Genomic DNA, 115343 nt, shown 5'->3' with positions numbered 1-115343 from the left:
AGCTGTACTGCTTAGAAAACGGGTTATAGTGAAGGCCGGTACTGGCGCGTACTTTTAATCCTGCTTCTTCTGCCCATGCAATAAGCTGCGCAGGTTTGATAAACTTTTTATGGTCATGCGTACCTTCAGGCACCATTTTTAAAAGCTTTTCAGCACCGACAATAGCAAACAAGTAGGCTTTTGGTGTTTTATTTAATGTTGAAAAGAACACATCAGCGCCCGGTTTAGCAAGTTCTGCTACAGCACGAATAATAGAAGCAGGGTCTGGAACATGCTCAAGCATTTCCATACAAGTCACTACATCAAAGCGAGCAGGGTGCTCAGCAGCGAATTGCTCTGCAGGTACTTTTATATAATCAACAGGCACGCCTGTTTCTAAACTATGTAACTTAGCAACGGTGAGTGGCTCTTGGCCCATATCGATGCCGGTTACTTTCGCGCCCATACGCGCCATACTTTCACTTAAGATGCCGCCACCACAGCCAACATCTAAGGTTTCCTTATCAAATAAGCCGCCTACTTTATCAGCGACAAAATCCAAGCGAAGAGGATTTATTTCATGAAGGGGTTTGAACTCTCCGTCGCGGTCCCACCAACGTTCTGCGATGGCTTCAAACTTTGCAATTTCTGCATTATCTACATTTTGATGCTCGGTCATAAAAAACTTCCTCGTTAATCTGAGGCCATTATATAGGGGGAAATTAATAAATCGCAAAGATTTAGCGCCTGTAAATCTAAATAAATTGTGATAGCATGGTCTGGAAATAATAACTAAAGCTCTTAAGACGGCGGTTTGCCTCTTAATGAGTCAATACTGAAGGAATGTGAAATCAAATGACTGATCTCGCCAATGAAATTCTGCCAGTCAATATTGAAGATGAATTAAAAAACTCCTACCTTGATTACGCGATGAGTGTAATCGTAGGACGTGCATTGCCAGACGTACGTGACGGCTTAAAGCCAGTTCACCGCCGCGTTCTATTTGCAATGAACGAACTCAATAATGATTGGAATAAACCTTACAAGAAATCAGCACGTGTTGTTGGTGATGTAATCGGTAAGTACCACCCACATGGCGACAGCGCGGTATATGACACCATCGTTCGTATGGCGCAGCCTTTCTCATTACGCTACATGCTTGTTGACGGCCAAGGTAACTTTGGTTCTGTTGACGGTGACTCTGCGGCAGCAATGCGTTATACGGAAGTCCGTATGGCGAAAATGTCACATGAATTATTAGCTGATTTAGAAAAAGAAACGGTTGATTACGTACCGAACTACGACGGTACTGAGCAAATTCCTGACGTATTACCTACAAAAGTACCTAACTTATTAGTAAATGGTTCTTCGGGTATCGCGGTTGGTATGGCGACGAACATTCCACCTCATAACTTAACAGAAGTTATCAATGGTTGTTTAGCGCTTATTCAAAACCCTGATATGTCAATTGCTGACCTTATTGAATATATCCCAGGTCCAGATTTTCCGACTGCGGCGATTATCAATGGTAAAAAAGGCATTGAGCAAGCGTACTTAACCGGTCGTGGTAAAGTATATATCCGTGCTCGCGCTGAAATCGAAGTTGACGAAAAAACCGGTCGTGAAACAATCATCGTTCACGAAATCCCTTATCAAGTTAACAAAGCACGCCTTATCGAAAAGATCGCAGAGCTTGTTAAAGATAAGAAGATTGAAGGTATTAGCGCACTACGTGACGAATCAGATAAAGACGGTATGCGTATCGTTATCGAAATCAAACGTGGTGATGTTGGTGAAGTAATCTTAAACAACCTATATGCACAAACTCAGTTACAAACTGTGTTTGGTATGAACATGGTTGCACTGGATAACAACCAACCTAAGTGTTTCAACTTAAAAGAAATGCTTGAAGCGTTTATCGTACACCGTCGTGAAGTTGTTACACGTCGTACTGTATTTGATTTACGTAAAGCCCGTGACCGTGCTCACACGCTTGAAGGCTTAGCGATTGCACTTGCGAATATCGACCCAATTATCGAGCTTATTCGTAAGTCACCAACACCAGCAGAAGCAAAAGCGGCACTAACAGCACGTTCTTGGGAATTAGGCACTGTTAAAGCAATGCTTGAAAAAGCAGGTGAAGATAACGTAGCGCGTCCTGATTGGTTAGCGGCTGATTTAGGTATCCGTGACGGTCAGTACTATTTATCTGAGCAACAAGCACAAGCAATTCTAGACTTACGTTTACACAAATTAACGGGTCTTGAGCACGAGAAGATCTTAGACGAGTATCAAACACTTCTTGATCTAATTGCTGAGCTTTTACACATTCTTTCAAGCCCAGAGCGTTTAATGGAAGTTATCCGCGATGAGCTAGTAGAAATTAAAGAGCAATATGGTGACGAACGTCGTACTGAAATCAGTGCAGCTGCTCACGATATTAGCCTTGAAGACCTAATCAATGAAGAAGACGTTGTTGTAACGCTTTCTCACGAAGGTTACGTTAAGTATCAACCACTATCAGATTACGAAGCACAGCGTCGTGGTGGTAAAGGTAAGTCAGCAACGAAGATGAAAGATGAAGACTTCATCGAACGTCTATTAGTTGCTAACACGCACGATACAATCCTGTGCTTCTCAACAGCGGGTCGCTTATACTGGTTGAAAGTATATCAGTTACCATTAGCAAGCCGTGCTGCGCGTGGTAAGCCAATAGTTAACTTATTACCACTTGAAGCAGATGAGCGTATTACTGCTATCTTACCAGTACGTGAGTACGAAGAAGATAAATACATCTTCATGGCAACTGCATTTGGTACAGTTAAGAAAACACCACTTACAGCATACAGCCGTCAACGTGCGAGCGGTATCATCGCAGTTAACCTAAATGAAGGCGATAGCCTAATTGGTGTTGATATCACTGATGGCACGAATGAAATCATGCTATTCACTGATGCTGGTAAAGTTGTTCGCTTTAAAGAAGCAGAAGAGTCAGCAGTTGTTGATGAAAACGGTAACCCAGTTCTAGACGAAAATGGTAACCCAGAAATCCGCTTCAAAGGTGTACGTCCAATGGGTCGTACAGCAACAGGTGTTCGTGGTATTAAGATGGCTGACGACCAACGCGTTGTGTCGTTAATCGTACCTAAGTCAGATGGTGCAATCCTAACTGTGACAGAAAACGGTTACGGTAAGCGTACAGCACTTGAAGACTACCCATCGAAGAGCCGTGCAACACAAGGTGTTGTATCAATCAAAGTAAGCGAGCGTAATGGCGCTGTGGTTGGTGCAGTACAAGTTGACGATAACGACGAAATCATGATTATCTCGAATCGCGGTACCTTAGTACGTACCCGTGTAAACGAGGTTTCTACGGTTGGTCGTAATACTCAAGGCGTTATTTTGATACGAACTATTGACGAAGAGCAAGTAGTTGGTTTACAACGTATCGAAGAAATCGAAGTTGATGAGCTAGAAGCCATCGAAGGCGAGGCCGTTGAAGTAGTCGATACCAATACTGAAGAAACGGGTGATAACCCACCTTCAGAATAACATTGATTTAAAAAGCGGCTTCGGCCGCTTTTTTTATCCGCACTATAATTACTGGAATGAGGCAAAGTAATGACTAAGTATAATTTTTGTGCAGGACCGGCAATGCTACCGCCGGCAGTTATGCAAAAAGCACAAAAAGAATTTATAGATTGGCAAGGTTTAGGTGTCTCTGTGATGGAAATTAGCCATCGCAGCAGCGACTTTTTAGCGCTTACCACTAAATGTGAAGCAAGCCTGCGTCGTTTAATGAATATTAGCGATGAGTTTGAAGTGTTATTTATGCACGGCGGTGGCCGTGGTCAATTCAGTGCTGTACCACTGAACCTTCACCTTGATGATAAGCCAGCTGTGTACTGTGAAAACGGTGTGTGGTCTAAAGGGGCTACTTCAGAAGCGGCAAAATTCACTGCAGTTGAAAGCATCAATGTACGTGATGATGAGCAGCAAAATGGCCAGTTCTCTATAAAACCAGCAAGCAGCTGGGAATTACCAGCTGATGCGTCATACATTCACTATTGTCCGAATGAAACCGTCGATGGCATAGAAATTTTTGACGTACCATCACACCCATCAGCCCCCATTGTCGCTGATATGTCTTCGACTATTTTATCGCGCGAGTTTGACGTAAATCAGTTTGATCTTATTTACGCTGGCGCACAAAAGAATATCGGCCCGTCTGGTTTATCGATTGTTATTATTCGCAAAACACTTCTTGAGCGTGAAGGTCTTGCCAAGCCAGGTATTCTTGATTACGCCTTAGAAGCAAAACAAGGCAGCATGTATAACACGCCACCGACATTTGCGTGGTACTTAGCAGCTGAAGTATTTGAATGGCTTGAAGCAAACGGCGGCGTTAAAGCGATGGAAGAACAAAACATCGCAAAAGCAGAACTTCTTTACAACTACATTGATAGCTCAGATTTTTACAGCAACAAAGTTGCTAAACATTGCCGTTCGCGTATGAACGTACCGTTTTGGCTAAACGACGAATCACTGAATGATAAATTCATTAGTGAATCAAAAGAAGCAGGCTTATTAGCCCTTGAAGGTCACCGTATTGTCGGTGGTATGCGCGCAAGCATTTATAATGCGATGCCACTTGAAGGTGTTCAAGCCTTGGTTAATTTTATGGAAAAATTCGCCAAGGAGAACAGCTAATTATGGAACAGATTCGTCTTGAACCGATTACAAAGGTAAATGGTAGTGTGACACTGCCAGGCTCAAAAAGCTTATCAAACCGTATTTTGTTACTAGCTGCTTTAGCAGAGGGCACAACGGTTGTTGAAAACCTATTAGATAGTGATGACATTCGCCACATGTTAGGCGCATTAAATCTTTTAGGTGTAAATGTATCGCTTAATGAAGATAAAACAGTGGCCACCGTAGAGGGTGTTGCAGGTAAATTTAAAACTCCGAGTGAGCCTTTATTTTTAGGTAATGCCGGTACTGCTTATCGTCCACTGACAGCGGTTTTAGCTGCTGTAGAAGGCGAGTACCAGCTGGTGGGTGAGCCTCGTATGGAAGAGCGCCCAATCGGCCATTTGGTAGATGCACTGCAAGCACTGGGTGGTGATGTTGAATACCTTAAGCATAAAGATTATCCACCACTGGCCATTAAAGGCGGCAAAATCAACGGTGGTAAAGTTGAAATTGATGGCAGCATTTCTAGCCAGTTCTTAACAGCGTTACTAATGGCAGCACCATTATTTAATGGCGATACAGAAATCACCATTAAAGGCACTCTGGTATCAAAGCCTTACATTGACATTACCCTAGATGTAATGAAGCGCTTTGGCGTTACTGTAAGCCATGACAATTACGAAACATTTTACGTTAATGGATGTCAGCAGTATCAAGCACTTGAGCGCATTATGGTTGAAGGTGATGCATCAAGTGCCTCTTATTTTGTTGCGGCGGCTGCAATAGCAGGTGGCGAAATTGAAATTAACGGGGTAGGTGCGGCATCTGTTCAAGGTGATATTGGTTTTGCCAAAGTGATGGAACAAGTAGGCGCCAAAATCGATTGGTACGATGAAAAGCTGGTGGTTCGTAAAGGTGAGCTAAACGCGGTTGATATTGATGCCAATGCAATCCCTGATGCGGCAATGACACTCGCCACTGTTGCGCTTTTTGCAAAAGGTAAAACAGCAATTCGTAATATCTATAACTGGCGTGTCAAAGAAACAGATCGCTTATATGCCATGGCGACAGAGCTTCGTAAAGTTGGCGCAGAAGTGGTTGAAGGTGAAGATTTCATCGAAATTACACCACCAGACACTTTTAACGATGTAGCGATTGATACCTATAACGATCATCGTATTGCCATGTGTTTTGCAATGGTTGCTGTTGGCGGAAAGCCGATAACCATTAACGATCCTAAGTGTACATACAAAACTTTTCCAACGTTTTTCAAAGTACTAGAGTCTGTCTCAAGTCAATAAAACAGAAGAAAATATAAAAAGTTACATTCTAAATGCGGATCTATTTCAAGAACTGGCGTATAATATCGCGGTTTTATTTTGGTGTGCATTGCAGGAGGTTATAAATGCAGGCGTTATCAATGCCCGTAATCACCATCGATGACCAAGTGGTTCAGGTAAAGGAACTGTTTGTCGCTTGTTAGCCGAGAAATTAGGTTGGGATGTATTAGACAGTGGAGCGATTTACCGTGTGCTGTCACTTGCAGCGCTTCATCATCAAATTGAACTAGATAATGAAGATGCGCTAGTTCCGCTAGCTGCAAACTTAGATGTACAGTTTTTGGTCGATAGCCAAACGCATACTTCTAAAATTGTCTTGGAAGGCGAAGACGTCACAACCACAATTCGTAACGAAGAAGTGGGTGCTGCGGCATCAAAAATTGCTGCATTACCACGGGTGAGAGAAGCATTATTACGTCGTCAACGTGCGTTTCGTACTGAGAGCGGCTTAATTGCCGATGGTCGTGACATGGGCACAGTTGTGTTCCCAGATGCACCATTGAAGATTTATTTAACCGCATCAGCTGAAGAGCGCGCTCGTCGTCGCTTTGCTGAGTTGAACGAACGCGGTCTTGATGTTACACTAAGTGGTCTACTTGAGGACATAAAAGCTCGCGATCACCGTGATATGACGCGTGAAGTTGCGCCGCTTGTTCCTGCAGAAGACGCCATTGAGCTCGATACTAGCGAGCTTAATGCAATGCAAGTGTTTGATAAAGTTGTAACTTTACTCGACGAAGCCGTACTTGCAGGAAAGCTTCCAAAAGCTTAAAAGTAATTTATTAAGGTGCCGGCAGGAAGCCAGTGCTATTTTAACAACCCCATGCAGCATGGTTGCTAATTGGTTATTTAATTATTTAGAGACGTATAATGTCAGAAAATTTTGCGCAGTTATTTGAAGAAAGCCTTAAGGGTTTTGAAGCAGAGCAAGGCTCTATCGTTAAAGGTACTGTTATCTCAATCGAGAACAACATCGTACTTGTTGATGCTGGTCTTAAATCTGAAAGTGCAATCCCTGCTGAGCAATTCAAAAATGCTGCTGGTGAACTAGAAGTTGCTGTTGGCGACGAAGTAGATGTTGCTTTAGACGCAATCGAAGACGGTTTCGGTGAAACTATCCTTTCTCGTGAGAAAGCGAAGCGTCACGAAGCGTGGATCCGCTTAGAAAAAGCATGTGAAGAGCAAGAGACTGTTACTGGTGTTATCAACGGTAAAGTTAAAGGCGGTTTCACTGTTGAAGTTGATTCAATCCGTGCCTTCCTACCTGGTTCACTTGTTGATGTTCGTCCAGTACGTGACACAACTCACCTTGAAGGTAAAGAGCTTGAGTTCAAAGTAATCAAGCTTGACCAAAAACGTAACAACGTTGTTGTTTCTCGCCGTGCAGTTATCGAATCAGAGAACTCACAAGAGCGTGAAGAGCTTCTTGCTAACCTTGTTGAAGGTCAAGAAGTTAAAGGTATCGTTAAGAACCTTACTGACTACGGTGCGTTCGTTGACCTTGGTGGTGTTGACGGTCTACTACACATCACAGACATGGCGTGGAAGCGTGTTAAGCACCCTTCAGAAATCGTTAATGTTGGCGACGAAATCGCAGTTAAAGTTCTTAAATTCGACAAAGAAAAGACTCGTGTATCTCTAGCGTTTTAAACAGCTTGGCGAAGATCCATGGGCAGCTATCGCTGGTCGTTACCCAGAAGGTTCTAAGCTTTCTGGTCGTGTAACTAACCTTACTGACTACGGTTGTTTCGTTGAAATCGAAGAAGGCGTAGAAGGTCTAGTACACGTTTCTGAAATGGATTGGACTAACAAGAACATCCACCCTTCAAAAGTTGTTTCACTAGGTGACACTGTTGAAGTTATGGTTCTTGAAATCGACGAAGAGCGTCGTCGTATTTCTCTTGGTCTTAAGCAATGTATTGCTAACCCATGGCAAGAATTTGCTCGTCTACAAAACAAAGGCGACCAAGTTACTGGTAAGATCAAATCAATCACTGACTTCGGTATCTTCATCGGTCTTGAAGGCGGTATTGACGGTCTTGTTCACCTTTCAGACATTTCTTGGAACACGCCAGGCGAAGAAGCTGTACGTGAATTCAAGAAAGGCGACGAAATCACTGCTATCGTATTACAAGTTGACCCAGAGCGTGAGCGTATCTCTCTAGGCGTTAAACAAATCGAAGCTGACCCATTCAATAACTACCTGGACGCAAACAAAAAAGGTGCTATTGTTAAAGGTAAAGTGACTGAAGTTGATGCGAAAGGCGCAACTGTTGAGCTAATCGAAGGCGTTGAAGGTTACATCCGTGTAGCTGATATCGCTCAAGAGCGTGTTGAAGATGCTACTACTGTAGTTTCTGCAGGCGACGAAATCGAAGCGAAATACGTTGGTGTTGATCGTAAGAACCGCACTTTAAGCTTATCTGTTAAAGCCCTTTTCGAAGCAGAAGAGAAAGAAGTACTAGAGAAGCTTAAGAAAGAAGAGCCAGCGTTCGAAAACGCTATGGCTGCAGCATTCAAAAATGCTCAAAAAGACTAATATCTAGTCTTTTAAAATTGGAAGGGCAGTTTTGCCCTTCCTTTACCACTCTTTAAGGAAACGCTATGACTAAGTCAGAATTGATAGAACAACTTGCCGAGCAACACGCACACATCCCTGTGAAAGATGTTGAAAATGCCGTTAAAGAAATTCTTGAACAAATGGCCGGCTCATTATCTAGCTCAGATCGCATCGAGATCCGTGGCTTTGGAAGTTTCTCATTGCATTATCGTTCTCCTCGCACAGGTCGTAATCCAAAGACTGGCGAAACAGTTGAGTTAGACGGTAAGCACGTACCACATTTTAAACCAGGTAAAGAATTACGTGACCGCGTAAATGCGAGTATTGCCTAGTTTTATACAGGAGTAGTTACTTGTTTAGGGTATTAAAAATCGTATTGATTGCGCTGTGTTTATTTATTGCGTTTGTACTTGGTTCACAGAATCCACAATTGGTGCAAATCAATTATTTAATCGCGAGTAATACATTGCCCCTAGCTGTTGTAATAAGTATCTGCTTTATTTTAGGTGTCGCAATTGGTTGTTTTATAAGCTTTACTCTGTTTTCTCAGTTAAAGTGGCAAAATTATCGTTTAAAAAAGAAATTAGCGCCTGAAAAAAACAATAAAAAGCTTGTTGCTAATAAAGACACCTAATCATGATTGAGCTTCTGTTTTTACTTTTACCCGTTGCAGCCGGTTACGGTTGGATAATGGGTAAAAACAGCGCTAAAAACCAAGCTCATCAGCTTAATCGCCAAATTACCTCTGAATATTCTAAAGGCCTTAAATTTCTCTTAGACAGAGAAGAAGACCAAGGCTTAGAACACCTTATTAATCTACTCGAAGTTGCTGCTGATTCTGTTGAACACTATTCAACGCTAGCAACTATGTTCCGCCGCCGTGGCGAACTTGACCGCGCTATTAAAATTCATGAGCTGCTATTAAAACACCCAAGTCTTGATGAGCAACAAGCTGCAACCAGCCGCTTAGAACTTGCTGAAGATTACATTATGGCAGGCTTGTTAGATGGTGCAGAAGAGCATTTAGTTTGGCTTGTTAAGGCTGGCTATAAAGAAGCGTTAGAGCCAATTATTAATCTTTATTCACAAACACGTGAATGGGAAAAGGGCATTAACATGTACGGATCCACAGTGAGTTGTTCACTAAACCTCAGCATGTAAAAGCCATTGCCAATTTTTACTGTGAAGCAGCCTTACAAGATAACGATACGCAAATTATGCGTAAAGCTATTAGCTTAAACCACAAAGCCATTCGCCCACTGTATGAGCTTGGTCACAGTGCTTTCACCAAAGAAGATTATGTAAAAGCAATTTACTATTGGCGCGAGCTTATTAGCCAATTCACGTTTTTTGCGCCGGTATTTATAGAAGAATTAGCGCTTAGCTATCAAAAGCTTAATTTAACGCGTCAGTTTTACGAATTACTCAATGAACTGCTCGATAAAGGTGGCGTATTAATAAAAATAAAACACTGCCAAGCTTTACTTGAGCAAGGTCATATAGAGCAAGCAATCAAATTTTTAACGGATAGTTTAAAGCGTCATCCGACTATTCGTGGCTTTAGCTTTTTATTACAGCTACTTGCTAAACAAAACAACGATATTAAAGATGTACTCGATCAAATCGATAAGCTAGTAACATCTTATATTGCAACTAAACCCGATTTTCAGTGCCAACACTGTGGCTTTACCAGTCATACCATTTATTGGGTATGTCCATCTTGTAAGCACTGGGAAACAATTGTTCCAAGCCGTGGCATAGACGGTTTTTAATTCATATTAGTCCATTAGTTTTTAGGAAAGTTATGTCTGTCGAAGATTCAAAAAAAGTATTAATTGCCCTTGATTATGATGATCAACAAACAGCTCTTGCGTTTGTAAAGCAATTATCGCCTGATACGTGTCGCCTTAAAGTAGGCAAAGAAATGTTCACGTATTTCGGTCCTAGCTTTGTTAAGGAACTAATCGACTTAGGTTTTGATGTATTCTTAGACCTAAAATTTCACGATATTCCAAACACAGTGGCTAAAGCTGTAACAGCAGCTGCAAAAATGGGTGTATGGATGGTTAACGTACACGCCTCTGGTGGCGTTGAAATGATGACTAAAGCAAAGCAAGCTTTAGAGCAGTTTGGTGATGACGCACCATTATTGATTGCAGTAACTGTACTTACTAGTATGGATGCCGCAGAGCTTACTCGTTTAGGTGTAGATAAAACACCAGAAGAGCAAGTAATTTACCTAGCAAAGCTTGCTAAAGAATCAGGCCTTGATGGGGTAGTGTGCTCAGCACAAGAAGCGAAAAAGCTAAAAGCAGAACTCGGCGCAGACTTTAAACTGGTTACCCCTGGTATTCGCCCAGCAGGCAGCGATGCAGGCGATCAAAAGCGCATCATGACACCCAAACAAGCCGTTGAAGATGGCAGCGACTATTTAGTTGTAGGTCGCCCAATCACTCAATCGGCAGACCCAGTTGCAACACTAAAAGAAATTAACGACTCACTAAAATAACCTCGTTATTTAAAATAGTCTCTAAAGAGCATTGTAAGCGTGATTTATATCGCGCTAGATACAATGCTCTTTTTGTTTGTGACAATTTTCCTAGGTTATCTGCATTTGAGAATTAGTTAATCAAACTCGTTTATGGACAAAAACACGTTAGAGTATTTAATCAGTAACGCCGCATTAAGTGGTGAGCAACGCAGACCGCTGAACTAAAAGCATTGTGCCGTAAACACTGAAACTGAAGCAAACCAAAAATGCCGAGCGTTGGGAATCCGTCTTAAATGCTTTGTTATATTTCAGATACAGAAAACCCCAACACAGCAATTGCATTGGGGTTACAAATCTCTTCCTTTTCGCTAGGATTTCACTAGCTCATCAGCAGGTTAAACCTGTAAGGAAGGTGGCACTCCAAAACTTCGATGAAATCTTGGCTGTGTGCTAATACAAATGACTTAACTTCTCTAAGAACCTTAATAACCATATGCATATCCTCCATAGTCAACGTCGATAATAAACTGATAATTTCTGCCAATAAAAAAGTAACCCAAAAGCTACTCGGGTTGATTGTTAAAAATACCAAGCCTGTCATCATCAGTCTCAGGAGGCCACCCACGAGAGACACTTACGTGTTTCGACTATGAGATAGTACACCTATGATTAGTGCTTATCAATCATTATGTTAGCAGCTTAGTTTATTGAAGTATAACGCCTCAAACACCGGCGCAGTCTTTTTGCGTCCGAGTGATTTGATTTGTTAGCTTTCTACCTGAATTCATTAAAAATAAAAAAATTTGCAGACAGGTGGGAATCAATTTTTTTTGCCATACCAATCAAAACCTGGTTCTTCTCTGTGACAGATTTAATATTCAGAGAGGGTGGCCTGCCGTGTGCGATGCTATTTCTTAAGTCTCGCAAATTATGAAACTCACGTACTTCATCCTCAGAGAAATCAATATGAAAACAATCCATTAGTAACTCGGGTATTTCTTTTGACTTTAGGTCGCCAAGCTTCTTATTCAACATCTTAATCCCATAACCAGAAAGCAACTCATTGGGGAACATATACCCTGAACTAGAAAGATTTCTTGAAATTTCTTGGTACTGAGTCTTTCTTTGAGGTTTTCTGTTTCCAGTTAGCTTTCTTTTGGAATTACTGTTTTGATTGCCAACTTCAAAGCTTTTCTTTACGCTTTTATCATAATTTTCAATGAATTTATCAACTCCACCATGGAATTCAAATAACTCTCGGATTACATCCACCACAAAAGCTTCAAAGTGACTAAAAAGCGAAAGAAGCATATATGACGAGGTTTGTTGCTTGTAAGTTGAAGCTCTTCTTTTTAAACCTTCCCTTAAATTTTCACTTGAGTAGTACCCTTCTTTCGTACTTCTATAATAATCAAATTTAGGTAGAGATTTTATCTTTCCTTTCTCTAGCAGTGAAATTTGCATTTTAAGAGATGGAACTGAGTAACTTACGAGAACACTGAAATCAAATATCGCTTGAGATTCAACTCTCCATATATTGTAGGCATTAGTACTAAAACCCATAGGATTCCCTTGTATTTATCTCTGCAAAGCTAACATGTTTATAGCGAGCTAATCGCGCGTTTTTCTACCACAGCGTAGCTCGTTTTTCTTATTAGATTATTTCTAACAAACTTGTTAACTAATTACCAGTGTTATTAAAATTTAGGAGTTCTCGCTTTTACCTCAGGATAAAAACAAGCGATTGGGTCGTTTTTCTGATTATGCAAGCAATATATTTTGACAAAATAGAAAAGCAATTGCGGACGTTCGAAGCCCGCTTTTTTGAGAAATTCGCCAAACACGTCTTGGGGCAGAAATGAGTTAATCTGGAAAGAATGGTTATGGAATAGTGACGACTTTCACTTCTAAATGAAAATACTCAAAATAGCGTTTGAGATGTATGGCATCAAAATGCTTAAGCTAACAAAACCAATAAGAAAAAAAGAGTAAAGCGTTCACTTTACTCTTTTTGGATGCTTCAATATCTTATTGACTCGCAACTCGCAACTCGCAACTCGCAACTCGCAACTCGCAACTCGCAACTCGCAACTTATTTTAATCTAATCGACGTTGCTTCAATCTCGATTAAACCTTGCTTAAACAAACCACCAATGGCTTTTTTGTAGTTTGCTTTACTGGTCGAGAAAGTCTTTTTAATTGCTTCAGGGTCTGACTTATCACCTAAGTGAAGTACGCCGCCTTCGGCTTTTAATTTAGCTAATATTTTTTCGCCTAAGTCGTTTACTTTGCCCATGCCTGGCTTTTCAAGGAGTACGTCGATTTTGCCGTCTTCACGTACTTTTTGAATAAAGCCTTTTAAACGCTGGCCAACAAATAGCTTTTTAAATACCGTGTTGTAATAAACCACACCAATGTGGGCTTCGTTTACAAGTACTTTGTAGCCTAGGTCTGTTTTACCGGCAACGATTAGATCAACTTCTTCCATTACAGCGTAAGTTGGTTCATCTTTCGATAAAAACTTATTGAAGTTGCTCGATGCACAAATACGTTGGCTAGCGTTATCTAGGTATAAACGTACAAGATACGAAAAGCCGTCTTTCATTTTTGGCTTTTGTTCGTTGTATGGCGCAAGTACGTCTTTTTCGAGGCCCCAATCCATAAACGCACCGGTGCTATTGATTGCTTTAACACGTAGTAGGGCATATTCGCCCACTTCAGCTAAAGGTTTTTTTGTAGTGCCAGTTGGGTGACCTGCGTGATCTAGATAAATGAATACTTGCACGCTGTCGCCAGCTTCTAGTTCGTAATCAATTTCTTTGCTTGGTAAGAATACTTCGCCCAAATCACGGCCATCTAAATAAGCACCTTCGTTAGACATTTCGTTAACGAAAAGGGTTTGTGTGGTTCCTAAAATACTCATTGTTATTCCTGTTCTGGCTTTTTCTTACGGCGCATTGGAGCAAAACCATCTACATCAATTGGTGCTTGAATAGGGGCTTTAGGCTTTTTAGGGGTTGCTTTGCGTTTTGGTTTTGCAGGTTTAGCAGCCACTTTTTTCTCTGCTTTTTTCCAAACTGTGTTTGGTTTTTTCTCACGCAGACCTTTAAATTTACCAACAAGGCCGTCAACTGTGAAAAAGCTTAATTCATCATTTAAAAATGCTTTAATTGCTTTGTAGCTAGGCCAATCTTTGGGCCAACTAATGAAATAGCTGTACCTTTAAAGCCTGCGCGACCAGTACGACCAATACGGTGTACATACTCTTCAGCATGCTTTGGGAGGTCAAAGTTAATTACGTGGGTCACGCTTAATAAATCAAGACCACGTGATGCAACATCGGTGGTAATTAAGATTTTAAAGTTTTCACGGCTGAAGGCGTCCATAATTTCAAGACGCTTAGCCTGTGTTAAGTCACCTGCAAGCGCTTGCGCTTTAAAGCCTTTATCATTTAATAGCTGACTTAAACGCTGAGTGTCGGCACGTGTTGCGGTGAAAATAATGCATTGGCCAACATTGTCTTGTTTTACAAAGTGCTCAAGTAGGGCTTCTTTGTGATCTAGGTGATCAGCTAAATAAAGCTGTTGGGTAATGTCACTATGTTGCTCGTTAGATGCACTTAACAATATTTGTTTTGGTGAACGTAAAAGGTTACGTGACAGGGCATCAACTTGTGCATGGTCAAGAGTTGCTGAAAACAATAACGTTTGGCGTAAACGGTGATCAGCAAGCTCGTTAATTATTTTAACTTGATCGGTAAAGCCTAAATCTAAAATACGGTCAGCTTCATCAAAAATTAACAGTTCTAAGCCTGAAAGCTGTAATGAGCGTTGGCTCAAATGGTCAGCTAAACGCCCCGGTGTGCCCACTACAAAGTGCGGGTCTTTACGCAGTGCTTTAATTTGGTCATTAAAGTTTTCACCACCCAGTATTTTTACTGCACTAATGTTTGTGCCGGCAATTAATAGCCTTAATTGGCTGTATACTTGGGTTGCTAATTCGCGGGTAGGCGCAACGATCAAAACGCGAGGGTCGCGTTTACTGAGTGCTTTTTGTTTCATTACGCGCTGTACAGCAGGTAATAAAAACGCCAGCGTTTTGCCCGATCCTGTTTTTGACTGTGCAAAAATATCATGGCCTGCGATAGCTGTTGGTACCGCGTGAGCTTGAATGTCAGTGGGCTGGGTGATGCCTTGATGCGCAAGTTGTTTTTCGAGGCGTGTATCAATCCCAAGTTCAGTAAAGTGCAATGCGTAATCTCCGATGAGCAAAATTTGTAAATCCTGTTCATTATAACGTACTTGCCTCACTTGGAGACAGTAAAAACACAGCTATTTCGCATCAGTTTTTGCAATTATCGCTAATTCGCGTAAAATATGCGCCCTCAATGCGCCGGATTTGCGATTCGGTTAACGCCCCACATGGGCATTTAAAGCAAAAGGTAAAACCATGACTGCTGTTCATAAAGACAATGTAACTAGCGAGCACTTTGTTGTTTGCGCACTTTACAAATTTGTAGCCCTTCCTGATTTTGAAGCGATTCGCCAACCACTACTAAAAGTAATGGAAGACAATGAAGTACGCGGTACTTTGTTACTTGCGGCTGAAGGTATCAACGGTACTGTTTCTGCTAAACGTGAAGGTATCGATAACCTACTTGCATGGTTAGATGCACAACCAAACCTAGACAACATTGTGACTAAAGAGTCATACGATGACGAATGCCCGTTCTACCGTACTAAGGTAAAACTGAAAAAAGAAATCGTAACTATGGGTGTTGAAGGTATCGACCCACGTGAAGTAGTGGGTACATATGTAAAACCAGCTGATTGGAATGCATTAATTTCAGATCCTGAAGTGATTCTTATCGATACGCGTAACGATTACGAAATTGAGATCGGTACTTTCCAAAATGCGGTTGACCCAAACACTAAAACATTCCGTGAATTCCCAGCATGGGCGAAAGAAAACCTAGACCCAGAAAAGCACAAGAAAGTTGCTATGTTCTGTACCGGTGGTATCCGCTGTGAAAAATCAACTGCGTACATGAAAGAGCAAGGCTTTGACGAAGTATTCCACCTTGAAGGCGGTATTCTTAAGTACTTAGAAGAAGTACCAAAAGAAGAAACCATGTGGGAAGGCGAGTGTTTTGTTTTTGATAACCGTGTAGCGGTAAATCACGATTTACAAAAAGGCTCTTACGACCAATGTCACGCATGTCGTATGCCTATCACTGAAGAAGAAAAGCAAAAGCCTGAGTACATGGAAGGTGTTTCGTGTCACCACTGTCACGACAGCCTCACAGAAGAGCAACGCGCACGTTTTGCTGAGCGTCAAAAGCAAATCGAGTTAGCACAAGCGCGTGGCGAAGGGCACATCGGTAACGAAGCGCAAGAAGTTCTACGTAAGCGTAAAGAAGCTAAAAAAGCGCAAAAAGAAGCACAGCGTCAACAGTAATTGTTAGCTTTATGAATTGATAGAAACCCCAGCATTGTCTGGGGTTTTTTTATGTCTATTCAAAAGGAACAAATAACTAATCAATCTGATTGTGTAGAGGTAACCATAGCAAGCGAAGCACACTTAAAAGAGGTCGATTCATCACATTGTTGTTTCTAATTGGAAAACAAAGGCGATGTATGGGTTTATTTCACCTTGGCTAATTGTTTATTAAACGAAGTCAGCTTTTTATTGATCACAAAGCTGTTACACTTCGTAACAATTAAAACGATTCTTATTTAGGTGAAATTTTGACAATTGGCAAATTACATACATGGACTTTAATTGCCTGTATTAGTTGTGTTTCCGTCGCTGAGGCGGCTAATGTAGTTGTAGAATCAGTATCTGTTGAAAAGTCTAAACAACAGATAAAAGCAGTGGGTAATGCTGAAGCAATTCACTCAGTCACTCTTTACCCAGCCGTTGGGGACAGAGTCACTGCTGTTTACTTTAAACCAGGCGATAACGTTGCCAAAGGTGACTTATTATTAGAGCTTGATTCACGTAGACAAAAAGCAGCGTTGATCGAAGCCGAAATTACTTTAAAAGATGCTGAGCGCACCATGAAAAGGCTTGAAGAAAGCCACGCCCGTGGTGCTGTGCCGCAAAGTGATTTAGATGATGCGAAAACGCTTTATGAGCTTGCAAAAGTCCAGTTAATGCAAGCCAAAACAGAGCGTGAAGACCGTGAAGTACGAGCTCCTTTTAGTGGTGTTATGGGTTTAACTGACGTCGAAGTAGGCGATAGGATCACAACCCAAACAGCCATTGCCACTATCGATGACATTTCAGAGCTTTATATCAATTTTAATGCCCCAGAGGCCGCTATCTCAGTGCTTAAACAAAAATCTTCGGTCGAAGTGGTGCCTTGGTTAGGCGATAAAGCTTACACGGCTAAGGTGGCAGAGCTTGATTCGCGTATCAATGCGCAAACCCGCACTCTTAGAACAAAAGCCAAACTTGATAATAATGCCCAGCAATTTATGCCCGGTATGAGCTTTCGTGTACACATAAATATTCTAGGTGAAGAGCTTACGGTCGTACCCGAAGCAGCCATGATGTGGGGGGCAGCGACCTTACGTATGGAAGAGTGTCGATAAAAAAGCAACTCGCGTTGATGTAAAAATTGAACAGCGCTTAGCAGGGCGTTTACTAGTCTCTGGTGGCTTAAACGAAGGTGACTTATTGGTGACAGAAGGTGTTCAGCGCCTAAGACCTAATCAAGAGCTTAATTTCATCAATGAAGTGCAGCTAGCCAAGGAGTAATGATGAAACAGCAACCTATGATGGAAGACTTGCCATCAATGGCGATACGTCGCCCTGTTTTAATTGTGGTACTTAACTTACTCATTATTATTGCAGGTATCGCTGCAATAGCAGGGGTTGAAGTACGTGAGCTTCCTGATGTTGATAGACCACGTATTACTGTATCAGCGTCTTTTCCGGGTGGTTCACCGGAGACTGTAGATACCGAAGTAACTAGTAAGCTCGAAGGGGCGGTTGCGAGGGTAAGTGGTGTAAAGTCGATTCGTGCGCAAAGTGAAGAAAACAATGCTCGTATCGTGGTTGAGTTTCGCCCCGGTGTTAATCTAGATGATGCTGCAAACGAAACACGCGAATCGGTAGCCCGTGTGCAGCGAGAATTACCCGAAGAAGTTGAACGGGTATCAATTATTAAAGCCGATAATGATGCCGAAGCGGTTGTATCGTTAACGGTATCAAGTGATAGCTTATCCCTTGAGGCGTTGACAGAGCGTGTTGATGTTGACTTAGCCCCGCAGTTTTTAACCATTCCAGGGGTTGCCGATGTTCGTTTAAATGGCGACCGTGAACGGGTTCTTAGAGTGCGCATCGACCCACTTAAGCTAAGTAGCTTTAACCTTACGGTACCAGATATTGCCAACGTACTTCGCCAGGCTCCCTTTGATGTGCCGGCGGGTAGTTTAAAATCAAGCGATCAACAGGTGATCGTTCGTGCTGATGCAACGTCAATCTCTGCTGAACAAGTATCCGATATCATCGTTCGTGACGATACCCGTATTGGCGATGTTGCGGCTGTTTACTTTGGACCAGCTGATCCGCGTTCATTCGTAAGGCTGAATGGCACACCTGTGATTGGCATGGAAATTATTCGTCAGGCGCAATCTAATACCATTGAAATTTCGGATGAAGTGCTAACTTTAATCGAACGCATGCGAGTGCGTTTTCCTGAAATGGAATTTACTTTAACCTCTGACGATGCGCAGTTTATCAGAAGCTCAGTTGATGAAGTTATTAACTCACTTTTACTAACCGTGCTACTTGTGGTGATCACACTGTGGGTGTTTATTGGCTCATGGCGCGCAACGCTGGTTCCTGCATTTGCGATACCTGTTGCATTAATTGGCTCTTTAGCACTTATTTGGGCGCTTGGTTTCTCGATTAATATTCTTACCTTGCTTGCACTCGTGTTAGCTACTGGCCTAATTGTAGATGATGCCATTGTGGTAAGTGAGAACATACAACGTCAGCGGGGCTTAGGTCTTGGTCGCCGTGCAGCTGCAGTGGTTGGTACCCGTGAAGTATTCTTTGCTGTTGTGGCAACAACCGCCGTATTGGCTGCGGTGTTTGTGCCTATTGCTTTTTTACCTTCAACAGCAGGACGCCTATTTAGAGAGTTTGGTGGTGTATTAGCTGGCGCTGTGATCATCTCAAGCTTCGTAGCGCTGTCTTTGGTCCCTGCGCTGACATCAAAACTGAAATTAAAGCAGGGCGGTTTTCATCCATTTGCAAAAGTTGGCCATGTGTTAGCCGCTGTTTATAAGCGCACAATACACGGTGTACTTGAGCATGCATGGCTTACCTTTTTTGCGTGTTTGTTGGTCGCTGCAGGCTCTGGTGCACTGTATTTCAATTTAGATAACGAGCTATTACCAACAGAAGATCGCGGTAAAATTCGTATTTTTGCTCGTGGTCCTGATGGTGTTGGCTTGAACTTTATGGACAGGCAAGCGGTGCAAATGGAAGATATCTTACTGCCGTATGTTGAAAGTGGTGATATTGAGTCTATTTACACTGTGGTTGGGCAATGGGATCCAAATATTGTATTTATTACTGTGCCGCTAAAACATTGGGACGAACGCCATTTTAGTCAGCAAGAAATTATCAATAAAATACGTGAACCTTTAGGGAATATTCCTGGTGCGGCTGGTTACCCTGGTGGTTCAAATAGCTTAAACTTGCGTGGTCAAGGCGGTGGTATTGAGCTTGCCTTATTGGGCCAAGACTACCTCGAGATATTTAAAGCCGCGCAAGATTTCTCTGCTGAAATTGAAAAAGCAGTGCCAGAAGTGGCCCCTGTACGTATTTCATATCAGCCGTCACAGCCACAATTACGGGTTAATATTGATAGACGTCGTGCTGAAGAGCTAGGCGTATCGCTCAGTGATATATCAGTAACGTTACGTGCTGCAATCAATGGTGATGATATTGCCGATTTAAACATTGGTGACCAATCAATCCCGATTATGTTGCAAGCACAAAACCAAACCATCACAAACCCGAGCGATTTAGCTAACTTGTATGTTGGTGGCCGTAATGGTCAATTAGTGCCATTGAGTAGTGTGGCAACGATTACTGAAGAAGGTGTTGCCGCTGAGCTTGAGCGCCATGCACAACGCCGTGCTATTGAACTGAGTATGGAAATGCCAGAGGGCGTAACTATTGCTGAGCTGGTAACAAAAATCCGTGATATTTCAGAGCAATCTTTGCCTGCGGGTATCAGCTTGGCGTTTAAAGGTGAGGCATTAACCTTTGAAGAAACCGCCAATGAAGTATTAGTGACCTATGTTCTGGCCTTTTTAATTGTTCTTCTGGTATTGGCAGCGCAATTTGAAAGTGTGAATAGTGCAATCGTTGTTATGATCACTGTACCGTTTGGTATTACATCTGCAATTTTAGCGCTGTATCTAACAGGTACATCATTAAACATTTACTCGCAAATTGGTTTAGTGATGCTGATTGGTCTAATTGCTAAAAATGCCATCTTGCTGGTGGAGTTTGCCGACCAATTACGTGACCAAGGCCGCTCGGTTAGAGTGGCGGTAGAAGAGGCCGCACTAGTGCGCCTTCGCCCAATAGCGATGACACTGGTTTCAACTTTATTGGGTGCATTACCTCTTATTTTATCTACCGGCGCAGGGGCTGAAGCTCGTAACGCGATTGGTTGGGTAGTATTTGGCGGTTTAGCACTGGCGGTGTTATTTACCCTCTATTTAACGCCTGTTATTTACCTTGGTTTAGCTCGCTTTACTAAACCAAGAGGTGATGAGTCGAAACTTCTGGCAGAAGAGTTAGAAAAGGCTTAATCCAACTTAATTGGCTATTTTTTCTTTGAAAAAATAGCCAATTACCCTCACAATTAAATCAAATGTTTAAAACTAGGTACGCGTATGCAAGCCGAACACGTCGATATCGCCCAATTTCTTTCTGATCACGCTCCCTTTGATGATCTTCCTGAAGAGGCGGTAAATAAACTCGCATCACAAGTAGAAATCGCTTATTTTCGTGCAGGCACTGAAATACTAAATTATGGCGAGGATATCGCTGATTTATTTGTTATTCGAACAGGTGCTGTAGAGATATATCGTCGTGATGGTGATTTATACAACCGTTTAACTATCGGCGGCATTTTTGGGCAAATGGGCCTTCTGATGAACCGCAAAGTGCGCTTTCCGGCAAAGGCACTCGAAGACACCTTAGTTTATTGCATTAATGTTGAGTTGTTTAATCAATACTGCGACGAATACGAAACATTTGCTGACTTTTTTGAAGCCGATGGTAATGTGCGCCTTCACCAAGCAATTGTTGAACAGGCAGACAGCAACGATTTAACAACCGCCAAGGTTAAGTCGCTTCTTCATCGTGATGTTGTCACTGTGGCGAAAGATGCCTCAGTGCAAATGGTTGCGCAATTAATGACGCAAGAGTCGGTATCGTCTGTGCTTGTTACTGATGCCGATAAACCAATCAGTGATGATCCTGATGATGACGACGACCAAGTTGTTGGCATAATTACCGACCGTGACTTACGCACCAGTGTAATTGCTGAAGGGTTAAGTTACGAAGCGCCAGCTGCTCAAATAATGCAAAAAGACTTAATACTACTCGATAGTAATGCCTATGTGTTTGAAGCTGTACTGGCCATGCTCAGAGATAACATTCACCACTTGCCTGTGGTTGTTAAGAAAAAGCCGATTGGCGTTATTTCGTTATCGGATATTTTACGCTACGAGTCGCAAAGTAGCTTATTGTTAGTGCGCGGCATATTAGCTCAGCAGTCGGTTGAAGATTTAGCTCACTATGCAAGGCAATTACCTAATGTATTTGTTCGTATGGTTAACGAAGATGCTAACTCTCACATGATTGGTACCGCAATGGCTGTAATAGGGCGTACCTTCAAACAGCGTTTACTTGATTTAGCTGAAGAAAAGTTTGGCCCACCGCCGGTTCCTTATTGCTTCATCGCTTTAGGTTCAATGGCGCGTGATGAGCAATTAATTGTGACCGACCAAGATAACGCCATTATCCTTGATAATAGTTTTAACGAGGAATTACATGACGAGTATTTTCAGAATTTGGCTGATTTTGTTTGTGATGGTTTAGCTGAGTGTGGCTACAAATATTGTGAAGGCGAAATCATGGCGTCATTTAAAAAGTGGCGTTTAACACGCGAGCAGTGGAAAGAACAATTTGCAGGTTGGATGGCCGAACCTAAACCGCAGGCTTTATTACATAGCTCGATCTTTTTTGATTTAGATGGTGTTTACGGTAAAAACAAATGGGCCGAGGAGCTCAAACGCTTTATCGCAACAGAAGGGCGCAAGAATAAACGTTTCTTGGCAAACCTTGCTGCGAATGCGCGTAACAGAACGCCGCCTTTAGGTTTCTTTAAAGACTTTGTGTTAGAGCATAATGGCCAACACAAGCGCTCTATGAACTTAAAACGCCGCGGTACTGCGCCTTTATCTGACGTAATACGCGTGCATGCATTAGCGATAGGCAGTCGTAAACAAAATTCATTCGAGCGTTTAGAAGATATTATCGAAGCTAAACTACTCCCTGAAGGCAAAGCACAAGATTTACGAGACGCCCTTGAATACATTGCCATGATCAGAATAAGACACCAAGCGTGGCAAATAGAAAAGCTTGATGAAGCGCCAGATAACGATCTTGAGCCTCATTTACTTTCTCCTTTTGAGCAGCGCAATCTTAAAGAGGCGTTTGCCATTTTAGATAAAGCACAGAATTTCCTAAAATTCAGATACTCTGCTAACTCAGGGATGAAGTAATGGCAAAACAAGGCGCAAAACTTGATTGGCCGACTCGGTATCAAGAGTTATTAGCACAGAGCAAACAGCCACTGATCAAAGCGTTTTATGAATCAGCTATTTGTGATTTAAACACCCCAATTAGTGATATTCCCTTAGTAGCACTTGATTTTGAAACAACCGGTCTAAATTATCAAAATGACGATATCGTCAGTGTTGGTTTAATCCCATTCAATAGTAAGCGTATTTTTTGTAAAGATAGCCAACATTGGATTGTTCAACCAAGGCGTAAGCTTGCTGAAGAGTCGATTGTTATTCATGGTATAACTCACTCAGAAGTGAGCGATGCACCTGACTTTTCAACGATTATGGCGCCTTTGTTAGCAGCATTAAAAGGCAAAGTGATTGTGGTGCATTTTGCTCCCATTGAACGGCACTTTTTATATCAAGCGTTGCAAGCCCGTTTAGGTGAAGGGCTTGAATTTGCCGTTATAGACACGCTAGATCTGGAAACGCGCGCACTTAAAGCAAAGCAGGGGTTACTAGGTCGACTATTTAATTCTAAGCTGGATTCTGTGCGCTTAGCTGACTCTCGCATTCGTTATTCGTTACCAGCGTATCAAAACCACAATGCACTTAATGATGCCACAGCCACCGCAGAGCTGCTACAAGCGCAAATAGCTTACCACTACCGCCCAGATACGCCACTCAGCGAATTACTAATATAGCGCTCTTAGCACCGACGTTATGTCGGGTATTTAAATTATTTGAGCAAAGCTTATCAATAAAAAAACGCCGCAAAAAATGCGGCGTTTTTTATTATTTCAAAGCGTATTTAGTGTCTTGGTTCTGTTCGTAAACCTAGGAGTAAACTCACACACATTAATAGCAATACAAAGGTAAACGGCAAGCCCGTAGATACGGCGCCGGCTTGTAAGACCTCGATTGCTTGTGTGCCACCAATCCAAACAAGTGCAGCTGCAATCGCACCCTCGATTGTAGCCCAGAAAATACGTTGTGGCACTGGCGCGTCAACTTTACCACCAGCGGTGATTGAGTCGATTACTAATGAACCTGAGTCAGATGACGTAATAAAGAACACGAGTACTAGCACAATTGCAATGAATGAAAGCACTTGCGACATTGGCAGGGCTTCAAACATTTGGAACATAGCTAGTGGTACATCAGTTAAGCCTTTTTCACCTAGTACACCCACTTTATCAATCACTTGTTCAATAGCGATACCACCATAAATTGACATCCAGAAGATAGTCACAACAGTAGGAACTAGTAATACAGCAATTAAGAACTCACGAATTGTGCGGCCTTCAGATACGCGTGCAATGAACATACCTACGAACGGTGACCATGAAATCCACCAAGCCCAGTAGAATACAGTCCAGCCATGCATCCATGTTTCATCTTCACGACCATGAGGATTACTCAGTGGAATAATGTTTTCAACATAACCCATTACTGTATTAGGAAGGTTGCCAAATGCTGCAGAAAACCCAACAAGTGCAACAAATACGAGTAATACAAAAGCGATAAGCATGTTTACGTTACTAAGCAGTTTTACACCGCCGTCGATACCGCGAACAACAGAAATAACAGCTAGTAACGTCACACCAATAATAACGCCTATTTCTAAGCCAATTCCGCTATCAGTACCAAATACGTGATTAATACCAGCAGCGGCTTGTTGTGCGCCTAAACCAAGAGATGTTGCAAGGCCAAATAGAGTGGCAAGTACAGCTAGAATATCAATAAGGTGGCCAGGCCAGCCCCACGCTTTGTCACCTAAAATTGGGTAAAAAATTGAACGAATAGATAACGGTAAACCTTTGTTATAACAAAAGAATGCGAGTGAAAGCGAAACAACTGCGTAAATTGCCCAAGGGTGTAAACCCCAGTGGAACATAGTTGCACCCATTGCCAGTTTAGCGGCTTCCGGCGTGTTTGCTTCAACACCAAGTGGTGTTTCGTACCAACCTGTAAAGTAGGCGACAGGTTCTGCGACGCCCCAAAACATTAAGCCTATACCCATACCTGCAGCAAATAACATTGCAAGCCAAGAAATACGTGAATGAGTTGGACGTGCTTCTTTACCACCAAGGCGGATATTACCGTATGGTGAAACAATTAACGCTAAGCAAAACAATACGAATAAGTTTGCTGACCACATAAAAAAGCCATCAAAGTTATTAATAATGTCGTTTTTAATTCCATTCAGAGTTGTTTTTGCTGTTTCAGCATCTGAAATAAGTGTTGCCACTAAGAATAGTGCAATTAATCCAGCACTAATGCCAAATACAGGGTTGTGCACATCAAAACCCCATTTTTGTACATTGTCCTGTCCGACAGTGTAGTCGGTATTGTCGATACTGTACTTGTCATGATGTTCGCTCATGAATACCTCTTGTTGTGATTATATTTAGCAGAGAGCTAAACGGCCGGTTGGCACAAGCTTGGCTATTACTATTTTTACGTATCAAACCCAAAAATAGTTTGTAGACTAATTAAATTTGTACCAAAGTTTAGTCTTTAGTGTAGGAGCTCGAAAAAAAATGTAAATGGTTTTGTCCCTAAACAGCCGAATAAATGCTGTTTTTTAGGTTTTTTGTTGGAATTGTGAACAAATTAGGCAGCGAAAGGAATAATTTGATGACAGTATTATTTCAAAGCAAATTATTTCAATTGAGAGGAAAGTGCTGCAAACACAGGGCTTGCAGCACAAAGTTACTACTTTTTGTAAGCGTCGTTATGAACGCCAGCAGCACGACCTGAAGGGTCAGCATTGTTTTGGAAAGATGCATCCCAAGCGAGTGCTTCAGGAGTAGAACAAGCAACAGATTTGCCATGCGGAACACATTTTGCGGCTGCATCACCAGGGAAGTGCTCTTCAAAAATACTACGATAGAAATACGCTTCTTTAGAATCAGGCGTATTGATCGGGTATTTGTATTTTGCATTAGCAAGGTCTTGATCGCTAACTTGTTCGTTCACATACTCTTTTAACGTATCAATCCAGTTATAGCCTACACCATCAGAGAACTGCTCTTTTTGGCGCCAAAGCACGTCGTCTGGCAGGTAGCCGTCGAACGCTTCACGAATAATGTGTTTTTCGATTTTACCGTCTATACACATTTTCGCTTCTGGGTTGATACGCATTGCTACGTCTACAAATTCTTTATCTAAGAATGGCACTCGCGCTTCAACGCCCCATGCTGCCATTGATTTATTCGCACGCAAGCAATCGAACATATGTAGTTTAGAGACTTTACGGTTAAGCTCTTCATGGAACTCTTGCGCATTTGGTGCTTTGTGGAAATAAAGGTAACCACCAAATAGCTCATCAGCACCTTCGCCCGACAACACCATTTTAATACCCATGGCTTTGATCTGACGTGCCATTAAATACATAGGCGTTGAGGCGCGAATAGTTGTTACATCGTAGGTCTCGATGTGATAAATCACTTCACGTAGGGCATCAATACCTTCTTGAATAGTAAAGTGAATAGGGTGGTGAACCGTACCAATCATATCAGCTACTTTTTGTGCAGCTGCTAAATCGGGTGAACCCTCAAGACCCACAGAGAATGAATGCAGTTTTGGTCACCATGCATCAGACTCATCATTATCTTCGATACGTTTTGCAGCAAAACGTTGTGTGATAGCTGAAATTACCGATGAATCTAAACCGCCTGATAATAGAACACCGTAAGGTACGTCACACATTAATTGACGTTTAACAGCAGCCTCTAAGCCTTCTTTAACATCGCTTGATTTAGCTTCGTTGTCTTTTACTGCGTCATAGCTTTGCCAATCGCGGCTGTAATACTTACGAAGTTGACCATCTTTACTCCACAAGAAATGACCCGGAGGGAATTCTTCAATATGTTTACAAATTGGCGATAATGCTTTTAATTCTGAGGCAACATAAAAGTTACCATGTTCATCATGACCTGTATAAAGCGGAATAATCCCGATATGGTCACGACCAATTAAGTAGGCATCTTGCTCTTCGTCGTATAAACAAAACGCGAAAATACCATTTAAATCGTCTAAAAACTCAGGGCCTTTTTGCTTATATAAAGCCAAAATAACTTCACAGTCTGACTGAGTTTGAAAAGTGAAATCAGTTTCTAAGCTGGCAGCGAGCTCTTTGTGGTTATAAATTTCACCGTTAACAGCAAGAATATTTGTACGCTCAGGGTTGTACAAAGGCTGTGCACCACTCGATACGCCAACAATCGCTAGACGTTCGTGCACTAAAATAGCTTTATCTGATGAATACACGCCAGACCAATCTGGCCCGCGGTGCCTTAATAGTTTTGACATCTCAATTGCTTGGCTACGCAATTGAGCGGGATTAGATTTAATATCTAATACCCCAAAAATTGAACACATAGTGACTCCTCATTCCAAATATGTGCGCAGTTAACAGAATTTATATAACTGCGAATGTTTGTTTTAACAGAAATAATTACCTAAGTCACACAGGTTTTTTAATTAATTGAGAATAAAATATGCACCTGCGCTAACCTCTTTGCACCAGTATGGGGTAAGTGGTTAAAGGGTGAGCGGTTTAAATGCTTGATTTGTGCAAATTGGATGATAGTGAGTCTGGAATAAAGGCTTTTGTTAGTAAATAATCTGCACTGCTTTGGTGCAAAGGAATGTATAGGGTTTTTACCTTTTTAAATGTATAGACAAGCTTTAAAGCAATGCGAGCAAAGACTTTCTTTGCTCGCTTTTTAAACACCAATAAATTAACGCTATTTATTAATATAGTTTAGTGCTATCGCAAGTTGATTTAAGTGCGCAGTGAGTTTTTCTTGTGCTGCATGGGCTTCTTTAAGTGTAACAAACTTAAAGTGAAGGAAATCACCGGGTTTTAATTGTGCAAAGTGACGAAGGTCCGCTTCGATCACGGTACCGAGCAATGGGTAACCACCCGTTGTTTGCGCATCGTTTAATAGCACTATGGGTTCACCATTTGGCGGAAGCTGAATACAGCCAGGAGCGACAGCCATTGATGGTAGCGAAACATCATGGCTAATATCACACTCATCACTTAATAGCCGTGTGCCCATGCGGTTGCTATTTGGTGATACATGCCATGAATGATTTATAAAGTTAACGATGGTTTCTTTTGGTAACAGTGCTGCATGTGGTGCAGCATGAATACGAATTTGTGTACTTTTAGGTGGTAGCATGGCACCTAAGCCAATTTTGGTATTGTACCTTGGCGTTATATCAAAACTATCGCCAGCCTGTAGTGCTTGACCGGTTAAGCCACCAAAACCCGCTAATATATCTGTTGAGTAAGAATCTAAAATTGGCTCAGGTAAATGCCACTCGCCGCCAATCGCAAGGTAACTTCTAAAACCATGACGCGCCGCATTAAACTTTAATACATCGCCTTTTTTTATGTAAAAGCTCCAGCCTGGTTCAACAGCATTGCCATTCACTGTGGCTTTCATATCTGTGCCGTGCAGTGCAATGTAGTAATCGTTATCGAACTTAATTTCGGCAAGACCCAAAGTGATTTCAATAACGGGGTTGTTGTCGTCGTTGCCGACTAAACGGTTTGTAATAACTTGAGCATAAGGGTCAATGCACCCTGATTGTCCAATGCCTAAATGGCGAGATCCTGTGCGACCTTGATCTTGTATAGACATTTGCATACCAGGTTTGATGATAGTGATCATTTTAACACCTCCTGAATAACAAACTCTAAAGTATCACCGGGTTCGATAGCACAAGGCGAGGATGCATTGATATCAAATAGACGAAAATCTGTATGACCAATAATTTGCCAGCCTCCAGGGGAGCTTTCAGGGTAAATACCGGTTTGATTGCCGCCAATAGCAACAGATCCTTTTGGAACAGAGAGCCTTGGTTCAGCATGTCGAGGTGTGAAAAGTTGTGGATTTAAACCATCTAAATAAGCAAAACCGGGTTTAAAGCCTAAAAAAAGCACGTGGTATTTGGCACTGCTGTGCATTTGAGCAACATCATCAACAGACAGATTATGATGTTTAGCAACATGTGCTATATCAGGCCCATATTCACCACCATAACGAGTCGCAAGTTTATGATGACGTGAGTTAAAGTCAGTAGCTTTAAGTTCGTGCCATTGTTCAAGTAATCGTGGCAGCCAACCAGCAAGTTGAGCGGGCTCTTTCAGGTAAAGTGTTAAATTATTATTGGCAGGGACTACATCAACAAAGTCATCACTGCTTTGGCAATATTGTGCTAATGCCCATATTTTCTTTTGCGTAGTGAGTATGTCGCTTGCTGTTTCATAGGCATCAAAAAAGATGCTATGCGTAGTGAGCGCCATAATTTTAGGTGTACTTTTGGTCGTCGTCATTGCGTATCAATCTTATTATTATCCCTTAATGCTTATTAGCATATAGGCTGTTTGTTGATGATGTAAATGTGTCTTTAGTGTTAATTAGAAAAACTCAAGACAATCAAGTGGCTATAATTGTTTATAACCACTTGATAAAGTGCAATGTCTAATTACTGTGCGTTATTTAGTAACCAATTAGACAGTAAACGTACGCCATAGCCTGTACCGCCTTCAGCTAGTTCATCTTTTGCTTTAGAGTTTAGCGCGTTACCTGCAATATCAATGTGAACCCAACGTGTGTCACCGGCAAAGTTTTGTAAGAAACTCGCTGCTGTAGTAGCACCTGGTCATGTGAACCGATGTTTTTAGAATCAGCAATGTCTGACTTTAATGCATCTTCATAACCTAGAGGTAAACGCCATAGGTTTTCATTTACTTGCTTACCCGCAATAGTTAGTTGCTCAACAAGAGTATCATCATCAGAGAAAACCGCCGCGTATTCATTACCTACAGCACGAATTTTAGACCCGGTTAGGGTCGCAACATCAACCATAATACTTGGTTTGTATTTGTCACGGGCATACCACATTGCATCACTCAGTACTAAGCGACCTTCAGCATCTGTATTAACAATTTCAACACTTAAACCTTCGGCTGTTCTTATAACATCGCCAGGCGCAACAGCAAATTGCGATACCATATTGGCAGCCATGCCCATTACAGCAACAACGTTTGTGTCGGCTTTAGCAAGTGCCATTGCTTTAACAGTACCCAGTACTGCAGCTGCCCCTGCCATGTCTGATTTCATGCGGGCAATTGACGCGCCTGTTTTAAGGCTGTAGCCACCTGAATCAAAGGTAATACCTTTACCCACTAACGCGATAGGGGGGTTTTTATTACCTTGATAATGAGCAACCACTAAACGTGCACCTTCTTCGCTACCACGACCAACTGCTTCAAGTGCACCCATGCCTAGCTTTTTAATTTGCTTAGGTTCTAAAACTGTAATTTTAACACCTAACTTTTTAAGCTCTTTTGCCGCTTTAGCAAAATCAACCGGTGTCATTTCTGTTGCAACTTCAGACGTTAAGTCACGTGCTAAAAATACACCTTGTTCAATGCTTTGTAGTAATTTATGGGTTTTGACCGCTTGGTCTAAATTTTCAACATCTAATGTGTAGTTAACAACGTGGCTGTCTTGTTCTTTTTTGTATTGCTCAAAACGGTGGTCACGTAAATTTGCGCCATGTGCAAATTCTGCTGCATATTTAGCATTGATTGCGCTGTCTTTAAGCTCTGAAAAATCAAGGCTAACATTTGCTTGTTTAGCCGACTGCAATTTAGCGTGAACGTTACCACCTAGTTTTGCCATTTTTGCTGCATCTAGTTTTGGCTGCTCTCCTAAGCCAACAAGTAAGATGCGTTGATGGTCGCTACCGTTTGGTGCGATAACTTCTAACGTTTTGCCATAACCTGCTTTAAAGTCGCTAAATTCAATGACTTTATTTAGGTGAGTTTGGGTTTCTGGCTTTAAATAATTAAAATTAGCAACTTGGCTATCTGTATCTAAAAATAAAACTAGTGTGTTGTCGTTCGGTTTAATTGATTTTGCAAAAGTGAACTCTGCGGCATTCACTTGCGTAGCAAGTGTTAATCCTAATGCAATAGCAGATAAGCTGTGTGCAATTTTCATTTTTTAATATCCCAATGTTAAAAAGCTGTGTTTTACCGTAAATAAGGTTAAGAGTTAAATTGTTAGCGGTGAATCGCTGTTTGCATGCGTTTAAGTTGAAATTATTAATACCTATACGCGGTCTGTCTTAAATACAGGCTTTTAAGAGGAAATTAGTATGACAATTAAGTCGATGTTACTGACACTATTCACTTGCAGTGCCATTTTTACCACCAGCCCAATTAAAGCTGAAACAATGCCAGATAACGCAACAGGGCATATTGAAACCATTGTGCTAGGTTCAGGTTGTTTTTGGGGAGCAGAAAAACGTTACGAAGCACTTGATGGCGTGTTGGATGCGGTATCTGGCTATGCCGATGGGCATGGTTTTAAAGCGACCTACAAGAACATAACACGTAGCTCGCGACGCTTTGATAAAAACAATTATGCAGAAGTTGTTAAAGTGACATACAACAGCAACGAGTTAACAACACAATCACTGTTAATGCATTATTTTGAAAATCATGATCCAACCCAGCTAAATCGCCAAGGTAATGATATTGGCACTCAATACCGCTCAACAATTTTGGTAAGTAATAATGAGCAACTCGAGGTTGCTAATACACTTAAAGATGAATACCAAAGTAAATTAACCGCAGCAGGCTACGGCAAGATTGTGACTGTGATAAAACCGCTTGACGCATTTTATGCTGCAGAGGATTATCACCAAGATTATTTAAAGAAAAACCCCAATGGCTATTGCCCTGATCATTCAACGGGCGTTGTATTCACACCAGTAGAAAAACAGCAGGTTGATAACACAGCCTTATTGGCAGGTAAGCAAATTGTAGTGATAGATGCTAAAGGTTATTGCCCATACTGTGAAAAGTTTAAAAAAGAGGTCGCTAATGAGTACATGGGGACAATTCCTATGACTTTCCGACATGCTGATCAACTTGATGGTTTAACGATTAAAACGCCGACTTGGGCAACACCCACGTTATTATTTATAGAAAATGGCGAAGAGGTTTATGGTCGCCAAGGCTATGTCAGTAAAGGTGAGTTTTACAAAGCCTTAGGCGCATTTAAACTAGGTGACAATGAAGCCTTTAGAGTTGCATTTCATGCCAGAACTGACAGCCCATTTTGTAAGCAGTACGATATCTTTAAAAATACACCCGACGGTATTTTTATTGATAAGCTAAGTGGAGCGCCGCTTTTTGATACCCGAGATAGATTTAACTCAGGCACTGGCTGGCTTTCATTTACACATCCAGTTAAAGACAGTGTAACTATGCATGAAGACAACAGTTATGGCATGCAGCGTATTGAGCTTAAATCAAAAAGCTTCTGGTATTCATTTAGGGCATTTGTTCCCTGGTGAAGGGACAAGAGGTAAAGACAGGTACTGCATTAATGCAACAGTGCTTGAGTTTGTGCCAAGAGATGAAACTTAATAAGTTAGAACTTATTTATAGCCAGCTTTCAGAGCTGGCTTTTATATTAAAAGCTACCTCATACAATTCTTTATTAACATAAAGTTTATATTTCAATCCCGAATTCAGATAATAAGTGCACCACTCATGGTTAAACGGTGAGAAGAGAATCAACTGCCTGTTGGTGGTACTCTGTAATCGCCAAAAAACAAGAGTAGATACCATGAGTTACAAGCAGTTGATCGAAGGGCAAAGATACCAGATTGAGGCCTACTTACGCGAGGGTTTTAGCTATCGAGAGATAGGGAAAAGGCTAAAAGTGAGCCACAGCACTATAAGTCGTGAAGTTAGGCGCAATAGTACTCGAAGTCATTACTTGCCTGAGGTTGCACATTCAAAGGCATGTAAACGAAAACATCTAGCTGCCAAGTATTCCATGCCAGCACTTACAATTGCGTTCGTTGAGTTTGGATTGGAGCAAAAATGGAGCCCTGAGCAGGTTGCGGGTGTAAGCAAAATTATCGGGCATCCTGTGAGTCATGAATGGATTTATGGCTATATTCAAAAAGATAAATTGAGTGGTGGCAAGCTATACAAACATCTGCGACAAGGGCACAGACGTTATCGTAAAGGCAGCCGAAGCAAACGTGTCATCATCCCAAATCGTGTTGGCATTGAACATAGACCTGCGATTGTTGACACTAAGACACGATTTGGTGATTGGGAAGCGGATACAGTACTTGGCAAGCATGGTACGGGAGCAATCGTTAGTTTAGTCGAGCGTACAAGTAAGTTTTACCTGATACGCAAAGTGCCAGCAAAAAGTGCAGCGCAAGTGAGCAGAGCAATGATAGGTATGCTGTGGCGCTATCGACGCCATGTTCATACGATAACCGCAGACAACGGGAGTGAGTTTTGTGAACATGAGCATGTTTCAGACAAGCTAAAAACCGACATCTACTTTGCTAACCCCTACTCATCATGGGAAAGAGGGTTAAATGAGAACTTTAATGGCTTGTTGCGTCAATATATTCGCAAAGGCACTGATTTACGAACGGTGACAGATAAGCAAATTGCGCACATAGAAAAGGCGCTCAATGCGAAACCGAGAAAATGTCTAGGGTTTAGGCAACCAGCGGTAATATTCGATGAATTACGCAAAGCAGCCTAATTTAGCGAGTGGTGCACTTCGGACTTGAATTCGCGATTAATAACAATAAAATATTATTTTAAATATAGATTTCAATCATACCTTCTTATTTTTATAAGCTATTGACTAGTTAATTTAAACCATAAATTACCAGTTATATGAAAAGTCTGATCGTACCTTATATAAAAACAGTTTAGAATGCGGTATGAATACAATAGTTCATTTCATGGAGGGTAAATGAATAAACAGCAATTAAATGATATTTCGTTACAAAAAATTTGGATTGGTGAGCTTAAGGATATTGATTTTTTAGTTTACGGACACGAATTCACAGTATTTAACGACGTAGAGCACTTTTTTTCCGCTTTTGAAGCTCAATCTCATTTTCCACTTATTGTTTTTGCTGACGACATTGTAAACCAAGGCGAAGCGCTCAAGAAAATCCGTAAGCACGAACTGTTATGGCAAAGCTGTATTTTGGTAAATACGCCTTGTTATTTATCAGAAGCTCTTGCAAATGGTCTTTTTAATAAACAAAGTGATGATTTTTATAACTCCGTAATAACGCGCGCAACTAGTTTAAATCTAAGTCTTAATTTAGTCGACTCAGCTTTAACTAAGCTTTTGTCTTTTATGTGGATTTATAAAGATAATAGCTTGTTACCTGTTCATGATTTAAGCATTAATAGTGTTTATTATTATCCGCTTTTAGAGTGTTTCGGGGTTAACACTAAAGATGCGATGTCATGGTTGTCGAGTATCCATAGAAGAAAACTCTTACAGACAGATAAGTTAATCGACCGTGTTCGCTACTGTAGACACTGCCAATCAGGGCACTTAAATTATGTTGATTCATGCCCAAGTTGTCAAAGTATTGATATTGCCAGTGTATCTAGTTTGCACTGTTTTAACTGTGGTCATGTAAATGGCGAATCTAAATTTAAAGAGGGTATCGGGCTAAGCTGCCCTAATTGCCATACAAAATTGAGACACATTGGCGTTGACTATGATCGCCCAATAGAAAACCAGAAATGTAACCAATGCCATACTAGCTTTGTAGATGCTGACGTTATTGCTAAATGCTTCCACTGTCAGACCAGTAATCAAGTTGATGAGTTAATAGTACAGAACATTCATAGTTACAACATATCAATGGAAGGTAAAAGTTTAATTAGACTTGGTGAGCGTTTTGACAATTTTAATTTAACCAGCACTGACTCTATTAACTATTCACATTTCGAATGGGTGGTTAAGTGGCAAAACCAACTTGCCGTAAGGCACCAGCAAACACACTCAATAGTTAAGATAGAGTTAAAAAACCTCGCGCAATTTATTGCAGAAAATGGTGAAGCACGTGCTATTCAATTAATAGACGAATTTGAGAGCAGAATTAACGAGAGTATCAGGACCACGGATATTTGCTGTTTAGCAGGAGAGCATACATTACTTTTAATGTTACCTAATACAACAATTGAACATTTATCCTTTGTTTATCAAAAATTAAAAGGGATTTCTTTACTCAATAAAAATAGCGACTTCTCACTTTCGATTAAAGGCATTCCACTTCCATCAAAAGAAATGCCAGATGAAATAGGTGTTTGGCTTGAGCAACAATTTGCAGCTCAGCAGGAGAGTGTTTTATGAGTACGCTCAGCACTTTAATACATATTACTGAACAAATTATTTTTTATGTACAAAGTAATATATTAGTTCTAGTGAAATTTATTCCTTTATACCTTATCTATGAGTTGCCGCTATTTTTAATAATCACGTTTGGCATAATTAAATGGACTAGAGAAAAGACACGTATAAACAATACTAAATTATTTTATTTACCAAAAGTTAGCTGTGTTATTACTTGTTATGCAGAAGGGGATGCAGTTAAAGAAACCATTCACTCACTCGTTGAACAAACTTACCCAGGTAAAATTGAAATTATTGCTGTAATAGATGGTGCTGTTCAAAATAACCACACTTACCATGTAGCTAAAGAATGTAAGCAGTTATTTAAACGCAAAAATCGTGAGATTGTTTTATTGCCAAAATGGCAGCGGGGAGGGCGAGTTTCAACTTTAAACGCAGGCTTATCCTATGCTAAAGGTGAAATTATCGTCAATGTTGATGCGGATACTTCATTTGACAATGATATGATGGCAAATTTAGTCAGGTTATTTGAAGACCCTAATGTACCTGCTGTGGGAGGTGCTTTAAGAGTTCGTAATGTGAATAAAACTTTATGGACTAGAATGCAAGCAATCGAATACTTAATATCGATGCAGGGTGGTAAAACTGGCTTAGCTCAATGTAATTTAATTAACAACATTTCAGGTGCATTTGGTGCATTTAGACGTGATTTCTTAAAACAAATAGGAGGTTGGGATACTCATACTGCAGAAGACTTAAATCTAACAGTTCGTATCAAACAGTATTTTAAACGCTACCCTAATTTAAAAATACCTTACGCGACTGCGTCGATTGCACATACAGACGCACCTCAATCATTTAAAGAGCTTGTCTTGCAAAGATTACGTTGGGACGGGGACTTGCTGTTTTTATATTTGCGTAAACATTGGCCAGCTTTTTCACCTCAGCTTTTAGGCTGGAAGAATTTTTTGTTTACACTTTTTTATGGTTACTTGCAAAACGTTATGTTGCCATTTGTCATTTTTGTGTATTTTGTTGGGGTTGCTATTATTTATCCTTGGCAATTCTCACTAGCATTAATATTCGTCATTTATGCCTTATACCTTCTAACTATCGGCTATTTTTATTTGTTAGTTTTAGTTAGTGTTTCAGAAAAACTTAAGCAAGATTTTACACTATTCCTCTGGCTACCTCTCTATCCCATCTATGCATTTATAATGCGCCTAGTATGTTGCTTTGCGCTGGTTAATGAAGTATTCCGGCGGTCGCATGAAGAGTCTAGTATGGCACCTTGGTGGGTGCTTAAACGTGGTCAAAAATTTTAGATTAAGGGAATAATATGAAATTGCATTTTAATAGCACTGCAAAGGTCAACAATCCGAACGAAGAAAAAGGAATTAAAGTTCCATATGCTGGAGCAAAAAGAACATCACATAAATTACGCTGGTATTTTTTAATTCTGATTGCATTGAGCCCTATTTGTATTGTCGCATGGATTTATTTAGTGCCACAACTTAAGGTTGAAGCTGTTGGTATCATTACGACTGAACCGCTTCTGATTAAAGCTCCAAGTAAAGGAACTATTGAATTTGTTGACGTTAACCTTGGTGATTCTGTGATGAAAGATGAAATATTGCTCACATTATATAACCCTGAATTGACAGGGCAGTATCAAGAAGTTGACCGACAAATATTAAATCTAACTCAACAACAGATACCATTTAGCAAAACAATTATGACGCAGCTAGAACAAAGAAAGCGAGTCGCAAAAGAAGGCGTTGAAAGGCAGCAAGAATTGCTTAATACGTATAAAGATTATAAAAGCCGCGGAATAGTCCCCGTTTCTGATTTAGCAAGCGCAATAGCTGCTTTTAACAGTGCTCAATTAAGTTACGAACAGACAAAGGTTGATATCTTGCGTGAAAAAGAGCGGCAAGAAATGGAACGCTTGTATGGATTAAAGGGGCAACGCTATCAAGATCTTTCAATTGAATTTGCAAAGTTGTCTGCACTGCAACAAAACCTTGTTGTTAAAACTCCGTTTTCGGGAAATATTAACGATATCTTTGTGCAAGATGGTCAGTTTGTAAATCAAAACTCACCATTATTTTCAGTTGATACCGGCAGAGAACTAAGAGTTCATGCTTATCTTGCACCAAAATTTTTGGAGTATTCAAAAATAGGTCAAAAAGCGACTGTAAAACTTCCAAATGGTAAAAAATTTGATGCTGTAATTAATGAATATACAGAGCTTACAAGTAAGATACCCCCGCAGCTTTCAGGTCCATTCGAAGGCGAAAAAGCCGCTTTAAAACTTATTTTGCAAGTAGATATTCCAGCAGAATACCATATAGAAGGATTACCTGTAGAAATTCAATTTGATCGCATCACAATGAAGGGGATGTCAGATTTATTTGCCAAACATTAAATAAAAAAAGCCCGGTCAGAACACACAAGAACCGGGCTTTCGACAACAATTTGGTTGGGGGAACTGTTACAGCGCTAGGTTTTGTTTTGCGCGACTTAAGTTGTGATTAACAAGTTCATTTTTTGAAATTTGCACCGCTTCATAAAAGTCAGAAAGTGCAGCAGTATCTTTTTCAGACATGATGCGGGCAACACCACGGTTACTAAGTGCAAACGAAGTTAATTCGCGGCGTTTGTAACCTGGTACCTTACTTGTACTTAGAAGAGAAATTGCTTGTGTACACAGGCTTTCCGCTTCTGAAAAATTCTTTTCTTTAACGCTTAATGCACAGCGGTTGAAGGCAGTTTCGTATTGGCTAGTTGCATTATCGTTCGTTTGAGCTTGCTCAATAACCATCAGTTTATAATCAGCTTGTTTGGCTACTGCCATCGCTGAGCAAGTTAATAAAGAGCTAAGTGCAATAGTGGTTACAAGTGTTTTTAACATGATAGTTTTCCTCTGAATAAGTTGGTGTTTCTTACCAACGAGTGAACTTTAAAATATTCCCATAAGCTAAACAAACGATTAAATTAAAACTGATAGATGAAGAAATTTAATCTATAGAGTAATTACTCAGGATTCGAAATTTTACTGTGATGTAGAGGAGGTGAAGTTGTTTTATTCCTGTATTGAAAGTTACAAATTAGCTGAGTTGAGTGCTGATAAATTTGATATCGTTATTTTTTGTAGGAAAGTTATTTTGGCCTGCTGATTGTGGGCTTCAGATTTATTTAGGTTTAAGGGACGCGGCTGTCCAGTTAGAACAGTAGCAATCGGTAAGTAACTTTGTTAAAAATAATCTTTTAAGCATTGCTCTGACTAATGGTTATAAATGCTCAAAACGTGTGTTAAAAACTCTTGGTGGTTCATGAAGCTAATCATATCCCTTGTTAGGAAAGCTATAGATTCCAAATTTAAAGTATTAGGCTTAAAAATCATACAGGATATAAAAACTGATGATTTTATTAATATTTTATTGTTTTGTCAGAAAAATGGCTGGGTCAAAACTTATGAATACGGTGATTTTGATGCCTGGATTGATTACGGTAAGGTTAAGCTAGTAAAAGAAAATCGTGTACTTAATTTTGAGTGGGATTGTTGGTTTGAAGGTGAAATATCAGGCAAAGCCGATGATATTGTTTTCATAGCTAAAAAATTTGGTTTAATACCCAGAGATAAACCGACTTGGATTGAAGTTAAATAAAAAGCTCTTTTCTAAAGAGCGACAAGATTACAAAATTTGAACTCTGTTCACTTTGCACTAATTTTAACCTAACGTTAAAGCTAATTAAGTTGGCGAAACAACTCAAGGATAGACATGGATAAGTTTTGTTGGGAAATTACTGTTCAAGATCTTAATGAACATGCTGTTTGGCTTTTTAAGTATTGTAAGGATGATTCTGTTGATGAAACGATTGTAACACCAGCATCTGAAGCTGATACATTAAACCCTAATAATCAGCTACTTGTAAAGTCCCTGTTTACTGATGCTATTGGCAATAAATTCTTGGGTTACATTAATATTGGCTTAGCTGGAATTGAGTATACGCAACCATGTATGTTTGTTGATGATGAACCCGTTAGCTTTTGGTTCGGCATCTCAACCCCCAATACAATTGAATTACCAAAACTAAACTTTCCAATTCAGGCTGTTTCAGAGCCTATGTATGGTCTGCCTACTCAAGTCGAGATTATTAACGGTTATATTTCCTCGAGTTATGGGTACGTACACAATAGATTTTAACCTAACAAATAATTCTGACTATAGTTATGCAAATATTCTCTAAATTTCTTCTACTCTCTATCTTCATATTTGGTGTGCTTTCATTTAATGCGCTTGCTAATAAGCAGTCAGCTGATTTTGAAGTCATTAATCTCGCTGATGATTTTTATACTTTATATCAGTCAAGCAAGACGTTGACTGCAGAAAATAGAGCAGAGCAGTTTTCTCAACATTTCACCTCTCAATTTGCGCCTTTTTATAGTGATAAAAGCTTTGTTAAAGCTATTGAGGGTTTCAGTGGAATAGAAGAAGTATATTTTTCAAAAAATAGACGTTTATCTAAAGAATTAAACAGCAGTATGGAATCATTTATTGCTACTTTCCCTGATTTCAAACCTGAAACCCCCATTTACATACTTCACTCATTAGGAAGGTTCAATGGGGCAACGCGAGTGTTAAATGGTAAGACTTACTTAATGTTTGGTGTAGACCTTATGGCCAAATATCATACCTGGAAAAACGATACGCCATTCTTTCATCACGAGTTATTTCACGTTTATCATGAAAAGTTATTTCAATGTAAGGATGAGCTATGGTGCTCTATTTGGACTGAGGGATTAGCTACTTACGTTTCACATAAATTAACTCCGTCAGCCAGTGATGATGAATTAATGCTAAACATACCTAGCAATTTGGTGAAAAAGATTCGCTCAAGGCAGCTCGATTCTTTCGTTGACCTTAAGAAAAAGTTTTACTCAAAAAAAACTGAAATATATTCTTCATTTTTCAACTTCGCAAAGGACGAGACAAAGCTGCCATACCGAAGAGGTTATTACCTAGGTTATATTTTAGCTAAAGAAATTGGCAAGAATTACAGCTTAGAGCAATTGGCTAAAATGGATAAAAAGACAGTAGAGAGCCTATTGCTAAAAGAACTTGATTTATTGATAAAAGCGGAAGACTAAAAAACGAAACAGCTAAACGACAAAACCCAGCCTAAGCTGGGTTTTGAGACAACACAATTCTGTGAGAACTTATAACGCTAAGTTCTTTTTCGCACGTGTTAAGTTGTGCTCTACTAGCTCGTTACCTGAAATTTGTACTGCTTCGTAAAAGTCAGACAATGCAGCAGTGTCGTTTTCAGACATGATTCGAGCTACACCGCGATTGCTTAATGCAAATGAGGTTAATTCACGACGTTTATAAGCAGGTACCTTGCTCTTGCTAAGCAAGCTGATTGCTTTAGAGCAAAGTGTTTCAGCTTCTGTAAAATTCTTTGCTTGAACACTTAACGCACATTGGTTAAATGCTAGTTCGTATTGGCGGTTTGTATCTACTGTTGCTTGTGTAGATTGGTCAATAACCATTAATTTGTAGTCACTTTGATCAGCCACTGCCATAGCTGAACAAGTTAATAATGAGCTAACTGCAACGCGTTTCATAAGTGTACTAAACATAATCATTTCCTCTATTTGAGTCGGTATCAATCGCCGACAAATGAACTTTAATTGAACACTACAAATTCAACAAACGATAAAAAATGACCTAATAGATGAAGAAATTTAACCTATAGACATTTTGTCTAATGTAATGAGTTAGTCTTATAGCTATCAGCTATCAGCTATCAGCTATCAGCTATCAGCTATCAGCTGTCAGATCTGTGATCTGACCCTGATAAAGTAGACACAGGGTTTAAATAGGTAATGTTTACGATAAAGAACAATAAAGGAGTTGAGTACGCAAAACAAACAAATTGTTGTTAATTAAAAATAAAATCGGTACTTTATGATGGTATGTGTAGTTGATGACTTAATTTATTCAGAATAAGCGTATAACCATGAAACTGATATTTGCGTTGTTACTTTTGGGACCTGTTATTGCCAATGCAGCTGAAGATAAAGTGGCTGTTTATCTAAATTTTGAGCAAGCTTATTTGAGCAACGATGTATCTTTGTTTGCGCCATTATTAAGTAAAAACTATACGATTAAACAAACATTGCATATTCCTGGGCTAGGGTCAGATACTGTGCCTGTTACTAAAGCACAGTTACTTGAAGGCATGAAGCAAAATCCAAAGCCTAGTTCATTACCGCGTTCAAAAGCTGAATCAGTCAAAGTAGAAACAATTTCATCAAATCAATTCTGTGCAAATTCACAAACTCTCGATCAAGTCGTCGTGGCTGGTAAAAACTACGAAGAGAAGGAACTAAGAAAAGCGTGTTTTAAACACGAAAATAACAGCTATGAAGCTATATCACATACCATTGATGTGTATTATCGAGAGCTTTGATAGAGATAATTAACATTCTGAAGTTTCCGTGTATCAAATAAACGTACTAACTGATATTAATTACGGACAAACCCTATAAATGAGATAAGGAAATAAATATGAAAAAACAGTTAGGTTTAGTAGCTGGAGTATTTTTAGCATCAACAAGTTGTTTCGCAGCTGATAGCTTTCAAGTTGAAACATCTGTTTATAAAGCGAATGAGCTACTAGCATCGCCAGTAATGCTGGTGGAAGAAAAACAACCTGCGACCATCTCTATAGGTGAGGGGTTTAGCTATGAAGTTACAGTGATACCACAAAAAGAGAATACGGCGGCTATAGAAACATCTATCACACTCGCTGGCAGCTATTTTACACCTTCTTTTGTTGTGGAATATGGTAAACAAGCGTCTTTCGAAATTGGTGAAAACAAAGTGAGTATTTTAGTAACCAAGTCGAAAAGTTAAATTAGCAATAAAAGACCCTCAACAAAATTGAGGGTCTTAAATCTATTATTTTAGATGTTTGAAAGTATCAAGCATCCATTTTATAAATAGCTCTAATTGTGCATTAGTTTCACTAGGATCGTGTTGCACTAAGTAATATTTATCTTTCGTTTTTAATGGCATATCGGTGAAATTAAATAACCATTGTTCATCAAACCAAGTCTGACTGATAGGCAAGGGGATTAGGGCAATACCCATACCCTGTTGTGCCGCACGTGCCACACCAAACATACTATCAACCTGAATAATTTGTTTTGGTGCAAAGTCATCAATACCAGCATGCTCTGCCCATTGGTGCCAAGCCCAAGGACGTGCTTTATGAAGTATAAGAGGAACTTCATTTAAAGCCTGAAACGGGTTTTCTTGCCATGCTTGCCAGTTTTCTTTATTGCAAGCTGGTGTATACGATAGCGAAAATAGCTCATGTACAACGCCTTCGTGCGGTTTAGATGAAGACAATACAATCGACAAATCGCTTTGCTTAGTCAGCTCTTTACGCGTTTTTAAGGTATTAAGCTGTAAGTTTGTATTTGGGTGCTCACTGGTCCATTCGCTCAGTTTTGGCATTAAAAGCTCACTGGCGAAAAACTCAGGTAGTGTAATACTGATCGTTACGTTTTCTTGTAACTGACTAAACTCATTAATGGTTTTTTCTAGCGCTTTAATAAGCGGTGATACAGAGTCATAAAAATTCTTACCAGCCGCTGTTAGGCGAATTGAACGGGTTTGACGTTCAAATAGTTCAATACCCAATTGTTCTTCTAATTGTTTGATCTGATGGCTTACGGCAGACGGTGTAAGGTAAAGCTGGTTTGCTGCATCTTTAAAGCTAAGGGTGCGAGCAGCAAAACAAAATGAGCGTAGGCCACGAATAGGTGTTTGCATAGTTAATTTCAGTAAGTCTCAATAGCGCTTGTTAGTTAATTAACTGCTAAGCAATTATTATCCCAAAATGTAAAAAAATAGAGAGTAAAGAATGAATATAGCTAACTCTTGCCATATTGTATAAAAAACAGCCTTTAATCGCTCGTTTAATCTATGTTTAGGCAAATGTTTAGTAAAAAAGTGATCTTAGCAGTTTTAGCTATTTCGTCATAGTCTCAGTATTAGATACTGCCAATTCACTAAAGCAGGGCATTTTATACTATTTATGTGACAAAATGGTGCGGCGAAAGGCTGACTTTAGATAAAAAAAATCCCTCTTGCGAGGGATTTTGGGTAACTCAGCGCCATTGGCACTGGGAATGAGGTCGGTACATGGGATGTGAGTGGTTTAAAAAACCATCTCTGGAACATCACCTTCAACAAGCAATTTGCCTGCCGTTTTGCTAATAATTTCATCTACCGACACGCCTGGAGCGCGTTCGATTAGATGAAATGCGCCGTCTTTAACTTCTAGTACGGCTAAATCAGTTACGATTTTCTTTACACAGTTAACCCCAGTTAGCGGTAAAGTGCAACTTTCTAATAACTTAGAGTCGCCATGCTTGCTTGCATGAGTCATCGTAACAATAATATTCTTCGCGCCAGCAACGAGGTCCATCGCGCCACCCATGCCTTTAATTAGCTTTTTTGGGATCATCCACGATGCGATGTTACCGTTCTGGTCAACTTCAAATGCACCTAATACTGTTAAGTCTACATGACCACCCCGTATCATGGCAAAACTATCTGCACTATTAAATATTGCTGCACCTGTGGCTGCTGTCACGGTTTCTTTACCCGCGTTGATCATATCTGCATCAACTTGGTCTTTGGTTGGGTACGCACCCATGCCTAATAAGCCATTTTCAGACTGCAACATAACTTCGATACCGTCAGGTACATAGTTAGCAACCAGAGTAGGGATACCAATACCTAGGTTTACGTAATAGCCATCTTGTAGTTCTTGTGCAACACGCATTGCAACTTGTTCACGTGATAATGCCATTTTATTGCTCCTTAATCGCGAGTTGTTACACGTTCAATGCGTTTTTCAAAGTCGCCTTTGATCACGCGATTAACATAAATACCTGGGGTATGAATTTGGCTTGGCTCAAGTTCACCTGGCTCAACAATCTCTTCAACTTCAGCAACGGTAATTTTACCTGCTGTCGCGGTCATCGGATTGAAGTTCATAGCTGTGTGGCGAAATACAAGATTACCGTAGCGGTCGGCTTTCCATGCTTTAACAATGGCAAACTCACCTGTAATTGACTCTTCTAAGATATACGGGCGACCATCAAATTCTTTAACTTCTTTGCCTTCGGCAACCGGAGTGCCGTAACCTGTAGCAGTATAAAAAGCAGGAATACCAGCACCACCGGCGCGCATCTTCTCAGCGAGTGTACCTTGTGGTGTTAAAACAACATCAATTTCGCCATCGAGTAGTTGTTTTTCGAAAAGCGCATTTTCACCCACATAAGAAGCGATGATTTTTTTAATTTGCTTATCGTGAAGTAAAATACCTAAGCCGAAATCATCAACACCGCAGTTGTTTGAAACAACGGTTAGATTTTTAGTCTGTTTACGCTTAATTTCACTGATAAGTCCCTCAGGAATACCACACAAGCCAAAGCCACCAGCGATAATAGTATCGCCATCTTTTAAACCTTCCATTGCAGCTTCATAACTTGAAACCACTTTATCGAAACCGGCCATGAGCCTACTCCTTAATTATTCTGAGTGTTCTTTAGAGCAAGTGATACCTTGCTGACAGGTTGTTTATTTAATGCACTGCAAATAGCCCAACCAGCTTTCGCCAGTCTTTCTAAATCAATTCCATGCTCTATGCCAAGTCCTTGCAGTAAGTAAACTACATCTTCAGTGGCAACATTTCCTGACGCACCTTTGGCATAAGGGCAGCCACCAAGGCCTGCAACAGCACTATCAACCGTTGCTATACCGCGGCTTAGGGCGGTGTAAATATTTGTGAGCGCTTGTCCGTATGTGTCGTGAAAATGTACAGCGAGTTTTGATTTATCAATATGTTGCAAGAGTAAATCTAATAACTCATCGACTTTTTTCGCCGTACCTACACCAATGGTGTCGCCAAGGCTAATTTCGTAACAACCAAGCTCTAATAATCTCTCTGATACCTTTAATACATCATTGTAGTCGACATCACCTTGATATGGACAACCCATGACGCAGCTAACATAACCTCTAACACGAATGTTATTCGCTTTGGCAAAATCCATAACATCCTTAAAGCGGTCAATACTTTCATCAATAGAGCAGTTAATGTTCTTTTGACAAAACGCTTCACTTGCTGCTGTAAAGATTGCAAATTCTTGTATGCCGACTTGTTTTGCCGCCTCTGCACCCCGTAAATTCGGGGTGAGGGCACTTAAGTTAACATTAGGCAAATTTAACGCGCTTATTACATCGCTAGAGTCAGCCATTTGTGGCACCCACTTAGGTGACACAAAGGCGCCTGCTTCAATATCTTTAAGCCCAGCATCTGCAAGGGCGTTGATAAGAGCGACTTTATCTTGGGTATTAACGGCGGCTTCATTTTGCAAACCGTCTCTGGCGCCAACTTCTACAATGCGAACAAAATCAGGAAACTGTGCCATTACGCCTCCGGCTCTTCAACAATCGCGAGCATATCACCGTGACTCACCAGTTCACCTTCAGCAAAGCAATAGCTGGTTAATACACCATCATGTGGGGCATTAAGCGTGTATTCCATTTTCATCGCTTCGATGATGACAACAGCGTCACCTTTAGCAACAGTACTACCCACTTCAACTAAATGTTTAACAACAGTACCATTGAGTGGTGCAGCAAGTGGCAACGCATCACTTTCGTGTTCACTAATATAGTGTTTATCAATCAGTTCTAGCACCATTTGCTGTGCTTTGTACATCACTGTAATGTGAGAGTCTGTTTGATTAGTATGAGCCACAACTTTTTCGCCATTAACAACTAAGTTTGCAAGGCCATTTTCAACCTTGCCCGAGGTTGTATAGTCAACCCCATCTAAGCTAATTTTAAAGCCATCTGATGTTTTAACCGCATGAACGTTTAAATCTACAAACGGAATTGTTGTTTTAGCATCACTGTTTAGCATAAAGCCTGTTAATTGTTGCCATGGGCTGCTGCTTTCACCTTTTAGTTGATGTGCATACGCATAGGCTGCCACAACGGTCGCAATAACAGACTGTTGCTCGTTTTTAGCAACAAGGCGCTCACCTTGGTCTTCAATAAAGTGCGTATCGGGTGCACCTGCTTGAAAAGTAGGGTGGTTAGCAAGATTATGTAAGAAATTAACGTTACAGCTAAAACCTGCTAGGTGGAATTGCTCTAGTGCTTTTGATAAACGCCCAAGCGCTGCCTCACGGTTATCGTCATGCACAATTAATTTAGCAATCATAGGATCGTAGAACGGGCTAATTTCATCACCCGCTGCAATCCCTGTATCTATACGTACAAATTCAGATTCGTTCGGTGTGAATAGGGCGTCAATGTGACCAGAACACGGAATAAAGTCATTACTTGGATCTTCTGCATAAATACGCGCTTCAAAGCTGTGACCTTGTAGCTGTATATCTGCTTGGCTAAGTGGTAATGCTTCACCTGACGCAATATTGATTTGCCAATTCACCAAATCAACACCGGTTACCATTTCTGTTACTGGGTGCTCTACTTGTAAACGGGTGTTCATTTCCATGAAGAAGAATTCATCACCGCATAATAAAAACTCAACCGTACCTGCACCGCGATAGTTAATCGCTTGGGCACAACGTACCGCAGCTTCACCCATTTCTTTACGAAGTGCATCAGATAAACCCGGAGCAGGGGCTTCTTCAATTACTTTTTGGTGACGACGCTGTAAAGAGCAGTCACGGTCACCTAAGTACACACAGTTACCATGGCTATCGGCAAAAACTTGTACTTCAACATGGCGCGGTTTGGTGACATAGCGCTCTAACAGTACTAAATCGTTACCAAAGCCGGCTTTTGCTTCACGTTTTGCGCCTTCAAGTGCACCGATAAAGTCTTTTGCGTGTTCAACAACTCGCATCCCTTTACCACCGCCACCAAAGGCCGCTTTAATCAGTACCGGATAACCAATTTTTTCAGCTTCAGCTTGTAGGAAATCTGTATCTTGATTGTCACCATAGTAGCCTGGCACTAATGGTACATTTGCTTGGTGCATAATTTCTTTAGCGCGGGTTTTTGAACCCATGGCTTCAATACTTGATGCTGGCGGGCCAATAAAGGCGATATCATTTTTCTCACACGCGAGTGCAAAGTCACAGTTCTCAGATAAAAAACCATAACCCGGGTGAATACAATCAACACCTGCTTGTTTAGCTACATCGATGATTTTGTCTGCTACTAAGTACGAATCTTTACTTGGCGCAGGGCCAATGTGATACGCCTCATCAGCAAGCTTTACGTGCTGAGCATGTTTATCAGCATCTGAGTACACTGCAACCGTAGTTAAGCCCATTTGCTTTGCTGTACGCATAACTCGGCAGGCAATTTCACCACGGTTGGCAACGAGAATTTTTTTCAATGATTTTGTTGTCATAATGGTTCCTATTTCTGCCAGTTAGGGGCACGTTTTTCAAAAAATGCAGTCAGGCCTTCTTGGCCTTCTTCAGATACACGTATGCGTGCAATGCGTTCTGCGGTTAACTCAATCAGTGCATCATCTATTACGTTGCCAGCGACATCATTGATTAGCTGTTTTGCTGCTTTAACAGCAACAGGACCATTGTTGATAAGGTTTTGTAAGTGTTTGTCGAGTGCTGTTTGTAAATCGCCAGTGATCTGGTGAATTAAACCCAGTTGCTTGGCTGTATGTGCGTCAAAAATCTCAGCCGTTAAAAAGTAACGACGTGCAGCGCGTTCACCAATAGCTTTAATGACATAAGGGCTGATAACTGCAGGAATAAGACCAAGCTTTACTTCACTTAAGCAAAATTGCGCATCGTCTTGGCAAATCGCGATATCACAACACGCAATCAAGCCTAACGCACCGCCAAATGCAGCACCTTGTACGGCACAAATTGTTGGATGTGGGCTTGTAGCAAGGACTTTCATAAGCTTTGCTAGCTGCATAGAGTCCGCTAAGTTTTCTGCAAAGTCATTGCCAGCCATCGACTTCATCCAGTTTAAATCAGCGCCAGCAGAGAAGTGCTTACCGTCGGTTTTTAAAACCAGTGCGCGCACATCACAGCTATTTGCGTGTTCAATTAAACGGATCAGCTCACTGATGACTTCTTCGTTAAATGCATTGTGTTTTTCTGGGCGACTTAGTACCAGTACAGCCACATTTGATTTTGTTATTTCGAGTGTTACTGACATAAGGCCTCCATTACATTCTAAATACGCCGAACTGCGAATCGCGCTCTGGTGCATTTTTAGCTGCACTTAAGGCAAGCCCTAATACATTGCGAGTATCAGCAGGATCGATAATGCCATCATCCCAAAGGCGGGCACTGGCGTAATATGGATGACCTTGTTTTTCGTATTGCTCGATAATTGGCTTTTTAAACTCACTGACTTGCTCATCAGTCATGCTTTCGCCTTTACGGGCTAAACCGTCTTGTTTAACTTGTGCTAGAACGCCAGCTGCTTGTTCACCACCCATTACAGAGATACGGGCGTTTGGCCACATCCACATCATGGTAGGTTCGAATGCACGGCCACACATACCGTAGTTACCTGCACCATACGAGCCACCAATTAATACGGTGAATTTTGGTACATCAGCACATGACACAGCGGTAACCATTTTCGCCCCATGTTTGGCGATACCTTCGGCTTCGTATTTTTTACCAACCATAAAGCCAGTAATGTTTTGTAAAAACACCAAAGGAATTTTGCGTTGTGCACATAACTGAATAAAGTGCGCGCCTTTTTGCGCCGATTCACTAAATAAAATGCCGTTGTTGGCAACAATACCGACTGGGTGACCAAAGATTTTAGCAAAGCCGGTTACTAAGGTTTCGCCAAAGTAGCGTTTAAATTCATCAAATGATGAATCATCAACAACACGGGCAATCACTTCGCGTACATCAAATGGCTTTTTAAGGTCGGTACCCACAATGCCGTAAATTTCGTTAATGTCGTAACGCGGCGGTTTAACATCATCAAGTAACGGTGCAGTAGGGCGCTGATAGTTAATTCGTTCAATACATTGGCGTGCAATCGAAAGTGCATGGGCATCGTTTTCAGCATAGTGATCCGCAACACCTGATGTTTTACAGTGAACATCAGCACCACCGAGCTCTTCAGCACTTACTTCTTCACCCGTAGCTGCTTTAACTAGTGGCGAACTGCTAAGAAAATAGTGCCTTGCTCTTTTACGATAATACTTTCATCAGCCATCGCTGGTACATAAGCACCACCTGCGGTACATAAACCCATTACGACCGCAATTTGTGGAATGCCTTTTCCAGACATACGTGCCTGATTATAGAAAATACGGCCAAAGTGTAATTTATCTGGGAATACATCATCTTGTTCAGGCAGGTTTGCACCGCCTGAATCAACTAAATAAATACACGGTAAATGACAACGCTCTGCGATATCTTGGGCACGTAGATGTTTTTTCACTGTTAGTGGAAAGTATGTACCGCCTTTTACAGTTGCATCATTGGCGATGATCATACATTCAACGCCTTTCACACGACCAATCCCAGCCACAACACCGGCACATGGAATAGCTTGTTCATACACGCCAAAGGCAGCAAATTGTGAAATCTCTAAAAATGGCGAGCCTTCATCAAGTAGCGTTTCAATACGGTCACGAACAAACAACTTACCACGGCCTTGGTGGCGCTCAATTAGGGCAGGGCCACCGCCTAAACGGATATCAGCTACTTTTTCACGTAAATCACTTACGAGAGCGGCCATGTTGTCGTGATTTTGCATAAATTGCGGATCGTGTGGATTTACACTCGATTTTAAAATCGTCATAACAAGGTCCTATCGGCTTTCAGTGAATAATTCGCGGCCAATTAGCATGCGGCGGATTTCAGAGGTACCTGCGCCAATTTCATATAGTTTTGCATCACGTAATAAACGACCTGTCGCGTATTCGTTGATATAACCATTACCACCTAAGATTTGGATAGCATCAAGGGCCATCTTAGTTGCCAGCTCTGCGGCATATAAAATCGCGCCAGCGGCATCTTTACGCGTTGTTTCGCCGCGGTCACATGCACGAGCTACCGTGTAAACGTATGAACGAGCTGCATTCATTTGCGTGTACATGTCAGCAATTTTGCCTTGAATAAGTTGGAATTGACCTATTGGGCTATCAAATTGTTTACGCTCATGAATATAAGGAACCACAATGTCCATACATGCTTGCATAATGCCAAGCGGGCCAGCAGCTAAAACAACACGCTCATAATCAAGGCCACTCATAAGTACTTTTACACCTTCGTTTAAGTTACCTAGAATGTTTTCTGCTGGTACTTCGCAGTTCTCGAAAACTAATTCACAGGTGTTAGAGCCACGCATACCAAGTTTGTCTAGCTTCTGCGCAGTAGAAAATCCTGGTGTGTTACGTTCAACGATGAACGCTGTGATCCCTTTAGGGCCGGCATTTAAATCTGTTTTTGCATAGATAACAAAGGTATCGGCATCTGGACCATTGGTGATCCACATCTTGTTACCGTTAAGTACAAACACATCGCCTTTTTTCTCAGCTTTTAATTTCATTGATACAACATCAGAACCCGCATTTGGCTCACTCATCGCAAGGGCACCAATGTGCTCACCGCTGATAAGCTTAGGCAGGTATTTTTCTTTTTGAGCCTGTGACCCATTACGGTTAATTTGGTTAACACATAGGTTTGAATGAGCACCATAACTTAAACCAATCGATGCGCTTGCACGGCTAATTTCTTCCATTGCAATAACATGCTCAAGGTAACCAAAGTCCGCACCGCCAAATTCTTCAGGTACTGTCATACCTAATAAACCCATTTCGCCAAGCTGTGGCCAAAGTTGATTAGGGAAGGCATTGTCTACGTCTGTTTGTTCTGCAAGTGGGGCAATTTCTTGGCTCGCAAAGCTATTAACATGATCGCGGATCATGTCTGCTGTTTCGCCAAGTCCGAAGTTCATTTCTTTGTATAGTGAAATAGTGCTCATAATGTGTGTTCCTGTGAGAGTCTGTTGACGAGATTGTTGTCAGGTTATTCGTCTAAATTATTAAGGGTTTCACGACAGCGGCGTTCTGCTGTAACCAATTCCATCAGTACAACTTTAATGTCGTCCATCTGTTGGCTTAGGTCTGCTTTTTTTTCTGCGATAAGGTCAAGCATAGTCACTAGCTGCTTAGCGCTTGATTTATCTGCGTCGTACAGTTCAAACAAACGGCCCGTTTCGGCCAAGGTAAAACCTAAGCGTTTACCGCGTAGAATAAGTTTTAGTCTTACTTTGTCGCGTTTTGAATAAATACGGGTTTGACCATTGCGATCAGGTGAGATCAGGCCTTGGTCTTCATAAAAGCGGATAGAGCGGGTGGTAATATCAAATTCTTTTGCTAGTTCGCTGATACTAAACGTTTGCTCATTGCTAGCAGGTTCAACTGCTGCGCTTTCAAAGTTTGTTTGATTGTCTTGTTTCATGATTTATTTACCTCATTCGAATAACACCAATATAAGTGAAGTTTACGTAAAGGTAAAGGGTGATTTGGTAGTTATACTTTAGACTTATAAAGATAACTGGTTGGATTTGTTGAAAAGCTTTATTTATCTAGCCTTGTAAGCAAATGTTCGATTTTTCATACAACAAAATACAGATAAGTTTACAGTTTTAACAGCCGCAAAAATGTTGATTTTAGATTTACGTTGGCGTAAACGTAAATATTATGTATGCTGAATTAAATCGAAATTAAACTATAACAAATTAACTGTTTGGTTACACATGATTTGAACACATGATGATAACCACTTACATGGAGCCAATTATGACTACTGAAGCCGTTGTTATTGTTGCCGCAAAACGCACCCCTATGGGTGGTTTTATGGGCGCACTAAGTGGTGCACACGCAACTGATTTAGGTGCTACAGCTATTAAAAGTAGCTTAGAGCAAGCCGGTTTATCTGCCGATAAGATTGACGAAGTGATCATGGGCTGCGTATTACCAGCTGGTCTTGGTCAAGCACCTGCACGCCAAGCAATGTTAAAAGCGGGTCTTAATCAAGGTACTGGCGCTACAACAATCAACAAAGTATGTGGTTCTGGCTTAAAAGCTGCAATGTTTGCCCATGACTTAATTAAATCAGGCTCTATCAACTCAGCGGTTGCTGGTGGCATGGAAAGCATGAGTAATGCCCCTTATATGTTACCAAATGCACGTTCAGGTATGCGTATGGGTCATGGCGAAGTAAAAGATCACATGATGTGTGATGACCTTGAAGATGCTTACGACAACAAAGCAATGGGTTGTTTTGCACAAGACACTGCTGATCAGTATTCAATTGGTCGTGAACAAATGGATAACTTTGCGCTTAGCTCACTAACTAAAGCGAATAGTGCGATTGAAACCGGCGCATTTGCAAACGAGATTGCCGCGCACACTATTTCTACACGCAAAGGTGATGTGACCGTTGCGATTGATGAGCAACCAGGCAATGCACGTCCTGATAAAATCCCGGGTTTACGTCCTGCATTCAAAAAAGACGGTACGATTACAGCTGCAAACTCGTCATCAATTTCTGATGGTGCAGCAGCGCTTGTGTTAATGCGTGAATCAGATGCTAAAGCACAAGGTTTAACACCACTGTGTCGTATTGTTGCTCACAGCACACATTCTCAAGCACCAAGTGAATTTACTTTAGCACCGGTTGGCGCAATGCAATCGCTTTTAGAAAAAGCCGGTTGGTCTGTTAATGATGTTGATTTATGGGAAATCAACGAAGCGTTTGCCATGGTGACTATGCTTGCAATTAACGAGTTAAAACTTGATGAAAGCAAAGTAAACGTAAACGGCGGTGCCTGTGCACTTGGTCACCCTATTGGTGCAAGCGGCGCGCGTATCTTAGTTACCTTAATTCATGCATTAAAAAATCGTGGTCTTAGCAAAGGTGTTGCCTCACTGTGTATCGGTGGTGGTGAAGCTGTTGCTATGGCTGTTGAAGCTATTTAATCGCTTTAGAATTTTAATCTCTCACAGCCGCAACGTATTTTAAAAACTATCATGTTGCGGCCTCTTTATACCCACTGGGGAGGAGTGCCTCATGCACCAAGTACCTTTATTTATCAACGGCGAATTTACCCAATCAAGTTCATCGCAGCTGATTGATGTTATCAATCCTGCAAACCAAGAAGTGTTAGCCCAAGTTCCGTGTGCAACGGATGCTGAAATGGATGCAGCCATTGCCTCTGCAAAAGAAACATTTAAAACATGGAAAGAAGTGCCAATTTCTGAGCGTGCGCGCATTATGATGAAATACGCAGCACTACTAAAAGAAAACCATGACGAACTTGCGACGATTATTTGTCATGAGCTGGGTAAAACATTTGAAGATGCCAAAGGCGATGTTTGGCGTGGTATTGAAGTGGTTGAGCAAGCAGCCAATGCACCATCTCTGATGATGGGCGAAACAATGGAAAACGTAGCGCGTAAAATCGATACTTACTCTTACATGCAACCACTAGGTGTATGTGCGGGTATTACGCCATTTAATTTCCCTGCGATGATCCCTTTATGGATGTTCCCACTAGCTATTGTGTGTGGTAACACCTTTATTCTGAAACCATCAGAGCAAGATCCACTAACACCGATGCGTTTAGCTGAACTATTTGTTGAAGCGGGCGCGCCAAAAGGGGTGTTACAAGTTGTTCACGGTACAAAACCACAAGTTGACCGTTTATTAGAAGACCCAGCAGTACGTGCTATTTCATTTGTTGGTTCGTGTGGTGTAGGTGAATACATCTATTCAAAAGGCACAGCAAACCTTAAACGCGTACAAGCTTGTGTAGGTGCAAAAAACCACATGGTTATTATGCCAGATGCCAGTAAATCGCATGTTGTAAACAACCTAGTCGGTGCGTCTGTAGGTGCTGCGGGTCAGCGCTGTATGGGTATTTCGGTTGCTGTGTTTGTTGGTCAAGCAAAAGACTGGGTTGACGAAATTAAAGCAGGCTTTGAAAACGTACGCCCAGGTGTATGGGATGATGCCTACGCGGCTTACGACCACAAACATCAAAAGCTGCTAAAGACCGTATTTTATCACTTATCGCAAGTGGTAAAGAACAAGGTGCAACGTGCTTAATTGATGGCTCTGACTTTACTGTTGAAGGTTACGAGCAAGGTAACTGGGTTGGTCCAACGCTATTTACTGATGTAACCACCGAGATGGATTTATACAAAGAAGAGATCTTTGGTCCTGTATTGGCTTGTATGTTCGTAGATACTCTTGAAGAGGCGATTGAGCTTATCAATAACTCGCCTTACGGTAACGGTACTTCGTTATTTACATCAAGTGGCGCTGCTGCACGTAAATTCCAACATGAAATCGAAGTAGGTCAAGTTGGTATCAATGTGCCAATTCCTGTGCCACTCCCGTTTTTCTCTTTCACAGGTTGGAAAGGCTCATTCTACGGCGACCAACACACCTACGGTAAGCAAGGTATTCGTTTTTACACAGAAACGAAAACAATTACTTCACGTTGGTTCGAGGATGATATCGCCTCAGGTCCTAACATGAGTATTAACCTTAAATAAGCCGTAATTAATTTACTGCTGAGCGAGCACACGCTCGCTCAAAGAACACACATTTAAACGACAACAATCGTTTTTCACACAAGAATAAGACAACAAAATAGAGGTCTACTATGGACTTTAATTTAACCGAAGATCAGCAAGCGTTTGCTGAAACAGCCCGTCAGTTTGCAGAGTCAGAACTTGCTCCACATGCAGCTAAGTGGGACCAAGAACACATTTTCCCGAAAGACACCATTAAAGCAGCCGGTGAGCTAGGCTTTTGTGGTTTATATACCCCTGAAGAAGCGGGTGGCTTAGGTTTATCTCGCCTAGATTCAAGCATTATTTTCGAACAGCTTGCCATGGGTTGTACCGCAACCACCGCTATGTTGACCATTCATAATATGGCAACCTGGATGATTGCAAGCTTTGGTACTGAGGACGTTAAAGCCCAGTACTGCGAACAATTAGTGATGGGTGAGTTACTTGCTTCTTATTGTTTAACAGAGCCTGGCTCTGGCTCTGATGCAGCATCACTAAAAACCAAAGCAGTTAAAGGGGGCGATGAGTATGTGATCTCAGGCTCTAAAATGTTTATTTCGGGTGCTGGTGAAACTGATTTACTTGTAGTTATGGCTCGCACAGGTGGTGAAGGCGCAGCCGGTATTTCGGCATTTGTTGTGCCTGCAGATGCTGCAGGTATTGAATACGGTAAAGCTGAAGAAAAAATGGGCTGGAATGCACAGCCAACACGTTTAATTAGCTTTGAAGGTGTCAGAATTCCTGCGGCTAACTTACTAGGCCAAGAAGGCGAAGGCTTTAAGTTTGCAATGCAAGGCTTAGATGGTGGCCGAATTAATATTGCTACCTGTTCATTAGGTACAGCACAAGCAGCTCTTAATACTGCGCGCGAATACTTAAAAGAACGTGAGCAATTTGGCAAGCCTTTAGCTGCTTTCCAAGCACTGCAATTTAAGATTGCTGATATGAACACCGAGCTTGTTGCCGCTCGTCAAATGGTGCGCTTAGCCGCATTTAAACTAGATACCGGTGACAGCGAAAAAACCACTTACTGCGCGATGGCAAAACGTTTTGCTACAGATGTTGGTTTTAAAGTCTGTGACGACGCACTACAAATTCACGGCGGTTACGGTTACATCAAAGAATACCCATTAGAGCGTCATTTTAGAGACGTCCGTGTGCATCAAATTCTTGAAGGCACAAACGAAATCATGCGTGTGATTATCGCACGCCGTATCTTAGCTGAGTCAGCTGGCGACATTCTATAAGGAGCAACCAATGTCTAATCCATCGATTGATTTAAATATTGAAGGTAACGTAGCGGTTTTAACTATGAATAACCCGCCAGCGAATACCTGGACACAAGATACATTAACCGCGCTTAAAGACACTGTAACTGAGCTAAATGCTAACAAAAATGTCTATGCATTAGTGATTACAGGCCAAGGTGAAAAGTTCTTTAGCGCAGGTGCTGACTTAAACGTGTTTGCCAGCGGTGACAAAGGCGTTGCTGCCACTATGTCAAAAGTGTTTGGTGATGCATTTGAAGCATTAACCAATTTCCGTGGTGTATCAATCGCGGCAATTAATGGTTATGCCATGGGCGGTGGTCTTGAAGTGGCTCTTGCGTGTGATATTCGTATTGCTGAAGAGCAAGCTCAAATGGCACTTCCTGAAGCGAAAGTTGGCTTACTGCCTTGTGCTGGCGGTACGCAAAACCTTGCATGGCTTGTCGGTGAAGGTTGGGCAAAACGCATGATCTTATGTGGCGAGCGCCTAAAAGCAGATAAAGCACGTGAAATTGGCCTTGTTGAAGAAGTGTTTGGTGCTGGCGAAAGTTTAGCTGCGGCAATGAAACTTGCTAATCAAGTAGCTGAGCAAAGCCCAGTTGCTGTGACTGCATGTAAAGAACTTATTCAAAAAGGTCGCACACAACCTATGGCCCATGCATTGCCATTAGAGCGTGAGTTATTTGTACAATTGTTTGATACGCAAGACCAAAAAGAAGGCGTGAATGCGTTCTTAGAAAAGCGTAAAGCAAATTGGGTAAATGGCTAATGACTAACGTAACACTACTAAATCATCAAGATGCGCCTGTGGTGTTTGAAACTGCAGAGGCCGAGAGCGGCCTCATTGCAATTGCGACACTCAATGCGCCTAAGTCGTTAAATGCCTTAAATTACGACATGATCCAATTGCTTGAGCCTCAGCTTAGAAAATGGGCTGACGATGATGCAGTTGCCATGGTCATTCTAAAAGGGGCTGGCGAAAAAGCATTTTGTGCCGGTGGCGATGTAGTAAGCCTGCATAAAGCAATGAGTACAGCAGAGCCTGCTAACTACATTGAAGACTTTTTCACCCTTGAGTATAAATTAGACTACCTAATTCACTGCTATGAAAAGCCAATATTACTTTGGGGTAATGGCATTGTTATGGGTGGCGGTCTTGGCTTAATGGCTGGGGCAAGTCACCGAGTGGTAACAGAAACATCACGTATCGCAATGCCTGAGCTAACTATTGGTTTATACCCTGATGTGGGCGGCAGTTACTTCTTACATAAAATGCCTGAGCAAGTGGGTCTATTCTTAGGGTTAACTGCTGCGTCTATCAATGCTGAAGATGCCTTGTTTGTTAATTTTGCTGATCACTATGCAACAGCAGATAAATACGACGCTATTTTAACAGCTATCACCGCTGAAAAGTGGGGCAAAACAGCCTCATTAAACCACGAAAAGCTAACTAACATTTTAATCTCTATTGATAATATTTCAGGCCGTGTTCCTAAAGGCAATGTAAAAGATAACTTAGCGGTTATACAAAAGCTGGCTGAGTTTGATTCATTGCAGGGCAAAATTGACTACATTCAAGCTTTAGAAACCGAAGATAAATGGCTTACCCGTGCGCAAAAGTCATTAGCGCATGGTTGTCCGCTTAGTTGTGCGCTTGTTGAACGTCAATTAGCTAATTCAAAAGAGATGACGTTAGCAGATTGCTTCAAAATGGAGCTGGGTATGTCGGTTCGCTGTGGCGAAGTAGGCGAGTTCCAAGAAGGCGTTCGTGCGCTACTAATCGACAAAGACGGTGCACCTAACTGGCAGTTTAAATCGATTAGCGATATCGACGAAACAGTTGTAGATAGCTTCTTTACAGCACGCTGGGATGAGCAATCTCACCCACTTAACTCATTAACGTCATCTTAAGTCCAAGGGGTAAGCAAATGGCTAAATTAACAATAGGATTTATTGGTTTAGGCAACATGGGTGGCCCAATGGCGGCAAACCTTGTCAATGCAGGTCATACAGTTCGTGTATTTGACTTAAATAAAGCGGCGGTCAGTGAGCTTGCCGATAAAGGTGCAATTGCTGCTACCGATGCAGCTGAGTGTGCTATTGGCGCTGATATTTTTATCAGTATGCTACCAGCAAGCAAACACGTTAAATCGCTTTACTTAGGCGAAACAGGTCTTATCAACTTACTTGATAGCAAAACTTTAGTGATTGACTGCTCAACCATTGATGCAGAATCAGCGCGTCAAGTGGGTAGTGAACTTGCTCAAAAAGGCATTGATTTTGTTGATGCACCGGTATCAGGTGGTGTTGCAGGTGCAACAGCGGGTACTTTAACTTTTATCGTCGGTGGTGAGCAAAGCCACTTTGAAAAAGCCAAACTGGCTTTAGTGGATATGGGTAAAAACATCTTTCATGCTGGTGATATTGGTGCGACCAAGTAGCAAAAATCTGTAACAACATGCTGCTGAGCATTTTAATGGCTGGTACTAGCGAAGCACTACAAATGGGAATTAACAACGGGCTCGACCCAAAAGTGTTAAGTGACATCATGACTGCAAGCTCTGGCCGTAACTGGACACTTGAGCTTTATAACCCATGCCCTGGTGTAATGGAAACAGCACCAGCAAGTAATGATTATAAACCGGGCTTTATGGTTGATTTAATGGCGAAAGACTTAGGTCTTGCTATGGAAGCGGCTCAGCAAAGTAATTCATCTACCCCAATGGGGTCAATGGCGAAGAATCTATACACTATGCTTCAGCATCAAGGTGCGGGTAGTGATGATTTTAGTGCTATTTTTAAATTATTCTCGAAGTAGGAGATTGTTGTGGAAATTAAAAACAACAACATCGTAATTACCGGTGGTGCGCAAGGTTTAGGCTTTGCTATGGCCGAGAAATTTGCATCCCTTGGCGCGAACATCGCCCTTATCGATATGCAACAAGATGTACTAGATACTGCAGTATCAACGCTTGCCAAGCATGGCACAAAAGTCATGGCGTATGCTGCTAATGTTACAGATGAAGACGCTGTAGTAGCAACGTTTAACACGATTAACAAAGACTTTGGCCATATCGGCGTGTTAATTAATAACGCAGGTATCTTACGCGATGGTATGTTTATCAAAGCAAAAGAAGGCAAAGTGGTAGATAAAATGTCGCTGGGTCAATTTCAATCTGTGATTGATGTGAACCTAACTGGTGTATTCTTAGCAGGACGTGAAGCTGCGAGTCACATGATTGAGTCTGGCAAAGGCGGCGTTATCGTTAATATGTCGAGTGTTGCTCGTGCAGGTAATATTGGCCAAACAAACTATGCTGCGTCTAAAGCCGGTGTGGTTGCGATGACAACGGGTTGGGCGAAAGAATTAGGTCGCTTTGGTATCCGTGTTGGTGCAATCGCACCAGGTGTTATTCGCACAGCAATGACAGATGCAATGAAACCAGAAGCAAAACAACGCATGATGACGGTAACGCCAGTGGGTCGTTTTGGTGAAGCAGATGAAATTGCTCAAACAGCACAATACATTGTAGAGAATGACTTCTTTACAGGTCGTGTTATTGAAATTGATGGCGGTATCCGCCTTTAGTTTGAAATGGTAACCCTTTACCCATTGAAAGTACCAAAACGGTAAGCCTAGCTTGCCGTTTTTTTATTTTTAAAGTATTTTAAATTCATAATGATAAGGAGGTTTTTTATGAACACTGATGGCATTACAGTATCAATGAGCAAGGGAATTAAAGCCAACTTCAAACTGGGTGAACATTTAATTGAATACTGGGGTTCTGCTTACTCAGGTAAAGAAGTTCTGAAAGTAGACGGTGAATTAATAGCAGAATCACGTAACTTTAAAACAAAATCTGTTCATAAATTTAATATTGATGGTAAAACCTGCCAATTAACAGTTTCAGTGACTTTATTCAGGAAGTTTTCTTCTACCATCACATTAGAGTGTGAGGGGGAGCTAGTTCACAGTTATCAACTCACATATGGTAAAACCCGACAAATTGCTTGGTATTTAAAAGCAATCCCATTTTTATTTGCAGGGATTTTAGGCTGGTGTTTTGCCGCTGATATTCTTACCTTATTAGAGTTAGTCATTTTTGGCTGCTTAACCTTTGCAATATCAGAGCTGCTTATGAAAGATCAAGGCTGGATCATCGAAGAGCAAAAGCCTTGTAATTAACTGCCTAGCATTCAATAATTAAGCGGTTAAAAGCCGCTTAACTTTGAGAGATGTAGTGAATCCCAAACAAATCCGCAATTTTTATATCAATGAAGAACAGTCTGTTTATTTGCTGTCTCACCATGATGCTAAAAAGCACCGTCAATGGCTTAATATTTGTATTAAACAGCTTACTTTGCTTGGTTACAGTGACGTTGAATTAATTGGTTCTGGTGCGTTTGGATTTGTTTTTGCCGGTGTCGATGATGAAGACTTACCTTGGGTATTTAAGTTTTCTCGGATAACCCTAGCGCAAAGTGTACGTGACCGTCTAGAAGACGAAGCGTACATGCTCTCGCAAGTTAATAATCCGCTTGTGCCAAAATTTTATGCCTTTGAGCGCATTAAAAAGCAAGGCATTTTAATGATGGAGCGGGCTCTAGGTGAAGACTTAGAAAAAATTTCCATCAAGCAGGGGCGTTTTAGTGCAGCAAAAGTCATGGCGCTTGCTCTTAGGCTACGTAATGTGCTGGTAGATTTACGCGAGCATAAAAATGGCTTAAGCCCACAGCCAATTGTGCATGGCGATATTAAACCCTCTAACATTGTTTATGACGAACAAACCAATAAGTTGTCGTTGGTAGATTGGGGCAGCTCTGTTTATGCACAAATAGACGCTGAAGGTAATCCGGTTGCCAGCAATTTTATGGATCTTATGTCTGCTGATATCAGCACCACTAATGCACGTATGGGTGATGTGTATTTTATTGGTGATGAGCAAATGTCAGGCGGGCAGTCATCGCCACGTTTTGATGAACAAGGTGTTGCCTCAACTCTTTATGCACTGACATATGCACAATCTTGCCGGTTCGGAGCTGCGGTGATTCCGGCTACAAGCCTGAATTTACCTATGGAGCTTGCCCGGGTTATTGACGGTATGCTTTCAAAAAATAAGGCCACTCGCGATGGCGCTGGTGATTATTTTATGCGAAACATGCCGACAATGGCTAAAGCTTACCTCCCTGAGCTGCCCCGTAAGGTCATTCGCCCTTATATTCCTTATTGGTTTAGTGAGTTTGATGAGCACCCAGACACGGTTGTTTATAGCTCACGTAAGCAATTTTTAAGACAAGCCGATCATAATCAGCAATTACTTGATGTAAACGATGCCCAGCTCGACAGATACTACAAAGAGTTTTTATTTGATACCGGCGACACCGAAAAAGCATTTTTGGCCTCAATAAGCCGATTAGCAAAATACCCAGTAGTAGGGGGCCTAAGTTTTCATTGGAAAGAAAACTCACTGTTTGTTGAATCTTCCCTTATTTTGCATGATGAAACGCTCGGCACAGCGTTTACCGATGCGATTAACAACACGGTAATGTTAGCACAAGGGATTGAACAAAAAGGTCTCTTTAAATGTTGTTTGTTTGATGCGCGTAAGACCATTCAGCTAGAGCGTGATGGCACCGGTGCTTTTAAGTTTGAACATTTACCTGAGCTTGATTACGAAGTAATGGATGTGCAAGCCTCAGACGTAACCAGACCGCACTCTTACTTTGAAGATGGTAAAGACCCTGATGAGCAATTACAGCTCCCGAAAAAGGTCATAAAGTGCGTATTTGAGCTAAACCAAATACACCACACGGGCTGTATCATTTTCGAAGCCTTACCTGATAGGATGAAAATACATCATTACTATCGTCTGCTGGATGCCAGTAAAGAACCTGAATTTAAACGTTTATTAAGTAAGCTTATGCAATATGCAGTCAATATTACCGATGTTGGTGTGGCAGGCTTTATGAAGCTACCTTACAAAAATACCCGTGAATTTGATTTGTGCACTAAACAGCCCGATGAGTTTTATCCAAGAGATCCAAAAAGAGCTGAATGCTAAAAGCTGACTAAATTAAAGCAGTAAGGAGAATAACAAACATGGACTACACCCCAAATTATAAAAATTATTCATTGGATGAGCTATTAGATGCTCAAAAGTATATTGATAAAGAAAGCTTCCCACAAAGAGCACAAGAGTTAGAATTAGAGATTGCAAATAAATTAAAAGACCCAGAAATAAAAGCAGAGTTTGAAGAGCTAGAAACGAATAAAAGGTATGCTACTTTTTGGCCTCGTTTTTGGGCCGCGATTATTGATGGTTTAATATTTACAGCATTACTTTATATTGAATGCTTACTCTTTGGCGTTGAATACTCTAACCAAAACATGGTTTTACAAGCCGTTAATGGCGTTCAGTATATTGGCTACGTTGTTTTTATGCATGGGTTTTATGGCCAAACTCTTGGTAAGATGGTGATGGATGTTAAAGTCCTCGATCATGACACTGAAACAGATATTAATCTTAAACAATCGGTTCGCCGAGAATCTGTAAATATTGCTATTAACTCATCTTGGATACTACTACTTTTATCTATTTCAATATCGTTACAACAACTAGGTAGCATACATGAGTTTTTAACTTATTTAATTATGGGTTTGAGTTCTTTAGCTACAGTATGGGCATTGTCAGAATTTATAACCATGCTGTTTAATGAAAAGCGTCGTGCAATACATGACTTCATTGGTAAAACGGTTGTTGTTAGGTTGTAATAAGGAGCGCGACTATGTCAATCCCAATAAAAATACCTGAATTACCAAATGATATTGGCGATGTTAAGGTAGCAAATGTTCATGTAGATGTTGGCGATATTGTTTTAGTTAATTCCCCCCTCTTTGATATAGAAACAGATAAAACAATATTAGAAATTCAAGCGTCTGAAGCAGGTGAAATTAGTGAATTTAAGGTTAAAGCTGGGGATTATGTTACTGCTAACCAAGTAGTTGGGATGATGTTACCTGATGAAAACGTTGAAATTAGATTTGTTCACTCTACACCGAAGGAAAATGCTACATCTAAAGTAAACACCTCAGATAAAAAGAGTAAGAACCATCAAGTTCAACATTATTGGCTGCTAGTTCTTTTTTTTGTGGCTATTGTAGGTATTATTTATACAAGTTTGTAACTGAGAAGATGATGTTATTTGGCTTTTAACAGGTGTATTTAAAGCTAAACAATGACCAAATGATAATTAATGGAATCTTCATTTTAAAGAGAACTCTGAGTTAATAAGTAAAACCTTAAAATGAAAAATTCAATAACCTGCTAAATAGCAGGTTATTAAAGGGGCAGCCTTACTTATGCTCTTCAATGATCTCAGTGATCCCTTCAGCAGAAAGTATTTCTATCCAATAACCATCTGGGTCTTTAATAAAGGCTAAGCCTTTCATTGAGCCATCGTCTGGTTTTTTGACAAACTCAACATCATATTTTGCAAAACGCTCGCATGCTGCGTACACATCTGGCACGCTAATACCGATATGACCAAAGCCTTTTGGTTCATCATTTCCACTATGGTATCCAGCAAAACTGTCGTCGTTTTCAGTGCCCCAATTATGTGTAAGCTCGACAAGAGCAGGGCGGCGAAATACCCACTGTGCTTTTTCTTTATCGCTGCCTGTTGGCATGTCTTGCTCATAACCTAAAAAGTACAGCGTAAACTCCATTTTAGGGAAGTCATATTTACCAAGTAACTTCATACCTAAAACATTTTGATAGAAATCTAAAGAAGGCTTTGGATCTTTAATGCGCAACATTGTCTGTTGCATTACATAACCTTGCGTTGCATTTGCGATTTGTTCAGGTGATTCGTTGTAGTTAGACATACACATCCTTTTTTAATGACATTAATGATGATTAATTCAGTCTAACATAACCACGTTACCCTTAAATTAATAAAAATAATATTGACGTCTTTAAATAGCCCTTAAATCTTAACTTGCTAACTCAAATAAAAAACCGCCCTAACAGGCGGCTCATTTCAACTTACAGCTAAAAGCTTATAGCTCAAAACTTAAAGCTTAATTACCCCAAGGATTACTCGCACTTGAACGTTGTTTACGAGCTCGAGCAAGTTGTTTAGCTTCTTTTTTAGCGTGGATGCGTTTGGCGTCGGTAAAACTTAACTCACACGGTTCACCTGGTTTTTGATCAGCAGGGATCACGCGATCGCGTGGCGGTAATTCGTAGTTGACATTGTCTGGGCGTGGTAAGTTTTTAAGACGATACAAATAAAAGTTCTCGACTTTTTCTTGAGCCCATTGGGTTTTACGTAAAAACTTAACCGCAGATTTAACATCTGGATTATTCTTAAAGCAGTTCAACCGCATATAGGCGTGGAGTAATTCCCAGCCATATTGTTCGACAAGCTCTGTTACGACTTGCTCAATACCAACACCTTGTAGCGGGTTATTGCTGAAAATTTCTTTATTACTCATATCATGCTCTTGTTTATTGTTTACGTAATTAGTTAATTATAATTTGAAAGATCTAATTTAGATACCGCTTATCAATTTGATATACGAACCATTTTAAAAGTTTACATGTTTACCTTATATGGGTAATCTATGCGCTTGAATTGGCATGAGGCTAATTTATTAAATTGATTAAGGAATCTATAAATGGGACTTTTTGATAAGATCAAAACACAAGCTAATACAATTGGAACAAATATTAGTGAATCAACCTCTAAACTAACCAGTGATATCTCTACTGCGTCGAAAGAAAAATCAAAGCTTTCAGCGATTAATTCTGAAATTACTTCAATTAACGGGCAACTAAATATTGCTTACCAAGACATTGGTAAAAAGTATGTATCTAATTTAGTCGATAATAAGGGTGAAAATGTTGAAGCTGTTCTAAAAGATACACTCGACAGAATAGAGCCTCTTTTAGAGAAAAAAATAGAGCTTGAGAAAGAAGCAGTAGAAATTGAGAAAAAATTAAAAGAATCAGATAATTCTACAAGAAAAAGCAATTTTTCAACGTGAGTTTGATGAAGAAAAAGAAAAGCTAGAGAAAGCTGTGAAACTGGATGTATTAACAGAAAAAGAGATGCAGGATAAATTAGCTAGAGCTCAGCTTAAATTGGATAATTTTGATAATATTCGTAAAGTTAAAAAACAGTACGATATGCAATTAATTTCAAAGGAAGAACTAAACGAAAAGCTTGCGGCGTTTGGTGTTTAAATTCTTTTTTTTAAAAAGGCTCTAAGGTGTTTAGAGCCTTTAAATCTATTACTTACAATTAACTACTACACGGCCACGTATTTCACCTTTTAATAGGGCTTCTGCATTTGCAACGGCGTCAGAAAGCGGGACTTCTTGTGAAATAGTATCTAGGTACTGCGCCTCAACTAACTCACTTAAACGTTGCCATGCTTCAATTCGGTCAGCTTTAGGGCGCATTACACTATCAATACCCATTAGGCTAATGCCACGAAGGATAAACGGCGCTACCGTTGCCGGAAAGTCCATACCTTGTGCTAAACCACAGGCTGTTACAACACCACCGTATTTAATCGATGCACACACATTTGCAAGGGTGTGGCTACCCACAGAATCAATTGCACCAGCGAATTGCTCTTTTGCCAGTGGTTTACCAGGTGCAGAGAATTCATCGCGAGATAAAACACGTTTTGCGCCTAATTTTTCAAGATGATCTGCTTCGTTCATGCGTTTGTTGTGGCAACAACATCAAAGCCAAGCTTATTAAGTAAATAGATAGCAAAACTGCCCACGCCGCCATTGGCTCCAGTGACCAGAATTTCACCGCTTTGAGGCGTGATCCCTTGTTTTTCTAAAGCGATAATACTAAGCATTGCGGTATACCCCGCAGTACCAATTTGCATTGCTTGTTTTGGTGTTAAATTAGCGGGAAGGGGGATAAGCCAATCTGCACTCATAGATGCTTTTGCACTTAAACCACCGAGGTATTTCTCACCAACACTAAAGCCATTTAACAAGACTTTATCACCTACTTTAAATTCATCACTTTTAGACTCAGTCACTGTGCCTGCAAGGTCAATACCTGGGATCATTGGAAATGTTCTTACCACAGGGCCTTTACCCGTAATCGCTAAAGCATCTTTGTAATTCAAAGTGCTGTAGTCAACATCAATATTTACATCGTGCTGGTGGATGCTCTCTACAGGAAAGTCTGTGTATTCGGCACGATAGCCTTGATCATCTTTGTTGATAACTACCGATTTTACTGATGTTGTCATGTTGACTCCTTTTAGACCGATCGTCTTTTAATGGTTAAAATAAAACCGTATTAAAACGGCTTTATAAAATTAAGCGTAAAAATTGTGCTGTATAAAGGGTAAGCGGTTCACTTGATTTATCAAGTTTAGAGCGCATCACTGCGCCTTCCCAGCCAATCCAGAAGAACTCAGCAAGCATTTTACAATCTGATGATTGAGGTATTTGTTTTTGCTGCTTTGCGTCTATCAAGCAGTGTTCAATTAGAGCTTGCCAGCTGGTGTAAGCCTGCTTAATACGTGCAATCATTGCTTCATTAAGGTAGCTGAGCTCTTGGTTTAAATTACCAATTAAGCAGCCGCGATTAAACTCAAACTTTGCCATGCCTTGTTTAGCGTCATTAGCAAACAGTACAATCCTTTCAAGAGGGGTTGTTGCATCGTTTGCTAGGTGGCGTTTTAACTTTGCCTGAAAATAGCTGTCGTAAGCATCTATGAGTGCCAAGCCGAAATCATTTTTACTTTTAAAGTAATGATAAAAAGATCCCTTAGGTACTTGTGCTGATTTTAAGATTAAATCAATGCCGGTTGCGCTAAAGCCTTTTTCAGTTAATACGGCTAACCCTGTATTAATTAGTAGGGCACGCGTATCTGCATTTGAACGCGCTATTTTTGGTGGCCTGCCACGACGGCTCGGCACAGAGTTATTTGTTTCCATGAGCACCATATTAGACCGATCGGTTTTTAATATGCAAGTAATAAATAGACTAAATTGTAATCATCACAAATTTGTCATGATTACAATTTAATTGGGAACTTTGTAGAAATAGGCTAGGTCACAAATATTGAAGCTAAAAGAGCTGTATCGTTTTTAGCTGAATTTAAGTGTATTAATAGATGGTTTTAGTTAAAGAGGTACGACCACCTAGTCATTTAAAATGTTAATTCATTTGAGCATCAGCACGTTAGTTATTGTCAATTTATTTAATTGCTTTTTGCTATTTGAATTTAACAGTTTTATTAACTATTCATTAAATGTAGATGTCAATTTCGCTACATATCTATAAATATAAAAGGTGAGGATATTACCTATGAAGAGACAGAAAAGAGATCGTTTAGAAAGAGCTCATTCTCAAGGTTATAAAGCAGGCTTGGCAAACCGTTCCAAAGAACAATGCCCTTATCAACAAATAGACCCTAAATCAGAATGGTTAGGCGGCTGGCGAGAAGCCATTGAAAACCGAAATATGTTTAAAACTTAAAATAGGCACCTTATTTACGCAAAAAAGCCCCACTTTGGGGCTTTTTTGTATCTACACATTCATATTAGAATGCAGATGTATCTTGGAAAAGACCTACTTTAAAATCTTTTGTTTCATAGATTACGCGGCCATCTACTTCTACAGTACCATCAGCCATCCCCATGAATAATTTACGTTTAATTACACGCTTCATGTCTAAACGATAAGTTACTTTTTTAGCTGTCGGTAAGATTTGACCTGTGAATTTAACTTCACCTACACCAAGTGCACGACCAAGACCTGGACCACCAGACCAACCTAGGAAGAAACCAACTAATTGCCACATAGCGTCAAGACCAAGACAACCAGGCATTACTGGGTCACCTTTAAAGTGACAGTCGAAGAACCAAAGATCAGGGTTGATATCTAGTTCTGCAACGATTTGGCCTTTACCGTGCTCACCACCATCAGCAGTGATAGAGATAATGCGGTCCATCATTAACATGTTGTCACTTGGTAAACGACAGTTGCCTTCACCGAACATTTCACCTTGACCGCAAAGGACCAATTCTTCTTTTGTATAGCTGTTTTTAGGTTCCATAACTCTCATTCATCGCTTAGAAATTGCCCCGTACTTTAGCGTACACTTGTACGCTAAACAACTCGGAGCAGTTAATTATTTACTATTTTTCGCTTGTTTTATGACCATTTAATTAAACTGTAGCTGATAAAGGGAGATAAAACCGCGCATTGTGAAGTAAAAATCATTATAATTGCTGTGATTCTTTAACCAGTCTAAAGGAAATTTATGATCCTTTTTGTAAACTCACTGACAGTGATTGATTTTTCTTACTTGTGTAATAAACGCGGCGCAGTTGGCGAGAGCTGGATTGTGGATTTAACTCTGCACGGTCAATTAAATGATGAGTCGATGGTGCTTGATTTTGGCTTAGTTAAAAAGCAAATCAAGGGCATTATTGATAACTGTATCGACCATAAACTTGCTGTGCCTGCCACACTAAACGGTTCACTAACACAGCATGCTGAGCACAGCGTGCTAGATTGTCATTTCGGTGATAATTATCACTTAGCTATGAGTGCTCCTAACCAAGCATATTGTTTAATCGATGCTGATGTTATTGATGAAAAGTCGGTAACCGAGTTTTTAATTAAAACAATTATGCCTGAGCTACCTAGCAACATTGAAAAGATTGAAATTACTTTATACCCAGAGCATAGCCAAAGTTTTTACTATCATTACAGCCATGGTCTTAAAAAGCACGATGGTAATTGTCAGCGGATTATTCATGGCCATCGCTCACAAATTGGTATTAGCCTTGATGGTATGGCTATGCCTCGCTTACAAAAAGAGTGGGCAGATAAATGGGAAGACATTTATCTAGCAACAGCTGAAGATGAAATCAATAAATCAGACCTCAAGCATGTAACTGCACAAGAAAACGATGTGTGCTTTGCATATACATCACAGCAAGGTTATTTTGAAATGGCGATAGACAAATCACGCTGCGACATTTTACCTTGCGATACTACGGTTGAGTGCATTGCAGACTATTTAAGTTCACAAGTTAAAAACCAATACCCTGATTCAGAAGTTAAAATTACAGCTTACGAAGGGGTTGGTAAGGGGTCAATCAGTTATGCGTAAAGGATTATTAATAGCTGCATTTGCAGGATTGTTTTCTTTTACTGCAAGTGCTGTTGAATTAAAAGGACATTTAACTCAAGGCGGTTTAGTAACAGGCCAAATTGAAGGCGCTAAAAGTGTTAGCTTCAATGGTGAGTCTCTTAAGCTTTCAACAAATGGTGAGTTTGTGTTCGGCTTTGGTCGTGATGCTAAGACAAATCATAGCCTTTCTTGGGTTGATAGTGCGGGTGTAAGCCACGAACAAGCAATTGTGATCACTAAGCGTGATTACAAAATTGACAAAATCACCGGTGTTGCAAAAAAATATGTCTCGCCACCTAAAGAAGTGTCTGAGCGTATTAGCCGTGAAGCTGTTGCCGTACGCAAAGCGAGGCAGGTCAATTCTGACCTACGGTACTTTTTAGATCCTGTTTATAAGCCTGCAACGGGCCGTATTTCAGGTGTTTATGGTAGCCAGCGTTACTTTAATGGTGAGCCTCGCCGCCCGCACTTTGGTTTAGACATTGCCAATAAAACGGGTAGTCCAGTGTATGCACCAGTAAGCGGCACAGTTGTTTTTGCTGATGCTGACTTATATTACTCTGGTGGAACCTTGATCCTTGACCACGGCCATGGTGTTACCTCTACTTATATTCATTTAAGCAAATTAGATGTAAAAGTAGGGGATGAAATTAAGCGTGGCGATAAAATTGCCGAGATCGGTGCAACCGGTCGCGTAACTGGCCCTCATTTAGACTGGCGTTTTAATTGGAAAAATGAACGCCTTGACCCTGCGCTAATGATGCAAGACACATTAGCTAATAAAAAGTAGAGACTATGACACAACCAATCGATCGTGACGCTATTATTGCAAAGCGTATTACTGACTCAACAACGTCGGTAACAAAAACTGTTTTTCCTGGCCGCACCAATCACCACAATACTTTATTTGGCGGTGATGCGTTGGCTTGGATGGATGAGGTCGCGTTTATCGCTGCTACACGTTTTTGTCGTAAGCCACTTGTAACTATTTCGTCAGACCGTGTAGATTTTAAAGAAGCCATTCCAGCTGGTACATTTGCAGAGCTAATTTCTAAAGTGGTGCATGTCGGAAACACCAGCCTTAAAGTAGACGTTGAAATCTTTTTAGAAACAATGCACAAAGACGATAAGCATTTAGCTATTTCTGGTAGTTTCACGTTTGTAGCTGTTGATGATAATCACAAACGCCAACACCGGTTGTTTGCGATAAAATGATCAACGGTTTCGAATAAAGCACGGCTATACCAATTCGCAATAAAACTTAATTAAGCGAATTGGTATTAAACTTAAAAAATAAATACCTGCGGGTATTTATTTTTACACACAAAAGAACACATCATACTAAATTTTATGTAAATATTATCTCAGCAAAAATTAAGAAATAGGACTATAAGTAATCAGAGGAGGGTGGCTATGCGTTTACTAATTCTGGTTCTTTATGGCGTTCTTTTATTTTTAGCTTTTAATCAATTAGATTCTTATATGCTAGATTTAATCGCAGCGCTAAGAGGTCAGTTAATTTTAGTTAGCTTTTTACCTGTAGGGTTATGCTATTTTAACAGTAAAAAGATGGCATCAAGCTTACTAGTTTTAAGTACAATTTTGACTTTAGTGCACTTTAAACCTTACTCATCTAATCAGAGGGAGGTCGGTGATATTAAGGTTACACAAATAAACCTACAATATAGTAACCCTAACTTACAACAGATTATCTATAACCAAATGATAGAAGAGAAAAATGATATCCTGGTGTTATTAGAATTTAATGATACACAGCGTCATGTTCTTGATAATCTCAACACAGAATATCATTTGTTTGGTTATGCTGAAGTTGAAGGCGCGCCTTTTGGTATAATCGTTATCTCAAAACTTCCGATTATCCAAAAACAAATTAAACGTTTTGATAATCCAAAACTAGGCTATGTAAAACTTAGTTTTTTGCATAATAACATTATGTTAAATAGCCTTGTTTTTCATCCTCCATCACCAAGAGATAGAACTCTATGGACGCAACGCAACTCTGTTTTAAGTAAAGTGCAAAACGAAATTAAAACTTTAGGAGGGAATTGGTTAATTGCAGGGGATTTTAACACGGTTCCATGGTCGCGCTATTTTATTGAAGCTGATAATAATTGCTTTGATCGTAGTGGATTTTATGTAACTTGGCCTTCTAAAATTCAATTTAATGGCTTACCAGTTTTAGGTCTTCCTATTGACCATTGTATTGCAAGTGAGAAAATTAGGCTAACTAATATTAATACTAGTTTCGTTAAAGGTAGCGACCACAGGTCGCTTACCTATGAAGTTAAACTATCTAAACAGTGAAGTTGTCTTAATTTACTATTTTCTATCAATATCTCTACTAACATACTTAATTCAAAATTATCCCAAGGCTTTGCCGTAATCATTGTTGCGACTTTATCTTTGACTGCATGCTTAGATGCTTCCATCTCTGCATAGCCAGTTAATAACATACGCGAACTGTAGGGTTTTACTGCCTTAATTTTCTCAAGTACAGCTAAACCACTCAAAGAAGGCATTAATAGATCACAAATTACCAGGTCAAGCGCATTTTGTTTCGCATATTCAATAGCTGCATAGGGATCACTGTAACAAACTACAGAATAGTTACTAATTAGCAGCCGTTTTAATGAGCGCAAAATTGCCTCATCATCATCAATTATTAATACAGTTTCTTTCATTAGCTTGCACCCAATAAGTGTTTTAGATCATAAAGAACATGTTTAAAATTTCGCTTATGAGGAAATAGCCAAAATGCCTTATTTGAATAGGATAGTGCTTTCGAGTAATTACCTAATTCTCTATAAAACTCACCATAACACTCACTTAAACGTGCTTTTATTTTCTTTAATTCTCCTTTTGTAACCCCGTATTGATTCCTGCGTATAATTTCAACCATTGCGGCTAATCGATTTTCTCTATTAGCAGTTATTGAGTTTGCTCGCATCAAGTAGTGCATTGCGCACAAAGAGCTGTAAGCTACATCACCTTGCTTAGCTATTTTTAACCAACAATCCAGATCTGTTGCGCTTGTTAATTTGTGATCAAATCCGCCTACGTCAATCAAAGCGGCACGTTTAACCATTACAGATGAAGTGCCAACAATGTTAGTTGTTATCATTTGACTTATTGGGTTTTTCAGCAAATGAAATTCTGTGTTCGTTCTATTGCTGTCGAATTCAGGTCCAGTAGTCAAAACAGCTGATTATGTCTTCATTTTTTTCATTAAAGTGCATGTAGTCTGTAAAACTTAGTACGCACTCTGGATGCTCGGTATGAAAGGCTAACTGTTTAGCTAGTTTATCTTTTGACCAGTAATCGTCTGCATCTAAAAATGCAACATACTCTGAATTTGCTTGTGTGATGGCCAAGTTTCTTGCTGCCACGACACCTTTCCTATTTTGCGTAAATAAACGTACTTCTTTATTTGTTTTAGCGAGTTGTTGTAAGTAGTCTATGCTTCCGTCAGTAGACCCATCATCAACAATAATAATTTCAAAATTAACATCATTTTGTTGGTAAATACTGTTTATGCATGTCTCTAAATACTTGAGACAATTGTAATTAGGGATGATTACACTAACTTGAGTAGACATAAGATTACTCCAAAAACTTAAACATATTATTCTTGTAGTACGCAATTTAGAAGCCACTTTTATTAGCTCGATATTGGCTATAATTCTATGATTTTTCTTTTTGTGCGTTGCATTTTGCAATTATTTATAGATTTGACGTCTCAAATTGAGAAAAGTACCCCATAAAAAGCAGGTATGGTTATTGCCCTTGTTTCTACATATATTTTAGTAGGAGCATTTTATGAAACACATCGCTATCTTAGTTCCGAGTTTCCCAGTTGCATCAGAAACATTTGTTGTCACAGAAATTAATGCACTTCTAGATGCTGGACATAAAGTGACGGTATTCACTTTTGAAAAAACCTCTGTGTTGATTAATTTATCAAGTGCAATAGAAGTCAAAGAGATTGAAAAGCCTGACTTTAAAAAAATACTTCCCGCAATGTTTAATGTTGTGAAACTCAGTAAAGCAATAAATACTGCAATCCAGTTTCGCTCGATATCTACACAATCTCTTATTGGCTATGGCTACAAAATTGCTCAGTACCTTAAAGTTGCAAAAATAGATCATTTGCACTGCCATTTTATGCATGGCCCTTTAGCATATGGCATTGTTGCTGCGAAAATGGCAAATATCACTGTCTCTTCGATAGGGCATGGCCATGATGTTTATGTAAATAGTGCCGATTTAAACTCGAAATTAGCTTTATGTGATTTCTCTGTCGCTGTGTGTGAAGAAATGGCTATGCAGTTTAAAAAATGCGAAAAAAGTAACGTGAAATTACTTCACTGCGGTATCGATACTACAAAATTTAACCAAACACCTTCATCATTAAGTGAATCTGTAAGGTTAATTTTTATAGGTAGGCTAGTCGAAAAGAAAGGGCTTCAATTCTTATTACCAGCTCTTAAACATATGCCTAAAGAATTTGGTATTACTTTAGATATCGTTGGCGACGGTCCAATGATCAACGACCTAATGTATATGGCTGAAGAGCTTGGCGTAAGAAAGTCAGTCAGGTTTCTAGGTGAAAAACCTCATGCTTGGGTAAGTGAAAACCTAGTGAATTATTCAGCTTTGATTGCCCCATTTTGTGTCGCTAAAAATGGTGACCGAGATACAGGGCCACTGGTTTTAAAAGAGGCAATGGCATGTGGTTTACCCGTTTTAACAACCACTTTAATGGGTGCGAATGAAATTGTTACGCCTAATGTTGGCATGAAATGTATGCCTAGCAGTATCTCTGGTATTAGCAAGATGCTTTATAAATTTCATCAGTTGTCACCTCATAAACGCTATTTACTCGGCCAAAATGCAAAACAACATGTTAATCAGCACTACAATGCATTTAACCAGGCTAAACAACTATCAAAGTGGGTTGAAGCTTTGTAAGGAACAGTTATGAGTAATCTAAAACAAATAGGTTATTTTGCCGTCGCAGTATTATCAGTAAAAGGACTAGGCTTTTTATTGCTACCAATTAGCACACGATTCCTAAGTCAAGTAGAGTTTGGTCAGTTAAATTTTCTAGTAACTGTTTCTGCGCTGTGTTCGCTTATTTTATCAATAGGCTTACCAGAGCTTTTACTTAAACAACAGTACAATACTCATACTGAAAAACTTGCTCTGTTTCGTGACGCGGTAATAACAACCTTTATATTTAGTTTACTCTTTGCAGGTTGTTCTTTGATTTTTTCTGAGCAAATAGCACATCAGTTACCGGCCAAAGTTGATCCTCTAGATTTAAGGCTATTAATTGTTAACCTTGTACTATCGGCGCTAATTGGTATTCCGTACATTTATTACCGCTTGACTAATAAAGCGAGAACATATTGTTATTTATGCATTTCTCATGCTTTAGTCCAAACAACATTAACGATTACCTTACTATTTTTAGGTTTCAGTATCACTGGAGTTATGGTGTCGGGGGTAGTGAGTAGTTTACTTATTGTATGTATTAGCTATTTTGATATTTTAAAGGTTATTAATGTAAGTTATTCAGAGTTTTCTTGGCGAATACAAGGTAAACAGACTGTTTTTATCATTTCTATTGTTATCTCTAGTTTATTTATTTATGCCGGAAACGGCGCTGAAAATTGGTTTATTGTTGCAAACTTTGATGAGACATTGTTAGCGAATTACTACGTGGCGGCGCAGTTTGCAGTATTAACTTCGTTTACGTTTGAGCCTATACGCCTTTGGTGGTTTGCTAAACGTTTTAGCCTAGTTAAAAACAATAAATCTGAATACGAAAGTAAAGCCATTCTCTGTTTGAATGTTGGTTTAGCGCTTTGCGTAGTGATGTCTGTTCTTGCTCCAATCACTTTAAATTTAGTGTTACCTGATAATTACCACGGCAACGAGCACTGGTTAGTATTGTTAATTGTTGTGGTTGCTATTAGGCACCATAGCGATATTTTGAATATTGGTTGTTATACGCATAAGAATGGGATCTCGGTACCCATTATTAATCTTTTAACTGCATTAGTCGGTCTGAGCCTTTTATATCTTCTGGTGCCAATGTTTGCTGTAGAAGGAGCGATTTTATCTTTAATTATTATGCAGAGCTTTAAACTGTTATGTTTTTACTTAACTAGCCAACAGTTTGTTCCACTAACTTTTAAACTATCTTCACTTGCTCCTAGTTGGCTTGCTTTATTGATCATAGCGGGTATTTCGTTTATGCCTGGCAATTTAATTCTACAATTAGGTGTCCTGTTAACGTACATTTTTGTATTTATTAATCAGTACAAGAGCATCATTTTACGAGTTATCAAAAAAACGGTAGAGGATCGTAAATATGCTCAATTACTATAAGCAAAATCAACTTGTAATAAATGGTATTGTTGTCACCGTACTGGTTATTTCGACTTACTCGCTACTAGGTCCTATCGCCGTTTTTGCTTTATTACTACTTCCTTTTGCAGCGTTTACAGCAGTGAAAGTCAGTGTTGCATTTATTATCTTATTTATTCTTTTTAGTTATTTTAGGCTACACGAAGCATTTCCTGTTTTGATGCCATTAAAAATTCCTAAGCTCTTGGCATTAGCATCTCTTTTAGGGATTGCATGGCATCTATTTATTTCGCAGAAATTAAAGCCTCATTGGCATACAAATCACCTTATATTTTTTGCTTGGTTTATTTGGTTAACTATTTGCGTATTCAGTGCGGCTAACCGTGGTTTAGCGCTTGAGTATTGGTCAGGTGTGTTGATTAAAGTGCTCATAATGGTGTTTGCAATTTCATGGTGGATGACTTCTCTACAACATTTTAATGTTATCCGCATTGGTATTATGATTTCAGGCTCAGCCATCGCGCTTGTAGCCTTAAGTAATAAAATGAATGGGATCGGTCTTGTTGAAGGAACTCGTGTGACTATTTCGCGAGAACTTCGCTCACAACTCGGTGACCCGAATGATTTATCACTTGTCATGATGTTCCCAGTGTCTTTTCTTGCAGCTGAAGTTTTTGATAGTAGCGCCCATAAAATAAGACGTTTTATAGCACTCATCTGTCTAATAGTTGCGATTAGTGGCGTTATTGCTACTCAAAGTCGTGGGGGATTACTGGGGATTGCAGCAGTATTAAGCTTTTTTATCTATCAAAAAATTAAAAATCCAATCATTGTTGGTTGTATAGGTGCTGTCGGAATGCTCGCGATGATTGTTTTTGCAGGGATATCAGATAGACAAAGTGGTGGTGCTCATGAAGATGGTGTCGATGAGTCTGCAATGGACGTATCTATGCTTGGCATGCGGCAATTAACATGGCGCTGTCTAATCCATTGACTGGGGTAGGTGTAAATAATTTTGTCGCGAATTATTTTTTCTATAGTCCACATTGGGATGGCAAGAATCATGCAGTACACAGTACATGGTTTCAAGTACTTGGCGAAACAGGCATTGTTGGGATGTTCATATTCATTGCCCTGATCACATGTATTTACCGAAGTTTAAACCGTGTTTTCTTGATAAATAAACAGCTTAACGATGAAAAAATAGCAGTGAATGCGAAAGCACTTAAAGGCGGGCTGATAGGCTTTATGGTGTCAGGAACCTTTTTAACTCAAGCTTTTACTTGGCCTATATACATCATCTTGGCGTTAACTATTGCTCTTGAAAAGCTTGTTATAGATAAACAAAAGGAAAGGCATTATGACTGAGAATTTAAAACAGTGGTTAAAATCAAGTGACAGTCCTTTTGCAAAGTCACTTTTTCAAATTGCAAAACTCATTCGCAATCCGCAAATGTTTGTAATACCAGGTTTCCATACATGCCTATACAAACTGCATTTACTTGTTAAAACAATTTTCAGTGAACTATTACGTATCTTCTATTTTACGCCAATTTTTAAAAGCCAAATTAAAGGTTCAAAACGCAATTTATATCTTTATTCTGGTATGCCACAAATTTTAGGGCAGCTAGATATAACGTGCCAAGATAATTCTCGTATTAGTGGTATTAGCACTTTTTGTGGTCGTAGTCATGGGTTAAACAAATCGCAACTTATCATTGGTAATAATGTCGATATTGGTTGGCAAAACTCATTCTCTGTGGCTGGTAAAATTGTTCTGCAAGATGATGTTAGGCTTGCTGGACGGGTTTTTTTAGCTGGTTTTCCAGGCCACCCTTTAAACTCGCAAAGGCGCGCTTTAGGTGAGCCTGATGATGATTCGCAAGTCGGAGACATTATTATAGAGCAAGGGGCTTGGGTTGGAACGGGGGCGACAATCCTTGCTGGCGTAACAGTAGGAAAGGGCGCAATAGTTGCAGCAAGTAGTGTTGTTACAAAAGATGTACCTGCAAATACGATTGTGGCAGGAAACCCTGCGAAAGTTGTTAAGAAGCTGGAGTCAGAGTCATGAAATTTATCGTTTTTGGTGAAGATTGGCAAAGCCATCCAAGCAGTACTCAACATATCTTTAAAGAATTAGCGAAAAGCCATGATATTGTATGGATAAATTCAATCGGTATGCGAAAGCCAACAATAAAGTTGCTGGATGTAAAAAGAGTTTTTTACAAACTAAAATCGTTAGTGTTGAAAAAGAGGCATACTGAAGAATCTGCAGACAAGCACAGCAAACTTAAAGATCATACTTTGCCGATTTTACCTTGGCATGACAATAAGCTTGTAAAAGCATTTAATAAATGGATTTTTAATAAAAAGCCTTTTGTTGATAATGAACCAATTATCTATTGGGTTAGTGTTCCTACTGCCATATACCTTATTAATTTACGTCCCATAGACAAGATTGTTTATTATTGTGGCGATGACTTTTCGGCTTTAGCGGGTGTTGATCATTTAATGGTTGAACCACTAGAGAGAGAGCTTATTCTTAAAGCCGACCTCATTTATGTAGTAAGTGAATTTCTTTCTAGCAAAATGCCAAAGCATAAAGTTAAGCTGTTATCTCATGGTGTTGACTTTGATTTATTTAATAATAAAAAGCAGAAGGCAGTTGAACTTAGTAATATAAATAAACCAGTTATTGGCTTTTATGGTTCTTTAAATGCGTGGCTCGACATAGAGCTTTTGCAAAAACTGGCACTTGAACAACATCAATACCAAATAATGTTAATTGGTAACATTATTGAAAATTTTGATTCATTATTATCCCTTAACAATGTGTCCCATGTACCCGCAGTAGAGCACCATAAACTTGCTACTTTTTCTCAACATTGGCATGTCTCGATTCTCCCATTTGTTGATAACGCGCAAATTAGAGCATGCGATCCGCTTAAACTTAAGGAGTATCTAGCGACAGGAACCCCCATTGTTTCAACTAATTTTGCTGCAGTGAGACCCTATCAAGAGGCTGTGCTGATCGCAGACTCTATGAATGCCTTCATTGAGCGTGTGGACTATGCCATTAGCATAAGCGATGAGCAAAAGCTTAATTGGCGACAAACTCAAGCTGATTACGCAAAAAATCACAGTTGGCAAGTTAAGGCGCTACAAATAAGTGATGAGCTAGGGCTTGGTTAACTTCATCTATTAAAAGCTGCATTAACGCAGCTTTTTTTATTTTTGGAACAAGATCTGCAACAGAATAACTAATTGAAATTATCGCAATTTATTTTTTTCAAAATGCAAATATAACTGCATTTTTTTGCAAATTGCAAAGCAATAGGTAACTCCATGTTAGTTAAAGAGCAAATCAAACGATTAATATATTTAGGGCTTTATGCGCTTTACACGCGTATTAAGCTTTTTATTATTCCGTTTTGCATTGTGCCTCTTGTTGTTATTTTCATGGGGCTGACTGCTCAAAAACAATATACCAACCACGCAACCATTTTGATTGAAGAATCTGCACTTTTAAATCCGTACCTAGATGATCTGTCTTTTTCATTTCAGTTATCAGATCGTATGGCAGCACTTAGAACTTTAGTTATAAGCAGAAAAGTACTTATTGCTGTCGCTAAGGAAACTAATTTAATCGCAGAAGATGCAACGCCAAAACAAGTTGAAGAAATTCATCAAAAGCTCTCTAAAGCTCTCTCTTTGTCATTAATCGGCGATGAATTAGTGCGTATAAACTTTATATGGCACGACCAAAGTCAAATGAAACCTGTACTTGAAAAAGTGGTAGAGAAATTTATTGAACGCTTACTTGCGCCAACTAAAGCCTCTTTAGATACGTCAGAACAATTTTTCTTTCAACAACTTGAAGGGTTACGCCAAGAGTTAGAAGTATCTGAAGAATCTCTTGCTAAATTTAAAAGCCAAAATAGCAATACATTACCAACGGTTTTACATAGCAACCGCGAAACATTCGATAAATTATTATCGGAAAAACAGCAGAAATTAATTGCTCTTTCTGGTGCTAAAGCAAAGCTCAATGCACTAAAAAATAAAGTAGGGCAAGCTAATCCAATCCTAGGGAAGTTAGAAGAAAAAATTATTCGTACAGAATCTGAATTAAGTCTACTGCGCACTCGTTATACAGATAAGCACAGTAAAGTTATTGAAAAAACACGTACTTTAAAAAACTTAAAAGCGCGTCAGCAGTCATTACTTGAATCAAGCGAAGATTTAGATACCTCGAATTTAGATCAACTTTGGCAAATGGTTAATACCTTACCTTCGGGTGAAAATAAAGAATCCAGTGTATTGGTTTCTCAGCTGCTTGCCTTGGAAGAGGCTAAAAATAGCCTGCTTCAACAGGAACAAGAATTTGCAATGCTAGAAGAACAGGTAAAAGAGGTAAGCGAGAGATTATTAATTACCAGCGATGTAGAAAAACAGCTAAGAAAATTAGAACGAGATTACGAAGTTAAACAATCGTTGTACAAAGATATGTTAAGCCGATACGAAATGGCAAAAGTAACAGGAAAACTTGTTAAATATGAAGGCCCAGACAAAGTAAAAACAATTGAACGCGCCTATAGCCCAACGCAACCAATCAATACCTCTTTAGTCATGACAATCGTGATTGGAGTTGTGCTTGGAATGTTTACAGGTGGAGCAAGTGTATTTGTTGCTTCACTTTGCGACAGCCATCTAAAAGATATTCAAACTATTGAAAAGCTTAGTAATGCACACGTAGTAACTGTCCTGCCAATTATAAACAGCAGTGCATCTAACAAGCATATTGAAGGAGAACCTTTATGAAGGTAATGCACTTAGTACAGCATTTAGAAGTTGGCGGTCTAGAAAAAATGGCAATTACGCTATTAAAGAATAGTCAATATAGCCAAACAACCATCATCGTCTCGTTAGAAGGTGATAAGGAGTCAGCAATCAAACAATGATCCGGAACTTAGCAATTATAAAAGCAGTGTTTTTTGTTTAAATAAAGCACCTGGCTTTAAAGGTTCGGTTATAAAAAAATTAAAGGCGCTTATAAAAGAGCAGCAAATAGATATTATTCATAGTCATCATATAGGTCCATTACTGTACGCTGGTATTGTGTGTTCATTAACAACTAAGCGTATTCGCCATGTTTCGACTATTCATGATGCTTGGTATTTAAACAATATTAAGCAACGTTTCTTCACCAGAGCTCTTAACTTATTAACACATATTCATTGGGTAGCAGATGCAAACATCGTAGCCAATGAGTTTCAATCAAAAACGTCAATCATACCTCAACAGACAATTTTAAATGGTATTGATTGCGAGCAATTTAAAGCAATAGATAAATCATGTGCACGCCAGCAGTTAAACTTACCAGAAAATGTTCAGTTGATCGGGTGTGCAGCCCGACTAATTGAAGGTAAAGGGCATAAAGACTTAATACATGCTCTCATTTATTTGCCTGAGAATTATCACCTTGTATTTGCAGGCGATGGTGACCAGAGAGATTTACTCCACAAAGCTGTTGAAAGCTATGATTTAAAATCGCGAGTACATTTCTTAGGAAACATACACGACATGAGAGTTTTTTACTCTAGCATCGATGTTATGTGTCTCTACTCGAAACGAGAAGGTCTGCCCCTGTCTATCATTGAAGCGATGGCATGTGGAGTACCTATTGTCGCATCTGATGTAGGTGGTATTCACGAAGTTGTAACTGATAAAGAGGGGGAGTTGATTGCAGCAAATAACTACAAGCTAATTGCCCCTGCAATATTACGTACTTTGCAATTACCAAACGGAAATCCTATTCGTCATCATGCTATTGCTGTTGCTGATGCACGGACCATGAGCAGTCAATATGACAATTTATACACAGCGTTAGCGTGATGGGAGGCTATGATGACAATTTTCAGTATCGTATTTTTAGTATTAGTATTCGTTGCAATTTACCACCATGTTGGATATCCAATCATGGTTAATTGGGCTGCAAAAAGTCACAAATCTAAACACAAAAATAGCAAGGCTGACCCTAAAACCTATCAGCCAAATATTGGTATTTTAATGTGCGCGTATAACGAACAAGACCACATAGCAGAAAAGTTACATAACTTAGCCTCATTGTTATATGACAATGATCATTACAGCATACATGTCTATTTTGATGGTTGCACAGATGCGACGGTAAACAGAGCTTATGAGGCTCAACGTGTTTTATTGAGCCATGGTGTGCAATGTTTTTTCCATGTCAGGGAAGAGAACAAAGGTAAAGTGCATGGATTAAATACATTAATGGGGTTAGCAAAATTTCAAAATGATATTTTATTGTTCACTGACGTGAGTGCGCTATTGAGCATTGATGCTTTAAATAAGGTCGCCGATAAATTTAGTAATCCAAAAGTTGCAATTTCTACGGGAGTGTACACACTTGATGATAGGGCTCCAGATGCACAAAAAGCATATTGGAAGTATCAAAATCAAGTAAAACTATCTGAGTCCGAGCTAGGTGCAGTAATTGGTGTGCCTGGTGCCATGTTTGCGATGCGTTCAACATCGGCAATAGAGCTTGATGATAACACTATTAATGATGACTTTATTTTATCTATGAATGCGCTTGCACAAGGTGGTAAGGCAGTATTAGATGAAGACGTTGTTATTTATGAGCGTGAATGCGATTTACAACAAGAAGACTACAAACGTCGTATCCGCCTTGGAGCAGGGAACTGGCAACAAATTAAGTCCCTAAAACAGCTTCTAAAGCCTCAACTTGGTTGGACGAGTTTAAACTTTTTTTCGCATAAAGTACTGCGCGGCGTGATGCCGATTATCTTAGCGTGTATCTACTTGTGTATTTTATTCGAAGCTGCATTCATGAAAACCACATGGGCAGTGTTTTTAGCCATAGGCATTTTAAGCTTACACGGTGTTGAGCTGTTAAAGAGTGTTTTTAATATTAAAATACGCGTACCCATTTTGGATAAAGTAAACTATATTTTAAACAGTTATTTTCTGTCTTTATATGGAATTATACGCTACGAGCTAGGGTACTTTAATGCCCCTTGGCGACGTGTGAGGGATAACAATGTGAATCGTTCTTCTTATGAGATATCTGGTAAGTCGGTTGTGAAGGTTATAAAGCGTGGCTGTGATGTTATCGGTGCGTTAGTTGCAATCGCTCTCGTTTGGTCCATTTGTTTATTTGCCGCTATCGCAATTAAATTGACTTCTAAAGGCCCGATTATTTTTAGCCAACTTCGTGTCGGTGAAAGCTCAGATGACTTTGTCAAATTATTTAATGTATATAAGTTTCGCTCTATGGTTGTTGATGCTGAATTAAAATCAGGTGCCGTATGGGCGAGTAAGGATGATCCACGAATTACTCCTATTGGCAGATTTATGAGAAAAACGCGTATTGATGAGTTACCGCAATTAATAAACGTTCTTAAAGGGGATATGTCATTAATTGGTCCAAGACCAGAGCGTCCAGTTTTCTATGCAAAGTTAGAAAAAAATATCCCTTATTTTTGTCAACGAACTTATGGCGTAAAACCTGGTATTTCGGGTCTTGCCCAAGTAATGAATGGCTACGACGAATCAATAGAAGATGCTCGCAGTAAAATTGGTTGGGATTATGCCTATTCACTTAGTATGTCTACGCCATTAGCATGGCTAAAATTAGAATGCTCAATAATTGTCAAAACGCTAATGGTTGTTTTTACAGGAAAAGGCCAATAGTTTTATGGTCAAAATCAGTTGCATAATGCAAATTAATTACTATAAATTAATTGCATTATGCACAAAGTAAATAAAAACTTAAAATTATCAAGATCTTATATTCTGGCATTTAAGTTGTAACAGTAAGATTAACCAAACCATCTTAAAGGTAGAAAATCATGACTAATACAACTAAATCTGATGCAAATACCACATTCATCACTTTACCAAATGATTTCTCTGGCTTAGCAGTCGATAGCTTCAAAGATTAGTTCGAAACGGTAGCCACGAGTGAACAATTAAATGTGGTTCTGGATTTTAGTGACACCACCTTCATCGACTCCTCAGGTATTGGTGCCATGGTATTTTTATATAAACGAATTGAGAAAAAAGGCCAAAAGCTTTCTTTACTGAACGTTTCAGGTCAACCACATAAATTAATGAGTTTACTAAGAGTAGATAAAACCATCCCATTCATTGAGCAAGCTGACATCGCGTGAGGTGAGTTATGAAGCACATACTAATAACAGTTTTACTGATTATAATTGGCGGATGTGCTTCTTGGCCTGATGAAGGACAAGGAGGCTGGGCCGAAAAATACCAAAATTACCCATTAACCGATGAACAAAATGAGCTTATTTACGATACACAAGAAACAGTGGTTTTGAGTGAGTTTGAACATCACGTTTTGAAATTAGATTTGTTGAAAGCTCAAGGCATCAAACAATGTATGCCCGCTCAATTGCTTAAAGCTCAAATTTATGAAAATCGTATACGTCGTTTAATCGCAGCCCAAATGTGGGAAGACGCAGAGCATGATTCTTTCGATCCATTACCACGGCCTAAACCAGTTATCAAAACACTTTGAAACAGTTAATGCGATGACGCAATGTGCTGACCCAACGGAAAATGAGCAGGTGATGACTGCATCATTGAAAGAGCAGATCACTGAGCTGCTAAATAGTGACAATCAATTCTCTTTTAATGACTTTCAAGTAACACCTAAATACATCTCTCGATTATCACAAGCGGCTGACTTAATAAAACAAGTAGATAAAATCAATTTATTACTAGTAGGGCATACAGATATTAGCGGGCAACAAACCAATAACTATGAATTAGCATTGAAACGTGCAGAGACGGTTAAACATTGGTTAGGAATTTACGGGGTTAATCCAGCTACGATTACAACGCTCACACAAGGTAGTTTATCACCTTATAGCAATGAGCCCGACTCAAATGCTAAACGCCACTCAGATAGACGTGTAGAAGCGATAGTTATTGATATTACTGACAAAGATACGAACAAAAAAGTACATGCATTATCCAGTTGGACCAAAGTTTTAAATGGTCCTAAGGGGCAATAATATGAAACAATTAATTTTAATATGCTTACTTATGTTCTCAACACTCGCTGTTGCAGAGCAAGTTCAAGTCGGAAACAAAATATATTTATACTTACCGGGTGAAGTAGAGTTTGATGAACCATTTGAAGTTGCCAAAGATGGCACCATCACTTTACCTGAGCTTGGTAAGATTAAAGTAACTGGCGCTGAACTTGCTGAAATTGAACAGCAACTACGTGCTGCATTAAGCGAAGTCTATGTTGCGATGGACGATTTTTATGTCGAAATTCGTTCTAGAGATATTTTTATTAATGTTATGGGTTATGTGAACGACCCATCTCAAGTCAGTATTCCCCGTGATGGTAATATCCAAATGGTCATTGCACGTGCAGGTGGCTTGAAACCAGGGGCACAGCTAGACAGACTACAAATTCGTCGCGGTAACGATGTAATAGAATTCAATTACAAAGCCTATTTAGATTCAGGCAACATTGACTTATTACCCCAATTACAAAGTGCCGACACAGTATTCGTACCTGTATCACCACTATTAGGCAATGTACAAATCGATTTTGATGCGCAAACATTAAGTGCATCCGGTGATGCCAGCGATAACAGTGCAATCACCTTACTTGGTGAAGTCCACAATCCAGGTAGTTTTTCATTCAAAGAAAATATGAGTGTATTAGATGCATTGATGCGAGCTGAAGGCGTAACTCGCTACGCAGATGTAACCAAAATTCGCGTTATCGTAGACAAAACACCTGTTGTTTTTGACCTAAAAGCGTATTTGGATAAACCTAACAACGATACAATGCCTGCATTAAAAGCTGGTTCTACGATTTACGTGCCTATCATGGTTGATGATGTAAACACTACATCACGTACCGTCTACATCATGGGTGAAGTACAAAAGCCGGGTGCTTATGAGGCCGGCGATAGTACCAGCTTTTTAGATATTCTTGCGAATGCCGGCGGGCCGACTCGCTTTGCAGAAACTCGCCAGATTAAGATTTTAACGCCATCGGGCGAAAGTATTTTATTCGATCTGCAAGGCTACAGTGAAGGAATTGTGACTGTAAAAGTGCCTAACTTAAACCCAGGAGATGTGATTTTTGTTCCAGAAAAGACTGACCAAAATGAAAAAAGTTGGTTGAAAGTGCCACCAAAACGCGCAATTAAAATTATCGGCGCAATCCAATCACCGGGCCGTTATGAATGGAGTCCCGAAATGGATTTCACAGATTTACTTGCGCATGCAGGCGGGCCAACTAAAGGCGCAAATATCAATGATATAAAGATCGTTCGTAACGGTGAAGTCACTAAACGTTTCGATTTAGAGCAGTATACAATTAATGATGCAGGAAACTATGAATTACCCAACTTGATTGCTGGCGACACTATCATTGTTGAGGAACTGCCAGTTGATCCTGCTGATAATAAATCGCAATGGATCCGCCAAGAATCAAGTAAATCTATTTATATAATGGGGCAAGTTGGTTCTCCTGGTCGCTATGCATTTAATACCAATATGCATTTTATTGATATTTTAGCCGCGGCTGATGGTCCTACAGATAATGCAGATTTACGTAATATTCGTATTACCCATCGTAATGGAAACACTGCAAAGGTTAGTAAGTTAAACCTCGCACTTTATTTTGAAACAGGCGATGAAACACTCTTTCCACACGTTTTACCAGGCGATACCATCTACATTCCTGAAAAAGATAAAGATTGGTTACGTACCCCTAAAGAGCAAGTAGTGCGTATTATGGGGGCTGTTGAAAAGCCTGGTCGTTACAGCTTTGATGACACTATGACGGTACTTGACGTACTAGCAGAAGCAGGCGGTCCATCAAGCTCTGCACTCATAGACAAAATTGTGGTGGTTAATCATTCATGCTGTAAAGAGCAGTCTCGTGTATTTGATTTAGAAGAGTTTGTTAAGAATCCGAATTCAGCGTATATCCCTGTGTTACGTGCCGGCGATACGCTTTATGTGCCAGATAAAGGTCAGGATTTAATTAGCCAATTTAAATCTAACTTTCTCGACTTCATAACAGTAATCGCTTTAGTGGTGGGCCTATGAAAATGATACCTTCTCAATACCAAGAGCTTGAAGCAGTTTGTAATGAAATTGATAACCTTAAAGCTCGCTGTATTTGTTTTATATCTTTAACAGGAAGTGAGGGTTCAACTTCCTTATGTACTAGCGTTGCAACAAGACTATGCAATCAATCAAAAAAAGTTTTGATCATTGATTTGAACCCAATTTCGCCTTTTAAACTTGATCAGAACCAAAGTACTGACGTTGGGCCATGGTGCTTTAGTGATATAAGTTGTCAATTGAATATTATTAGCACAGATCACGTTGATATTTTAACTATGCAGCATCTAAATGAGCTGGAATCAGTTAAAAACAAATCAATCCTAAACGATGCAATTGAACGAATAAAACAAGAATATGACTATGTGTTTATTGATATGAGCCCAGCACTTAAGTGTAATCGAGGCAATGTACCATTACATGCGCTAAGCTTATGTACTGACATGACATTTTTGACTGTTTCATTAGGTTTAAATGATGAAGAAGCACTGTGCCATGGCATTACAAATCTAGAGCAAGCAGGATTGACTGAGATTAAAATTGTAGTCGCACAGCATAACTTTGCTCCACTGGGTACACGTTTGATTGAGTCACTTAAAACGCGCCAACATAAATGGCCTAAACTTTCTAATTACCTAATAAATAAAATAATTAAACAACGTTGGTTGTTTACTGCATATTGAGAGACAAATGGACTGCCTTTATCAAAAGAGTTATACGCTAGATTGGCCGATAGTGAGTGAGATACGGCATGTTTTAAAACATATCCTTACTGCAATTAGTGTCAAGCACCAAGACATTGATGCTGCAAACGTTTGTAGCAACCGAGTATTTAACTAATTTACTACGCCACACAAAGAAAAATGATAAGCCTTTGTTATTTAGTATATTTAAAGTATCAAACCAGCAGTTACGAATTGAATTTAAAGATTCATTTAAAAGTTATGATATTTTTAATAATCACTCATCAAATTGGGAAATAGACAGTGGTGAGCTTGTTGAAGGGGGGATGGGGGTTGCGCTTATCAAGCATTATTTTCCTAATGCTAGCTATAATACTCATCATCAATTTAATACATTTTCTTTCTGTTTAAACAATATCGATAAGCGGCCAACATTGATATACATTGATGATGATAAGTCACAATTGGCTCTGCTTAAAGCCTATTTATCTGAACATTTTCAAGTAATTTGTTGCGAAGACATTGAATCAGGTTGGCAAGAGATCCTTACCTCAGGTGCGACGATTTTACTGTTAGACCACAAGCTTAAAAATGGTACGAGTGAGCCGCTATTAAAACGACTAAACCAGTCAAATCTAAAAATTAATTTATCAGTTGTTATGCTCACGGGGGATGACAGTGAAGAGTTGATAAAAAGAATTAATATGCTCGGCGTTGATGATTATCTAGTTAAACCTGTTACCAAAACTAGATTACTGCAAAGTATTGAAAGAATTGTTCATCGGTTCTCTGCTTTAAAGTACTTTGTTAATGAGGACAGAGCACCAACCAAACGTGAGTTAGAAACGTATAACGCTTATAATTTTGGCTCAATTATAAGCCAAATGGGGGGAGATTTTTGTTTGTATCCCCACCAGCATAGCAACGCCGTGGTAATTGGCGATATGATGGGACATGGTCTAGTCGCTTTAAAAGAGAGCTTTGCTATTAAAGGTTTTTTAAGTGGTTGTTTAGCAACAGAGATCCCTTTAGAGACCGTACTACCTATGTTGAATAGAGCCCTTTCTGAGCAGCGCTTATGTAAATCAAGCTTAGTAACCTTGTTGATAATTTATATCGAAGATAACCGTTTACATTGGTTCAATGCGGGTCATCCTGCGCCTTGTGTTATTAATAAACAAGGTCGTTTAGAGCAGCTAGTTGGCACAGATCCTTTGCTTGGCCTTAATGATCAACATCAATTTAAGCATTACCAATATGAACTAGCTGAGGTTGAGCACATATTAATCTTTACAGATGGCTGGTTAGATAACCAGCACTTAGATGAAGTGGATCAAATAGTATCGAAATTAAACGCAAACAAACTCTACAATGAAGATTTTGCATATGGTTTATGGCAAGCCAGTCAAGTGAAGTTATCTGAAGAAGTTGATGATGCATCACTCATTGTGATCAACAAACACTAAAGTTTGAGTTTACAAACTGAGCGATTTCACACTAAGCTATTAGTAAGGTTTTGTATCATAATCACTTTATCTCAACAGCTATTAAAATAAGGACATACCAATGCCACCTAAAATTCTCATTGTTGAAGATACTGAGTCACTGGCTTTAATGTACCAGTCATACTTAATACCCACGGGTGTAAATACGCGCATCGCTTACACCGGCGAGCAGGCGATAGCTGCTTTAGAAGAATTTCAACCAGACCTGATCATATTAGATGTCATGCTGCCGGATATGAATGGCCTTGATATTTTATCATCATTAAATGCTGAGAACTCTCCGCAGGTAATTGTCTTAACAGGCCATGCAACAAAAGAAATGGCCATTAAAGCAATTAAATTAGGTGCGAGTGACTTTTTAGAAAAACCCATTGAAGCGGATCGTTTTCGGATCACTGTAAATAACGGATTAAAACTAAAAGACTTAAAGCAAACCGTAAAAACATACAAAAGTACCTATGAGAATGGACAGTACTTTGATTTGATTGGCAGCTCTGCTGAAATGCAATCTGTTTACCAAATTATTAAATCTGCCTCAGCAAGCAAAGCAACTGTTTTTATTACTGGTGAAAGTGGTACAGGAAAAGAATTATGTGCCCGTGCAGTGCACCTAGCATCTCCGCGTGCAAATAAACCCTTTGTTGCTTTGAATTGTGCCGCAATTCCTAAAGATTTAATTGAAAGTGAGATTTTTGGACATTTAAAAGGCGCATTTACAGGGGCCATTGCAAACCGTGAAGGGGCTGCCGGCCAAGCTGATGGAGGAACTTTATTTTTAGATGAGCTCTGCGAAATGGATATTAATCTTCAGAGTAAACTCTTGCGCTTTATTCAAACTGGTTGTTATCAGCAAGTAGGGAGTGAAAAAGAGGTTAAAGTTGATGTACGTTTTGTTTGTGCAACAAATCGTGATCCTTTGCTTGAGGTTAAAGAAGGGCGTTTCCGCGAGGATCTATATTATCGTTTACATGTTATTCCTGTCACTTTACCACCTCTTAATCAACGTGGCAGAGACGTTATTGAGATAGCTGATGCCTTATTCAAAAAAATTAGTAAAGAGGAAGGGCGTAGTTACAGGGGCATGTCTGATGCTGTTAAAAACATGTTTTTAAAATACAGTTGGCCGGGTAATGTTCGACAGCTAGAAAATACAATTAGAAATATTCTCGTACTTCACAATGAGGATTATATAGAAACAAATATGATCCCTGCTTTACCTCATAGCCAAAACCAGTCAGTCGAAACGGCAGCTTCTGAACCAAGTCATAGGGTTAAAACACAATTTGAGGATAATACGCCTATATCTTCAGAAATAATTTCAATTGATGAAAAACCAGCAGAGTTTTCTCAGTCAGATATAGAACCCCTTTGGTTAGTTGAAAAACGCTATATAGAACAGTCTATCGATGCTTGTGATAACAATATTCCAAAAGCAGCGGCCTTGTTAGATGTGAGTCCTTCAACACTTTACAGAAAAATCAAGAGTTGGGAGGAAATGCAGGTAAGCTAGCGGTATAAACCTTATTTAATTGTTCAAATTGCTGTTTACCTGAAAAACGTTGCTCAACTAATTGCTTAGCATTCTTGAGCATGTTGCGCTTTTGTTCAGCACTGAGTGATCGTAAGTAATTTAATTGGTTTACTAATGCATCAGTGCTTGAATCAGTCATTAGTAAGCCATTTTTTAAATGTTCAATGGTTTTCACAAGTTGGCCAACAGGTGCAGAAATCACTAGTATACCATTAGACATTGCTTCAAGGACAACCATAGGTAAACCTTCGGCCCTTGAACAAACAACCAATACATCTAAATGTGGCCATATTTGTTCTGGCTCACATTGTCCATGATAAGTTATTGCTGTTAAATCTAATTCACTTGCCATTGGTCCATCACCAAACATATGAAAATTAAGATATTCAGATGAAAACTGTTTAGCAGTCTCAATAAATATATCAGGGGCTTTCTCGTAAGATAAGCGGCCAACAAAGCCAACGTTAATTGGCTCTCTCTCAATGTTTATTGAGTGCTTAGATTTATTATTCAAACTGATAAAGTTTTCCAGTAGTTCTGCTTTGTAAATCTGTTTTGAAAGAATATCTGAAACGGCAAAATTAAATGAAAAGTAGCTTAAAAGCTTATCAAGCCTGTTATATAAATAAACGAGTCCCTGACCTTGCTCACCGGCATGATAAGTAGATATACAACGGCGACTTTGCATTAAGCAAGCGAGCTTGCCTAATATACTTGCTTTATAACCATGAGTATGAAGTAACGAACTGGATGGTAACCCTTTGATAATTCTGTAAAAATCAAAAAAACTTCCGCCCGCAAATTGGTAGTCAATATTTGCATTATCTAAACGATTGTAAAATGCGATGTTATTATGATTCTTGATAAAACAAAACTGAGCTTTTAATATTATATTGTTCAAGCAAATTGCATAGGGCAATGATATGGCTTTCGATGCCGCCAATGATGCTTGAATCTACAAATAAAATAACACTGTACTTCATATCTACTCCAAGGAAAAAACATGATAGATACTGCTACATTTGCACAATTGCAACAGGATGTTGGTGAAGACCTAGCAAAACAGCTACTACAAGTGTACCTAACTGAATCCACACAAATTGTTAACGATATTGCTGATACAACAAAACAAGCAACTATTTCTTTAAATGCTCATAGTCTGAAAAGCAGTAGCCGAAGCTATGGCGCGCTTTCTGTAGGTTCTATTGCTGAACAAATTGAGCACAAAGCCAAAGCTGAACAATTCGATCATGAATTGCATGATTTAATCGAGACACTGCAAGATCAATTTTCACTAACACTAAAGCATGGAAATAGCTTGATCAGTTCGGCTTGATTTATCAGCCTCCAAAATTAATGGCATTTTAAGTATCTCACCAAAAACAGTACTAAGTTGTTCAATATCATGTTGCTGATTTGGTGTTTTAATCACATCATCAAAATGTGAAACAATTTCGCTAAGTGCGTCGTGTGAAATACTTAAATCACAAAATGAATATCCCAGCATACTTTCAAGCCAATCAACGGGTTTTAAATCTAATGATTTAATTACACTTGTTTCTTTTGCAATATTTTCTATAAACACTCGACACGCTGAAGTCATGTTAATTGCTTGAGCGATATCTTCTACAAGCATAGCTGGCATGACACTGGTTATTAGGCTACCAGGACCAATTAAAATTAAGTCAGCATTATGTATTGCTTCAACAGCACCTGGAGCCGCATTTACATTTTGAGATAGAGTGACATAGTCAGGTAACTGAGTTAGCGAGTCTATCTGGCATTCACCAATAATTTTTTCACCGTTTGGTAAAACAGCTAATAAATCGGTTGGCTCATCAGACATTGGCAAAATGGTTTCAGAATTGCCCAACATCGCATTGAACCAAGCAATTGCCTGAGTCGCAGAGTTAGTTTGTTGTGATAACCCTAGCAGTGTTAAATTACCTAAACTATGACCATCTAACTCACCGCCTTCAAAGCGATGGTGAAATACTTTATGTACTAATGAGTCATCATCGGCAAGTTGTAGGCAACAACGTCTTATATCACCTAAAGCAACGCCCCCCTGACTATTTCTTAGTTTTCCTGTACTACCACCATTATCAGTTGTTGCGACAATTGCAGTGAGTTCTGCGCAATGTGGTCTAATTGCACTAAGCATATGAGATAAGCCGTGACACCACCAATACATACAATTTTCATTTGATTCACCCTAATTAGTTCATACCAATTAAAAGCATAAGGCATACCATTTTTAAGATTTAGCTAATATGATGAAATATCGATAATTTTTTAAAAAATATATGGATGAATCTAATTCTTTTTTCTATATTTGCATTATGCGATGCAATTTTTGATAGGAAAAGCCATGGCGGGTATTAACTTAGAGCAATTACCAATTGTGCTAAGACAGTTTAATGGAATAACAGAAAATCAAACTGTTAAAAAAGAACTTCAAGTTTTACTGAATCCTTATTTTAGTTTTAATGAGCTTTGTTTAATTAATATTGAAAACAATAAAGCATCAGTCGAAATGCGTACTATGAAGTATTTCGATTTTGAAGAAACATTGTTTATTGATGCTTTGATTGATGACTCAATGTTATGGGTTGAGATTAACAATAGCAGCATGTTTAGAACCCCAAGCAATGTAGAGAGTGCTTTAGTCTTTCAAGTACAAACAGGATTTGGTAAAGCTCAATGCCTGGTATTTTTATCTATTGAACCAGGAGCTTGTTTTAACGAACTTGAATCAATGCCATTACAAATTTTACTTCAACAAGTTGCACATCAATTAGAACATCAAACGAGGCTTAACAGGCAAAAATTTCATTCGACTTCACTATTAAGCCGTTTAGCTGAGCTTTCAAATCTATTTAATGACTTTGCCAGTGAATGGTTTTGGAAAACCACAGAAAATAATCTGTTTACAAACGTATTAACCTCAAACGTAGCAAACAATCTATACAAAAGGCATTTCCTGAATAAAACATTTGACGATGTAATAACTGAACATGAACAAACGCAGTTAAAAAAGTGGTCTCAATTTAAACACTTATTGTCAGAACAAAATGAATTTATAGATTTTGAATTTGAGATAAATTCATCACCTCAAGCTTGGGTGTCTTTTAGTGGTAAACCGCAATATGATGCAAATGGCCATTTCAAAGGCTATATGGGTATTGCAAAAGATATAACAGTAAATAAAGATAGAGAGTATGCACTTAATCTAGCGAAGAACAAGGCTGAAGAAGCCAGTCTTGCAAAATCGCAATTTTTAACTGTTATGTCGCATGAAATAAGAACCCCAATGAACGCCATTGTTGGCATGTTAGAACTACTCGCTGACTCTGAGTTAAATGAAAAACAGAGTAGGTGGTTAAATTACGCTAATACTAGTGCAGACCTTCTTCTAGATCTGATAAGCGATGTTTTAGATTTTTCAAAAATCGAAAGTGGCTCACTGCAACTTGATGTCAAAGCGACAGACATTTATACATTGGTTAAAAATATCGCTTCTCAATTCTTAGAAACAAGCCAAAGCACGGGCGTTATTTTTTCATCTGAAATAAAAACGGGATTACCTAAAACTATCGATATAGATAGTGCTCGCGTTGGACAGATCCTATTTAATATTTTAGATAATGCGATTAAATTTACTAAAGTTGGTACTGTTAATTTTAAAGTTGATAGTACCGAAAAAGAACTTATTTTTGAGATATCGGATACAGGGCAAGGTATGTCTCAGTCTCAACTTGAGACAATCTATGACGCTTTCAAACAACATGATGATGGTGTAAACAGGCAAGCTGAAGGGATAGGTCTTGGGCTGAGTATTACAAAAAGTCTGGTCGATCTTATGAAAGGAACTATCACTGTTGTTAGTGAGCCTAACGTAGGCACTAAATTTACGATAGTGATACCCTTTACCTTGGTAAAAGAGACCACTCACACACAGGAACAAGAACAGTCACTTGAGCCGATTTCTATTTTAGTAACAGAAGATAATAAAACGAATCAGGTGTTAATTAAGACATTCCTAGAAAAACTTAACCATCATGTAACACTTGCAGATAACGGCCAGCAGGCAATTGAAAAAGTGCAAGCAAGTACTTTTGATTTGGTTCTTATGGATATGATGATGCCGGTTATGGATGGAATAAGTGCAACTAAGTACATGCGCGAGAAACTAAACCTCACCATACCTATTGTGGCGTTAACTGCAAATGCTTCTAAACAAGATAAGAGCGCTTGTTTAGAAGCAGGAATGGACAAAGTGCTTACTAAACCAATCAGATTTCATGATTTAAATCGTGCTTTACGTATTTTATTCAGCCAATAAAAAAGCCCCAAATTGGGGCTTTAAAATAAACAATACTAATTTTACAACACCATTGCCGCAACCCAGCCAGCAATCAGTAGTGGAATATTAAAATGGATAAAAGTAGGCACGACAGAGTCCCAAATATGGTCGTGTTGACCATCTGCATTTAAGCCAGATGTTGGGCCAAGTGTTGAATCAGAGGCAGGGGAGCCCGCATCACCTAGCGCACCAGCAGTACCAACCAGTGCCGCAGTAGCCATAACAGAAAAGTTTAGTTCCATACAAAGTGGTACAAACAGGGTGGCTATAATTGGCACCGTCGAAAACGAGCTACCAATGCCCATGGTGATTAATAAGCCAACGAGTAAAATTAACGCAGCGGCAAGGGGTTTGTTACCCTCAATCAACCCTGCGGCAGAGCTAACTAATGAAGCTACATCACCGGTTGCTTTCATCACTGAAGCAAAACCTTGCGCCGAAATCATAATAAAGCCAATCATCGCCATCATAGCAATGCCTTTACTAAATACATCGCCGTTTTGTTCAAGTTTTACAACACCGAATAAGGTAAATATAGCTACCCCAACAAGACCACCTAGGATCATAGAGCCACTAATATTTTGTGCCACTAATGAACAAAGTACGGCGGTAATTCCCACTGCTAAAACCTTTTTAGGCTGTTCAATGACAACCTCTTGCTGTTGCTCTGTTAGGCTGTGAGACTCGTAACTACGGCGTTTTCGATAAGATATAAACACCGCAACCAATAAACCTAATAACATCCCAATGGCTGGAATGATCATTGCCATCGGCACTTGAGTATTAACAATCTCTAAGCCATTTTCAGTGAGGTTTTTGTGTAGTATCGAGTATAAATAAATGCCACCAAAACCATAAGGTAGCACCATGTAAGAGGTGGCTAAGCCGAAGGTTAAGATACACGCAATAGCACGTCTATCAAGGCGTAACTTGTTGAATACAACAAGCAGAGGCGGAATTAGAATTGGGATAAAAGCAATATGTACGGGTATCAAATTTTGCGACGAGATCGCACACAGTAAAATAATACTTAATATAAGATAACTAAGCGTCGTTTCGCCTTTATGGCTATTGTCGTTTACTTGCTTTAGTAACTTAGACGCTAAAATACGGGTTAAACCCGACTTAGAAATAGCCACCGCAAATGCACCTAACATCGCATAGCTCAGTGCTATTTCAGCGCCGCCCGATAAGCCATCATTAAATGCATTAACGGTTTGTGATAAACCAAAGTCGCGGTCAAACCCGCAACAATTGCGCTTACCGTCATCGCCACAATGACATTAATTCGACAAAGTGTCAGGATCAGCATCAACATAACGCCGACAATTACTGCATTCATATTGTTCTCTATTTGGCTGTTTTGAGAGAGTTTAACAGAACTCGTACGCGGTTTTTGCGATTTTGGTTATATGATTGCTGTTGATAACGTACTTCGATGATTATTTGCTCAAACTCACTTAAATATGCCTCTGTTCTAGGCTTTTGCTGTTTAATTAAAGCAATATTTTGCAGTGGCGTGTTGGTATCAACTGGCTCAATGCCTTGCTTTTTTGCCCACAGGTATAGCTTAGTGATGTCATCAACCAGCGGCTCTCTACTTCGAATAGGGCGTTTGTTATATAAGAAATAGCCAGTAAAGCTCAGTAATAATGTACCTAACACAATTAAAGGTGTTAGCCATGCTGACTTATTGCCAAACAGAGAATCAAATAAACTTTGTTGTGATTCTTGGTCAAACGTAAGCACCCAGTTAGTCCATTTATAGTCGAGTTCTTCAAGGTGAATTCTAAGCCAGTTTATTGCTTTAAAATGACTCCAACGTTTTAAACCAAAGTTAAGATTGTCATTAAAGCTTTCGTTTAAATCCCCCAGTTGTGATAACGAACCGTTTAAACGTTCCGGGGCAACAACAGAGGTAGCATCAAATATATGCCACTTTTCATCAAAGAACACTTCGACCCAAGCATGGGCATCATATTGGTAAATGTTAAGCGTAGCGGCTTTAGTTTGTTCTCCGCCTAAATAACCCGACACAACACGGGCAGGGTAACCAGCCACCCGAAACATAAATGCAGCGGTGCTGGCATAGTGACCACAAAAGCCTCGCTTGGTATCAAACACAAACTGGTCTAGCGTATTATCACCATACATGGGTGTAGGTGTTAATGTGTAAGCAAACTGCTGCTGATTAAAGTAATCAAGTAGCGAGTTAAAGTAAGCTTGCGCATTTTTATGCTCAGCAGCTAGTTCATTTGCCAAAGCTGTTGTTTGTGGATTGGTTGTTTTCGGTAAGCGGGTGTATAAGCGTTTTTCAAATTCATTTAGGCTCAGCGAGGCTTTGCTACTCGTTACCGCGTATTTAATGTTTTTGTTTAAGTTACCTTTGCGTTTTAACAAACCATTGTAGGTTGAGTGCACATCAGAATTAGCACTTTGCGCAAAGCCAACTGCAAAAAGCCAATTAGAAGATGAAGGCTCTGCAATAACCTGATAATTAACACCATTACTTTGAGTAATTGTACGGCGAATTGGGTTATATTGTTGCGATTTCAAAATGTCCGATATTAACCATTCACTACCATTAAACTCATCATGAATAAGACTGCGCCAGTAATAGGGGGCTTGTAAGGCTTGCTCTGGCTGTTGTTCTACCCGAAAAACTAAGTCATCAGATTCCGCTAATTTCGCAATCGAAAAGGGGTTAACTTGCTCTGATAAACCCGTTTTAGCAAGCTTTGGCCCCGGTAGCTGCCAAAACGCTGGAATTTTAGGTAAAAATAAAATCAAAAATGCCGCTATGGGTAAGGCTAGTAGTATGGTTTTAAAACTTTTTTTGTTAGCGGCCTTAAAGCTTTGCGGGCTAGTTAAATAGCCAAGTACCGCGAAGTTAACAATATAAAGTACACTGACTACCAAGGTTTCAAATAACCCTTGATGAAACAAATACACCGTTGAAAGGTTAAAAAACACCAGTAAACACACAGTTTGATACTGTTTAACGGTTTTCGCTTGTAGCAATTTAAAGCTACTAGCAAGTAGCATCATCGAGACAAATAACTTTACGGTATCGCCCACTCCAACCAGAACAAATAAGGCTACTAAGCAAACCGCAGCCAAAATATTTGCCACCAATCCATTTAGTTTTTTATAAAACTTACCTAAAAACAGGTTTAAAAAGCTAATGTTCGCCAATATGGCTAAGAATGGAGTCGCTACTTCAGTAAACAAAAAGCCACTGGTAACAATAAACAGCACTGATAAAACAGTATTTATAAGCGGCGTATTCATAATTAAAACTCCGCTAAAGCTTGTAGGCAGGTTGTTTGATGATTGACCCCTTGGCCTTTTGCAATGTATTTATTGGGTAAGGTTAACGAAAACGCCATGTGTTGGTCAGTTAATTGGTTCACCAAAAAACATAACTGGCTTAATCTATGCTCATTATTGCCACTCAACATATTGAAATTTAGTGCTAATTCCTGTGATGCGTCACTGGTAAATTCTTTCGTTAATAGCTGCTGAGTTTTAGCGTAGTGTTTCCACGATACCTTATTAAGCGCTGTACCTTGCACAAAAGGGGTAAGCTGGTAAAAGTCATCATTACCAGCTTTAACTTGTGCGTTATCGCCGTCGTGTTCGTCATTGTCATGGAGCTGAGTATCAAGCTTTTCAGTGGCGATAGGCTGTGGGTAAACATACACGGTTTCGGTTGGTTCAATGTAACTCCACACAGACACTAAACCAAATGGAAAGTGGCTAATGATTTTAATTCTATCAAAGCCATAAGCACCACGTTCACTACATTTAAGCACTATTTCAACGGTCTTTTTCTCTTTGTTTTGCAGTGATACAGTTTCAGATTCAAGGTTGTCATTAACCAGTTTTATAAGCTCACAGTGTGATCGTGCGTGAATTTGAAAACGCGCAAAAGGGTTTTTTGGCGCATAACTTTCGTTTATTGACTGGTATTTAACCGACAAACTTCGCACATTTTTATAGCCGGTGAGTATCGCAAATACTAAAACAACCACCATTAAATAGGCCATGGCTAAAATCAAGTTGTTTTGATAGTTAATGCCCATCACAAAGTTCAGTAAGGCAATTAGTAAAAACTGCCCACCAAGTTTTGAGGGTAATACATAAATTGTTTTATGCTGAAGCTCAATTTCGTTAGTTTTATGCTTGTTTTTTAATAACTTATTAAAAACTGACTGACGAAATTGATTAATAAAAGCAGGGCGCTTAAACATGTTTTATAAGCTTACGGGCACATGTTTAAGTGCATAGCCGCTGTCACCAGCATTTAAGCCAAGCCTGTGATCAGTCACACTAGGGAAAACCGCTTGTACATCTTCAGGCATTACAAAATCACGACCTTCAATATACGCCCATGACTTTGCAGCTCGGGCAAGCGCAATGCTCGCTCTTGGTGATAATGGGTTTACAAAATGGTTATCTTGGCGAGTAAACGCAACGAGCTCAAGAATATAATCAACCACCGCGTTGCTTATCGTTACAGTGTTTATTTCTTTTTGAATAACAGCAAGTTGCTCAGGGTTAATGCGCACAGGTAAGTCATCATAATTACGATTGTTTAAGCCTAAAATGAGGTTTTTCTCAGCGTGTTTATCAGGAAAACCTAGACTAATACGCATAAAAAAGCGGTCTAATTGCGACTCAGGTAACGGATAAGTACCAGATTGATGTACAGGATTTTGCGTAGCAATTACAAAAAATGGTGATGGTAGGGCGTGTTTAACCGAATCGACCGTCACTTGTTTTTCTTCCATTGCTTCTAACAGTGCACTTTGTGTTTTAGGACCGGCACGGTTAATTTCATCACCTAAAACAACTTGGCTGAATACAGGACCTTGATGAAATGAAAAACTATGTTCTTTAGCATCAAAGATGTTTGTACCAAGAATATCAGAAGGCAATAAATCGCTAGTAAATTGAATACGTTGATACGACAAACCAAGAACTGCGGCAAGTGCATGAGATAACGTGGTTTTTCCCATGCCTGGTAAATCTTCAATTAACAGGTGACCTTCACTAAATAAACACGTAAGGGCGAGCTTGATTTGTTGTTGCTTACCAAAAATAACCGTTGATAGGTCATCGATAATGAGTTGGATTGTCGAATTCATAAACTACTTAATTTGTTATGGTTTCCATCAATTCTAGACGTTTCATAACAGAGTCGACTTTTTTTGCGTTGAATGGTTTGGCGATAAAACCTTTAGCACCTAATTCCCAGGTGTTTTGCACATTCTCAAGACTATTATGCCCAGAGCACATAACAACATGAGTATGAGGATGGCGGTCATTTAAGTATTCAAGAATTTCCGTACCGTCAGTGTCAGGTAGTTCAATATCAAGAAAGATGACATTAGGTGACTTTTCTTCAATAACCGTTTTAGCTGATTCAAAATCTCGACTTTCTAAAATATCGTCAAAACCAAGACCAGTTAAAATTTGATTTAGATAGTCGCGGATATCTTGCATATCATCGATTATCAGAATAGGTTCTAACGGCTTCACAAATTCCATATCGTTTACATCTTATCGTTACATCTCAAGTTGATAGTTTTAATATAAGTCATGAGATAACTAAGCTCAAGAAACAAGCACTAATAAAATGAATAATATGATAAAACAACACCTTAATGTCCGATACCGTCTAGTATTGGACTTAACATGCACAGAGAAAAGGTATAGCTATGTAGAGACACTTTACTTCCTATAATTTATATTATGTTAAATAAGGCGTTTATCTTTATAATCAGGTTCATTGGTCGTTAGATTCTAAGGTTTTTTAACCCCTTTTTTGCTTAATTTGGGTTTTCACGAATTTATAGCTTTTTATGAAATGGTCATTTCTAAACGTGGCAATCTAAGCATTTTAATTTCACTACCGCACCTTGGTTGTTTGTATATTTTTAAATATAGTAAGGAGTAATAATACCAGTTACCTTGGCTGTTATGATCAATAGATTTCACTCATCGAAGCAAAAAGCCAAGAGCAACCGGTTAGTTGAACAAAATAATATGGCAAATAATTTTTATAACCACTACAAATATTTCATCGAGCATTGTGAAGCAATAAATGCTCGATTTGCATCAAGTGAAATTACCATTAAACCTGAAGTTTTGTACAAAAAGATGTTTCCTCATCCTTCAATAAACAAGAATGTGAACGAAGTTGATATTTCAATAATTGACGAAGCTTTTAAGAGTTACGTTAGTAATTTTTATAACTTCATAAAGCATGAAAAGAACGTTGGTTTAAATGGAGTCTTCACCGAAACGAATGAATACGGTGAACCAACCGAAGGTCTTAAACTATTTTTTTTAAAAGAAGAGTTCTTTTGTAAATTAGAAATCCCTGGTTTGATTGTTTCGACAAAAATCTCACAAGAACGTGAAATCTTTATACATATTCAAAATTGTCACGATTTAATCTTAATGTTGGTAAATTTTCATGGTGCTACTAACAGCATTCAACTTACAAACGAGTTAAATAAAAAATTTAGTAAATTTACAGACAAGTACTTTGATGAGAGAAAAGAGCATATTACTTTAAATGTTTGAACTAAGTTTCAAATCATTAGTAGTTATAATTAGTTAATTTAATGGAATAGATTCAAACCTAAAGCCGCCCCGCTATCTTTAAGCCAGCCTACGATTTCACCTCCCCCAATTAAACGCCCTAGCAACACCCAGCGCTATTTCATGCAATACAACAAAACCCGCGCCGTATAAGGTGGCCCAAACTGGGATGATGATAAAATCGAGGGTTGAAGTAGATGATGAAACGGCGACTTCTTGGTAATTTGTAAGCCAAGGGTAAAAACCAAAGCCGTAAAGAATAAAGCCGTAAAGAATAACGATTGGAGCCGAAAACAGTATTAAACGCAGTTTTCGCTGTTTAAAAAATGGCATAAATGAGATGCCTAGCATTAGTAATAAAGGCACGAATACGTAGATCACCGAGGTAAAATCATTCAGTTTCATGCCTAAACCGATGGTTACTATCAGCATAAATAAAGCAGTAAAAATGCGGTAAGCGGCTGTAAAATTCATAGTCATTCCTTGTAATACCAATTCGCTTAATTAAGTAGTCAATTTTGAGGCAATAAAACCTCGTTGATAGCAAGGCAAAAATTTCGTTATTTAGTTGTTCTAAATCAGAAATTTTTAACGCAGTTAGCGACAGGTTTAATCCCTCAAAATGATTAAGTATTATTGCGGATTGGTATAAAGTACCTACAACCACCCTAGCACGCTTATTTATAAATGACTATTTTATAAACCAATTTGCCTATTACAGCCGACACTTTCTACAAAGTATTTATCATGGCTTACGAGTATAAACCCGCCTTTAAAGCCCTGTAATGACTGAGCCAAGAGCTGTTTTGATTCAAGGTCGAGATGATTATCGGGCTCATCGAGTAACAAGAATGCAGTACTTTCAATATTACTGACGATACACATGGCGAGCTTCATTTTTTCACCGCCACTTAAAAGTGCGGCATGTTTAAAAACAGCGTCTTTTCTAAAGCCGATACTAGCAAGTAGAGTACGCACGGTGCTCACATCTAGGCTTTTACAGTAAAACAAAATGTTATCAAGCAGGGTTAGCTCGTTGTTTATTAATGCAAAATGTTGGTCTAAATAATAGAGTGCTTGATTGCAATGTAACTGCCCTGCTTTTACTGGTATGTCGTATGTCAGAGTTTTAAGTAAGGTTGATTTACCAGTGCCATTAGCACCCGCTAAATGAATTTTATCATCATTGAACACCTGAAAATTAAGCGGCTTTTGTGTTCCGTATGCTAATACAACGTTCTCCAGGCTAAGTACTTTATGGTGCTTGGCTGTATCTGATTGCACTAAATAAAATTGCTGCGCTTTAGTTTGTTCAAGCTTGCTAGAAAGTTGTTGCTTATTACGAATGAGTTCACCTTCTCGCTTAACGGCGTTTTTACTTTTAGATGATAAATTAGCGCTGGCTTTGTCTTTTTTAGCATCCATCAACACTTTAGGCTGACTGCCTGACTTTCTTAAGGCTGCGCCCTGACATGCTCGTTTTTGTGCTTTTTGCTTCTGTAGTTGTTCAGCTGCCTTAAGCTTACTTTGCTGTTTAACAATGTGGTTTAATTTATTTTCAAGGGCAGCAACTTGCTGCTGCTTTTGTATTTGGTACTCAGAAAAACGGATACCATATTGTGTTAAAACCAAGGGTTGTTAGCTCCCAAACTTCATGGGCTTGTTCTAATAATTCTTGGTCGTGACTTATTAGTAATAATTGCCCTTTAAAGCTTTGTATTTGCTTTATAAGCCAGCTTTTGCCTTTTGCATCTAGGTGGTTTGATGGCTCATCCAGTATTAAAATGTCGGGCTTTATGCAGGTAAATAGTGTCCAAAGTTTTAATTGACTAAGCTGAACACCACTTAAATATTTGCTTAGTGAGTAAGGGGTTTTGTTGTTTACGCCAAGCCTTACAAGTTCTGCATTAAAGCGCTCTGGTAAGTCCCAATTACCCTCAACTAACATTAAGTTTTGCTCTGTAACATGCCCTTGGTTTATAGCATCAAGGGCATTAAACACAGGCTCTAGCCCAATAGCCTCTGCAATAGTTTGGTTATCAGCCTGATTTACATCGTTCATTTGTCGGTAAAAGCCAAGGGTTGAATTACAAACAACCGTACCAAAGCTAGGCTCTTTTTGCTTAGCAAGTAGTGATGCTAAAATAGATTTACCGCAGCCGTTCCTGCCGACTAATGCGGTGACTTTAGCAGTGAGTGAAAATGAAAGGTCGTTAAATACAACATCGCCATTGCCATGTTGGTAACATAAATTAAAAGCTTGAAGTTGTGGCATAGTGCCTCCTGTACTACAGGGGCATAAGCGCTTGATCACACGAAAAGTAATATTATAAAAGTGATAGTGAGCAACGCCTACTAACCCTGTTGGTCCAAAAAGATAAAAATGAAATTGGATAACAGGTTTAGTTGTTCATGTTGGCGGTAACTCCTAAAAAGTGAGGCTAGATAATAACCACCCTGTGCTCAAATAGCAACGAGTTATGATAGTCTTAAATTATTAGCTGCTTAAAGGAATGTATTTTGAATTTAGTTAAAAGCCCTCTTGCCTCGCAAAACCCCATTCAAGTTAAGATGCAAATTAATGAAAGTAAACGTGTATTTGTTATTGGCGATTTAGATGCAGATTTAACTAAATTTGAACAGGCGCTTTGCTCTGTTAATTTTAATCCAAGCAAAGATATTTTGTTTTCACTGGGTGATGTGATTGATCGGGGGGAGCACAGCATTGCGTTACTTTCTCGTTTTAAAGAGCTTGGTGTACATATGTGCCTTGGTAACCACGAGCATATGTTGCTTGAGTCTTTACTTGCAAAGGATAAAAGTTACTACCGTTTATGGGTTGAGAATGGCGTTGTTGGCATTTAGATGCAACTGATGAAGAGCTCGCATTTGTCTGTAAGCAGCTACTTAACTGCCCGCTTTCTTACTATGTTGAATACGGCAAAATTAAAGTTGGTTTATCACATACAACACATGCGGATTGGGATTGGCAAAATCCTACTCAAGATATACAACAAGCGATTGGCACTTTGCTTTGGGATAGGAGCTTAACCAAAGCGAAAAAACCTTTAATAAATCCAAGTATCGACTTTTCAGTGCATGGTCATAACACAACCAAAAAGCCCTATTGGCTTGGCAATAGTTACCACCTTGATACTAATTACCTCAGCGGTAAGCCCACCATTGTTGAGCTTAGCACGCTGATCAAGCAGTTTTCATCAATGTAAACTTGCCAGTCGTTCGACCGTTTTCTCTTCAAGGTATTTTTTGTAGGTTAGTCTTGCATGCCACAACTGCTCATCTGTTTCTTGAATGTAGATGATTGGGCCAGCAGTTTTGCTTGCCAGGCTAGTTAGTTTACTGTATTCACGCGTATCAATTTTGCCATCGCTAAAGTAGCTTTGTGCGGTATGTAGAAATTCATCGTCTTTATAAATATCACTATGCCAAATAAGCGAGCGATACATACTAGCAGTTATTTCGGTTGGCTTATCGTTTGAACGAAAGAGCTTCACTTCGGTATAAATAGAATTACCGGTGAATACAATCCCTATTAACGACAACGTCGTAAGAGTCATCATCCATTTCATGCTCTATTCCTCTCAGTTAGGTACTAATTTAACTATAGGAGAGAAAGATGAATGTATGCTGTTTATTTAATCAATTAGAATTAGCGTAACTATTTGCAGGATACTTAATTATTGTTTTTAGTCCCTAATTTACTGCTTTGGGGTTTGAACATAAATTTGTGTATTAGGCTAAAAGGTCTAATACACAAGCATCAAGTTAATGAAGCGCTGCTGTAAATGGAATATTTTTACAGATTTCGGCTTCTGCAATAAGGATTTCTTCAAGGCGTGTATCAACCTCTTGCTTATCGAAATACTCGTAAGCAAGTTCAACGAATAAGTTTTTATGTTTTTCTTCTGATTTTGCAATCGCGACATAAAACTCTTTTTCTTTGCCTGCAGGTAAAGCCTCTGCAACAAGCGAAAAGCGCTCGTGTCCGCGTGCTTCAATAACGCCTGCTACTAATAAACGGTCCATTAAGAATTCATCACGACCATTTCTAAATACCGCACGAATTTGTTTGATGTAAGGATTCTTTTTGGTCATTGCCAAGTGATACATCACGTTCCATTAATAGCTTTAAAACTTGCTTAAAGTGGATCATTTCTTCCAGTGCTAAGTCTGTCATGGCTCTAACAAGCTTGCGACGGTCTGGGTAATGAGAAAGCATAGACATAGCCATGCCTGATGCTTTTTTCTCTGCTGCAGCATGATCTTGTAAAAAGGTATCGAAGTCAGCTAAGACACCTTCTGTCCATTCAAATGGCGTGTGGTATTTCAATTCAAACATGATGAGGAACAACTAAACTTATAATTACGGCGATTTTAACGTATTTTATGTGTGATTATAACCAAGAGATTTATCAATTTTACCACTTCGGGTAGATGACACTTTATCTGGGTGTTTTATGTCATTCCACGCTGTGACTTTGCCACCCATATTCAGCTGTTTAAAGCTAATTGGCTGCTGAGTGTTTAAAAACTGCTGAAGTAATTGCGGGCTGTTTGAGTCTGCTACATTAAGCGTTAATAACTGGTTTGTACGCCCTTTAAAGTAGTCTGCCACTTGCTGTTGGTGACGCTGATAACACGCTGTTAAGTATTCATCAGATTCTAACTCTGCCAAGCTATACTGACCAAACACATCAAAATAACAGCGCTTTAAATGGCTATTAAAACCACCATCTGGGCGCATTAAATTAGTGTGCATGCGTGCTAATAACTGCCTTATAGATGGCAACCATTTAGTTAAATCGCGCTCGAGGTTGATAAAACGGCTATTTGCAAAGTGCTCATCAAGCAAGGCGTATTCACTAAAAACTGGAGTATCAGCAATAACATCTGCACTTGTAATTGCTTGTTGGGTATAGGCTGTGTGGGCGGTTTTATAACCGAGTTGTAAAAAGCTGTTACAGATACTAGTTGTGCCGGTTCGTGGTAAACCGATTATAAAAATTTTAGAGCTCATGGCACCTGATCAAATGCTAACCACAGCGATTTGTCGTTGACTGGGGTTAACCTTGGTAAATCATAATTATGCAATTCTATAACAATTTTGTCGTGTAGGTGGGCGTTTTTTATAAAGTTTCCGTTGTACTTAAAAAATAACTCGTCAAATTCACCGCTTTGCTGCATAACCTTAATCCCCTGAGAAACGGCTTTAGCAATATTAGTATTATGTTTATTAAAAAAGAAATAGATTGGGCTTTTGTATTTGAGCATTAGATGCGGCAGAACGACCAACGGCATTTCTTCTTTAAAATACGCAAGTTCATCTTGGATCTCTAATACTGAACGAGGAAATAAATCCCCCCTTCCTCTATCTAACATTACAAACAATGATTCAAAGTCCATTGCCGTTGCCACTGTTAAACCGTTACTTATTAGAATTCGTGTATCTGACCAATCTGCACCCTGAACTAAGTTAATCGATTTTAAATCATCAAGAGATTTTAGCTTCTTCAACCTCGGTAACTTATCTTCTGTAGTAAACATTAATCGCCAACCAAATAAGCCTTTAAATATAGGAACTCGTAGAGGGAGCAAAGTGTCTTCACGCTCTTGGTTTGTCATGCTCCAAGTAACATTGATAGATCCAGTCGTTTCAATTTCTTTTAAAACACGATTTTGGCTTAATAATTCAGGTGCGGGTGATAAGGTAAACTTATAACCACTTCTTTTTAAAGCTGTACGAAGAAGTATTAAAGGATAAAGTACTTCTTCGTCTAAGCTATCCATTGTTTTAGGATAAACAACATGTAAAGTGGTTGGTGGTGTTACGCGATTTTTCTTGGCATTAATTGTTTTTACATTGGCAAATAAACAAGTTGAAAATAAGAACAACAAACATGGAAAAACAATTTTTAGCATATCAGAAAACCTGTGTAACTAATAACATCACAGCGCTAATCAAAATAGTAATGAAAGTAAGCATCATACCTAATACACGTAATTTCATCAGATTATCAGCAAGTGCGTAACTATGACAAAAACGACCAGCAACCAGCATTGCACCTAAAATATAGCAATAATGGCTTGGGAGGCCTTGGTACTCTAATAAAAATAGCAGGATCAACGAAAAAGGCACATATTCAATAAAATTAGCATGAGTTCGTATAGCTGCTTGTAGGCTTTTATCTCCCCCGTCACCAAGTGAAATGCGTTTTGCTCTACGTAATTTGATCACGCGAAAGCTAAGTTGAATGTATAAAATGGCCAAGATGGCAGCAAACGTTGAAACAATCACAGTTTTTCCAATTTTTATTTAAAGTTAGACGCTTAGCATAATTTATTGCTAGGCTGTTAAGTAAGTAGTTAGGTTAGCTCACTATGATATTTAATGTCTAACAGTTCTTAAGGAAGTGCATGTTTACGCCAAGAAAAATCGCCGATAACTACCGCGAAATGATCAGTAGTATCGGATTTTACCCATCAATGCTCTCTGTGATGTTTTTAGTTTTTGGATTAATTACTACTGCGGTCGAGTACTCGTCATTATCAATGGAATTTAAAAAGCTGATTGGTGTGTTATTGGTCGATAGCGAGGAGAATGCCCGTACCATCCTCAGCACACTTGCCGGCAGCATTATCTCATTAACGGTTTTTAGTTTTTCTATGGTTATGGTGGTGCTTAATAGTGCAAGTGCCAGTCTTTCGCCGCGTGTGTTGCCGTGATTTTATTACCCGTAAGTCGCACCAATTAGTACTGGGGTTTTATCTTGGTAGTATTATCTACACCATATTAATGCTGATAAACATACGCACCATTGGTGATGGAGATATGGGTATTCCATCACTTGGTATCTTCTTTTCATTGGTGTTTGGTTTAATTTCGCTTGGTTTTTTTGTGTTTTTTATTCACTCAATTTCAAAAGCAATTCAAGTCGATAATGTACTAAACGACTTATTTAAAAATACCAAAGGCGAGCTTAAATGCATAATTGACATGCAACAAAAAAATCCTGTTGAGCATTTTCCTGAGTTTGATGACTGGCATAGTGTTAAAAGTAAAACAGAAGGTTACTTTAAAGGGGCACATAGCGATAAGTTGTGTGCGTTATGCCAACAGCACGGTATTAAAATTTATATTTCGGTTAAACAAGGCTTCTTTACAGTAAAGGGATACCCGTTTTTAAAGTGTGATACTGACTTATCTGACAAACCTGAACTGGTAGAACAATTACTAGACTGTTTTATCTTTTATATCGAAGAATATATTAGTGACCATTACCGCTACGGTATGACACAAATTTCAGAAATCGCTGTTAAAGCTATGAGCCCGGGTATTAACGATCCCGGTACTGCGGTAAAAGCCATAGATATGTTGAGCATATTACTGATATTGCGCTTAGACATTTACGATGTGAATTACTCGCTTAAACGTTGCGAGAACAATCAACCGCACCTGTTTATTCACGAAACCTCATTCGATGAGCTGCTGCATGATAACTTCACACCAATTCGTAACTACGCAAAAAATGACGCTTATGTAATGGTTAACGTGCTTGAGGCATTTAAAAACATATTGTTTAGAGCATCTGATAACAATAAAGCAACTGATAGCCTATTTGTTTATTTAGGGGCAATTATTGAAGATATAGATAAGCATATTAGTAATGAGTACGACCGTGAGCAAATCACTAATATGCTAAAAGCGATTGCTCGTATTTCAGAGCAACAAGGTGAAAAATTGCTGGCAAGGTTTGCCAGCAATCAATAAGTTAACTTAGTTTTCGATTAAATAAACCGCATAGCTGCTTGCGGTAATCGTAAGCTCACCACCATTGTATGCATCAGGTACATAGTTATCTGGTGCAGCTTCTGCCATAACCATTTTGCTGGCACGCATATAAGGTTGGCTACCTGTATCAAGTGGGCTACTTGAAGCTGTATAAAGACCTTTAAGCTCTACCCCATAGTCATTGGCAAATTCTTTCGCCGCAGCACGGGCATCTTTAATGGCTAGCTTTTGCGCTTGCTTTTGTAGCTCTTCGTACTTGCTTGATACAAATTGCGTTTGATTAATTTCATTAATGCCGGAATTCACTAGTTGCTGAAGCATAATTGGGTATTTTTTTATATCAGTTAAAGTTACAGACAGGCTACGCGTTACTCTATAACCTACAAACTCTTGCTTACCCGTTTCACGATTATATTCTGTTTGGCGATTAATCGAGATATTAGACGCATAAATGCCCTTTTCTTCTACGCCTTGGTTTTTAGCGAGCTTAATCGCTTTCGCCATGGTTGCATCGGCTTTGTTTTTCGCGGCAATTAAATCTTTATCTACTTCAACAATACCTACTGTCAGTTTAACGTTATCAGGGATCGCTTTAACCGTTGCATTACCTTGTATATAAATATGTGGCGCATCAGGTGTTGCTTGTGCTAACACATTAAAACTAAGTGCTGCCGCCATAGCGGTAAAAACTAACTTACGCATAATACTGTTCCTTAATTTAAAACTCCGTTCATTATCACCTTAAAGGGTTAATTGAATATGAACAAGCCATTTTACAGATATAAAAAAACAGGCATAAAAAGCCTGTTTTTTCATTCACTAAAAGCGTTCTAGTTTAGATACTACGGCGCTTGTAGTTGCGATATTCTGGAAGCCAGTAGTTTTTCTCGATTGCTGCCCATAGCGCTTCATCGCTCAGCTCAAGTGCCACACCTTCTTCCATCGCTTTTTTCGCAACCGCAAATGCAATACGTTTACTTAACGCTTGGATTTCAGTCAGTGCAGGTAATAAGCTGCCTTTACCAGTGTTTGCACGTGGTGAAGACTCAGCCAGTGTTTCACTTGATACAATCAGCATTGCATCTGTAATACGTGTAGCTTTAGCAGCAATTACGCCTAAACCAATACCCGGGAAAATATAACTGTTGTTACATTGTGGGATTGGGAATGTTTGGCCGTTATACTCAACCGGATCAAATGGACTACCAGAAGCAACAATCGCTTGGCCGTTTGTCCATTCAATAACATCAGAAGGAAGTGCTTCAACTTGCTTAGACGGATTACTTAGCGGGAAGATAATCGGTTGTGGGCAAGATGCGTGCATTGCACGAATAACCTGTTCAGTGAATAAACCAGGTTGGCCAGATACACCAATTAGAATGTCTGGTTGCGCACAGTGCATTACATCTAATAGTGATGCGTACTCACCGCTGTAAGTCCACTCACTTAAGCCATCTTTAGATTGGCAAAGTGCTTGTTGGAAATCACGTAAACCTTCCATACCTTCAGTAAGTAGACCAAAGCGGTCAACCATGAAAATTTGCGAACGCGCTTGCTCATCGCTAATGCCTTCAGCAACCATAGTACTAATGATTTGCTCAGCAATACCACAGCCTGCAGAGCCTGCACCAACGAACACAACTTTTTGCTCAGAAAGTTTCGCGCCTTTAACACGACATGCAGCGAGTAAAGAACCTACAGTAACCGCAGCAGTACCTTGAATGTCATCGTTAAAGCTACAGATTTCATCACGGTAGCGTTTTAATAATGGCATTGCATTTGGTTGTGCAAAGTCTTCAAACTGAAGTAAAACACTTGGCCAACGACGTTTAACTGCTTTAATGAATAGATCTAAAAATTCGTCATATTCTTCTTGCGAAATACGTTTATGGCGAGCACCCATGTACATAGGGTCGTTAAGTAGTTTTTCGTTATTCGTACCAACATCAAGCATTACTGGTAACGTATATGCAGGGCTAATACCACCACACGCTGTATAAAGTGATAATTTACCAATTGGAATACCCATACCACCAATACCTTGGTCACCTAGACCAAGAATACGCTCGCCGTCAGTCACAACGATAACTTTTACTTTGCCTTTAGTGGCATTACGTAAAATATCATCAATTTGGAAACGATCTTCATAAGAAATAAATAGACCACGGGCACTGCGGTAAATGTCTGAGAACTTTTCACAAGCATCACCTACCGTTGGCGTGTAGATAATAGGCATCATTTCTTCAAGATGATCACGCACTAAACGGTAGTAAAGTGTTTCGTTGTTATCTTGAATAGCACGTAAGTAAATGTGCTTATTTAAATTATCGCTAAAGCTTGAATACTGCTGGTAACAACGCTCAACTTGTTCTTCGATCGTTTCATAACGCGGTGGCAGTAATCCGGCTAAGTTGAAATTTTCCCTTTCTTTTTGTGAAAAAGCACTGCCTTTATTTAATAGTGGCGTTTCAATCAGACCTGGGCCTGAATAAGGAATATAAAGATAATTTGGATCGGTATTTGTAGTCATATTTCCAAGCTTTGATGCGTCATAATTATGACCTGACATTATTACTCTTGAAGGCGAAATTGCAATGACAATTCACCTTGTCAGACCATTGAAGAAAATGAATTTTATGCTCTAAATAGCATAGCAGATAGTATACATGAAAACTCAGCAGCTTTAAGGCTGCTGAGCTTGTTTTTAGTGGCTTTTATCACTTAAAGCGATGCCTTCGCGGCGCGGATCGGCTGCGCCATAAAGTTTACCGTTTTTAACTTCAACAGCATGTAAACCAGAGTTTAAATCTAGGATACGAACTGTGTGTCCGCGGTTAACAAAATCAGCTTCAGCGTTGGCAAGCTCAGTGCCCTTTTCGAGGCTTGTGTAATTATTACGATTAGTAATGCGCGGTAAGTTAATGGCTGTTTGCGCATCTAGGTTCCAATCAAGCACACCTACAACCACTTGAGCTACATAATCAATAATACGGCTACCACCCGGCGAACCAACCACTAAACGTAAGCTGCCGTCTTTGTTAAACACCATGACTGGCGACATAGAACTACGCGGACGTTTACCTGCTTCAACACGATTAGCCAATGGCTTACCATCTTTAGTTGGCGATAAAGCAAAGTCAGTTAGTTGATTGTTTAAAATATACCCGTTCACCATAACTGTTGAACCAAACGCCATTTCGATAGAACTTGTCATCGACACAGCGTTACCTTGGCTATCGACAATCGAAACATGGGTCGTTGATGGCAGCTCGTATGCATCATCTTGCGCGTATGCAACTGAGTTTGGCGGTGTGCCTGCTTCTGCGTGAGTATCTTTTTCAAAAATAAGTTTTGCGCGACCAGCAATATAGTTTTTATCGAGTAATCCTTGTGTCGGGATTACCATAAAATCAGGGTCACCCATATACACATTACGATCAGCAAACGCCAAACGCGATGCTTGGGTAAAGTAATGCAGCGCCTGTACAGAGTTTGGTTTAAGTTTAGCCATGTCTTTATGTTCAAGTAAGGCTAAAATCTGTAACACAGCTACACCACCGCTACTAGGTGGTGCCATTGAGCACACTTCGTACTGGCGATAATCAACACACACAGGTGCACGCTCTTTGCTTTTGTAATTGGCTAAGTCTTCAACCGTTAATGTACCCGGTGCGACTGCTGAGTTTTGCACTGCATGCACAAGCTCTTTAGCGTTTTCACCTTTGTAAAATGCATCAATGCCCTGTTTCGCTATATCTTTATAAAGCGCGGCAAGTTCAGGATTCTTTTTCACGGCACCTACAGCAAGCGGTTTACCATCAGGAAAGAAGTAGTCACGAATAACAGGTAGCTTGGTAACCCCTGGGTTTAATTCTTTAGCCAATAATTGATGTAAACGCGGCGACACAATAAAGCCTTTTTCAGCCAATTCAATGGCAGGACCAAACAAGGTTTGCCACTCTAACTTACCGTAACGCTTATGGGCAGTGGCAAAGGCATCTAAAATACCCGGTACACCAACAGAACGACCACCTACAACGGCTTCAATCCACTTTACGGCTTTACCGTGCTTATCTAAAAATAGTGTTTCATTAGCATTGCTTGGAGCTGTTTCACGGCCATCAAAGCTAGTTAGGCTTTTGGTTTTGTTGTCGAAGTACATCATAAATGTACCACCACCGATACCCGACGATTGCGGCTCTACCAGTGTCAGTACTAATTGCGTTGCAATGGCAGCGTCAACCGCTGAACCGCCTAGCTCAAGCATTTTTTGCCCGGCTTTTACTGCATAAGGGTTTGCTGCTGCGACCATGTACTTATCGCCTTCAACAACCTGCTTATGAGCAAAGCCCGTTGCAGCTTCAGGTTCGCGAGTTTCAACTTTTGCATGGGCTGCGAAAATAGTCGTTGAATAAATTAATGAGGTGGACAGAGCTAACAGCGCTTTGGTTTTGAATAACATAAATAAACTTAATCCCGTAGTGTATTTGGCATCTTAAAATTAAACGTGCACAATAGGCGACAATCTCAGATACACCAAAAATAACATGATAAACCTGCCCCTGAAACTAGAATATATTCTGCCGCCACTGTGTTTAGTACTACTTAGTTCCTTGTTTGCACTTTTCAACTTAAATGAATATCTTGAATTTAACCGTGAGTTAGTTGCAAATGGTGAATTTTGGCGCATTTTCACTAGCCAATTTGTGCATGCTAATTGGCCACATTTAGGCCTAAATTGTGCCGGAATTTTATTAATTTGGGCTCTGCACGCTGAGCATACAAGCCCTGCTCGCTATGCGTTTAATATTGCCATTCTTGCATTATGGTGTGGCTTAGGTGTGTGGCTATTTTGCCCAGATATCCATATTTACACCGGATTAAGTGCCCTACTGCACGGTGTGATTATTTGTGGAGCAGTAAAAGATGTACAAGCAGGCATGTTTTCAGGCTGGTTTTTGTTTGCTGGTACTTGGGCCAAAGTGATTTGGGAGCAAATTGCCGTCCGAGTGAGTCGGTGAGTCAGCTAATCGCGTCTAATGTTGCCATTGATGCCCACTTTATCGGCGCAATTGGCGGCACAATGTTGGCTTTGCCTGTCTTCATTAAAATAATAAAAAAGTGCGGGTAACCTTACTCGCGATTTAATTATCTGGTTATTATTCCTTGCCATTTAATCTGTTTCATAAAAAATTGCTTATGATTTATCTCCTATATCAGATATTACAAAGCCCCGGCTAACGAGGCTTTGGATTCAAAAATTTAGGCTTTGCAAATAATGTCTAAATTTCCTAACGAATATAAAAAACTGTCCTTTTGTTTTTTCGTCAATTGATATAGAGCAGATTATTTCGTGAGGAAAGTCACTTTCTACATCGTACATACCAATTAAGAGAGAGGTTGCGGTTTTCCTATTTAAATCAGTGACTTTACTCGAGCCAGATTCTAACTCTATAATTTTGTTTGCACAATTCATTATTGCTGAGACATTGTGGTTTTTATTTTGAACAGTTTCACCAACAACATATACTCCGTATTTCCCTCTATATCGATGTTCTAAGTGTATGTTGTCACTTCTACTTTTGTCTGTATCAACCCAAATTCCTCCTACTTGCTGGTAATAATCATCGGGAACATAAGTCAAATTTAAAAGCGTATAAATAAATCCACCTGAGAATGTTTTTAAATGCCACTTAGCATAAATATTTAATGGTGGCATAAGAACTAGAACAAAAATCAATATTAATAAAACCCACTTGCATCTCATCGTTCATGCCTATTTTGGTCTGCTAATACGTTATAATACTGGTTAATAACCTCATCAACATAGTCCTGAAAGTTGTTAGTTATCACATTATAGTTTTTCATATCAAATGAGATTTTTGCTCGTTCCTCTGCTTTCTTCATTAATGCATCATAGTATTCTTTATCGTTGCATGAATATCCACTCGTATCAGGATCTGCATAAGAAAAGCCATCAGCGAACAATCCATTACCAGAAAAGCCACTATTTG

General features: G+C 39.5%; 94 protein-coding genes, 1 other RNA gene and 19 pseudogenes (2 of these 114 cut by a window edge). 64 read left to right on the top strand and 50 right to left on the bottom strand.

What is annotated here, in order from left to right; genetic code table 11:
• Positions 1 to 658: the 5' portion of a bifunctional 2-polyprenyl-6-hydroxyphenol methylase/3-demethylubiquinol 3-O-methyltransferase UbiG gene (ubiG, locus tag ACRWSG_RS00875; protein ID WP_058585083.1), read on the bottom strand. 53 nt of this gene lie to the left of the window's left edge; the window shows 658 of its 711 coding nt (coding positions 1-658); its start codon is at positions 656 to 658; its stop codon lies off the left edge, out of view.
• Positions 659 to 834: 176 nt separating this feature from the next.
• Between ubiG and gyrA the strand changes: the two genes are divergently transcribed.
• From gyrA to pyrF, 9 genes and pseudogenes are all read left to right on the top strand, one after another.
• On the top strand, positions 835 to 3531 hold the full coding sequence (gene gyrA / locus ACRWSG_RS00870; RefSeq protein WP_138600685.1) for a DNA topoisomerase (ATP-hydrolyzing) subunit A: 2697 nt from the start codon (positions 835 to 837) through the stop codon (positions 3529 to 3531).
• 69 nt (positions 3532 to 3600) lie between these two features.
• Positions 3601 to 4689, top strand: a complete 1089-nt coding sequence (gene serC, locus ACRWSG_RS00865; protein ID WP_054551353.1) for a 3-phosphoserine/phosphohydroxythreonine transaminase — start codon at positions 3601 to 3603, stop codon at positions 4687 to 4689.
• Positions 4690 to 4691: 2 nt separating this feature from the next.
• The gene (gene aroA / locus ACRWSG_RS00860) at positions 4692 to 5972 is read left to right on the top strand and encodes a 3-phosphoshikimate 1-carboxyvinyltransferase (RefSeq protein ID WP_462165368.1); all 1281 of its coding nucleotides are present in this window, start codon (positions 4692 to 4694) and stop codon (positions 5970 to 5972) included.
• Positions 5973 to 6076: 104 nt separating this feature from the next.
• Positions 6077 to 6783: pseudogene (cmk, locus tag ACRWSG_RS00855) on the top strand ((d)CMP kinase).
• Positions 6784 to 6881: 98 nt separating this feature from the next.
• Positions 6882 to 8550 (top strand): annotated as a pseudogene (rpsA, locus tag ACRWSG_RS00850) (30S ribosomal protein S1).
• Positions 8551 to 8615: 65 nt separating this feature from the next.
• Positions 8616 to 8903 carry an integration host factor subunit beta gene (ihfB, locus tag ACRWSG_RS00845; protein ID WP_036968575.1) on the top strand — a complete coding sequence of 96 codons (288 nt, stop codon included), beginning with the start codon at positions 8616 to 8618 and terminating at the stop codon, positions 8901 to 8903.
• Positions 8904 to 8923: 20 nt separating this feature from the next.
• Positions 8924 to 9205, top strand: a complete 282-nt coding sequence (locus tag ACRWSG_RS00840; protein ID WP_054551349.1) for a lipopolysaccharide assembly protein LapA domain-containing protein — start codon at positions 8924 to 8926, stop codon at positions 9203 to 9205.
• 2 nt (positions 9206 to 9207) lie between these two features.
• Positions 9208 to 10343: pseudogene (gene lapB, locus ACRWSG_RS00835) on the top strand (lipopolysaccharide assembly protein LapB).
• Positions 10344 to 10375: 32 nt separating this feature from the next.
• Positions 10376 to 11080, top strand: coding sequence for an orotidine-5'-phosphate decarboxylase (pyrF, locus tag ACRWSG_RS00830; RefSeq protein WP_062564454.1), 705 nt, complete (start codon positions 10376 to 10378; stop codon positions 11078 to 11080).
• 570 nt (positions 11081 to 11650) lie between these two features.
• Here the strand turns inward: pyrF and ACRWSG_RS00825 are convergent.
• The 4 genes and pseudogenes from ACRWSG_RS00825 to ACRWSG_RS00810 form a co-directional block, all read right to left on the bottom strand.
• An RNA gene (locus ACRWSG_RS00825) (hammerhead ribozyme type II) lies at positions 11651 to 11711 on the bottom strand.
• Positions 11712 to 11836: 125 nt separating this feature from the next.
• A complete protein-coding gene (locus ACRWSG_RS00820; protein ID WP_462165367.1) occupies positions 11837 to 12625 on the bottom strand; it encodes a HEPN domain-containing protein in 789 nt (262 codons plus the stop codon).
• A 529-nt stretch (positions 12626 to 13154) separates the two neighbouring features.
• Positions 13155 to 13985: a CvfB family protein gene (locus ACRWSG_RS00815; protein WP_462165366.1), complete on the bottom strand. Its 831-nt coding sequence runs from the start codon at positions 13983 to 13985 to the stop codon at positions 13155 to 13157.
• Positions 13986 to 13987: 2 nt separating this feature from the next.
• Positions 13988 to 15312: pseudogene (locus tag ACRWSG_RS00810) on the bottom strand (DEAD/DEAH box helicase).
• Between the two features lie 199 nt (positions 15313 to 15511).
• On the opposite strand from ACRWSG_RS00810, the gene trhO reads away from it, so the two are divergent.
• The 5 genes and pseudogenes from trhO to ACRWSG_RS00785 all read left to right on the top strand — a co-directional run bounded on the left by trhO (position 15512) and on the right by ACRWSG_RS00785 (position 23594).
• Positions 15512 to 16519: an oxygen-dependent tRNA uridine(34) hydroxylase TrhO gene (trhO, locus tag ACRWSG_RS00805; RefSeq protein WP_054551341.1), complete on the top strand. Its 1008-nt coding sequence runs from the start codon at positions 15512 to 15514 to the stop codon at positions 16517 to 16519.
• A 323-nt stretch (positions 16520 to 16842) separates the two neighbouring features.
• A pseudogene (locus tag ACRWSG_RS00800) lies at positions 16843 to 17824 on the top strand (efflux RND transporter periplasmic adaptor subunit).
• A gap of 2 nt (positions 17825 to 17826) precedes the next feature.
• A complete protein-coding gene (locus tag ACRWSG_RS00795) occupies positions 17827 to 20904 on the top strand; it encodes an efflux RND transporter permease subunit (protein WP_300544866.1) in 3078 nt (1025 codons plus the stop codon).
• A gap of 84 nt (positions 20905 to 20988) precedes the next feature.
• Positions 20989 to 22887, top strand: coding sequence for a DUF294 nucleotidyltransferase-like domain-containing protein (locus tag ACRWSG_RS00790; RefSeq protein ID WP_462165365.1), 1899 nt, complete (start codon positions 20989 to 20991; stop codon positions 22885 to 22887).
• Positions 22887 to 23594 (top strand): 3'-5' exonuclease, encoded by a 708-nt coding sequence (locus tag ACRWSG_RS00785; protein ID WP_462165364.1) that lies wholly within the window; start codon positions 22887 to 22889, stop codon positions 23592 to 23594. Before ACRWSG_RS00790 ends, ACRWSG_RS00785 begins: the two co-directional genes overlap by 1 nt.
• 107 nt (positions 23595 to 23701) lie before the next feature.
• On the opposite strand, the gene ACRWSG_RS00780 is transcribed toward ACRWSG_RS00785, so the two are convergent.
• The 5 genes and pseudogenes from ACRWSG_RS00780 to ACRWSG_RS00760 all read right to left on the bottom strand — a co-directional run bounded on the left by ACRWSG_RS00780 (position 23702) and on the right by ACRWSG_RS00760 (position 30920).
• Entirely contained in the window at positions 23702 to 25276 is a 1575-nt protein-coding gene (locus tag ACRWSG_RS00780; RefSeq protein WP_462165363.1) for a BCCT family transporter, read from the bottom strand.
• Positions 25277 to 25608: 332 nt separating this feature from the next.
• A pseudogene (asnB, locus tag ACRWSG_RS00775) lies at positions 25609 to 27276 on the bottom strand (asparagine synthase B).
• A 368-nt stretch (positions 27277 to 27644) separates the two neighbouring features.
• On the bottom strand, positions 27645 to 28580 hold the full coding sequence (locus tag ACRWSG_RS00770) for a 5-oxoprolinase subunit C family protein (RefSeq protein ID WP_194441496.1): 936 nt from the start codon (positions 28578 to 28580) through the stop codon (positions 27645 to 27647).
• On the bottom strand, positions 28577 to 29245 hold the full coding sequence (gene pxpB, locus ACRWSG_RS00765; RefSeq protein WP_235376669.1) for a 5-oxoprolinase subunit PxpB: 669 nt from the start codon (positions 29243 to 29245) through the stop codon (positions 28577 to 28579). The genes ACRWSG_RS00770 and pxpB overlap by 4 nt, the downstream gene beginning before the upstream one ends.
• 152 nt (positions 29246 to 29397) lie before the next feature.
• Positions 29398 to 30920 (bottom strand): annotated as a pseudogene (locus ACRWSG_RS00760) (leucyl aminopeptidase).
• Positions 30921 to 31155: 235 nt separating this feature from the next.
• Here ACRWSG_RS00760 and msrA point away from each other — a divergent pair.
• The 5 genes and pseudogenes from msrA to ACRWSG_RS00735 all read left to right on the top strand — a co-directional run bounded on the left by msrA (position 31156) and on the right by ACRWSG_RS00735 (position 37557).
• Positions 31156 to 32356: pseudogene (gene msrA, locus ACRWSG_RS00755) on the top strand (peptide-methionine (S)-S-oxide reductase MsrA).
• A 202-nt stretch (positions 32357 to 32558) separates the two neighbouring features.
• The gene (locus ACRWSG_RS00750) at positions 32559 to 33506 is read left to right on the top strand and encodes an IS30 family transposase (RefSeq protein WP_462165362.1); all 948 of its coding nucleotides are present in this window, start codon (positions 32559 to 32561) and stop codon (positions 33504 to 33506) included.
• Between the two features lie 216 nt (positions 33507 to 33722).
• Positions 33723 to 35129 (top strand): TackOD1 domain-containing metal-binding protein, encoded by a 1407-nt coding sequence (locus ACRWSG_RS00745; RefSeq protein ID WP_166340193.1) that lies wholly within the window; start codon positions 33723 to 33725, stop codon positions 35127 to 35129.
• Complete coding sequence (locus tag ACRWSG_RS00740; protein ID WP_462165361.1) at positions 35126 to 36454, top strand: glycosyltransferase family 2 protein; 1329 nt, start codon at positions 35126 to 35128, stop codon at positions 36452 to 36454. The genes ACRWSG_RS00745 and ACRWSG_RS00740 overlap by 4 nt, the downstream gene beginning before the upstream one ends.
• A 14-nt stretch (positions 36455 to 36468) precedes the next feature.
• Positions 36469 to 37557: an HlyD family secretion protein gene (locus ACRWSG_RS00735; RefSeq protein WP_462165360.1), complete on the top strand. Its 1089-nt coding sequence runs from the start codon at positions 36469 to 36471 to the stop codon at positions 37555 to 37557.
• Between the two features lie 66 nt (positions 37558 to 37623).
• Here the strand turns inward: ACRWSG_RS00735 and ACRWSG_RS00730 are convergent, their stop codons facing one another.
• Positions 37624 to 38043 (bottom strand): tetratricopeptide repeat protein, encoded by a 420-nt coding sequence (locus ACRWSG_RS00730; RefSeq protein WP_054553788.1) that lies wholly within the window; start codon positions 38041 to 38043, stop codon positions 37624 to 37626.
• A gap of 421 nt (positions 38044 to 38464) precedes the next feature.
• Here ACRWSG_RS00730 and ACRWSG_RS00725 point away from each other — a divergent pair, with 421 nt between their 5' ends.
• The 3 genes from ACRWSG_RS00725 to ACRWSG_RS00715 all read left to right on the top strand — a co-directional run bounded on the left by ACRWSG_RS00725 (position 38465) and on the right by ACRWSG_RS00715 (position 40284).
• Positions 38465 to 38800, top strand: a complete 336-nt coding sequence (locus ACRWSG_RS00725; RefSeq protein ID WP_199529648.1) for a hypothetical protein — start codon at positions 38465 to 38467, stop codon at positions 38798 to 38800.
• Between the two features lie 114 nt (positions 38801 to 38914).
• Positions 38915 to 39340 carry a hypothetical protein gene (locus ACRWSG_RS00720; protein ID WP_462165359.1) on the top strand — a complete coding sequence of 142 codons (426 nt, stop codon included), beginning with the start codon at positions 38915 to 38917 and terminating at the stop codon, positions 39338 to 39340.
• Positions 39341 to 39366: 26 nt separating this feature from the next.
• A complete protein-coding gene (locus ACRWSG_RS00715; RefSeq protein ID WP_235376663.1) occupies positions 39367 to 40284 on the top strand; it encodes a DUF5700 domain-containing putative Zn-dependent protease in 918 nt (305 codons plus the stop codon).
• Between the two features lie 69 nt (positions 40285 to 40353).
• On the opposite strand, the gene ACRWSG_RS00710 is transcribed toward ACRWSG_RS00715, so the two are convergent.
• Positions 40354 to 40776, bottom strand: coding sequence for a hypothetical protein (locus ACRWSG_RS00710; protein WP_235376662.1), 423 nt, complete (start codon positions 40774 to 40776; stop codon positions 40354 to 40356).
• A gap of 380 nt (positions 40777 to 41156) precedes the next feature.
• Between ACRWSG_RS00710 and ACRWSG_RS00705 the strand changes: the two genes are divergently transcribed.
• Together ACRWSG_RS00705 and ACRWSG_RS00700 are read left to right on the top strand one after the other, a co-directional pair.
• Positions 41157 to 41609, top strand: a complete 453-nt coding sequence (locus tag ACRWSG_RS00705) for a hypothetical protein (RefSeq protein WP_462165358.1) — start codon at positions 41157 to 41159, stop codon at positions 41607 to 41609.
• A 98-nt stretch (positions 41610 to 41707) separates the two neighbouring features.
• Positions 41708 to 42055 carry a hypothetical protein gene (locus ACRWSG_RS00700; protein WP_166340177.1) on the top strand — a complete coding sequence of 116 codons (348 nt, stop codon included), beginning with the start codon at positions 41708 to 41710 and terminating at the stop codon, positions 42053 to 42055.
• A gap of 45 nt (positions 42056 to 42100) precedes the next feature.
• On the opposite strand, the gene ACRWSG_RS00695 is transcribed toward ACRWSG_RS00700, so the two are convergent.
• The 9 genes and pseudogenes from ACRWSG_RS00695 to ACRWSG_RS00655 form a co-directional block, all read right to left on the bottom strand.
• Positions 42101 to 42979: a LysR family transcriptional regulator gene (locus ACRWSG_RS00695; RefSeq protein ID WP_054553795.1), complete on the bottom strand. Its 879-nt coding sequence runs from the start codon at positions 42977 to 42979 to the stop codon at positions 42101 to 42103.
• A 388-nt stretch (positions 42980 to 43367) separates the two neighbouring features.
• Complete coding sequence (locus ACRWSG_RS00690; RefSeq protein WP_054553796.1) at positions 43368 to 44024, bottom strand: 3-oxoacid CoA-transferase subunit B; 657 nt, start codon at positions 44022 to 44024, stop codon at positions 43368 to 43370.
• An 11-nt stretch (positions 44025 to 44035) separates the two neighbouring features.
• Positions 44036 to 44734: a CoA transferase subunit A gene (locus ACRWSG_RS00685; protein WP_462165357.1), complete on the bottom strand. Its 699-nt coding sequence runs from the start codon at positions 44732 to 44734 to the stop codon at positions 44036 to 44038.
• A gap of 11 nt (positions 44735 to 44745) precedes the next feature.
• Positions 44746 to 45651, bottom strand: a complete 906-nt coding sequence (locus ACRWSG_RS00680) for a hydroxymethylglutaryl-CoA lyase (protein ID WP_462165356.1) — start codon at positions 45649 to 45651, stop codon at positions 44746 to 44748.
• On the bottom strand, positions 45651 to 47615 hold the full coding sequence (locus ACRWSG_RS00675) for an acetyl/propionyl/methylcrotonyl-CoA carboxylase subunit alpha (RefSeq protein WP_194441485.1): 1965 nt from the start codon (positions 47613 to 47615) through the stop codon (positions 45651 to 45653). The genes ACRWSG_RS00680 and ACRWSG_RS00675 overlap by 1 nt, the downstream gene beginning before the upstream one ends.
• Before the next feature lie 8 nt (positions 47616 to 47623).
• Entirely contained in the window at positions 47624 to 48394 is a 771-nt protein-coding gene (locus ACRWSG_RS00670; protein ID WP_199529643.1) for an enoyl-CoA hydratase/isomerase family protein, read from the bottom strand.
• A gap of 10 nt (positions 48395 to 48404) precedes the next feature.
• Positions 48405 to 49948 (bottom strand): annotated as a pseudogene (locus tag ACRWSG_RS00665) (carboxyl transferase domain-containing protein).
• Between the two features lie 72 nt (positions 49949 to 50020).
• Positions 50021 to 51196, bottom strand: coding sequence for an isovaleryl-CoA dehydrogenase (locus ACRWSG_RS00660; RefSeq protein WP_462165355.1), 1176 nt, complete (start codon positions 51194 to 51196; stop codon positions 50021 to 50023).
• A gap of 44 nt (positions 51197 to 51240) precedes the next feature.
• Complete coding sequence (locus tag ACRWSG_RS00655) at positions 51241 to 51675, bottom strand: MerR family transcriptional regulator (protein WP_054553803.1); 435 nt, start codon at positions 51673 to 51675, stop codon at positions 51241 to 51243.
• Between the two features lie 341 nt (positions 51676 to 52016).
• On the opposite strand from ACRWSG_RS00655, the gene ACRWSG_RS00650 reads away from it, so the two are divergent.
• The 11 genes and pseudogenes from ACRWSG_RS00650 (at position 52017) to ACRWSG_RS00600 (ending at position 63253) form a co-directional block, all read left to right on the top strand.
• Positions 52017 to 53198, top strand: a complete 1182-nt coding sequence (locus ACRWSG_RS00650; protein ID WP_462165354.1) for a thiolase family protein — start codon at positions 52017 to 52019, stop codon at positions 53196 to 53198.
• A gap of 91 nt (positions 53199 to 53289) precedes the next feature.
• Positions 53290 to 54779, top strand: a pseudogene (locus tag ACRWSG_RS00645) (CoA-acylating methylmalonate-semialdehyde dehydrogenase).
• A gap of 110 nt (positions 54780 to 54889) precedes the next feature.
• Entirely contained in the window at positions 54890 to 56047 is a 1158-nt protein-coding gene (locus ACRWSG_RS00640) for an acyl-CoA dehydrogenase family protein (protein WP_462165353.1), read from the top strand.
• Positions 56048 to 56057: 10 nt separating this feature from the next.
• Entirely contained in the window at positions 56058 to 56837 is a 780-nt protein-coding gene (locus tag ACRWSG_RS00635) for an enoyl-CoA hydratase (protein ID WP_462165352.1), read from the top strand.
• Positions 56837 to 57979, top strand: a complete 1143-nt coding sequence (locus ACRWSG_RS00630) for an enoyl-CoA hydratase/isomerase family protein (RefSeq protein WP_462165351.1) — start codon at positions 56837 to 56839, stop codon at positions 57977 to 57979. Before ACRWSG_RS00635 ends, ACRWSG_RS00630 begins: the two co-directional genes overlap by 1 nt.
• A 17-nt stretch (positions 57980 to 57996) precedes the next feature.
• Positions 57997 to 58886 (top strand): annotated as a pseudogene (gene mmsB, locus ACRWSG_RS00625) (3-hydroxyisobutyrate dehydrogenase).
• Positions 58887 to 58895: 9 nt separating this feature from the next.
• Positions 58896 to 59657 carry an SDR family oxidoreductase gene (locus tag ACRWSG_RS00620; protein ID WP_462165350.1) on the top strand — a complete coding sequence of 254 codons (762 nt, stop codon included), beginning with the start codon at positions 58896 to 58898 and terminating at the stop codon, positions 59655 to 59657.
• Between the two features lie 108 nt (positions 59658 to 59765).
• Complete coding sequence (locus ACRWSG_RS00615; RefSeq protein WP_462165349.1) at positions 59766 to 60254, top strand: hypothetical protein; 489 nt, start codon at positions 59766 to 59768, stop codon at positions 60252 to 60254.
• A gap of 55 nt (positions 60255 to 60309) precedes the next feature.
• A complete protein-coding gene (locus ACRWSG_RS00610) occupies positions 60310 to 62130 on the top strand; it encodes a protein kinase domain-containing protein (protein WP_462165348.1) in 1821 nt (606 codons plus the stop codon).
• 38 nt (positions 62131 to 62168) lie between these two features.
• Positions 62169 to 62840 carry an RDD family protein gene (locus ACRWSG_RS00605; protein ID WP_462165347.1) on the top strand — a complete coding sequence of 224 codons (672 nt, stop codon included), beginning with the start codon at positions 62169 to 62171 and terminating at the stop codon, positions 62838 to 62840.
• Positions 62841 to 62854: 14 nt separating this feature from the next.
• Complete coding sequence (locus tag ACRWSG_RS00600) at positions 62855 to 63253, top strand: biotin/lipoyl-containing protein (RefSeq protein WP_462165346.1); 399 nt, start codon at positions 62855 to 62857, stop codon at positions 63251 to 63253.
• 169 nt (positions 63254 to 63422) lie between these two features.
• On the opposite strand, the gene gloA is transcribed toward ACRWSG_RS00600, so the two are convergent.
• Positions 63423 to 63953 carry a lactoylglutathione lyase gene (gene gloA / locus ACRWSG_RS00595; protein WP_462165345.1) on the bottom strand — a complete coding sequence of 177 codons (531 nt, stop codon included), beginning with the start codon at positions 63951 to 63953 and terminating at the stop codon, positions 63423 to 63425.
• Between the two features lie 195 nt (positions 63954 to 64148).
• Positions 64149 to 64565 (bottom strand): VF530 family protein, encoded by a 417-nt coding sequence (locus tag ACRWSG_RS00590; protein ID WP_063705328.1) that lies wholly within the window; start codon positions 64563 to 64565, stop codon positions 64149 to 64151.
• A gap of 183 nt (positions 64566 to 64748) precedes the next feature.
• On the opposite strand from ACRWSG_RS00590, the gene ACRWSG_RS00585 reads away from it, so the two are divergent.
• Both ACRWSG_RS00585 and ACRWSG_RS00580 read left to right on the top strand, forming a co-directional pair.
• Entirely contained in the window at positions 64749 to 65117 is a 369-nt protein-coding gene (locus ACRWSG_RS00585; protein ID WP_462165344.1) for a hypothetical protein, read from the top strand.
• Between the two features lie 34 nt (positions 65118 to 65151).
• Entirely contained in the window at positions 65152 to 65316 is a 165-nt protein-coding gene (locus tag ACRWSG_RS00580) for a hypothetical protein (protein WP_462165343.1), read from the top strand.
• 48 nt (positions 65317 to 65364) lie between these two features.
• Here the strand turns inward: ACRWSG_RS00580 and acuI are convergent.
• A pseudogene (acuI, locus tag ACRWSG_RS00575) lies at positions 65365 to 66353 on the bottom strand (acrylyl-CoA reductase (NADPH)).
• Between the two features lie 61 nt (positions 66354 to 66414).
• A complete protein-coding gene (acuR, locus tag ACRWSG_RS00570; protein WP_054553818.1) occupies positions 66415 to 67047 on the bottom strand; it encodes an acrylate utilization transcriptional regulator AcuR in 633 nt (210 codons plus the stop codon).
• Positions 67048 to 67420: 373 nt separating this feature from the next.
• On the opposite strand from acuR, the gene rmf reads away from it, so the two are divergent.
• Complete coding sequence (rmf, locus tag ACRWSG_RS00565) at positions 67421 to 67591, top strand: ribosome modulation factor (RefSeq protein ID WP_462165342.1); 171 nt, start codon at positions 67421 to 67423, stop codon at positions 67589 to 67591.
• A gap of 64 nt (positions 67592 to 67655) precedes the next feature.
• Here rmf and fabA read toward each other — a convergent pair whose 3' ends face one another.
• Positions 67656 to 68171, bottom strand: coding sequence for a bifunctional 3-hydroxydecanoyl-ACP dehydratase/trans-2-decenoyl-ACP isomerase (gene fabA, locus ACRWSG_RS00560; protein ID WP_462165341.1), 516 nt, complete (start codon positions 68169 to 68171; stop codon positions 67656 to 67658).
• A 207-nt stretch (positions 68172 to 68378) separates the two neighbouring features.
• Here fabA and ACRWSG_RS00555 point away from each other — a divergent pair, with 207 nt between their 5' ends.
• The 4 genes and pseudogenes from ACRWSG_RS00555 (at position 68379) to ACRWSG_RS00540 (ending at position 71582) form a co-directional block, all read left to right on the top strand.
• On the top strand, positions 68379 to 69236 hold the full coding sequence (locus ACRWSG_RS00555) for a 6-carboxytetrahydropterin synthase (protein ID WP_194441473.1): 858 nt from the start codon (positions 68379 to 68381) through the stop codon (positions 69234 to 69236).
• Complete coding sequence (locus ACRWSG_RS00550; RefSeq protein WP_194441472.1) at positions 69229 to 70047, top strand: M23 family metallopeptidase; 819 nt, start codon at positions 69229 to 69231, stop codon at positions 70045 to 70047. Before ACRWSG_RS00555 ends, ACRWSG_RS00550 begins: the two co-directional genes overlap by 8 nt.
• Before the next feature lie 5 nt (positions 70048 to 70052).
• Positions 70053 to 70489, top strand: a pseudogene (locus ACRWSG_RS00545) (acyl-CoA thioesterase).
• 181 nt (positions 70490 to 70670) lie between these two features.
• Positions 70671 to 71582, top strand: coding sequence for an endonuclease/exonuclease/phosphatase family protein (locus ACRWSG_RS00540; RefSeq protein ID WP_462165340.1), 912 nt, complete (start codon positions 70671 to 70673; stop codon positions 71580 to 71582).
• On the opposite strand, the gene ACRWSG_RS00535 is transcribed toward ACRWSG_RS00540, so the two are convergent.
• From ACRWSG_RS00535 to ACRWSG_RS00525, 3 genes are all read right to left on the bottom strand, one after another.
• A complete protein-coding gene (locus ACRWSG_RS00535; RefSeq protein WP_054553824.1) occupies positions 71555 to 71959 on the bottom strand; it encodes a response regulator in 405 nt (134 codons plus the stop codon). The genes ACRWSG_RS00540 and ACRWSG_RS00535 overlap by 28 nt on opposite strands.
• Positions 71959 to 72363, bottom strand: a complete 405-nt coding sequence (locus tag ACRWSG_RS00530; RefSeq protein ID WP_462165339.1) for a hypothetical protein — start codon at positions 72361 to 72363, stop codon at positions 71959 to 71961. The genes ACRWSG_RS00535 and ACRWSG_RS00530 overlap by 1 nt, the downstream gene beginning before the upstream one ends.
• 94 nt (positions 72364 to 72457) lie before the next feature.
• The gene (locus ACRWSG_RS00525) at positions 72458 to 72874 is read right to left on the bottom strand and encodes a glycosyltransferase family 2 protein (protein WP_462165338.1); all 417 of its coding nucleotides are present in this window, start codon (positions 72872 to 72874) and stop codon (positions 72458 to 72460) included.
• 220 nt (positions 72875 to 73094) lie between these two features.
• On the opposite strand from ACRWSG_RS00525, the gene ACRWSG_RS00520 reads away from it, so the two are divergent.
• The 16 genes and pseudogenes from ACRWSG_RS00520 to ACRWSG_RS00445 all read left to right on the top strand — a co-directional run bounded on the left by ACRWSG_RS00520 (position 73095) and on the right by ACRWSG_RS00445 (position 90520).
• The gene (locus tag ACRWSG_RS00520) at positions 73095 to 74246 is read left to right on the top strand and encodes a glycosyltransferase (RefSeq protein ID WP_054553826.1); all 1152 of its coding nucleotides are present in this window, start codon (positions 73095 to 73097) and stop codon (positions 74244 to 74246) included.
• A gap of 9 nt (positions 74247 to 74255) precedes the next feature.
• Entirely contained in the window at positions 74256 to 75671 is a 1416-nt protein-coding gene (locus ACRWSG_RS00515; protein WP_462165337.1) for a lipopolysaccharide biosynthesis protein, read from the top strand.
• Positions 75655 to 77018 (top strand): annotated as a pseudogene (locus ACRWSG_RS00510) (O-antigen ligase family protein). The gene ACRWSG_RS00515 and the pseudogene ACRWSG_RS00510 overlap by 17 nt, the downstream one beginning before the upstream one ends.
• On the top strand, positions 77011 to 77721 hold the full coding sequence (locus ACRWSG_RS00505) for an acyltransferase (protein ID WP_138617710.1): 711 nt from the start codon (positions 77011 to 77013) through the stop codon (positions 77719 to 77721). The pseudogene ACRWSG_RS00510 and the gene ACRWSG_RS00505 overlap by 8 nt, the downstream one beginning before the upstream one ends.
• Positions 77718 to 78842: a glycosyltransferase family protein gene (locus ACRWSG_RS00500; RefSeq protein WP_462165336.1), complete on the top strand. Its 1125-nt coding sequence runs from the start codon at positions 77718 to 77720 to the stop codon at positions 78840 to 78842. The genes ACRWSG_RS00505 and ACRWSG_RS00500 overlap by 4 nt, the downstream gene beginning before the upstream one ends.
• A gap of 153 nt (positions 78843 to 78995) precedes the next feature.
• On the top strand, positions 78996 to 80471 hold the full coding sequence (locus ACRWSG_RS00495) for a GumC family protein (protein WP_294408498.1): 1476 nt from the start codon (positions 78996 to 78998) through the stop codon (positions 80469 to 80471).
• Positions 80468 to 80611 carry a hypothetical protein gene (locus tag ACRWSG_RS00490; protein WP_462165335.1) on the top strand — a complete coding sequence of 48 codons (144 nt, stop codon included), beginning with the start codon at positions 80468 to 80470 and terminating at the stop codon, positions 80609 to 80611. Before ACRWSG_RS00495 ends, ACRWSG_RS00490 begins: the two co-directional genes overlap by 4 nt.
• Positions 80583 to 81545: a glycosyltransferase gene (locus ACRWSG_RS00485; protein ID WP_462165334.1), complete on the top strand. Its 963-nt coding sequence runs from the start codon at positions 80583 to 80585 to the stop codon at positions 81543 to 81545. The genes ACRWSG_RS00490 and ACRWSG_RS00485 overlap by 29 nt, the downstream gene beginning before the upstream one ends.
• Positions 81546 to 81554: 9 nt before the next feature.
• A complete protein-coding gene (locus ACRWSG_RS00480) occupies positions 81555 to 83390 on the top strand; it encodes a sugar transferase (RefSeq protein ID WP_462165333.1) in 1836 nt (611 codons plus the stop codon).
• A 158-nt stretch (positions 83391 to 83548) separates the two neighbouring features.
• Positions 83549 to 83869 (top strand): annotated as a pseudogene (locus tag ACRWSG_RS00475) (STAS domain-containing protein).
• Positions 83870 to 83877: 8 nt separating this feature from the next.
• The gene (locus ACRWSG_RS00470; RefSeq protein WP_462165332.1) at positions 83878 to 84237 is read left to right on the top strand and encodes a hypothetical protein; all 360 of its coding nucleotides are present in this window, start codon (positions 83878 to 83880) and stop codon (positions 84235 to 84237) included.
• Complete coding sequence (locus tag ACRWSG_RS00465; RefSeq protein WP_462165331.1) at positions 84185 to 84736, top strand: OmpA family protein; 552 nt, start codon at positions 84185 to 84187, stop codon at positions 84734 to 84736. Before ACRWSG_RS00470 ends, ACRWSG_RS00465 begins: the two co-directional genes overlap by 53 nt.
• A 1-nt stretch (position 84737) precedes the next feature.
• The gene (locus ACRWSG_RS00460; protein ID WP_054553836.1) at positions 84738 to 86804 is read left to right on the top strand and encodes an SLBB domain-containing protein; all 2067 of its coding nucleotides are present in this window, start codon (positions 84738 to 84740) and stop codon (positions 86802 to 86804) included.
• Positions 86801 to 87505 carry an AAA family ATPase gene (locus ACRWSG_RS00455; protein ID WP_054553837.1) on the top strand — a complete coding sequence of 235 codons (705 nt, stop codon included), beginning with the start codon at positions 86801 to 86803 and terminating at the stop codon, positions 87503 to 87505. Before ACRWSG_RS00460 ends, ACRWSG_RS00455 begins: the two co-directional genes overlap by 4 nt.
• A gap of 119 nt (positions 87506 to 87624) precedes the next feature.
• The gene (locus tag ACRWSG_RS00450; RefSeq protein WP_462165330.1) at positions 87625 to 88971 is read left to right on the top strand and encodes a SpoIIE family protein phosphatase; all 1347 of its coding nucleotides are present in this window, start codon (positions 87625 to 87627) and stop codon (positions 88969 to 88971) included.
• 100 nt (positions 88972 to 89071) lie between these two features.
• The gene (locus ACRWSG_RS00445; protein ID WP_166340141.1) at positions 89072 to 90520 is read left to right on the top strand and encodes a sigma-54-dependent transcriptional regulator; all 1449 of its coding nucleotides are present in this window, start codon (positions 89072 to 89074) and stop codon (positions 90518 to 90520) included.
• Here ACRWSG_RS00445 and ACRWSG_RS00440 read toward each other — a convergent pair.
• Positions 90489 to 91229 (bottom strand): glycosyltransferase family 4 protein, encoded by a 741-nt coding sequence (locus tag ACRWSG_RS00440; protein ID WP_462165329.1) that lies wholly within the window; start codon positions 91227 to 91229, stop codon positions 90489 to 90491. The two genes, ACRWSG_RS00445 and ACRWSG_RS00440, sit on opposite strands and share 32 nt — an antisense overlap.
• Positions 91230 to 91392: 163 nt before the next feature.
• The gene (locus tag ACRWSG_RS00435) at positions 91393 to 91524 is read right to left on the bottom strand and encodes a hypothetical protein (RefSeq protein WP_462165328.1); all 132 of its coding nucleotides are present in this window, start codon (positions 91522 to 91524) and stop codon (positions 91393 to 91395) included.
• Between the two features lie 20 nt (positions 91525 to 91544).
• Here ACRWSG_RS00435 and ACRWSG_RS00430 point away from each other — a divergent pair, with 20 nt between their 5' ends.
• A complete protein-coding gene (locus ACRWSG_RS00430; RefSeq protein ID WP_054553841.1) occupies positions 91545 to 91877 on the top strand; it encodes an Hpt domain-containing protein in 333 nt (110 codons plus the stop codon).
• On the opposite strand, the gene ACRWSG_RS00425 is transcribed toward ACRWSG_RS00430, so the two are convergent.
• Positions 91842 to 92735: a gluconeogenesis factor YvcK family protein gene (locus tag ACRWSG_RS00425; RefSeq protein WP_462165327.1), complete on the bottom strand. Its 894-nt coding sequence runs from the start codon at positions 92733 to 92735 to the stop codon at positions 91842 to 91844. The genes ACRWSG_RS00430 and ACRWSG_RS00425 overlap by 36 nt on opposite strands.
• Before the next feature lie 177 nt (positions 92736 to 92912).
• On the opposite strand from ACRWSG_RS00425, the gene ACRWSG_RS00420 reads away from it, so the two are divergent.
• A complete protein-coding gene (locus tag ACRWSG_RS00420) occupies positions 92913 to 94886 on the top strand; it encodes a response regulator (RefSeq protein ID WP_462165326.1) in 1974 nt (657 codons plus the stop codon).
• Between the two features lie 41 nt (positions 94887 to 94927).
• On the opposite strand, the pseudogene ACRWSG_RS00415 reads toward ACRWSG_RS00420, so the two are convergent.
• From ACRWSG_RS00415 to ACRWSG_RS00395, 5 genes and pseudogenes are all read right to left on the bottom strand, one after another.
• Positions 94928 to 96249 (bottom strand): annotated as a pseudogene (locus ACRWSG_RS00415) (Na+/H+ antiporter family protein).
• 8 nt (positions 96250 to 96257) lie between these two features.
• A complete protein-coding gene (locus tag ACRWSG_RS00410; RefSeq protein WP_462165325.1) occupies positions 96258 to 98198 on the bottom strand; it encodes a transglutaminase TgpA family protein in 1941 nt (646 codons plus the stop codon).
• 2 nt (positions 98199 to 98200) lie between these two features.
• Entirely contained in the window at positions 98201 to 99160 is a 960-nt protein-coding gene (locus ACRWSG_RS00405) for a DUF58 domain-containing protein (RefSeq protein WP_235376640.1), read from the bottom strand.
• Positions 99161 to 99163: 3 nt separating this feature from the next.
• Positions 99164 to 100057, bottom strand: a complete 894-nt coding sequence (locus ACRWSG_RS00400) for an AAA family ATPase (RefSeq protein ID WP_235376639.1) — start codon at positions 100055 to 100057, stop codon at positions 99164 to 99166.
• A gap of 7 nt (positions 100058 to 100064) precedes the next feature.
• Positions 100065 to 100460 carry a response regulator gene (locus ACRWSG_RS00395; protein ID WP_235376638.1) on the bottom strand — a complete coding sequence of 132 codons (396 nt, stop codon included), beginning with the start codon at positions 100458 to 100460 and terminating at the stop codon, positions 100065 to 100067.
• Between the two features lie 498 nt (positions 100461 to 100958).
• Between ACRWSG_RS00395 and ACRWSG_RS00390 the strand changes: the two genes are divergently transcribed.
• Entirely contained in the window at positions 100959 to 101501 is a 543-nt protein-coding gene (locus tag ACRWSG_RS00390; protein WP_462165324.1) for a hypothetical protein, read from the top strand.
• Between the two features lie 96 nt (positions 101502 to 101597).
• Here the strand turns inward: ACRWSG_RS00390 and ACRWSG_RS00385 are convergent, their stop codons facing one another.
• The 3 genes from ACRWSG_RS00385 to ACRWSG_RS00375 form a co-directional block, all read right to left on the bottom strand.
• A complete protein-coding gene (locus ACRWSG_RS00385) occupies positions 101598 to 101993 on the bottom strand; it encodes a hypothetical protein (protein ID WP_462165323.1) in 396 nt (131 codons plus the stop codon).
• A 222-nt stretch (positions 101994 to 102215) separates the two neighbouring features.
• A complete protein-coding gene (locus ACRWSG_RS00380) occupies positions 102216 to 103151 on the bottom strand; it encodes an ATP-binding cassette domain-containing protein (RefSeq protein ID WP_462165322.1) in 936 nt (311 codons plus the stop codon).
• Positions 103117 to 103794 (bottom strand): ATP-binding cassette domain-containing protein, encoded by a 678-nt coding sequence (locus ACRWSG_RS00375; RefSeq protein WP_462165321.1) that lies wholly within the window; start codon positions 103792 to 103794, stop codon positions 103117 to 103119. Before ACRWSG_RS00375 ends, ACRWSG_RS00380 begins: the two co-directional genes overlap by 35 nt.
• 245 nt (positions 103795 to 104039) lie before the next feature.
• Here ACRWSG_RS00375 and ACRWSG_RS00370 point away from each other — a divergent pair, with 245 nt between their 5' ends.
• Positions 104040 to 104384 (top strand): metallophosphoesterase, encoded by a 345-nt coding sequence (locus ACRWSG_RS00370; RefSeq protein ID WP_462165320.1) that lies wholly within the window; start codon positions 104040 to 104042, stop codon positions 104382 to 104384.
• A gap of 353 nt (positions 104385 to 104737) precedes the next feature.
• Here the strand turns inward: ACRWSG_RS00370 and ACRWSG_RS00365 are convergent, their stop codons facing one another.
• The 5 genes and pseudogenes from ACRWSG_RS00365 to ACRWSG_RS00345 all read right to left on the bottom strand — a co-directional run bounded on the left by ACRWSG_RS00365 (position 104738) and on the right by ACRWSG_RS00345 (position 107835).
• Positions 104738 to 105109 (bottom strand): hypothetical protein, encoded by a 372-nt coding sequence (locus ACRWSG_RS00365; protein WP_187489592.1) that lies wholly within the window; start codon positions 105107 to 105109, stop codon positions 104738 to 104740.
• A gap of 196 nt (positions 105110 to 105305) precedes the next feature.
• A pseudogene (locus ACRWSG_RS00360) lies at positions 105306 to 105879 on the bottom strand (MiaE family protein).
• A gap of 45 nt (positions 105880 to 105924) precedes the next feature.
• Positions 105925 to 106557, bottom strand: a complete 633-nt coding sequence (locus tag ACRWSG_RS00355; RefSeq protein ID WP_166340117.1) for a sulfotransferase — start codon at positions 106555 to 106557, stop codon at positions 105925 to 105927.
• Positions 106554 to 107459: a substrate-binding periplasmic protein gene (locus ACRWSG_RS00350; protein WP_462165319.1), complete on the bottom strand. Its 906-nt coding sequence runs from the start codon at positions 107457 to 107459 to the stop codon at positions 106554 to 106556. The genes ACRWSG_RS00355 and ACRWSG_RS00350 overlap by 4 nt, the downstream gene beginning before the upstream one ends.
• Position 107460: 1 nt before the next feature.
• Positions 107461 to 107835, bottom strand: a complete 375-nt coding sequence (locus tag ACRWSG_RS00345) for an MAPEG family protein (RefSeq protein WP_166340113.1) — start codon at positions 107833 to 107835, stop codon at positions 107461 to 107463.
• A gap of 119 nt (positions 107836 to 107954) precedes the next feature.
• Here ACRWSG_RS00345 and ACRWSG_RS00340 point away from each other — a divergent pair.
• A pseudogene (locus tag ACRWSG_RS00340) lies at positions 107955 to 109308 on the top strand (DUF2254 domain-containing protein).
• A gap of 6 nt (positions 109309 to 109314) precedes the next feature.
• Here the strand turns inward: ACRWSG_RS00340 and ACRWSG_RS00335 are convergent.
• From ACRWSG_RS00335 to ggt, 3 genes are all read right to left on the bottom strand, one after another.
• Positions 109315 to 110031 carry an SIMPL domain-containing protein gene (locus tag ACRWSG_RS00335; protein ID WP_054553878.1) on the bottom strand — a complete coding sequence of 239 codons (717 nt, stop codon included), beginning with the start codon at positions 110029 to 110031 and terminating at the stop codon, positions 109315 to 109317.
• 133 nt (positions 110032 to 110164) lie between these two features.
• Positions 110165 to 111859, bottom strand: coding sequence for an NAD-dependent malic enzyme (locus tag ACRWSG_RS00330; protein WP_054553942.1), 1695 nt, complete (start codon positions 111857 to 111859; stop codon positions 110165 to 110167).
• Between the two features lie 174 nt (positions 111860 to 112033).
• Complete coding sequence (gene ggt, locus ACRWSG_RS00325) at positions 112034 to 113791, bottom strand: gamma-glutamyltransferase (protein WP_462165318.1); 1758 nt, start codon at positions 113789 to 113791, stop codon at positions 112034 to 112036.
• An 85-nt stretch (positions 113792 to 113876) separates the two neighbouring features.
• Here ggt and rrtA point away from each other — a divergent pair.
• Positions 113877 to 114460 (top strand): annotated as a pseudogene (gene rrtA / locus ACRWSG_RS00320) (rhombosortase).
• Between the two features lie 123 nt (positions 114461 to 114583).
• Here rrtA and ACRWSG_RS00315 read toward each other — a convergent pair.
• Positions 114584 to 115096, bottom strand: coding sequence for a hypothetical protein (locus ACRWSG_RS00315; RefSeq protein WP_235376626.1), 513 nt, complete (start codon positions 115094 to 115096; stop codon positions 114584 to 114586).
• Positions 115093 to 115343, bottom strand: partial view of a hypothetical protein gene (locus ACRWSG_RS00310; protein ID WP_462165317.1) — the 3' portion only. 97 nt of this gene lie beyond the right edge of the window; the window shows 251 of its 348 coding nt (coding positions 98-348); its start codon lies off the right edge, out of view — the gene reads right to left on this strand; the stop codon is at positions 115093 to 115095. Before ACRWSG_RS00310 ends, ACRWSG_RS00315 begins: the two co-directional genes overlap by 4 nt.

Source organism: Pseudoalteromonas sp. GB43 (assembly GCF_054923805.1).
Note: the sequence above shows the minus strand (reverse complement) of the source record. Positions and strands in the feature narration are given on the sequence as shown.

What these genes read in the sequence shown, in the direction of transcription:
- gyrA (WP_138600685.1), top strand. Translation starts at nt 835, where the DNA reads ATGACTGATCTCGCCAATGAAATTCTGCCAGTCAATATTGAAGATGAA.
- serC (WP_054551353.1), top strand. Translation starts at nt 3,601, where the DNA reads ATGACTAAGTATAATTTTTGTGCAGGACCGGCAATGCTACCGCCGGCA.
- aroA (WP_462165368.1), top strand. Translation starts at nt 4,692, where the DNA reads ATGGAACAGATTCGTCTTGAACCGATTACAAAGGTAAATGGTAGTGTG.
- ihfB (WP_036968575.1), top strand. Translation starts at nt 8,616, where the DNA reads ATGACTAAGTCAGAATTGATAGAACAACTTGCCGAGCAACACGCACAC.
- pyrF (WP_062564454.1), top strand. Translation starts at nt 10,376, where the DNA reads ATGTCTGTCGAAGATTCAAAAAAAGTATTAATTGCCCTTGATTATGAT.
- ACRWSG_RS00820 (WP_462165367.1), bottom strand. Translation starts at nt 12,625, where the DNA reads ATGGGTTTTAGTACTAATGCCTACAATATATGGAGAGTTGAATCTCAA.
- ACRWSG_RS00815 (WP_462165366.1), bottom strand. Translation starts at nt 13,985, where the DNA reads ATGAGTATTTTAGGAACCACACAAACCCTTTTCGTTAACGAAATGTCT.
- trhO (WP_054551341.1), top strand. Translation starts at nt 15,512, where the DNA reads ATGACTGCTGTTCATAAAGACAATGTAACTAGCGAGCACTTTGTTGTT.
- ACRWSG_RS00795 (WP_300544866.1), top strand. Translation starts at nt 17,827, where the DNA reads ATGAAACAGCAACCTATGATGGAAGACTTGCCATCAATGGCGATACGT.
- ACRWSG_RS00790 (WP_462165365.1), top strand. Translation starts at nt 20,989, where the DNA reads ATGCAAGCCGAACACGTCGATATCGCCCAATTTCTTTCTGATCACGCT.
- ACRWSG_RS00785 (WP_462165364.1), top strand. Translation starts at nt 22,887, where the DNA reads ATGGCAAAACAAGGCGCAAAACTTGATTGGCCGACTCGGTATCAAGAG.
- ACRWSG_RS00780 (WP_462165363.1), bottom strand. Translation starts at nt 25,276, where the DNA reads ATGAGCGAACATCATGACAAGTACAGTATCGACAATACCGACTACACT.
- ACRWSG_RS00770 (WP_194441496.1), bottom strand. Translation starts at nt 28,580, where the DNA reads ATGATCACTATCATCAAACCTGGTATGCAAATGTCTATACAAGATCAA.
- pxpB (WP_235376669.1), bottom strand. Translation starts at nt 29,245, where the DNA reads ATGACGACGACCAAAAGTACACCTAAAATTATGGCGCTCACTACGCAT.
- ACRWSG_RS00750 (WP_462165362.1), top strand. Translation starts at nt 32,559, where the DNA reads ATGAGTTACAAGCAGTTGATCGAAGGGCAAAGATACCAGATTGAGGCC.
- ACRWSG_RS00745 (WP_166340193.1), top strand. Translation starts at nt 33,723, where the DNA reads ATGAATAAACAGCAATTAAATGATATTTCGTTACAAAAAATTTGGATT.
- ACRWSG_RS00740 (WP_462165361.1), top strand. Translation starts at nt 35,126, where the DNA reads ATGAGTACGCTCAGCACTTTAATACATATTACTGAACAAATTATTTTT.
- ACRWSG_RS00735 (WP_462165360.1), top strand. Translation starts at nt 36,469, where the DNA reads ATGAAATTGCATTTTAATAGCACTGCAAAGGTCAACAATCCGAACGAA.
- ACRWSG_RS00730 (WP_054553788.1), bottom strand. Translation starts at nt 38,043, where the DNA reads ATGTTAAAAACACTTGTAACCACTATTGCACTTAGCTCTTTATTAACT.
- ACRWSG_RS00725 (WP_199529648.1), top strand. Translation starts at nt 38,465, where the DNA reads ATGAAGCTAATCATATCCCTTGTTAGGAAAGCTATAGATTCCAAATTT.
- ACRWSG_RS00720 (WP_462165359.1), top strand. Translation starts at nt 38,915, where the DNA reads ATGGATAAGTTTTGTTGGGAAATTACTGTTCAAGATCTTAATGAACAT.
- ACRWSG_RS00715 (WP_235376663.1), top strand. Translation starts at nt 39,367, where the DNA reads ATGCAAATATTCTCTAAATTTCTTCTACTCTCTATCTTCATATTTGGT.
- ACRWSG_RS00710 (WP_235376662.1), bottom strand. Translation starts at nt 40,776, where the DNA reads ATGTTTAGTACACTTATGAAACGCGTTGCAGTTAGCTCATTATTAACT.
- ACRWSG_RS00705 (WP_462165358.1), top strand. Translation starts at nt 41,157, where the DNA reads ATGAAACTGATATTTGCGTTGTTACTTTTGGGACCTGTTATTGCCAAT.
- ACRWSG_RS00700 (WP_166340177.1), top strand. Translation starts at nt 41,708, where the DNA reads ATGAAAAAACAGTTAGGTTTAGTAGCTGGAGTATTTTTAGCATCAACA.
- ACRWSG_RS00695 (WP_054553795.1), bottom strand. Translation starts at nt 42,979, where the DNA reads ATGCAAACACCTATTCGTGGCCTACGCTCATTTTGTTTTGCTGCTCGC.
- ACRWSG_RS00690 (WP_054553796.1), bottom strand. Translation starts at nt 44,024, where the DNA reads ATGGCATTATCACGTGAACAAGTTGCAATGCGTGTTGCACAAGAACTA.
- ACRWSG_RS00685 (WP_462165357.1), bottom strand. Translation starts at nt 44,734, where the DNA reads ATGGCCGGTTTCGATAAAGTGGTTTCAAGTTATGAAGCTGCAATGGAA.
- ACRWSG_RS00680 (WP_462165356.1), bottom strand. Translation starts at nt 45,651, where the DNA reads ATGGCACAGTTTCCTGATTTTGTTCGCATTGTAGAAGTTGGCGCCAGA.
- ACRWSG_RS00675 (WP_194441485.1), bottom strand. Translation starts at nt 47,615, where the DNA reads ATGACAACAAAATCATTGAAAAAAATTCTCGTTGCCAACCGTGGTGAA.
- ACRWSG_RS00670 (WP_199529643.1), bottom strand. Translation starts at nt 48,394, where the DNA reads ATGTCAGTAACACTCGAAATAACAAAATCAAATGTGGCTGTACTGGTA.
- ACRWSG_RS00660 (WP_462165355.1), bottom strand. Translation starts at nt 51,196, where the DNA reads ATGAGCACTATTTCACTATACAAAGAAATGAACTTCGGACTTGGCGAA.
- ACRWSG_RS00655 (WP_054553803.1), bottom strand. Translation starts at nt 51,675, where the DNA reads ATGAAACAAGACAATCAAACAAACTTTGAAAGCGCAGCAGTTGAACCT.
- ACRWSG_RS00650 (WP_462165354.1), top strand. Translation starts at nt 52,017, where the DNA reads ATGACTACTGAAGCCGTTGTTATTGTTGCCGCAAAACGCACCCCTATG.
- ACRWSG_RS00640 (WP_462165353.1), top strand. Translation starts at nt 54,890, where the DNA reads ATGGACTTTAATTTAACCGAAGATCAGCAAGCGTTTGCTGAAACAGCC.
- ACRWSG_RS00635 (WP_462165352.1), top strand. Translation starts at nt 56,058, where the DNA reads ATGTCTAATCCATCGATTGATTTAAATATTGAAGGTAACGTAGCGGTT.
- ACRWSG_RS00630 (WP_462165351.1), top strand. Translation starts at nt 56,837, where the DNA reads ATGACTAACGTAACACTACTAAATCATCAAGATGCGCCTGTGGTGTTT.
- ACRWSG_RS00615 (WP_462165349.1), top strand. Translation starts at nt 59,766, where the DNA reads ATGAACACTGATGGCATTACAGTATCAATGAGCAAGGGAATTAAAGCC.
- ACRWSG_RS00605 (WP_462165347.1), top strand. Translation starts at nt 62,169, where the DNA reads ATGGACTACACCCCAAATTATAAAAATTATTCATTGGATGAGCTATTA.
- ACRWSG_RS00600 (WP_462165346.1), top strand. Translation starts at nt 62,855, where the DNA reads ATGTCAATCCCAATAAAAATACCTGAATTACCAAATGATATTGGCGAT.
- gloA (WP_462165345.1), bottom strand. Translation starts at nt 63,953, where the DNA reads ATGTCTAACTACAACGAATCACCTGAACAAATCGCAAATGCAACGCAA.
- ACRWSG_RS00590 (WP_063705328.1), bottom strand. Translation starts at nt 64,565, where the DNA reads ATGAGTAATAAAGAAATTTTCAGCAATAACCCGCTACAAGGTGTTGGT.
- ACRWSG_RS00585 (WP_462165344.1), top strand. Translation starts at nt 64,749, where the DNA reads ATGGGACTTTTTGATAAGATCAAAACACAAGCTAATACAATTGGAACA.
- acuR (WP_054553818.1), bottom strand. Translation starts at nt 67,047, where the DNA reads ATGGAAACAAATAACTCTGTGCCGAGCCGTCGTGGCAGGCCACCAAAA.
- rmf (WP_462165342.1), top strand. Translation starts at nt 67,421, where the DNA reads ATGAAGAGACAGAAAAGAGATCGTTTAGAAAGAGCTCATTCTCAAGGT.
- fabA (WP_462165341.1), bottom strand. Translation starts at nt 68,171, where the DNA reads ATGGAACCTAAAAACAGCTATACAAAAGAAGAATTGGTCCTTTGCGGT.
- ACRWSG_RS00555 (WP_194441473.1), top strand. Translation starts at nt 68,379, where the DNA reads ATGATCCTTTTTGTAAACTCACTGACAGTGATTGATTTTTCTTACTTG.
- ACRWSG_RS00550 (WP_194441472.1), top strand. Translation starts at nt 69,229, where the DNA reads ATGCGTAAAGGATTATTAATAGCTGCATTTGCAGGATTGTTTTCTTTT.
- ACRWSG_RS00540 (WP_462165340.1), top strand. Translation starts at nt 70,671, where the DNA reads ATGCGTTTACTAATTCTGGTTCTTTATGGCGTTCTTTTATTTTTAGCT.
- ACRWSG_RS00535 (WP_054553824.1), bottom strand. Translation starts at nt 71,959, where the DNA reads ATGAAAGAAACTGTATTAATAATTGATGATGATGAGGCAATTTTGCGC.
- ACRWSG_RS00530 (WP_462165339.1), bottom strand. Translation starts at nt 72,363, where the DNA reads ATGGTTAAACGTGCCGCTTTGATTGACGTAGGCGGATTTGATCACAAA.
- ACRWSG_RS00525 (WP_462165338.1), bottom strand. Translation starts at nt 72,874, where the DNA reads ATGTCTACTCAAGTTAGTGTAATCATCCCTAATTACAATTGTCTCAAG.
- ACRWSG_RS00520 (WP_054553826.1), top strand. Translation starts at nt 73,095, where the DNA reads ATGAAACACATCGCTATCTTAGTTCCGAGTTTCCCAGTTGCATCAGAA.
- ACRWSG_RS00515 (WP_462165337.1), top strand. Translation starts at nt 74,256, where the DNA reads ATGAGTAATCTAAAACAAATAGGTTATTTTGCCGTCGCAGTATTATCA.
- ACRWSG_RS00505 (WP_138617710.1), top strand. Translation starts at nt 77,011, where the DNA reads ATGACTGAGAATTTAAAACAGTGGTTAAAATCAAGTGACAGTCCTTTT.
- ACRWSG_RS00500 (WP_462165336.1), top strand. Translation starts at nt 77,718, where the DNA reads ATGAAATTTATCGTTTTTGGTGAAGATTGGCAAAGCCATCCAAGCAGT.
- ACRWSG_RS00495 (WP_294408498.1), top strand. Translation starts at nt 78,996, where the DNA reads ATGTTAGTTAAAGAGCAAATCAAACGATTAATATATTTAGGGCTTTAT.
- ACRWSG_RS00490 (WP_462165335.1), top strand. Translation starts at nt 80,468, where the DNA reads ATGAAGGTAATGCACTTAGTACAGCATTTAGAAGTTGGCGGTCTAGAA.
- ACRWSG_RS00480 (WP_462165333.1), top strand. Translation starts at nt 81,555, where the DNA reads ATGATGACAATTTTCAGTATCGTATTTTTAGTATTAGTATTCGTTGCA.
- ACRWSG_RS00470 (WP_462165332.1), top strand. Translation starts at nt 83,878, where the DNA reads ATGAAGCACATACTAATAACAGTTTTACTGATTATAATTGGCGGATGT.
- ACRWSG_RS00465 (WP_462165331.1), top strand. Translation starts at nt 84,185, where the DNA reads ATGATTCTTTCGATCCATTACCACGGCCTAAACCAGTTATCAAAACAC.
- ACRWSG_RS00460 (WP_054553836.1), top strand. Translation starts at nt 84,738, where the DNA reads ATGAAACAATTAATTTTAATATGCTTACTTATGTTCTCAACACTCGCT.
- ACRWSG_RS00455 (WP_054553837.1), top strand. Translation starts at nt 86,801, where the DNA reads ATGAAAATGATACCTTCTCAATACCAAGAGCTTGAAGCAGTTTGTAAT.
- ACRWSG_RS00450 (WP_462165330.1), top strand. Translation starts at nt 87,625, where the DNA reads ATGCTGCAAACGTTTGTAGCAACCGAGTATTTAACTAATTTACTACGC.
- ACRWSG_RS00445 (WP_166340141.1), top strand. Translation starts at nt 89,072, where the DNA reads ATGCCACCTAAAATTCTCATTGTTGAAGATACTGAGTCACTGGCTTTA.
- ACRWSG_RS00440 (WP_462165329.1), bottom strand. Translation starts at nt 91,229, where the DNA reads ATGCAAAGTCGCCGTTGTATATCTACTTATCATGCCGGTGAGCAAGGT.
- ACRWSG_RS00435 (WP_462165328.1), bottom strand. Translation starts at nt 91,524, where the DNA reads ATGAAGTACAGTGTTATTTTATTTGTAGATTCAAGCATCATTGGCGGC.
- ACRWSG_RS00430 (WP_054553841.1), top strand. Translation starts at nt 91,545, where the DNA reads ATGATAGATACTGCTACATTTGCACAATTGCAACAGGATGTTGGTGAA.
- ACRWSG_RS00425 (WP_462165327.1), bottom strand. Translation starts at nt 92,735, where the DNA reads ATGTATTGGTGGTGTCACGGCTTATCTCATATGCTTAGTGCAATTAGA.
- ACRWSG_RS00420 (WP_462165326.1), top strand. Translation starts at nt 92,913, where the DNA reads ATGGCGGGTATTAACTTAGAGCAATTACCAATTGTGCTAAGACAGTTT.
- ACRWSG_RS00410 (WP_462165325.1), bottom strand. Translation starts at nt 98,198, where the DNA reads ATGAATACGCCGCTTATAAATACTGTTTTATCAGTGCTGTTTATTGTT.
- ACRWSG_RS00405 (WP_235376640.1), bottom strand. Translation starts at nt 99,160, where the DNA reads ATGTTTAAGCGCCCTGCTTTTATTAATCAATTTCGTCAGTCAGTTTTT.
- ACRWSG_RS00400 (WP_235376639.1), bottom strand. Translation starts at nt 100,057, where the DNA reads ATGAATTCGACAATCCAACTCATTATCGATGACCTATCAACGGTTATT.
- ACRWSG_RS00395 (WP_235376638.1), bottom strand. Translation starts at nt 100,460, where the DNA reads ATGGAATTTGTGAAGCCGTTAGAACCTATTCTGATAATCGATGATATG.
- ACRWSG_RS00390 (WP_462165324.1), top strand. Translation starts at nt 100,959, where the DNA reads ATGGCAAATAATTTTTATAACCACTACAAATATTTCATCGAGCATTGT.
- ACRWSG_RS00385 (WP_462165323.1), bottom strand. Translation starts at nt 101,993, where the DNA reads ATGAATTTTACAGCCGCTTACCGCATTTTTACTGCTTTATTTATGCTG.
- ACRWSG_RS00375 (WP_462165321.1), bottom strand. Translation starts at nt 103,794, where the DNA reads ATGCCACAACTTCAAGCTTTTAATTTATGTTACCAACATGGCAATGGC.
- ACRWSG_RS00365 (WP_187489592.1), bottom strand. Translation starts at nt 105,109, where the DNA reads ATGAAATGGATGATGACTCTTACGACGTTGTCGTTAATAGGGATTGTA.
- ACRWSG_RS00355 (WP_166340117.1), bottom strand. Translation starts at nt 106,557, where the DNA reads ATGAGCTCTAAAATTTTTATAATCGGTTTACCACGAACCGGCACAACT.
- ACRWSG_RS00350 (WP_462165319.1), bottom strand. Translation starts at nt 107,459, where the DNA reads ATGCTAAAAATTGTTTTTCCATGTTTGTTGTTCTTATTTTCAACTTGT.
- ACRWSG_RS00335 (WP_054553878.1), bottom strand. Translation starts at nt 110,031, where the DNA reads ATGCGTAAGTTAGTTTTTACCGCTATGGCGGCAGCACTTAGTTTTAAT.
- ACRWSG_RS00330 (WP_054553942.1), bottom strand. Translation starts at nt 111,859, where the DNA reads ATGACTACAAATACCGATCCAAATTATCTTTATATTCCTTATTCAGGC.
- ggt (WP_462165318.1), bottom strand. Translation starts at nt 113,791, where the DNA reads ATGTTATTCAAAACCAAAGCGCTGTTAGCTCTGTCCACCTCATTAATT.
- ACRWSG_RS00315 (WP_235376626.1), bottom strand. Translation starts at nt 115,096, where the DNA reads ATGAGATGCAAGTGGGTTTTATTAATATTGATTTTTGTTCTAGTTCTT.